Genomic DNA, 109,023 nt, shown 5'->3' on the forward strand with positions numbered 1-109,023 from the left:
ACCAGCAGGGGCAGCGGGTCGGAGGAGGTGACCAGTTCCCGCAGCGGGTGCCGGGCCAGCACCGCGTCCACCTCCGGCGTCAACGCCGCCGCCAGCCGGGTGGCCACGGGCAGCGTGTCGTCGAGCAGGGTCTCCGAGGCGGCCAGCAGCACCGAGCGCCCCGAGGTCCCCGGCACGCCCGCCGCCGCCCGCCGGTACAGCTCGGCCCCCTCCTCGAGCACGAGGCCGGCGTCGATGCCGGCCGGGATCTTGATGCGCGCGTGGTGCCGCCAGGTGGAGACCGGATCGCTCCACGCCTCCACCCGGTAGGTCCAGTTGCCCGGTGCGCCGGGGGTGACCTCGGCGCCCCAGCGGTCGGTGCCGGGTGCCAGCTCCCGCATCGGCGTCCACGGGCCCGGCCGGCCCTCCGGGTCCTTCAGCACGACGTTGGCGGCGACCGCGTCGTGTCCCTCCCGGAACACGGAGGCGGAGACCTCGAACGTCTCCCCCGTCACCGCCTTCGCCGGCCGCCTGCCGTGCTCCACCACCGGGTGGACGTCCCGTACCGGGATACGTCCGATGCCCACGGTCGTAGTCATCCGTTCTCACCTCCGCCGTGCTCGGGGCCGGGCGGGCGCCCGGCCGATGGGTCAGGCCGCGCCGGAGGGGGTCCTCGGCCCCGACGGGGCGAAACGTTCCGGCTGCTCCTGCGCATGGGTGACCAGGTTCGTCCGCAGATACCTCTCGGCGGCGTCGGCGGCCTCGCGCGCGCACCGCTTTCCCATCAGCACGCAGAGGGTGTAGCCGGAGTCCTCGAAGGTGGTGCGGACCGTGACGTCCGTGGGGGACACCAGCATCGAGCGTTCCCAGGCGCGGTAATGCCGCAGCTGCCGGGCGACTTCGCTCTTCGCGGGGAGCAGCATGGCCGGTCACCTTCCGGACGGTCCGGTGGTACGGACGATCGAGTTCTTCACACATGGTGCACGGATGGTGACGCGCCGTCTTGTTGGATCTTCAACCTTTTCCTCGGTCGTCGGCGCCCCGCTTTCCCCCCGTTTGCAGGGATTCGGCGCTCGTGTTGCACGAATGGACTACCGCTCCCACTCTGGAGTGACTCAGAAGCGATCAGCGCTCACGCTTCGTGATCGGGGAGCCCGTCCCCCAAGGGACGGGAGGAGCGGGAGCCTTCGCGGTGAGGAGCCACGACGATGAAGACCGCAGTGCCCTGCTACTACCACCTCGACGTGGAAGTGAGCCCGGAACGGGTCGGACAGGTCAGGCGCATCCTGGCCGCTCACCTCCGGTTCTGGAACCTGGAGAACCTCGTCGACCCCGTCTGTTCGGGTGCCGAGATGCTGCTTCGGGCGATCGACGAGCACGCGAGCGACAAGAACACGTCGATCGAGATGTGGTGGAACCACCAGCACCTCATCACGGCCGTAGCGGGCAACGACCACGCCCTCCGCCCCGACCAGGACCTGCGCACCTGCCTCCAGCACCTCGCCGCGCACAGCGACGGCTGGGGCTGCTGCGCCACCGACACCGGGGCGAAGGTCATCTGGTTCTCCCGGCGCGCCCGGTCCGCCGAACGCGTCCCGCTGGTGGCCATGTCACCGGAGCCGATCACCCAGGAGGGCCTGGAGGTGCCGCGCGAGGTCATGCCGGTGGCCCGGCTGGCCCGTCCGGCGGCCGGCGTACTGGAGGAGGCCCGGTGACCCGCGAGAGGCCGAGCTGGAAGGGGTCGCCCGTGTGGAGCGGGCTCCCCTACCCGCTGGGCGCCGTCTTCGACGGACAGGGCACCAACTTCGCGCTGTTCAGCGAGGTCGCCGAACGCGTGGAGCTGGTGCTCGTCGACGACGACGGCACCCACAGCACGATCGCACTGCCCGACGTCGACGGCTTCGTCTGGCACTGCTACCTGCCCGGCGTCGGCCCGGGGCAGCGGTACGGCTACCGGGTCCACGGTCCGTGGGCCCCGGCGGTCGGCCACCGCTGCAACCCCGCGAAGCTCCTCCTCGACCCCTACACCCGCGCGGTGGACGGGCAGGTGGACAACCACGCCTCCCTCTTCGAGCGGGCGCAGGGCAGGGCCGACCCGGGCGACAGCGCCGGACACACCATGCTCGGCGTCGTCACCGACCCCTTCTTCGACTGGGGCGACGACCGCCCGCCCAGGCGCCGGTACGCGGAGTCCGTGATCTACGAGGCGCACGTCCGCGGGCTCAGCCGCACCCACCCCGACGTCCCGCCGGAGCTGCGCGGCACCTACGCCGGGCTGGCGCACCCGGCGGTCGTGGAGCACCTGACGTCCCTCGGCGTGACCGCCGTGGAGCTGATGCCGGTGCACCAGTTCGTGCATGACGGGGTGCTCCAGGACCGGGGCCTGTCCAACTACTGGGGCTACAACACCATCGGCTTCTTCGCGCCCCACAACGGCTACGCCGCCCTCGGCACCCGCGGCCAGCAGGTCACCGAGTTCAAGTCGATGGTCAAGACGCTGCACGAGGCCGGCCTCGAAGTGATCCTCGACGTGGTCTACAACCACACCGCCGAGGGCAACGAGCAGGGCCCCAGCCTCTCCTTCCGGGGCATCGACAACGCCTCGTACTACCGCCTGGTGGACGGCGACTGGCAGCACTACTACGACACCACCGGCACCGGCAACAGCCTGCTGATGCGGCACCCCTACGTCCTGCAGCTCATCATGGACTCGCTGCGCTACTGGGTGACCGAGATGCACGTCGACGGCTTCCGCTTCGACCTCGCGGCCACCCTGGCCCGGCAGTTCCACGAGGTGGACCGGCTGTCGGCGTTCTTCGACCTCATCCAGCAGGACCCGGTGATCAGCCGCGTCAAACTGATCGCCGAGCCCTGGGACGTCGGCGAGGGCGGCTACCAGGTCGGCAACTTCCCGTCGCTGTGGTCGGAGTGGAACGGCAAGTACCGGGACGCCGTACGGGACTTCTGGCGCTCCGAGGAGCACACCCTCGGCGAGTTCGCCTCCCGGCTGACCGGCTCGTCCGACCTGTACCAGCACAGCCGGCGCCGCCCCCGCGCCAGCGTCAACTTCGTCACCGCGCACGACGGGTTCACCCTGCGCGACCTCGTCTCCTACAACGACAAGCACAACGACGCCAACGGCGAGGACAACCAGGACGGCGAGAGCCACAACCGGTCCTGGAACTGCGGCGCCGAGGGCGCGACCAAGGACCCGGCCGTCCGGGAACTGCGCGGCCGCCAGCAGCGCAACTTCCTCGCCACGCTGCTGTTCTCCCAGGGCATCCCGATGCTCTGCCACGGCGACGAACTGGGCCGCACCCAGCGCGGCAACAACAACGCCTACTGCCAGGACAACGAGATCTCCTGGATCGACTGGCGGCTGGACGACGAGCAGCGCGCCCTCCTGGACTTCTCCCGGCGGGTCATCGCGCTGCGCGCCGACCACCCCGTGCTGCGCCGGCGCCGCTTCTTCCTCGGCGACACGGTCACCCGCGCGGACCAGCCGCTGCCCGACCTGGTGTGGCTGCTGCCGGACGCCACGGAGATGACCGACGCCGACTGGCAGCGCTCCGACGCGCACGCCGTCGGGGTCTTCCTCAACGGCGACGCCATCGCCGAACCCGACCCGTGCGGACGGCCGGTGGTCGACGACTCGTTCCTGCTGCTGTTCAACAGCCACTGGGAGGCCGCCGACTTCCGGCTGCCCGGCGCGGGCTACGGCGAGCGCTGGACGGCCCTGGTCGACACCGCCGACCCGGAGGGCGTCCCCGACGAGGCGGAGCACAAGGCGGACACCGTGGTGACCGTCGAGCAGCGCAGTCTGGTGCTGCTCTCCCGGCCGTCCCGCACCGGCCGGTGAGCCGGTGAGGTCAGCTGCCGACGCGGCGCGCGGTCACCGTGAACTGCGCGCCGTCGGCGTCCCGGAGCACGCCCTCGTCGCCGCTCAGGGAGAGCACGCTGCCGCCGTGCAGCTCCGCCGCCCGGGCGCACGCCTCGACGTCGTCCACCGCGAAGTGGACCTGCCAGTGCGGCCGCACCGCCGGGTCCGGGGCCGCCTCCAGGGCGCCGGACTCGATGCGGGCCACGACGTCGCCCTGATTGCGCAGGACCACCTCGTCGCCCTCGTACCGGACCTCGCAGCAGCCCTCGCCCGACGCCCAGTCGAAGATCTCGCCGTAGAAGATGGCGGCGTCGAAGGCGTCACGCGTGTGCAGCCGGATGAAGGCGGGGCGCGACATGCGCCAGGCGTCCCACTCGGTGAACAGCTCGCCCTCCCAGATCCCGAAGGTCGCGCCGTCCCGGTCGGCGAGCAGCGCCGCCCGCCCGGGCGGCAGGGAGATCGGCCCGACCGCGGCGGTACCGCCGCGCTCCTGCGCCCGCGACACGGCCTCGTCCGCGCTGCGCACGGCGAAGTACGGCGTCCACGCCACCGCCATCTGCCACATCGCGGCCACCGCGGCGATCCCGGCGACCGGCACCTCGTCGGCCAGCGCGATGCGGAAGGGCTCGCCCAGCTTGCCGGGCCGCCACTGCCAGCCCAGCACGGCGGAGTAGAACTCCTCGGTGGCCTTCAGGTCACGGCTGGTGAGACTCACCCAGCAGGGCGCCCCGTACACGGAGTGCGTGGACATCAGGCTGTCCGCGCCGGCGGGGTAGGTCATGTCGTGGTTCATGGCAGTCGCGTCCTGGTCTCGTCCACCGGCAGCCACCGGCTCCACACCAGTGTCCGGCCGGGAGTGCGGCGGGCGCCTGCCGAGTACCCCGGCGGCGACGCCGAAACGGTGGCGCGGGCGCCCCGTACGGCCCAGTGGCGGGACGCCCCGGGGGTCGCGACCATGGAGGCGGCGCAGCGGTCCCGCGCGGCACAGGCGGCGGGTGACCCGCCGGATCCGGAGGTGACCATGTCCACGGACACGGGCTCGGACCAGGTCTTCCAGCTGCAGGAGCAGGTCCGGCAGCTGAAGGAGGCGGTCGTCTCGCACGCCGTCGTGGACCAGGCGATCGGCATGATCGTCGTCCTGGGCCGGGTGGCACCGGACCAGGGGTGGATCATCCTGAGAGAGGTCTCCCAGCACACGAACGTCAAACTCCGCGACGTCGCGGAGACGATCCTCGTCTGGGGGCGCACCGGAGTGATGCCGCCGCGGATACGGGCCGCGCTGGAGGACACCCTGGACCGGCAGTGCCCGACCCGTGTCCCCGGCGCCCCGCCGGAGCGCTGAGACCCCTCAGCGGGCCTCCGTCAGGATCTCCTCGCGGATCCGGTCGAAGCAGCCGGTGAGCAGCCGGGAGACGTGCATCTGGGAGATGCCGAGCTGCTGCGCGATGCGGCTCTGCGTCATCCCGCCGAAGAAACGCAGGTAGAGGATGGTGCGCTCGCGCTCGGGCAGCGCCTCCAGACAGGGCCGGACGGCCACCCGGTCCACCACCGCGTCGAACGCCGGATCCGGGCCGCCGAGCGCGTCCCCGAGGGCGTACCCGTCGGTGCCGGGCATCTCCGCCTCCAGCGACAGCGCCGTGAAGCACTCCAGGGCCTCCATGCCGGTACGGACCTCGACCGTGGTCAGCTGCGCGTGCGCGGCGATCTCCTCCACGGTCGGCGCGCGTCCCGGCGTGGTCTGCGCCAGCTCCTTCGCCGAGCGGCGCACCCGGTTGCGCAGGTCCTGGATCCGGCGCGGCACGTGCAGGGTCCACATGTGGTCGCGGAAGTGCCGCTTGATCTCGCCGGTCACGGTCGGCACGGCGTACGCCTCGAAGGCGTGGCCGCGTTCCGGGTCGTAGTGGTCGACGGCCTTGACCAGCCCGAGGGCCGCCACCTGGTAGAGGTCCTCCAGGTTCTCGCCGCGGCCCCGGAAGCGTACGGCGATCCGCTCCGCCATCGGGAGCCAGCTCCGGATCAGTTCGTCCCGCAGCGCCTGGCGCTCGGGTCCCTCGGGCAGCCCGGCGAGCCGGTCGAACGCCGCGGCGGTGTCGGGGGCGTCGTCGTGCGGGTGGGGCTTGGTACGGCCGGCGACACGCATCACGCGCACCTCCCTCGGCAGGGGTGCTGGCAAGTCCTCGTACATATGGATACTGAGCGCGATTGGGCCGAACGGCCACTCGAACGGCCGCGGGCCGGTGATCGGCACGGCGGACGGGCCGGAAGTGATGTGCGGCACGCTCCCCGTGATCGTCCGGCGCGGGCCCCGGCGGATCCTTCCTGGGCAGCGCTTGATCACCGATCAAAAGGCACGAAATCCCTGGCCACAGCGCATTCCGCTCATTTGACAGTGCACTGAGCGCACAGATAGGAAGCAGCGTCGAGAGGTCGAGAGGGGCACCGTGTACGAGCCGAACGTGGTCGGGGACTGGCAGGAGTACGACGAGCACGCCGGCCTGCGGGTCCGCGTCCACCGTCTTGAGCCGGCCGAGCCGCCGCGTGGGCGCGACGACGCCGCCGAGGGGCTGACGTACTTCTGTGTCCGGGTGACCGTCGAGAACCGGGGCGCCGGGCACCTCGGCATCCACCTGGAGGACGGCCAGATCGACGTGCGGATCGGCCCCGACGGCGAGAGCGCCTTCCTCGACTGGCGCAACTCCCAGTTCATCGAGGGCTTCGACGTCTACCCGCTGCGCCGGGCCACCGCCGTCCTCTACGCGGCCGGCCCGGAGCCGAGCCTCGGGCAGGTGGACGTCCAGGTCCAGCTGCGGGTGGACGAGGAGTGGGCCGACCGCAGGCTGTGGAGCGGCGGCCTCGGACTGCCCGACGGAGCCGCCGGGGCGGCCCCGGGCGCGGTGCGGGGCGAGGAGCTGGCGCACCAGGTGAGCGCCTTCCTGCGGGGGCAGGCGGAGGAGGGCTCCGCCTGATCCGCCGGGCGGGCGCGGCCGGGCCGCGGCGCCTCAGTGCGCGATGCCGTCGATGATCTCGCGGGCGCCCTGACGCAGCAGCGCCACGGCGACCGAGGTGCCCAGGGTGGCCGGGTCGAGCCGGCCGGCCCACTCGTGGGCGTTCAGCCGCGTCTTGCCGTCCGGGGTGAACACGCAGGCCCGCAGCGAGAGTTCCCCGCTCCGGTCCACGCGGGCGTACCCGGCGATCGGGCTGTTGCAGTGCCCCTGGAGAACGTGCAGGAACATGCGTTCCGCCGTCGCCTCCCGGTGCGTCCGCGGATGGCCGAGGCCGCTGACCGCGTCGATCAGCGCGGTGTCGTCCTCGCGGCACTGGAGGGCGAGGATGCCCGCGCCGATCGGCGGCATCATCGTCTCGGGGGAGAGGACCTCGCTGATCACGTCCCGGCGGCCGATGCGCTCCAGGCCGGAGACGGCGAGCAGCAGCGCGTCCGCCTCACCGGCGGCGAGCTTCGCCAGCCGCCGGTTGGCGTTGCCCCGGAACGGCACGCACCGCAGCTGCGGGTGGGTGGCGGCCAGCTGCGCGACGCGGCGCACCGAGGAGGTGCCGACCCGGGTCCCGGCCGGCAGCTCGTCCAGGGTGAGCCCCTCCGGGTGGACGAGGGCGTCCCTGATGTCGTCGCGCTCCAGGAAGGCGGCGAACACCGTGCCGGCGGGCAGTGGCCGGTCGGCGGGCACGTCCTTGACGCAGTGCACGGCGAGATCGGCCTCGCCCGACAGCAGGGCGGCGTCCACCTCCTTGGTGAACGCGCCCTTGCCCTCCACCAGCGACAGGTCGCCGAGCCACTTGTCGCCGGTGGTCTTCACCGGGACGACCTCGGTGCGCACGCCGGGGTGGAGGGCCGCCAGCTCCCCCCGGACGCGCTCGACCTGAGCGAGGGCCATGGGGGAGTCGCGCGAGACGATACGGATCAGTTCGGGGTCGGACATGCGGACACGATAGTGCTCACCGGGGTGCCCGGGTCGCGTGGTTCGCCCGACCGGCCGGGTGTCGTCCGTCTCCCCGGGCGGCCCGCTCGGGCGTCCGTCCGTCAGGCGTTCGGGTCGAAGGGGATGCCGGAGGGCTTGGCGGCCGCCAGGTGGGAGGCGAAGCTGCCGTCCTTCAGGCCGAAGTTGGCGCTGCCGAAGTCGTGGGAGGCCAACTTGTCGCGCACACCCGCCGGATAGCCGTTCCAGCCCACCAGCGCCGGGTACTGCCAGCCGCCCTTGTGGTTCTCCGGCGGTTCGTCGCCCGGGGTCGCCAGGCGGAAGCAGTGGGTGCTGATGCCGTCCTTGTGGTAGACGATCTTCGGGTGGGTGCCGTCGAAGCGGACCGCCGAACGCGCGTGCACGCTGAACGAGCCGTGGTTGGAGGTCGAGACGTACTGCACCGCGCCGTCCCGCACCCACACCACCACGTGCTCCCAGTCGTGCCGGTGGCCGCCGAGACTGCTGCCGGGCAGCGCCTGGTCCTTCTCGAAGTACAGCCCGTACATGTAGGCGCACCACCCGTTGTCGCACTTGGCGCGCGAGTAGCCGTTGGTGTTGTCCAGGTCGGCGGCGTCCCGGCAGTTGCCGTTGAGCGCGCCGGTCGGCTTGAGCCCGCCGTTGACCGTGCCGTCGGCGCCGATGGCCGGGGTGGGGTAGCAGCCGTCGGTGTCGTAGTCGTAGGCCGGCTGGTAGGTCTGCTCCAAGCCGTCCGCGTTGGCGGGCAGTCCGGGCGGCGGGGCGGCGGACGCGCTCGTGGGGAAGGCGACGACGAGGGCGAGGGCACCGAGCGGTGCGGTGAGCCATCTCAGGCGACGGGGGGTGGCGGTACGCGAGGGCATCGCGTTCTCCTCTGCGGGCGCAGCCCAACGGCTGTGGGGGGAAGGGGGGTTCAGGGTCCCGTCTTTTCACTCCCGCGCCAAGGGCGCCCGGGCGTCACCGCGGTGAAGCGCGGCCCAATGAATGATGCTCCGTCACGCGTTCATCCCAGGTCGTCCGGAATGTCGGCCGCCGACTCCTCGGGCGCCAGGTCCGGGCGGAGCCTGAGCCACGACGGCTGGCGCAGCATGCCCTCCCGGGTGCGGGTGCTGTAGCGGACCTCACCGACCAGCCGGGGGACGACCCAGCGCGCTCCCGGCACCGCCGGCACCGGGTCGAAGGGGCAGACGTCCGTGGCCGCCGCCCTGAGCAGGGCCGCCAGTTCGGCACGCTCGGCCGCGCTCCAGCCGGTGCCGACGCCGCCGACGTAGCGCAGCCGCCCCCCGGCGCGCTGGCCGACCAGGAGGGCCCCGGGCAGGCCCGTGATGTGTCCCTTGCCGGGCAGCCAGCCGCCGACCACGACGTCCTCGCTGCGCATGTTGCGGATCTTGATCCAGGCATGGGAGCGGACCCCCGGCTCGTACACCGAGTCCAGCCGCTTGCACACCAGCCCCTCCAGGCCGTGCTCGCGGGTGGCGCGCAGGGCCTGTGCGCCGTGGCCGACCAGCGCGGCGGGGGTGGACCAGGCGGGACCGGCGAGGCCGAGGTCCGTCAGCCGCTCGCGGCGGCCGGTGTAGGGCAGGCGCAGCAGGGACTCGCCCGCCAGGTGCAGCGCGTCGAACAGCACCAGGTGGACGGGGACCTTGGCCGCCCGGTGCGCCGCCCGCGCGGGGGCGTGCGCGAGGCCCATCCGGGACTGGAGCAACTGGAAGTCGGCGCGGCCCTGTTCGTCCAGCGCCAGCACCTCGCCGTCCAGGACCGCCGGGGTGGCGCCGAGGGCGGTGGCGAGCGCTGCCAGTTCGGGATAGGCGGCGGTGATGTCGTGGCCGGAGCGGGCGCGCAGCAGCATGCTGCCGTCGCCGGGCAGGTAGACCACCACCCGCTGGCCGTCCTGCTTCGTCTCGTAGGCCCAGCGCCTGTCCAGCGCGGCGGGCGGCAGGACGCCGGGGGTGGCGAGCATGGGCGGGATCTGCGGCAGCTCCACGGGTCAGTTCTCGACGCGCCGGGCCGCCGTCACGCGCCTCGCCCGCCAGGTTCGCCTGAACGGCGCCGGTCCCGGGGGAGGGGCCGGCGCCGTCGCCGTCAGCGGGCGAAGGCGGCCCGCGCCGCGGCACCGTCGGCCGGTGCCGGGTGCGCCACCCCGGCGGAGGGGCGGTGGCGCGGGATGAACGAGGCGAGCACGAAGGCGAGCACGGCGGCGCCCGCGCCGATGCCCATGACCACCTTGAACGCGTTCTCGGAGGGCAGGGCGAAGCCGCCGAGGCCGACCGTCATCTGGGCCAGGATGACGCCGGCGATGGCGCTCGCCACCGAGGTGCCGATGGACCGCATGAGCGTGTTGAGGCTGTTCGCGGCGGCCGTCTCACTGGCCGGCACCGCACCCATGATCAGCGCCGGCATGGCGCCGTAGGTGAAGCCGATGCCCGCGCCGATGACGCAGGAGACCAGCACCAGGTGCCAGACCTCGGACATCAGCACGATGTTGAGCCCGTAGCCGCCCGCGACGATCAGGGCGCCGATCATCAGGGTCACCTTGGGGCCCCTGGTCTTGGAGACCTTCGCGGAGACCGGGGCGAACGCCATCATCACCAGCCCGGACGGCGCCATGACGAGGCCCGCGGTCAGCAGCGACCGGCCCAGACCGTAACCGGTGGCCTCGGGCAACTGGAGGAGCTGCGGAAGCACCAGGGACATCGCGAACATGGAGAAGCCGACGGCTATCGACGCCAGGTTGGTGAACAGCACCTGGCGGCGGGCGGTGGTGCGCAGGTCGACCAGCGGGCGCGGGGTGCGCAGCTCCCACCGGCCCCACACCAGCAGGACCACCACGGCCGCCGCGAACAGGCCGAGGGTGGTGCCGCTGCTCCAGCCCCAGTCGGCGCCCTTGGAGATCGCCAGCAGCAGGCAGACCAGACCGGCCGCCATGCCGATGGCGCCGGGCACGTCGAAGCGGCCGCCGGCGCGCACCGCCGACTCCGGCACGAGGGCCAGCACCAGCACCAGGGCGACGGCGCCGAGCGCGCCGGAGACCCAGAACAGCATGTGCCAGTCGAGGTTGTCCGCGATCAGCGCGGCGGCGGGCAGGCCGAGCGCGCCGCCCACCCCGAGCGAGGCGCTCATCAGGGCCGTGGCGCCGGCCAGCCGCTCGGCGGGCAGTTCGTCGCGCATGATGCTGATGCCCAGCGGGATCACGGCGGCGGACAGCCCCTGCATGGCGCGCCCGACGACCATCGGGACCAGGGTGTCGCTCAGTCCGCAGATCGCCGAGCCGGCGATCAGCAGCACCAGGCTGAGCAGCAGCATGCGCCGCTTGCCCGCCATGTCGCCGAGCCGCCCGACGACCGGGGTGGCCACCGCGGCGGCGAGCAGCGTGGCGGTCACCGCCCAGGCCGCGTCCGAGGCGGGCGCGTCCAGCAGCTTGGGCAGCTCCGGGACGATCGGGATGACCAGCGTCTGCATCAGCGAGACGACGATGCCGGCCAGCGCCAGCACCGCCACCACGGCGTTCGGCCGCGGTGCGGCGGGGGAAGCGGGCATGGATGAGCCTTTCGGGCGAGGAGCGCGGGAGCGGGCCGTGCGCTGGAGGACCTGAGTGCGAAGGCTTAAGTCAGTCGCTTGAAGTATCGTACGGGGTGGAGAGAAGGCACGCCCGTCCGGGTCGCGCGACGGCCCGGCGCCGGCGCCCCGTAGGCTTCCGTGAGAACGCGCCGCATGGCGGCGGACCTGCGACGACTCGAGGGACCGGTCGCCGCCGGCCGTAAGGAGAGTCCCGGCGCGGTGGTGATCATGGCGGGCAGGACGGTCCGGACGGAACAGGTCAGCGCGACCCGGCAGCTGATCCTGACCACCGCCGAGCGGCTCTTCGCCGAGCACGGCGTCTACGCCGTCTCCAACCGGCAGGTCAGCGAGGCCGCGGGCCAGGGCAACAACGCCGCGGTCGGCTACCACTTCGGCACCAAGTCCGACCTCGTCCGCGCGGTGGCCAAGCGCCACTCGGTCCGCGTCGAGGAGCTGCGCGCCCGCCAGCTCGCCGTCCTCGGCGACTCGACGGACCTGCGCGACTGGGTGGACTGCCTGGTCCGGCCGCAGTTCGACCATCTGGCGGCGCTGGGCGGCCCCACCTGGTACGCGCGGTTCTGCGCCCAGGTCATGACCGACCCGGCGCTGCGGGAGATCATGGTCGAGGAGTCCCGCGCCTCCCCCTCCCTGCGCGAGATCATCGCCGGACGCAACCGCTGCATGCCCGCGCTGCCGGACGAGGTCCGCGCCGAACGGGGCGACATGGCGCGCCATCTCATCGTGCACGTGGCGGCCGAGCGGGAACGCGCCCTCGCCGAGGGACGCCCCACGCCGCGGGCCGGCTGGCAGGAGGCCGCCGACGGGCTGGTCGACGCGATCGTGGGCATGTGGCTGGCGCCCGTCACACCCCGGGGCGGGGCATGACGGGCGCGCGGTGACGGACGGTCAGCGGGACAGGCGGATCCGGGTCGCGGTGTCCTCGGCCGCGCCGGCCCCGGACTTGTCGACGACGTAGGCGGTGCCGTCGGAGATCTCCACGTGGTTGGGGTTGGCGCCCGTGGTCCAGGTCTGCTCCACGACACCCCTGCGGGGGTCGACCCGGGTGACGGTGGCGTCGGTGCGGTTGACCACCAGGACGTCGCCGGAACGCTCGTCTGCCGCCACGGACAGGGCCCCGGCCCCGGTCGGCACGGACTTGGTGACGACGCCCTTCCTGAGGTCGACCACCGACAGGGTGCCCGAGGTCTGGTCGGCGGTGTAGGCGGTTCTGCCGTCGCGGGACAGGGAGACCGAGATCGGGCCGTCGCCCGCCGGGACGAAGCGCGGGGTCGCGGAGCCGCGCCTCAGCTCGACGATCCCGTCGTTGCCGAGGTCGGCGGCGTAGAGGGCGCCCGTCCGCTCGTTGACGGCCAACCCGGTCGGAGCGGCTCCCTCGACGGTGATCCGCTCCTTCTCCTCGAGGGACTTGGAGTCGAAGGCGACCAGTGTGCCGTCGCCGAAGCCGCTCGCCCAGACCGTGTCGTGCCGCTCGTCCACGACGATCTCGCGGGCGTGGGCGACGTCCGGCAGCGTGGCCAGGTGCTCGCCGGTGCGCTGGCTGTAGACGGCGACGGTGTTGTTCCGCGTGTTCGTCGTCCAGACGGTGTTGTGCTCGTCGTCCACGGCCACGCCGTAGACGGCCTCGACGGCGCCGGTGGCGGTGTCGGTGACCGGCGGGGTGATGTCGGCCCGGACGGCGAGGGTCCTCGGGTCGACCTTCAGCAGGTGCGACTCGGTGACCGGCGGGCGGCCCACGGCGGCGGTGACCCACAGCACGTCGTTCCGCTCGGAGTAGGCCGACTGGTACAGGCCCTTGGTGAGCTTCGCGGTGGTGACCTTCGGCCCGGCGGAGTGCGCGGACGCGGGGCCCGCCAGGGCCAGCGTGCAGCCCGCGGCGACCGCCACGGCGACGGCGGCGGCGAGCGGGGTGCGGTGGCGGTGGGTGCGGATGGCAGGGGTGGGCATGGTGAGAGAGCTCCCATCAAGTAAGGTAAGGCTAACCTAACTTAGCGATCATGGACGGTCAATTGAAATCCGTACGCGTGTCCGCCGCCCCGCCCGAAGGCGCCCCGAACCGCCCGCCCCGCCTGCCCAGGCCCGAGCCCGTGCCCCGGCTCGCCGACCCCGTGTGCGCACTGCCGGGCCCGGACGGCACCGAGGACTTCTGGACCCGCGTGGGCGACCACGGGACACCTCTGACCGGCCCCGACCCGCTGGGCGGCGCCGACCACCGGGCGGTGACGTTCCTGTGGCGTGGCACCTCCGCCACCCGTGCCGTCCAGGTCCTGCCCAACAAGCTCGGCGACCCGCGCGACCCCGCCGGGAACCTCATGGAGCGGGCCCCCGGCACGGACGTCTGGCACTGGACGCTGCGCCTGCGCCACGACTGGCGCGGCTCGTACGACCTCTACGTCGATGACGTCGATGACGGGGACGACGGGGACGACGCCGAGGGCGGCAGGCCCGACCCGCGCACCCCCGCGTACTGGCGTTGGCTGCGCACTCGCCGCCGCCCCGATCCGTACAACCCCCGCGCCCTGCCCCACCGCTGGGACGGCGCACCGGTCCCGTACGCCGAACTCCCCGGCGCACCGACCGCGCCGGACTGGGTGCCCCGGCCCGGCGTCCCGCGCGGCACCCTCACCGAGCACACCGTGGCGAGCACCCGCCTCGGCGCCGGCCGCCGGGTCTGGCTGTACGAACCCCCCGGCGCCGGGGCGCGGTCGGCGCGGCTGCCGGTGCTGGTCCTGCTCGACGGCGAGCACTGGGGGCCGCGGCTCGGTCTGCCGCACCTCCTCGACAACCTCGTCGCCGACGGCCGCGTCCCGCCCGTCGCCGCGGTGCTGCCGGACGCGGTGGACGAGGCCACCCGCTGGGCGGAACTGTCCTGCCGCCCCGAGTACGCCGCCTTCCTCGCCGACGAGCTGCTGCCGTGGGCGGCCGGGCGGCTCCCGCTCACCGACGACCCGGCGCGCACCGTCGTCGCCGGGCAGAGCCTCGGCGGGCTGACCGCCGCCTACGCCGCCGTGACGGCTCCGCACCGGTTCGGCAACGCCCTCGTCCAGTCCGGATCCTTCTGGTGGCCGGACGGACCCGATGCCGAATGGCTCACCCGCGCCCTCGCCGCGGGACCGCCCCCGCCGGTCCGCTTCCGGCTCTCCTTCGGCACCCAGGAGTGGGTGGCCCTCCCGGCCGCCCGCAGACTGCGCGACACCCTGGTGTCGATCGGCTGCCACGACGTGTCCTACCGGGAGTTCAACGGCGGTCACGACTACCTCTGCTGGCGCACCGAGCTGGCCGACGGACTCGTGGAGCTGCTGGGCCGCTGACGGCCTCGCCGCTCACCCGTCCAGTTCCTTGAGACGCGCCGCGAGCACCGTCGCGATGTCGTCGAGGTACCGGTCCCGCATGAGCTGCGGATGGGTGCAGTCCAGGTCGTGGTTGACGAGTGCGCCGCGCACGTACGGGCGCCACGCCTCCCGGGTCAGCCAGTCCTCCGCGCGTGGCGCGGCGGCGGTGAAGAACAGCACGTCGCCGTCGTAGGCGGCGTGCTCGTGCTCGCGCATCATGCGGGCGTGGTTGGGGACGATGTCGACGATCCGGGACAGGGCGCGGTCGGGGAGCCCGGCGAGGGGGCTGCCCGCCCGGCGCAGCGTGGCCAGCACGTCCGCGCGGTCGCGTTCACCGGTGCGGTCGAAGCCCGCCATGCGCAGCACCGCGGTCAGCGCGTCGCCCTCCTCGGGCGCGGGCCGCTCCCGCCACTGCTCGGAGGGGAACGCGTCGAGCAGCGCCAGCAGCCCGACCTCCTCGCCCGCCCGCCGCAGCAGCACGGCCACGGTGTGCGCGAGGACCCCGCCGACCGACCAGCCCAGCAGGCGGTACGGGCCGTGCGGCTGGACCCGGCGGATCTGCCGGGCGTAGTCCTCCGCCTCCTCCTGGAGGGAGCGCGGCAGCCGCTCGTCGCCGCTCAGGCCGCGCGCCTGGATGCCGTACACGGGCTGCTGCGGCCCCAGCCGCGCCGTCAGCCCGGCGTAGCACCAGGCGAGGCCGCCCGCCGGGTGGATGGCGAACAGCGGTGTCCGCTCGCCCTCGGTGCGCAGCGGCAGTACGACGCCCAGCGCGTCGTCGGCGGCCGGTGCGGCCGTGTGCAGGCGGGCGGCGAGCGCGGTGGGCGTCGGCGCCTCGAAGAGCGAGCCGATGGTCAGCTCCGTCCCGAACTCCTCCCGTATCCGCGCCACCAGGCGTACCGCGAGCAGCGAGGTGCCGCCCAGGTCGAAGAAGGCGTCGTCGGGGCCCGCCCCCGACACGTCGAGGACCTCGCCGAACAGCCGGGTCAGCGCCTCCTCGCGGGCGGACGCCGGAGCCCGTGCGCCCGACCCGCCGGCGAAGACCGGGGCCGGCAGCTCCCGGCGTTCGAGCTTGCCGCTGGGGGAGAGCGGGAACGCGGCGAGCGGCACGACGACCGCCGGGACCAGATGCTCCGGCAACTCCCGCGCCAGTGCCGCCCGTACGTCCGCCGGGTCGGCGTCGCCGGTCACGTAGCCGACGAGGCGGTCCTCCCGGACCACCGCGCAGGCGCCGTCGACGCCGGGCCGGGCGGTGAGCGCCGCCTCGACCTCGCCGAGTTCGACGCGCTGTCCGCGCAGTTTGACCTGGTGGTCGGTGCGGCCGAGGTACTCGACCTCGCCGCCCGCGGTCCAGCGCGCCAGGTCGCCGGTCCGGTACATCCGGCCGCCCGCCGGACCGAACGGGTCGGCGACGAACCGGGACGCCGTCAGCTCCGCCCGGCCGAGATAGCCGTCGGCCAGCTGCACGCCCGCCAGACACAGCTCTCCCGGCACCCCGGGCGGGCAGGGTCGCAGCGCCGCGTCCAGCACGTACAGGCGGGTGTTCCACACCGGACGGCCGATCGGCACCGGGCCCCGGTCCGCCGGGTCGCAGGTGTGGTGGGTGACGTCGACGGCGGCCTCCGTGGGCCCGTACAGGTTGTGCAGGCCGACGCCCGGCAGGGTGCGGGCGAAGCTCCGCGCGGTCTCGCGGGTCAGCGCCTCGCCGCTGCAGAACACCCTGCGCAGCACGTCCCCGCAGGTCCGCGCCTCGGGCGCCGCCAGGAACACCTGGAGCATGGACGGCACGAAGTGGCAGGTGGTGACCGCCTGTTCGCGGATCAGCCGGGCCAGGTACACCGGGTCCCGGTGCCCGCCCGGATCGGCGACGACCAGGGTGGCGCCCTGGCGCAGCGGCCAGAAGAACTCCCACACCGACACGTCGAACGACGACGGCGTCTTCTGGAGCACCCGGTCCGCCGCGGTGAGCCCGTACGCGTGCTGCATCCACCGCAGCCGGTTGTCGATCGCCCGGTGCGACACGACGACGCCCTTGGGACGGCCCGTCGAACCGGACGTGTAGATCACGTACGCCGGATGCGCGGGCGTGAGGGCGCGCGGCGGGTCCGTCCACCCGTACGCCGACACGTCGAGGCCGTCCAGCACCACCACCTCGGTGCCCGCGTCGTCCGGGAGGCGACCGGCCCGGTCGGTCACGGCGCAGACGGGTGCCGCGTCCCGGAGCATGTACGTCAGGCGCGGCGCCGGGTAGTCCGGGTCCAGCGGCAGAAAGGCGGCCCCCGACTTCAGCACCGCGAGCAGCGTCACGACCAGGTCGACCGAGCGCGGCACCGACACCGCGACCACGGCACCGGGCCGGGCGCCGAGGGACGCCAGGTGCCGGGCCAGGCGGTTGGCGCGGAGGTTCAGCTCCGCGTACGTCAGCGCGGTGTCGCCGTGCACCAGCGCGACCGCGTCCGGGGTGCGCGCGGCCCGCGCCTCGATCGGTCCGACGAGCGTGGTCGGCGGCAGGTCCCGCCCCGTGCGGTTGAACTCCTCCAGGACCAGCGCCCGTTCGGCCGGGGTGGCGATGTCGTGCCCGGCCAGGGGCAGGTGCGGGTCCGTGCCGGTGAGCCGGTCCACCAGGTGAAGGAAGCGGTCCTGGTGGGCGGCGAGGGCGGCGTCGTCGTACAGGGCCGGGTTGGCGTCGTGGTCGATGCGCAGGCCGCGGCCGTCGGCGCGGTCGTACACGTTGACGGTCAGGTCGTCGACCGGGCCCGCGGACAGGTTCCGGGCCCGGGCCGGGGCGCCCGCGAAGTCCACGCCGTAGTCGAACGGCATGATGTTGACGAGCGGGCCGACCAGGGCGCGGCTCTCGCCGAGCAGGCCGAGGTCGCGGCGGATGTCCTCGTAGCGGTAGCGCTGGTGCCGGCGCACCTCGCGGATGCCGAGCACCACCTGCCGCACCAGCTCGGCGAAGGTCGCCTCGGGGGAGACCGGGAGCCGCAGCGGCAGCACGTTCATCACCATGCCGGGCACGCGCAGCGACGCCGAGCCCATGCGGCCCATCATCAGCAGGCCCAGCACCACGTCCGACCGTCCGGTGGCCCGGGAGACGCAGAGGGCCTGGGCGGCGATCAGCACGTCCGGCCAGGTGGCCCGCAAGCGTGCGGCGAGGTCCCGCAGACGCCGCGTGGTGCCGGGCGGCAGCTGGGCGGTGCGGCGCAGGAAGGCGCGGGACGGCAGCGCGCCGCGTCCCGCGAGCCGCGGTGCCTCCGGGCGGTCGGCGAACGCCTCGGCCCAGTGGGCGCGGTCGGCCTCGAAGGCCGGTGAGGCGCGGTAGGCGGCGTCGTCCGCGACCAGGTCGGCGAGGGTGCCGAAGGAGCACGGGACGGGGTCCTCGCCGCGGGCGAGCGCCGAGTAGACCTCGGCGGTGCGGCGCACGAGGAGCGAGTAGCCGTAACCGTCCATGACGAGGTGGTGGATGCGCTGGTACCACAGCCAGCGGTCCGGTCCGAGGCGGAACAGGGCGTGCCGGAACAGCGGCCCCGCCGCCAGGTCGAACGGCTCGGCCAGGTCCGCACGCATCCACGCCTCGGCCTCGCCCGCGTCGCCCGTCTCCCGCACGGTCAGCGGCGGTTCGACCGCCCCGGCGACGAACTGACGAGGCCCGTCCGGCGTGTCCTCGACGCGGACGACGCGCAGCGCCTCGGTCTCGGCGGTCACCCGGCGCAGAGCGGTGGCGAACAGCTCCGGGTCGAGCGGCCCGCCGATCTCCAGGCACTCGGCGGTGTTCTGCGCGGGGCTGAGCGGGTCCAGCGCCTGCGCGAACCACATGCCCGCCTGCGCCGACGTCAGCGGCAGAACGGTCGTGCCGGCGGTCATGCCGCCCCCAGCAGCGGTGCCCACGCCTCGATGGCCGGCCGCTCCGCGAGGTCCGCGAAGCCCGCCGTGACGCCGTGCTCGCGGCGCCAGCCCTCCAGGAGGGTCATGATGCGCACCGAGTCCAGGCCGTAGTCGATCAGGTTCTCGTCGACGGGTATGTCCGCGGGGTCCTCGCCCAGGCAGTCGGCGACGTCCGCGCGGATCCGCTCGGCGGTGAGCGCCATGGTTCAGACCTCCTGAAGGAGCGTGTCGGTGGTGGTGACGACCGCGCAGCGGCCGGCGGCCCAGCGCAGCGCCATGTCGTGGTCCGCGCGGGAGAAGTCGGCGACGGCGTCGGCGACGACGAAGGCGCGGATGTCCCGCTGCCAGGCGTCGGCCGCGGTCATCAGCACGCCGATGTGCGCGTACACGCCGACGACCACGAGCTGGTCGCGGCCCGAGGCGCGCAGCAGCTCCGCCAGTTCCGTGCGCACGAAGGCGCTGTACTTCCACTTCGTCAGCACGGTCTCCCCGGGCTCCGGGGCCACCGCGTCGGGCGCGGCCAGTCCCGCGGGGTCGTCGGGGGCGCCCGGCCCCCAGAAGTCGAGCTGGAGGCCGCGCTCCTCGGGCGTCTGGCCGCCGCGCTGCGCGGAGTGCACGACCGGCACACCCAGGCGGCGGTACTCCTTCAGCACGCGGGCCGTGTTGGCGAGCATGCCGGTCAGGGGCTGTTCGCCGGGCGGGAACGCGGACAGGAAGTGCTGCTGGAGGTCGTGCACGAGCAGCACGGCACGGGCCGGGTCCACGGTCCAGGACACGCGGTTCGCGGGCAGCTCGTCCGGCGCCGGGAGCGGATAGGGGGCGATGGCGGGCAGTGCCATGGGGGAAATGACCTCTCGGTACGGGACGCGGGCCGCGTCAGGACGGGCCGGCGGCGGAACGCAGGTGCTTCTTGCTGACCTTGCCGACGCCGGTCTGCGGGAAGGCGTCGACGAACTCGACGAGATCGGGGACCTTGTAGGCGGCGATGCCGCGCTCGCGCACGAACCGCTTGACGGCCACCGGCTTCAGCGGCTCGGCGCCCTCGCGCAGGATCACGTAGGCCAGGGAGCGTTCGCCCAGGTACGCGTCGGGGACGGCGACCACCGACACGTCGTGCACGGACGGGTGGGCGAGGATGAGGTTCTCGACCTCCTCCGGCGCGATCTTCTCGCCACCGCGGTTGATCTGGTCCTTGGCCCGGCCCTCCACCACCAGGTGCCCGGTCGGCGTGCGCCGCACGATGTCACCGGTGCGGTAGAAGCCGTCCTCCGTGAAGGCGTGCCGGTTGTGCTCCGGGGCCCGCCAGTAGCCGCGGATCGTGTACGGGCCGCGGGTGAGCAGCTGCCCGAACTCCCCGTCGGGGACGTCGTCGCCGGCGTCGTCGACGACGCGGATCTCGTCGTCGGGCGAGATCGGCCGCCCCTGCGTGGTGACGACCGTCTCGGTGTCGTCGTCCAGTCGCGTGTAGTTGACCAGGCCCTCGGCCATCCCGAAGACCTGCATCAGCCGGCAGCCCAGCGCCGGTTCCAGGCGGCGGGCCGCCTGCTCGCTGAACTTCGCCCCGCCGACGAGCGCCAGCCGCAGACTGGAGAGGTCGTGCGCGGTCTCGGTCGCGGCCTGCGTCCACACCAGGGCCAGCGGCGGCACCAGGCCCGTCATCGTGATCCGCTCCCGGTCGACGAGCGGAAAGGCGGTGTCCGGGTCGGGCTTCGGGCACAGTACGGCCGTGCCGCCCGCGTACAGGACGCCCAGCCAGCCGGGCGAGCTCATGGGGAAGTTGTGGGCGGCCGGCAGGACGACGAGGAAACGGGTGTCCGCGTCGACGCCGCAGATCTCGTTGGAGCCCCGCAGCGAGTACAGGTAGTCGTCGTGGGTGCGCGGGATCAGCTTGGACACGCCCGTCGTCCCGCCCGACAGCTGGAGGAACGCCAGCTCGTGCGGCTCGGGCCCGTCGAACGGCGCGGACGGCTCGCACGGCACCTCGGACAGCGCGGTCAGTCCGGGGTGCCCGCCGGGGTCGCCGGCCACGAACACGTGCTTCAGGCCCGGCGTGTCCTTCCAGGTCCGGACGGCGAGTTCACGGTGGTCGTAGCCCGCGTGCCGGTCCGGGACGACGTACGCGACGGCCTCGGTGAAGGAGCAGAAGTGCGCGATCTCCGTGTCCCGGTGCGCGGGCAGCGCGTACACCGGCAGCGCGCCGACGCGGAACAGGGCGAAGACCACCTCCACGAACTCCCCGACGTTGGGCAGCTGCACGACGACCCGGTCGCCCTTGGTGATGCCGCGCGCGAGGAACCCGGCGGCCAGCCGGTCGGCGCGCTCGTCCAGCTCCCGGTAGGTCCAGGTACGGCGTTCGGGGGCCGGGTCGACCAGCGCGGTCCGGTCGGGGTGGGCGGCGGCGCGCTCGCGCAGCATGCCGCCGAAGGTCTCCCCGCGCCAGTGGCCGGCGGCGCGGTAGCGGGCGGCGAGGTCGGCCGGCCAGGTGGGCGCGTCCACGCCGGGGGTGAGGGTCACAGCGCCGCTCCCACCGCGTGCAGGAACGTGCGGAACTTGGCGGCGGTCTCCGCCGTCTCGGCCTCCGGGGTGGAGGCGGCCACGACACCGGCGCCGGCGAACAGCCGCAGCGCCCGGCCCTCGGCCTCGGCACAGCGGATCGTCACGACCCACTCGCCGTCGCCGTCGGCGTCCTGCCAGCCGACCATGCCGGTGTAGGCGCCCCGGTCGAAGGGCTCCGACTCCGCGATGACGGCCCGTGCCACCTCCGTCGGCGTCCCGCACACGGCGGGCGTCGGATGCAGCGCGGAGGCCAGGTCCAGGGCGGTCGTGGCCGGGTCCGCCAACTCGCCGGTGACCGTGGTCGACAGGTGCCACATGGCGGCGGTCCGCACCAGCGTGGGCCGCTCCGGCACCTCCAGCCGGGCGCAGAACGGCGCCAGCGCCTCCCGTACGGCGGCCACGACGACGGCGTGCTCGTGCAGGTCCTTCGCCGACTCCAGCAGGGCGACCGCCCGCTGCACGTCCTCGGCCAGGTCGTCGGCGCGGGGAGCCGAGCCCGCCAGGGGGTTGGCGGTGAGCCTGCCGCCCCGCCGGGCGACGAGCAGTTCGGGGCTGGCGCCGACCAGGGTGCGGCCGGCGCCGCTCGGCACGGCGAACGTGTAGCCGGCCGGGTCGGTGCGGGCCAGGCGGCGCAGCATCGCCGCCAGGTCCGGCTCGCCCGCCGAGGTCAGCTCCAGGGTGCGGGCGAGGACGACCTTGTCCAGCTCCCCGGCCCGCATCCGCGCGACCGCCGCCGCGACCGCCTCCCCGTACCGCTCCGGCGCCGGCACCTCCCGCAGCGCCCACTGCGGGCGGTCCGCGTCGTGGGGGACCGGCAGGGCGATCAGCGGGTCCTCGCGCAGCGGGGGTGCCCAGCGCACGGTCTCGGGTACGGCCAGCGCGGCCGGGGCGTCGGGGGCGAAGGGGAGCGCGCCGACGACGACGGGTGCGGGGGCGCCGGGGCGGCGCGGGGCGCCCAGCACCTCGCGCACGCGGACGGCCGCCGGGCGGGAGTCGTGGGGTATCGCGGCGGCGGTGCCGCGGCCGAGCAGCGTGCGGCTCGGGGTGGCGAGGAAGCGGTCGGTGGCGGGGCGGTAGGACTCCAGGAGGGCGGTCGCGGCACCGAGTCCGGCCGGCGCCGCGGGGGGCAGGGGTGCGTGCAGGGAAAGGGACATGGCTGTCTCCAGTGGGGTGGCGTGAGCGATCCCGCGCGGCGGGTCAGGCCCGCAGGGTGGCGCCGCCGTCGACGTACAGGTCGTGCATCGTGATGTGCCGTGCGCGGTCGGAGGCCAGGAAGACGACGGCGTCGGCGATGTCCGCAGGGTCGGCGATCCGGCCCAGCGGGATCCCGGTGCGGTACGTGGCGAGGTCGCCGTCGACGACACGGCGGGCCGAGGCCGTCTCCTCACCCGGTGTCCACAGGGCGCGTTGCATGTCGGTGAGGGTGGAGCCGGGGGAGACGGTGTTGCAGCGCACGCCCCGTCCGGCCACCTCCAGACCGAGGCACTTGGTGAACATCACGGCGGCGGCCTTGGACGCGGCGTAGGCGGCGAGGCCGGCCCTGGGGACACCGGCCGCGTTGGAGGCGACGGTGACGATGCTGCCGCGTCGGCGTCCGGTCATCGGGCGGGCGACGGCGCGCGAGACGTGGAAGACGCCGGTGGAGTTGACGGCGAAGGTGGCCGCCCAGTCCTCGTCGGTGAGGTCCACGACGTCGGACGGGCGCAGGATCCCGGCCACGTTGACGGCGACGTCCAGGGGGCCGAGGGCGCGCTCGGCGTCGTCGACCAGGCTCTGGACGGCGTCCGCGTCGGTGACGTCGAGCGGGCGGGCGGTGACCCGGTCCTCGCCGTGCTCGGCGGCGAGCACCGTCACGTCCTCGGCCGTGCGGTCGGTGGCGAGGACGCGGGCGCCCTGTGCGACGAGCGCCGTGACGACGGCCGCGCCGATGCCCCGGCCCGCCCCGGTGACCAGGGCGAGCCGGCCGTCGAGGCCGGCGGTCACGAGGCGAGCGCCTTGGTCAGGTCGTCCAGGACGATCCGCGCCGCCAGCGGGCCGCCGGCGCTGTTCCACGCGGAGCCCTGGACCACGACGACGTGGCCCGCCCGCTCGGCCTTTAGCCGGCCGAAATTGGGCACCCGCTTCGCCTCGGCGTACGCCTTCTCGCCGTCGGCCGCGTCCCCGAGGGTGCCGAGGAACAGCCAGTCGCCGTCGATCGTGGACAGCTTCTCCAGGCTGACCGGCTCGCTGTGGCCGGTGCCGACGCCCTGCTGGTCCTCGGGCCGGTCCAGTCCGAGCGCGGTGATGGTGGCGCCCACGTGGCCCACGCCCCGGCCCACCACGGACGGCGCCTTGTTCTGCCAGCGCACCACGCTCACGACAGCGCCGGAGTTGGCGCCCAGCCCGCCCTTGGCGGCGGCCACGTCGGCGTCGAAGCCGCTGAGCACCTTCTCGGCCTCGGCCTTCCGGTTCAGCGCGTCGGCGGTGGCGGTGAAGGCCTTCTTCCAGTCCTCGTTGAGCTTGGCGGTGACCACGGTCGGGGCGATCGACTCCAGCTTGGAGACCTCCTTCTTCGCCCCCGTGGTCTCGTCGAGCAGGATCAGGTCGGGCTGGAGCGCGGCGAGCTTCTCCATGTCGGCCTCGGCGACGGTGGCGACCACCTCGGCCTTACCGGCCTTGTCGGCCAGGTAGGTGGAGACGCCCTGCTGACCGCGTCCGGCGGTCGCGCCGACCGGCTCGACACCGAGCGCGAGGGCCGCGTCGAGGGTGGGCTCGCTCAGCGTGACGACCTTCTTCGGCGCGGTCGGCACCTCGACCGCGCGGCCGGTGGCGTCGGTGACCTGACGGGTGCCCGACGCCTGGCCGCCCGCGCTGTCGCCGCCGCCGTCCCCGTCACCGCAGCCGGTCAGGAGCAGCGCTCCCGTCACGACGGCGACGGCGGACGACACGACGGTTCTGCGGGAGGCACGTGCGAACGACGACATGAGAAGAGGACTCCTTGTTGCGAAACGACCGGAAGACCGGCGGGACAGGTGAGGTGGGGAGTGTGGAAGGGCGCGGTTACGTGGCGGGGGCGGCGGGAGCGCCGCCCCCGCCCAGCAGACGCGCGAGGCCCGCGGCCAGGGCGCCGTGCCAGCAGACGAAGTCGTGGCCGCCGTTGAAGGCGTCGTGGGTGACCCGGTGGCCCGTCGCGCGCAGGGCGTCGTACAGGGCGAGGCTGTGGTCGACCATGGAGCCCTCGTGCAGCCCGACGTCCAGATGGACCGTCAGCGGGGCCGCCGTGCCGGACGCGTAGCGGCCGACGAGCCACGGGGTGCCGTGCACCGCCGGTTTCGCCGCGGCCGGCGGCGGCAGACCGGGGCGCCACCACAGGGACGGCGACTGGGCGAGTACGTTGCCGAAGCGGTCGGGTCGCAGCAGGCCGGCGTAGAGCGCGGTCATGGCACCGAGGCTCTGGCCGGCGACGACCGTGCGGCCCGGGTCGGTGGTGAGGGGCCAGCGGCCGGCCGCCCACGGCAGCAGACCGTCCGCGAGGTAGCGGACGAACGGCTCCCGGCAGCCGAGGTCGCGCCACCGGGTGCGCCGGTCCACCGCGTCCGGCGCGACCACCACGAGGGGCGGCAGCGTGCCGTCGGCGATCAGCGCGTCCAGCGTGTCGCCGAGGGTGAGCCGCCCGAACCACATGTCGCCGTCGCACAGCACCACCACCGGCAGCGGTGTGCCGGTGCCGGGCCCGTGTCCGGGCGGCAGGTAGACCCAGGCGTCCCGGTCGCCGACCGGCTCCGGGCCCGGTACCCGGTGCCGCTCCACCCGCCCGGCCGGCACCGTGCCCCGGCGCCCGGCCCACGGCTCGGCCGGGGCGTCGGGCAGCGCGAAGACCGAGCCCTCGGCCGGCTGCCAACGGGTCGCGACGATCCGGCCGTTGAGCGGGTCGGCCGCGGCGTGCGCGGACAGCGACCGCAGCCGCTGCTGCAGGGCGGCCGGGTCCGTGGGCGCGGCCCGGAGCGAGATGTCGGCGGCCATCCGGTACGAACCGCGGTGGTCGGCGCGCAGCCGCAGGCCCAGGTGCCAGACGTCGGTGCCGGGCACCCGTTCCAGCAGGGAACCGGCCAGCCGGTCGCGGTCGGTGATGCGGTTGCCGAACAGCAGCACCTGGCGGGTGGCGCGGTGGCCCCGCCACAGGAACGTGACCGCCCGGTGCCCGGGTTCGCCGTCCAGTTCCTCGACGAGCGGAGTACCTCGGTGCTCCGCCTCGCGCCAGAACGCGGCGGACAGGGCCGCCCGGCGCGCTTCGTCGGCTCCCTCGGTCTCCTCCATCAGGCGGGCGACGCGCGGACCCGTGACCCGGACCGGGCGGACGTCCGGCGCGGCGGCGCCGCGGGAGGAGGTGGGGCGGGGGAGCGTGGTCATCGCGTTCTCCGTGAACCCTTGGTCGCAGGGCAGGCAAGGGGTGGGCGGGCAGGCAGGGGTGAGGTGCTGTCAACGAAATCGTCAACAGCGAAGGTAAGGCTAGCCTAAGCTAAGCACATGTCCCTGGGAACGTGTGCACTAAACCCGGCCAATCCGGCGCCCCCGGTCCGTCCCCGCCGCAGGGCGTTCGCGCTCGCGGCGGGGGTGCTCCTCGGCGTCGTCCTGCTGGCGGCGGCAGGGGTTCTCTCCCTGGCCGTGGGCGCCAAGCAGATCCCCCCGGACCAGGTCTGGTCGGCGCTGTTCGCACCCTCCGGCACGGAGAACGACGCGATCGTGCGGGACCTGCGGCTGCCGCGCACCCTCATCGGCGCCGCCGTCGGAGCCGCCCTCGGGCTGGGCGGCGCGGTCATGCAGACCCTGACCCGCAACCCGCTCGCCGACCCCGGACTGCTCGGCGTGAACGCGGGGGCCTCCGCCGCCGTCGTCACCGCGATCGGCGTCCTCGGTATCACCTCGTTCACCGGCTACCTGTGGTTCGCGCTCGCCGGAGCGGCCCTCGCCGCCACCGCCGTCCACGCCCTCGGCGGCGGCCGGTGGGCCACACCGGTGCGGCTCGCGCTGGCCGGCACCGCCGTGAACGCCGCGCTGTTCGGCTACGTCAACGGACTCTCCCTGTGGCACCTGAGCACCCTCGACGAGATGCGGTACTGGTCCGTCGGCACCCTCGCCAAGCGCGACGCGTCACTCCTGCTCACCGTGGCGCCGCTGCTGGTGTCCGGGGCGCTGCTCGCCCTCGCCCTGGCCCGGCCGCTCGGCGCCGTCGCCCTCGGCGACGACCACGCCCGGGCGCTGGGCACCCGGGTGCGGCGCGTGCGGGTGCTCTCCGTCGTCGCCCTCACGCTGCTGTGCGGCGGTGCCACCGCCGTGTGCGGGCCGATCGGCTTCATCGGCCTGATGATCCCGCACGCCGTCCGCGCCTTCAGCGGGCCCGACCCGCGCCTGCTGTTCCCCTGCTGCGCGCTGTACGCGCCGGTACTGCTGCTCGTCTCCGACGTGATCGGCCGGATCGTGGTGCCGCCGTCCGAGATCGAGGTCGGCACGGTCACCGCGTTCCTCGGCGGCCTCCTGTTCATCCATCTCGTACGGCAGCGGAAGGTGGCCCAGCTGTGAGCCTCGTCCAGGACCGCACCGGGCGGCGCCGCGCCGACCTGCGCCCCGGGCTGCTGCGCACGCCCCGCTGGTCGCTGCGGTACGACACCCGGGCCCTGCTGGTCTGCCTCGCGCTCGCCGCGCTCACCGCGAGCGCCATGGTGCTGGCCATCGGCACCGGGACGTACGAGCTGTCCCCGCCCCAGGTGCTGCGCACCCTGACCGGCGACGGTCCGCCCGGCGCCGGATTCGTCGTCCTCGACCTGCGGCTGCCGCGCGCCCTGGTCGCGGCGCTGGTGGGCTTCGGGATGGGCGCGGCCGGCGCGGTGTTCCAGTCGCTGACCCGCAATCCGCTGGGCAGCCCCGACATCATCGGCTTCGGCAACGGCGCCTCGGCCGGCGCGCTCGTCGCGATCATCGTCCTCGACGCCGGAGCGGCACAGACGGCGTTCGGCGCGGTGTGCGGCGGCGTGGCCACCGCGGCCGCCGTCTACCTGCTGGCGTGGCGCCGGGGCGTGCACGGCTACCGCCTCGTCCTGGTCGGGATCGGCGCCTCCGCCGTGCTCGGCTCGGCGACCAGCTTCCTGTACGTGCGCGCCGACATCGGCAAGGCCGCGCAGGCCGCCGCCTGGATGATCGGCTCCCTCAACGCCCGTGACTGGGCCGACGTACGCGTCGCGGCGCTCGGACTGGTGGTCCTGCTCCCGGTCGTCCTCGTGTACGGACGGCGGCTGACCATGCTGGAGATGGGCGACGACACGGCCGCCGCGCTCGGCGTCCCGCCCGAGCGCAGCCGCCTCGTGCTGCTGAGCGCGGGCACCGGCCTGACCGCGATGGCCGTCGCCGCGGCCGGCCCCATCCCCTTCGTGGCGATGGCCGCCCCGCAACTGGCCCGCCGGATCACCCGCGCCACCGGCCCCGGGGTCCTGTCCGCGGGCTGGACCGGCGCGTTCCTGGTGACCGCCGCGGACCTCCTCACCCAACGCCTCACCGGCTCCGCCCTGCTCCCGGTGGGCGTGATCACCGGCGTGGCGGGCGGCGCGTACCTGGCGTGGCTGCTGCGGGGGGAGCGGCGGGGGTCGCGGGTGTGAGGCGCGGTCGGCCGCTCACGGGGCGGTCGCAGCCGAGGTGCGGGCGCCGGGGGATCCGGCCGCTCACGGGGCGGTTGTCGCCGAGATGTGGTGCCGGGGGATCCGGCCGTTCCCGCAGGCCCCGTGCGCGTGCCCGCCGACGTCCTCCCCATGACCGCCGACGCCTCCGAGCCGGTCGCCCCCGGTCCTTACCGTCGAGTAATATCGCGCGGCAGGCCCCCAGAGGAGGAACCGTGTCCCGGTCCGAACGCTCACCCCTGCTGCTCGCCGGCCTGCTGGCCACCGCGGGCGTCGCCCATTTCGTCCAGCCCCGCACCTTCGACGCGATCGTGCCGCGCTCCCTGCCCGGCTCGCCCCGGGCGTGGACGTACGCCAGTGGCGTCGCCGAACTTGCGCTGGCCGCCGGTGTCGCCCTCCCGCGCACCCGCAAGGCGGCCGCGCTGACCGCGGCCGCCTTCTTCGTCGGGGTGTTCCCCGCCAACGCCAAGATGGCCTGGGACTGGCGGCACCGCCCCGCGCCCCTGAAGGCCGCCGCCTACGGCCGGCTGCCCGTGCAGGTGCCGCTGGTGCTGTGGGCCCGCAGTGTCGCCAAGGGCAGCGAGGGCCGGTCATGAGCCGTGTCCCCGCCGTCGGCGACACCGTCGAGGACTTCACCCTGCCCGACGAGACCGGCACCCCGCGCCGCCTGTCCGAGCTGCTCGCCGACGGCCCGGTCGTGCTGTTCTTCTATCCCGCCGCCCTGACCACCGGTTGCACCGCGGAAGCCTGTCACTTCCGCGATCTCGCCGCCGAGTTCGCGGCCGTCGGCGCCCGCCCCGTCGGCGTCAGCGGCGACACCGTCGAGAAGCAGCAGGAATTCACCGGACGCCACACCCTCGGCATGCCGCTGCTCTCCGACACCGACGGCCAGGTCCGCGAGCTGTTCGGGGTGAAGCGGGGGTTCAGCATGGCCCCGACCAAGCGGGTCACCTTCGTGATCGGCCGGGACCGCACCCTGCTGGAGGTCGTGCGCAGCGAGATCAGGATGAACACGCACGCCGACCGCGCCCTGGCCGCCCTCCGGGCGCACGGGGCCTGACGGGGCCGGTCACACCCCGTCCCGGTTGATACCGCTCCGTCCAGGGATGATCCTGGACGGATGGAGGAAGTCTCCGCCGCGATGACCGTCGACGCCCGCGGAAGGGTGACGGGGTGGAGCGACGGCGCGCGGCGGCTCACGGGGTACCGGGCCGAAGAGGTCGTGGGACGCGCCGCGCGGGAGCTGCTCGCGCGGGACGTGCCCTCCGCCACCCTGTCCGGCACCGCCGAGATCCGGCACCGGGACGGCGGCACCGTGCTCCTGCGGCTGCGCTCCTGCCCGCTCCTGGGCGCCGACGGCGAACCGCTCGGCCACGCCGTGTCGGCCGCCCCCGAAGGCCCGGGGCACGGCCTGATCGAGGAGGCCGTCCAGCAGGCGTCCCTGTCGATGGCCGTCCTCGACCGCGAGCTGCGCTTCCTGCACGCCAACGACACCACGTGCCGCATGATGGGCCGCCCCGCCGAGGAACTGATCGGCCGCAGCCTCCCCGAGACGCTGGCCCGGACCGAGACCGGCCGGGGGACCTTCCTGCACCACCTGCGGCTCGCCGCCGAGCGCGGCCGGCCCGTCCAGTACGAGAGCTACTCGCCGGCCCCCGCCGGCACCCGCCCGCACGCCTGGACCGTCGAGATCTGGCCGGTCCACGACGCGTCCGGCGCGCTCACCGCCGTCGCCGTGGCCGCGCTGGAGAGCACCGAACAGCATCGGGCGCGGGAGCGGCTGGCCTTGCTGAACGCGGCCGGCGAGGTCGGCAGCACCCTCGACGTCGTGCGCACCGCCGAGGAACTCGTCGGTCTGCTCGTGCCGCGGTTCGCCGGCTTCGCCACCGTCGACCTGCTCGACTGGACCCTCGGTACCGACGAGCCCGTCGCGGTGGCCGCAGAGGACGGTGAACTGCGCCGGGTGGCCCACGCCTCCGCGACCGAGGGCTTCCCCACCCCCGCCGTGCACCTGGGCGGAAACGAGGTCTACCCGCCCTACGCCCCGCCCGCCCGGGCGATGCGGGAGGGCCGCGTCGTCCTCAGCGGGCCCGGCGACCCCGACTTCGACCGCTGGATGCGGATGCGCGCGGCCGAGACCCCGCACAACCAGCCGTTCCGCGAAGCCGTCTGCTCGCTCCTGTCCGTCCCGCTGCGGGCCCGCGGCACCACCCTGGGCGTGGCGGTCGCCGCCCGGACCGAGCCCAGGGAGCCGTACGCCACCGAGGACGCCGTACTGGCCGAGGAACTGGTCGGCCGGGCCGCCGTCTCCGTGGACAACGCCCGCCGCTTCGCCCGCGAACGCGCCACCGCCCTGGCGATCCAGCGCAGCCTGCTGCCCCGGGGCCTGCCCGGCCAGGCGGCGGTCGAGGTGGCCCACCGCTATCTCCCCACCGCGTCGGCGGCCGGCATCGGCGGCGACTGGTTCGACGTGATCCCGCTGTCCGGCACCCGCGTCGGCCTCGTCGTCGGCGACGTCGTGGGCCACGGCATCCCGTCCACGGCGACCATGGGTCGCCTGTGCACGGCCGTCCGCACCCTCGCCGACGTCGACCTGCCGCCCGACGAACTCCTCACCCACCTCGACGACCTCGTGACCCACCTCGCGGCCGTCCGCGAGACGGACGACGGCGGCGAGGTCGCCGAACTCGGCGCCACCTGCCTCTACGCCGTCTACGACCCCGTCTCCCGCCGCCTGGCCCTCGCGGCCGCCGGCCACCCCGCGCCCGCGATCCTGCTGCCCGACGGCACCGCGCGGCTCGTCCCCGTGAGTGCCGGCCCGCCGCTCGGCGTCGGCGGACTGCCCTTCGAGGCGACCGAGCTGGAACTGCCCGAAGGGTCCGTCGTCGCCCTCTACACCGACGGCCTCGTCGAGGACCGGGAACGCGACCGCGACGTCGACCACGCCACGGCGGAACTGTGCCGAGCCCTGGCCGCGCCCGCGCACTCCCTCGACGCCCTGTGCGACGGCGTGCTCAAGGCCGTGCTGCCCGAGGAGCCCGCCGACGACGTCGCGCTGCTGCTGGCGCGCACCCGGGCCCTGGGCGAGGACCGGATCCGCACCTGGGACGTCCACCCCGACCCCGCCCACGTGGCGGCGACCCGGCGGTCCGTCATGGAGCAGCTGACGGTGTGGGGTCTGGACGAGACGGCCTTCGTCACCGAACTCGTCGTCAGCGAACTGGTCACCAACGCCATCCGCTACGGCGAACCGCCCATCCAACTGCGCCTCATCCGCCACACCGCGCTCATCTGCGAGGTCTCCGACGCCAGTTCCACCTCACCCCACCTGCGCCGGGCCCACGCCTACGACGAGGGCGGCCGGGGCCTGCTGCTGGTCGCCCAGCTCACCCAGCGCTGGGGCAGCCGGCAGACGGACACCGGCAAGACCATCTGGGCCGAACAGCCCCTGCCCGCGCGGTGACCCGACTGGCACCCGCCCCGGCGGCCGGAACCCGCCACCCGCCTACCCGTCCTCGGCCGCGACCCGGCCGAGCGTGCGGCCGGTGCGCGCGGACCGGGCCCGCCGGGGATCCGGCGCGGCGTGCCCGCGCCCGCCGCCGGCCGTCCGCACCAGCAGCCACGCCACCTCCCCGTCGCCCGCGCCACCGTCCGGCCCGCCGCGGAACCGGGTCAGCGCGTACTCCCCGCGCAGCTTCGTGCCGTGCAGCCGGAACCTGGCGTGGCCGTGCGCCAGCGACTCGGCGAAGTCGACCGGGCGGCCCCGGCGGTCGTGGCTCAGCGGCTCGTAGTCGCCGCGGTCCCACACGATGACCGTGCCGCCCCCGTACTCGCCCGCCGGGATCACGCCCTCGAACTCCTCGTACTCCAGCGGATGGTCCTCGGTCGGCACCGCGAGCCGCTTGTCGCTCGGATCCGCCGGCGGGCCCTTCGGCACCGACCAGGACTTCAGTACGTCGCCCACCTGCAACCGGAAGTCGAAGTGCAGGGTGCTCGCGTCGTGGATCTGCACCACGAAACGGGGCCGCCCGCCCTCGGCGGCCGCTCCGCGCCCCGCGGGCTCACCGGTCCGGCCGAAGTCCCGTTTGCCGCGGTAGTCCCGCAGCCCGTTCGCGTCGCCCACCTGCCGCTCCTTCCCGGGGGACCGTCGCCGACCGGGACCGGGTACCCCGGTCAGAACTCCTCGTGCACCTCCGGGTCGCCGCCGATCCGCCGGTGCGCCCGGTCGGCCACGGCGCGCATCTGGTCCGCGTCCAGCTCGAAGCCGAAGACGTCCAGGTTGGCCCGCTGCCGCGCCGGGTCGCCCGACTTCGGGATGGGCACCGCGCCCAGCTGGGTGTGCCAGCGCAGGACCGCCTGGGCCGGCGTCACCCCGTGCGCGTCGGCGACCGCGGCGACGGCGGGGTCGTCCAGCAGGTCGCTGCCGCGGCCCAGCGGGCTCCAGCTCTCGGTGCGGATGCCCTTGCGCTCGTGGAAGGCGCGCAGCTCGTCCTGCGGGAACAGCGGGTGCAGCTCGATCTGGTTGACGGACGGCAGGACACCCGTCTCCTTCTCCAGCCGCTCGATGTGCTCCGCGGTGAAGTTGGAGACGCCCACCGAGCGCACCAGGCCGTCCTCGCGGAGCTTGATCATGGCCTTCCAGGAGTCGACGTACTTGTCCACCCGCGGCAGCGGCCAGTGGATCAGGTACAGGTCGACGTAGTCCAGGCCCAGCCGGGCCCGGGACTCCTCGAACGAGGCGAGCGTCTCCTCGTAGCCGTGGTGCCGGCCGGGCAGCTTGGTCGTCACGACGATCTCCTCGCGGGGGACCCCGCCGGCGGCCACCCCGCGGCCGACGCCGGTCTCGTTGCGGTAGTTCGTCGCCGTGTCGATCAGCCGGTACCCCGTCTCCAGGGCCGTACGGACCGCCCGCTCGGCCTCGTCGTCCTTCATCGGCCAGGTGCCGAGGCCCAGTGCCGGGAGCGTGGTGCCGTCGTTGAGCGTGTACGCCGGGATGCTGATCACCGTGGGACCTTCCCTCGACTGTGCGCGGCGGTGTGCCGCCCGTCCAGCCTCGCCCACCGGGGGACCGGTGATCAACCGGACGGCGCGCGGGCGGGTCTGCCACGATCGGTGCCGAAGCCGGAACGGACGGACCACACCGACCAACGGAGCGCGCATGACGACGGACAGGACGACGGCGGACCGCACGGCGGCAGCGGCGGGGGAAGTCGAGGTGAAACCCGTCGCGGGGCACATCGGCGCCGAGATCCGCGGCGTCGACCTGGCGGCCGGCCTCGACGCGGCGCAGGTCGCCGCGGTCCGGGCGGCGGTGCTGCGCTGGAAGGTGGTGTTCTTCCGGGACCAGCGCCTCGACCACGCCGGCCACGTCGCCTTCGCGCGCCTCTTCGGCGAGCCGGTCGTCCTGCCCCGGCGCGGCAAGGCGTCACCGGCCGGTTTCCCGGAGATCGAGACCACCGCCGACCGGCTGGAGCTGGGCGGACGGTTCGGCATGGAGCACGACGAGTGGCTGCGCCGACGGCGGCACACGCTGCTGCGCGGCTGGCACTGCGACCACGGCGCCCGCGTCGACCCGCCGGCCGCCACGATCCTGCGGGCCGAGACGGTACCGCCGTACGGCGGCGACACCACCTGGGCGAACCTCGCCGCCGCCTACGCCGGACTGTCCGCCCCGATGCGCGCCTTCGCCGACACCCTGCGCGCCGAGCACCGCCTCGGCGTCGGCTACCAGCCCCGGCCCGGCGACGACGCCTACGTCCGCCACCTGCTGGACCACCAGACGGCGACGGTGCACCCGCTGGTCCGCGTCCACCCGGAGACGGGCGAGCGGGTGCTGTTCGTCAACGGCTACTACGTCGAGCAGATCACCGGACTCTCCCGGCCGGAGAGCGCCGCGGTCCTGGAACTGCTCCTCGAACAGGCCACCCGCCCCGAGTACACGGTCCGCTTCCGCTGGGAGCCGGGCAGCGTCGCCTTCTGGGACAACCGGGCCACCATCCACCTGGCCCCCAGCGACAACGCCCACCTCGACCACCCCAGGACCATGCACCGTGTGATGCTCGCCGGCGACGTGCCCGCCGGGGTCGACGGCACCCCGTCCGAGCCCCTCACCGGCAGCGAACCGGGCCGCTGGTGACCCTCGCGTCAGACGAGGGGGATCGTCACCTCGTCCTCCACCGGCGGGTCCAGCTCCTGCGCCCGGTTGCCGGTGGCGGCGTGGCAGCGCAGCCGCACCGCCTCCGGGGAGACGTCCAGGCGCAGGAAGCACTTGAAGAACGGCGGGCTGTAGGTCGCCGAACCCGGTGAGAACACCTGCGTGTAGACCTCGCGCACCGGCAGCCGGAACCGCTTCTTGTGCTCCGGCCGCCGTGCCGTGCCGAGCAGCCCGGCCACCAGCCGGGTGCGCCGGGTGACCCGCGCTCCGTCACCGGGGGCTCGGCCCGTGCGGATGCCGAGGCGTTCGGCGATCACGGCCGTCGCCTCGGCCTCCGTGAGCGTGAAGAAGCGCCGCATCCGCAGCCGGCGCCCGTACAGCGCGCTGTAGAAGGCGAGCGAGTCGCCGCGCAGCGGGTAGGAGCGGAAGTCGTCCTCGGTGACGCCGCCCACGGAGACGCGCGGGATGGTGTGGGTGGCGTGCATGAACGCACCGCCGCCGCCCGCGACGACGTACTGGATGGTGCGGCCATCCACGTCGACGGGGTAGCGCTGGTAGTTGTGGATGTCGCCGCCGATCGCCGCGACGTAGTGGTGGGCCGGGTCGCGGACGATGTCGTCGACCGTGCCGCCGCCCTCGATGGCGCACGGCTGCCGCTCGCCGTCGACGTAGAGCGGCGAGCCGGTCACCAGGATCTTCGGCCGTGGTCCCGCGGACACCTCGCGCAGCCAGGCGCCCTGCGCGGCGTCGACCGTGCCGAGCAGCCCCGTGTCGAGGCCGATGATCCGCACCGGTCCGGCGTCGATCGCCCAGTACGGTCCGGGCTGTTCGGCCCGCTGTTCCGGCGCGGACCGCAGCTTGCGCGCCTCGTCCAGGTGCCGTCCGTCGTCCGGGTCGGCCCGGTGCCACAGCAGGGACCGCAGCCACGCCCGGGTGAGCGGACGGGGCCCCGGAGCGGGCGGCGGGGGCGACGCGTCGTCGCAGAAGACCCGCATGAAGCCGCCCAGGTCCTCGTACCAGTCGTGGTTGCCCGGTATCGCGTAGATCGGCGCCGGGTAGTCGCGGTACGGGCGGAAGAACTTCGTCCCGTAGTCGTCGGCGCTGCCCACCGGGTAGATCACGTCGCTGGCGAGGACGGCGAACCGGGTGTCCTGACCGGCCTTCAGCAGGCCGGGCACGACGGCGTACTGAGGGTCGTCGCCCTCTCCGGTGTCGCCGATGACGAGGAACGAGAACCGGTCCGGGTCCGTCCGCCGTATCACCTTGTCGGCGGGCGCCCCGGCCGCCGTCCGCTGCGCCACCCAGCGGGCCCGGGTGCGGCCGGTGGGGTCCCCGAACCAGGAGGCCAGCACGCCGTTGCGGGCGGCCCACAGGGTTCTCGGGTTGAGCCAGGACAGCTTCTCGGTGCGCTGCGGCATGAGGTCTCGGTAGGCGCCGGGCTCGGCGGAGCCCCAGCCGGCGCCTTCGGCGGTATCGCGTGAGGAGTCAGACACCCGGGCACGGTAACAACGCCCCGCTCGGGGGCGCGACGAGGGGAGCCCGCCCAACTCCGTTGCCGGGCGGGTCGCTTCGGCGGCCGGCCCGCCCCTACTCGAAGCGGCTCGTGTCTCCGGCGCCGTGCCGCACGATCTCCGCCTCGCCCCCGGAGAAGTCGACGACCGTCGTCGGTTCGGTACCGCAGTCCCCGGAGTCGATCACCGCGTCGAGCACGTGGTCGAGCCGGTCCTTGATCTCCCAGCCCTGCGTCATCGGCTCCTCCTCGCCGGGCAGCAGCAGCGTGCTGGACAGCAGCGGCTCGCCCAGTTCGGTGAGCAGGGCCTGGGTGACGACGTGGTCGGGGATGCGCACGCCCACGGTCTTCTTCTTCGGGTGCTGGAGCATGCGCGGCACCTCCCGCGTCGCCGGCAGGATGAAGGTGTAGCTGCCCGGGGTGGACGCCTTGATCGCCCGGAACACGTCGTTGTCGATCTGCACGAACTGGCCGAGCTGCGCGAAGTCCTGGCACACCAGGGTGAAGTGGTGCCGGTTGTCCAGTTGCCGGATCGACCGGATGCGGTCGATGCCGTCGCGGCTGCCCAGTCGGCAGCCCAGCGCGTAGCAGGAGTCCGTCGGATACGCGATCAGCGCGTCGGAGCGGACGCTGTCGGCCACCTGCGCGATGCTGCGCGGCTGGGGGTTCTCGGGGTGCACGTCGAAGTACTTCGCCATTCACCGAGCTTATGCCCGTCCGCGTGCGAGAGCCGACAGGCCCGGTCGGCCGCCCCGCCCGAGCCTTCCGCGGGCCTCGCACCGGCCCCGTGTCCGCGGCCATGAGGTAACGTCCCCGACCTGGGCCGGGGGCGAGGCGAGGACAAGGAGAAGGCCGACGTGGCGGGCCGAGCGGACGGGACGGGACAGCGGGCGGCGGGAGCCGCCGAGCACGCGGGATGGGCCGAGGAACTCCTCGACCACCTGCGGCCGGCCGGCCGCGACCCGGACAGGGTCATGACCTGGCTGGCCGGCGCCGCGGACGCCGCCGTCTCGCTCCAGGACGGCGCCGGCCGCCTGCTGGCCGGCGCCCGCCTCCCGCTGGACGAGGGCCTGGTCGCGGACATCACCGGCGGCCGGATCGCCTCCGCCGCCCTGGAGGACGGGGGCCGCCAGGTGCGGCTCGTCCGCGTGGCCCGGCCCCACCCGGCGCCCGACGCCGTCCTCGCCGTGGCCCGCGAGGCCCCCTTCGACCGGCGGGCCTCCGACATCGTCACGCACACCGCCCAGGTGCTGGAGCTGCTGCTGGCCGGACACGAGTCGGCGGCGGCCGGACACCGGCTGCGGCGGGCCACCTCCGACCTGCGCCTGGCCATCCTGCAACTGCTGATGGTGGAGGACACCGTCTCCGCCCGCCGGGTGGCCGCCGGACTCTGGCCGGGCCTCCTCGACACCGACACGGCCTGCGTGTACGTCGTGGAGAGCAGCCCCGGGGAACGGGACCGCCTGGCCGAGGAGTGCGTGTCGGCGACGGCCGAAGGGGCGCTGGTCGTGCGCTGCCCGGCGATGGACGGACACGTCATCGTCCTCGCCCCCCGGGACTCGGCCGGCCGGGAGCTGCGCACGCTCGTCGGCGGCCTGCCCGGCGTGTTCCTCGGCGGCAGCGCCCGGCAGGGCCTCGCCCGTACCGCCGCCGCGTACGGACAGGCGGTGAGCGCCCTGGCCGTCGCCCGGTTCCGGCCGGAGCAGGCGGCCGTGTACGCCGAGCGGACCCGCCCCGAGCTGCTGATGGAGCCCGCCGCCCTGTACGGCTGGACCGCCCGGATGCTGCGCCCGCTCGACGACCTGCCGCACCACACCCGCGCCGAACTGCTGGCCACCACCCGGCTCGGCCTGGAGTTCACCGCCGTCAACACGGCGAAGATCCTCGGGGTCAGCCGCAACACGGTCCGGGCCCGCATGGACCGCGTCGAGGGTCTGCTGCGCACCGACTTCACCGACCTGACCGTCCGCGCCGCCGTCCACCTCGCCCTGAACTCGCAGGTCGGCCTCGCCGAGCCGATGGGTGGGGCCGCCCCCGAGCGGCCCGGGGCGGCCGGTCTCACCGACCTGCTGTCCGGGCCCGCGCTGCGTACCTGGGCCGGGGACCTGCTCGGCCGCCTGGCCCCGGACGGCCGGGACCTGCGGCGCACCCTGCGCACCTGGATCGCCGTCGGCGGCAACGCCGAGCGGGCCGCCCAGCGGCTCGGGATGCACGCCCAGACCGTCCGCGAGCACGTCCGCAGCGCGGAGCCGGTCCTCGAACGCCAGCTGCTCGCCGCAGGCAGCGACCTGTACGAGGTCGTCCTGGCCCACCTCGCCGAGGGAGACCTCGGCGGGCCGCCGCTGCCCGGGACGAAACCGGGCCATCCGGACTCACCTGTGCACGGGTGAGTCCTTCCGGCCCGGCAGCGGGCACCGGCACGATTCACAACGGCGGAGCCGTCCACGTAGGTTCGACCGCACCGGGGGCACGACCGGAACGGGGGACCGGTCGCGCCCCCGACTCCGTCGCGCCGACGGCCGCGGCCCGGGGGCCGGTCAGCCGTGCGGCAGGATCACCGCGCGGCCGTTGACCTCGCCCGCGTGCAGCCGCTCGTACGCCAGGGGCGCGTCGTCCAGCGCGTACGTCTCGGTGTGCACCGACACGGCACCCGAGCGGGCCAGGTCCAGCACCTCGATCAGTTCGCCGCGGCTGCCCCAGTAGGGCGCGGTGACCGACACCTCGTACGGCAGCACGCCGAACCCGACGGGGAGCGAGCCGCCGCCGATGCCGACCAGCGTGACATCGCCCTCGACGGCGGCGACGGCGCCCGCGGTCCGCACGGTCGGCGCCACACCGACGAAGTCGAACACGGCCTCGGCGCCCAGACCTCCGGTCAGTTCCCGCACCGCATCCGCCGCCTTGGCGTCCGACAGCACCACCTCGTGGGCGCCCACCTCACGGGCGAGGCGCAGCTTGTCCTCGCTGACGTCGAGGGCGACGACCCGGGCGGACGTCAGCGCCCGCAGCAGCTGGATGGCGACGTGCCCGAGGCCGCCGGTCCCGATGACCACCGCGGTCGAGCCGGGCACCAGCTTGGGCAGCGACCGCTTGATTGCGTGGTACGGCGTCAGCCCGGCGTCGGTCAGCGGAACGGCCGCGACGGGGTCGAGCCCGTCCAGGGGCACCAGGTGCCGGGGGTCGTCGACGAGCAGGTACTCGGCCATCGACCCCGGCCGTCCCAGCCCCGGCGGGCGGATGCCCAGTGCGTCGGCGCGCAGGCAGTAGTTCTCCTTGCCCTCCGCGCACTTGGGGCAGATGCCGCAGCCCCAGGGCCCGTACACGGCCACCGCGTCGCCCTCGTCCAGCCCGGTCACCCCGGCGCCGAGCGCGGCCACCGTGCCGACGCCCTCGTGGCCGAGGGTGAGGGGAAGCTCGTAGGGGAAACTTTCCGCCGGCCAGCTCATCACCGCGATGTCGGAGTGGCAGACGCCGGCCGCGGTCACCTTCAGCAGCACCTGGCCGGGGCCGGGTTCCGGGTCGGGGACCGTGACGACCTCGGGCGGTGCCCCGATGGTGCGGTACTGCAGTGCCTTCATGATCGGACTCCTTCTTTCTCCCCCCGGGTTGTGTGACGGACCCTCAGACGGCCGTGTAGGCGCCGTCGACCAGGTGGTAGCCGCCCGCCACGAAGGACGCCCGGTCCGACAGCAGGAAGGCGATCAGCTCGGCGACCTCCTCGGAGCGCCCGAGCCGCCCGGCCGGGTGCAGGGCGACCAGGCCCTCGTACGCGGCCTCGTCCATGGTCTTCAGCAGCGGGGTGTCGATGAAGCCGGGGCCGACCGCGTTGACCCGGATGCCCTTGGCGGCGTACTCGGCGCCGGCGGTCCTGGTCAGCCCGACGACACCGTGCTTGGCGGCGACGTAGGCGGGCGAGCCCGCGAAGCCGACGGAGCCGAGGATGGAGGCGACGTTGACGATGGCGCCGCCCTTGCCCGCGGCCTCCATGACGGGCAGTTCGTAGCGCATCGAGTAGAAGACGCCGTCCAGGTTGGTGCGGACGACCCGCTGGTAGGCGTCGACGTCGTACGCGCCGGTCGGGGCGCTCGGGCCGCCGATGCCCGCGTTGTTCACGGCCAGGTCCAGGCCGCCGAAGGTGTCGACGGTCAACCGCACGGCGGCCTCGACGGACTCCGGGCTGGTCACGTCCAGCTCGACGGCGGCGGCCTCGACGCCCTCCGCGGTCAGCTCGGCGACGGCCTTGTGGGCGCCCTCGGCGTGGTGATCGGCGACGACGACGCGGGCGCCGGCCGCGCCGAGGCGGCGGGCGGTGGCCAGGCCGATGCCGGAGGCGGCGCCGGTGACGAGGGCGGTGCGGCCGGCGAACTCGGGGGCGGACCCGGTGGGCGCTGTCGCGGGGGTGGTGCCGGTGGTGCTCATGGTGCTTGCTCTCTGTCTTCCTCTGTGCTGGCGGGGGTCGCGGCCGCGGCCTCCGAGATCAGGGCGTCGTAGGCCCGCTCCACGAGGGCGGCGAGGTCCGCGGCTCCCGAGTCCGGTGCGTCACCGCGCGCCCACAGGCGCAGGGCGGCGATCAGGACTCCGGCGGCGGCGTCGACGAGGGCGGCCGGGCGCACGTCCCGGGCGTCGTCGGTGCCGAGCCTTTCGGCGACGATGCGGATCGACTCCTCCTGGGCGTCGACCCGGATGCGCTGGTAGGCGGCGAACAGGTCGGGCTCCGTGTCGGCCAGGGCCACCAGCCGGCGCATCCGGGGGCGGACGTGCCAGGCCGGGTCCTCCCGGTCCGCCAGCCAGTCGCGCACGGCCCGGCGGTAGGCGAGCAGCGGCGGCTCGTCGGCGGGGCGGGCGCGCAGCAGCTCGTTGATACGGGCGCCGTCCCGGCGGACGAAGTCGAGGGCCGCGTCCTCCTTGCCGGCGAAGTGCCGGCTGAACGTGCGGCGCGTGACGTCCGCGCGCTCGGCGATGGCCTCCACCGTGGTCGCCGCCGAACCGCGCTCCAGGAGCAGGTCGCAGGCGGCGGTGGCCAGCGCGTCGCGGGTCTGCCGGGCCTTGCGCTGCCGTCGGTCCTCGGTGGCGGGGGAGGGCTTCGTTGCCGTCATGCGTTCGAGCGTACACCCGGAAATGTCTCATTGGGACATGTGGCTCAACGGGACATGTGACCCGGCGGGACACGACATGCCCTGGGGTGCCGGACCCGCCCGGCACTCACCCCGCCGCGCGTGCCACCGCGAGGGCCTGTTCGGCGTACCCGCGGCCGAACAGGACGGCGTGCACCAGCAGCGGGAACAACTGGTGCAGGCCGACGCGGCCGGGCCAGCCGTCGGCGAGCGGCGCAATCTCCCCGTACGCCGCCATGACCCGCTCCAGGTGCGGGCAGCCGAAGAGGCGCAGCATCGCCAGGTCGGTCTCCCGGTGCCCGCCGTGGGCGGCCGGGTCGATCAGGTGGACGTGCCCGTCGTCGCCCCAGAGCACATTGCCGTTCCACAGGTCGCCGTGCAGCCGGGCCGGCGGCTCCGCGGGACCCGCGAGGCCGGGCAGCCGCTCGCAGACCCGCTCGACGTCGGCCGCTTCGGCCCCGGTGACCGTGCCGTCGTCCACCGCACGGCGCAGATACGGCAGGACGCGGTGCTCGGCGTACCAGGACGGCCAGTCGCTCCCGGCGGCGTTGCGCATCGGGGCGAGTCCGATGTACGCCTCCTCGGGCCCGCCGGGCGGCGCGGCTCCGAACGCGGGCGCCCCGGCGGCGTGCAGGGCGGCCAGCTCCCGGCCGAACCGGGCCGCCGCCTCCGCGCTCGGCCGGCCCTGCGGCACCCGGTCGGTGACCAGCCGGCGCTCGTCGTGCCCGTGCACCACCGGGATCCGCACCGCGCCGGCCGCGGCCAGCCAGCGCAGCCCGGCGGCCTCGGCCCGCGCGGCACCCGGGCCGTCCGCGACCTTGACCATCACCGTGCGGCCGTCGTCCAGGACGACCTCGCCGAGCGAACCGGATAGCCGGCGCTCGACGGTCGCCGGCCGGCCGGTGAACCGCGCCGCGACTGCCGAGTACGAGGAGTCGGAGCACATGGCCACCAGCCTAGGACCGCGCCGCCGCACCGGGACCCGACTGCCGCCGACCCGGTGAAAAACGCCCGGTACGCCGATCGAAGACGGGCGGGGCGGGGGAGCAGTGGGACTATGACCAGTTCAGCGTTCCAACGCACCATCATCCTGCCCGCCCCCGTGTGCCAACAGGCCGCGCAGCACCTCGAACACGCGGTGCAGAAGGCCATCGACGGTGCCGCGACGCCCTGGCGCGCCTTCCGCACCGCCGACGGCGACGACTTCGCGTTCTCGGTCCCGGTCGTCGAACAGGCCGCGGGCTGTCTGCTGGTGCTGGCCGCCGAGAGCGCCCAGAGCCTGCGCCCCTCCGCGCTGCGCGCCCTGATCACCGTCGCGCTGCACCTGCGGGACGCGGCCGAGGCCGTCCGCCGCCCCGCGCTCCCCACCGGGGCCTGGTGAACGCCGGAGCGCACCCGGGCAACGAAAAGACCGTGCCGCGCTCCTGAACATGTGTTTGGCTCTGCGGCATGGAGTTCACCCGCTTCCTCGACTGCCTCGCGGCCGACTACGACCGCATGCGGAACGCCGTCGGGACCGACGCCGACGCCGCGGTGCCGACCTGCCCCGGCTGGACGGTCGCCGATCTGACCCGCCACGTCGGCGAGGTCTACCTGCACAAGACCGTCGCCATGCGCGAGGGCGTCGAGCCCGAGCCCTGGCCGCCCAAGGAGTTCGCCGAGGAGGAGCCGGCCGCGCTGCTCGACCGGGGATACACGGCGCTGCGCGCCGAGTTCGCCACCCGCGCCCCCGGGGACGCGGCCGCCGGCTGGTACGGCCCCGACCAGAGCGTCGGCTTCTGGATCCGGCGGATGGCCCAGGAGACGGTCGTCCACCGCATCGACGCCGAACTCGCCACCGGCCGCCCCGTCACCCCCGTACCGGACGACCTCGCCGTCGACGGGATCGACGAACTGCTCAAGGTCTTCGTCGCGTTCGCCGTCGCCGAGTGGGGCGAGTACTTCACCGAGATCCTGGACGGCTCCCCGGGACGCACGTACCTCGTGCGGGCCGGTGACGCGGCCTGGCGGGTGCGCACCGGGCCGGGGGAGTTCGCCGTGACGGACGGCGCCGGTGACGGCACGGCCGACGTGACGCTGAGCGGCGCCCCGGAGGCGGTACTGCGCCGGCTCTGGAACCGGACGGGCACCGAGGACGACGACGGCGTGCGCGTCGAGGGCGCTCCCGAGGCCGTCGAGGAACTGCGGCGCTGCATCGTCGTCGCGACCCAGTGAGACCCGGGGCCGGCGTCAGGTGCCGATGAGGCGCAGCGCCCCCCACAGGGCCACGGTCGACGCCGCGACCGTGGCCGGTACGGTGAGCAGCCCCAGCAGCGTGAACCGGGCGAGGTTCACCTCGATGCCGTGCCGGTGCAGGATCCGCCGCCAGAGCAGGGTCGCGAGCGAGCCCACGTAGGTGAGGTTCGGGCCCAGGTTCACGCCGATCAGCACCGCGAGCACGTGCGCCGGACCGGCGGGCGCGGCCAGCGGGAGCAGGGCGAGGACGGCCGGCAGGTTGTTGACGACGTTGGCCAGCACCGCGGCCACCGCCGCCACCCCGAGCAGCGCCGGCAGCGAGTCCCCGTCCGGCAGCAGCCGCCCCAGCCCGGACGCCGGGCCGCCCGTCACCACCGCCTCCACCACGACACCGAGGGCCAGGACGAACACGCAGAACAGCGGCGACGCGGCGCCCACCATCTCCCGCGGCGTGACATGCCGTCGGGCCAGCGCCCGCAGACCGAGCACCAGAACACCGGCCAGCGCCGCCCACGCGGGGTCGAGCCCGACGGGGGAGGAGAGGGCGAACCCGGCCAGGGTCAGGGCCACGACGACGACGGTGAACCGGGGGACGGTCGGAGCGGCACGGGCGGCCGCTCCCGGCGCGGGCGCGGTGGCCGGCTCGTTCAGGTCCGCGCGGAAGAAGCGCCGGAAGACGGCGTACTCCACGGCGATCGCGGCCAGCCAGGGCAGCGCCATCAGCGCGGCGAACCGGGTGAAGCTCAGACCGCTGGCCGTGAACGCCAGCAGGTTGGTCAGGTTCGAGACCGGCAGCAGCAGCGAGGCGGAGTTCGACAGGTGCGCCGTGGCGTACACGTGCGGGCGGGCGCGGGCACCCGCCCGGGACGCGGTGGCGAGGACCACGGGGGTGAGCAGGACCGCGGTGGCGTCCAGGCTGAGCACGGCCGTGACCGCGCAGGCCACGCCGAACACACCGGTCAGCAGGCGCCGCGGGCTGCCCCCGCACCGGCGGGCCACGGCCGCGCCGACGGCCTCGAACAGGCCCTCCTTCGCGCACAGGTATGCCAGCATCAGCACCAGCGCGAGGAAGACGACCACCGGCAGCAGCGTGCGCGTCTCCTCCCACGCCTGCTGCGGGGTGACCGTGCCGAGCGCCACGGCGAGCACGGCGGCGGGAACGGCGGCCACCGCCTCCGGCAGCCCGCGCGGGCGCAGCACGGCGAAGGCCAGGACGCCAAGGAGCAGGACGAGGGGGACGGCCTCGGAGAGGACGGTGGTACTCAGGACTTCTCTCCTCGGATGCCCGCGACGGCCCGTGCGGCCGGTGCGGCCTGGCTGGAGCTGCCGATTCTGTCAGTGGCCCAGCTTCGCCCGGACGCCGCCCACGGTCGCGGCCGGGCGGGCCGTGGCCCGCACCGAACGCTGGATCAGGTGGGCGTCGTGCCGCACCCCCTTCGCGGCATGCCGCCCCCGCCACAGGAGGGACGGCCGGCCCGCGGTGTCGTCGGCCGCGATCAGCAGGCCGCCCATCATGGACAGGTTCTTGAGGAAGTGGATGCCCTGCTGCGCACGGTCCGCCGGGTCCTCCGCCTCCCAGAACCGGTGGCCCGCCAGCGTGGTGGGCACCAGCGTCGCGGCCAGGGCCAGTGCGGCCACCCGGGGGCAGCGGCCCAGCCCCAGCATGATCCCGCCCACCACGTGCACGGCCCCGTTGAGCCGTACGAGTTGTTCGGTGCGGTCCGGCAGCACCGACACCCGCTCGGTCACCGGCCGCACGACCGGCTCGGCCGCCGCCGCGACGTCCTGGGGCCTGCGCAGGGAATGCAGGCCGCCCGCGACGAACATCGAGGCGAGCATCGGGCGGCCGGCCGTACGCAGAAGACTCATGACGCGTTCTCGCTCTCTTTGAAGGTGTCGCTCACTCAGATCATCGAATGCCCGGTTCGGTCGGCGCCATTCGGCCGCTACTTGTGGGAGCGCTCCCAAGGAAGAGGATGGCGTGGTGATCCCGACTGCCGCCGTACGTCCCTACCGTCCCGCCGACGCCGCCGCCCTCGACGACATCTGCGTCCGCACCGCGCACAACGGCCGCGACAGCAGGCCCGTGTACGCCGACCCCTCCGTACTGCCCGCCGTCTTCGCCGCCCCCTACGTCCATCTGGACCCCGGCCTGGCCTTCGTGCTGGACGACGGGGAGGGACAGGCGGTCGGTTACATCCTCGGTACGGCGGACACGCCGCGCTTCGCCGAGGAGTTCCGCTCCACGTGGCTGCCGCGGGTCGCGGACCGCTATCCGGCGCCGCAGGGGCCGCCCGACGGCCCGGACGCGGTCATGGCCGGGCTGCTGCACGACCCCGAGCGGATGATCGTCCCCGAACTGGCCGCCTACCCGGCCCATCTGCACATCGACCTGCTGCCCGAATGGCAGGGGCGCGGGCACGGGCGGGCGCTGATGCGGGCGTTCTGGCGGGCGCTGCGGGACCGCGGCGTACCGGCCGTCCATCTGGTCATGGCCACGGCCAACACGCAGGCCAGGGCCTTCTACGACCGGATGGGCTTCCACGAGATCGAGGTGGCGGGCATGGATTCCGCGGACGTCACCTGCCTGGGACGGGCGACGGAGGACGACGCCTGACCGGCGCCCGATCCCGTCGGCGCGTCAGGCGGCGTTCAGCTGGTAGACGTTGAAGGCGCGGCGGATCACGGGCTGGGCGACGTTGCGCACCCGTACCCCGCCCGCCGTCATGCCGTGCTCCGTGCCCAGGTGGGCGTGGCCGTGGACGGCGAGGTCCGCGCCGGCCGTGTCGATCGCCTCGGCGAGCAGGTAGCTGCCGAGGAACGGGTAGATCTCCAGCGGTTCACCGGCCAGGGTGTCGGCGACGGGGGAGAAGTGGGTGAGCGCGATCCGCACGGCGCAGTCCTGGCCGGCCAGTTCCTCCAGGGCGGAGCGCAGACTGTCCGCCGAGCGCCGGGTGGTGCGGACGAACTCCTTCATCAGCGGCTCGCCGAACTCCCCGGCGCTGCGGCCCACGAAGCCCCCGCAGAACCCCTTGGCCCCGGCGATGCCGACCCGGGTCCCGGCGCACTCCACGACCGCGCCCTCACCCTCCAGCACGGTCACGCCGGCGTCCCGCAGGAGCGCGGCGACCTTGTCGGGCCGCTCGTCGTGGTGGTCGTGGTTGCCGAGGACGGCCACGACCGGCACCGGCAGGTCGCGCACCTCCTGGGCGACCACCCGCGCCTCCTCCGGCGTGCCGTGCCGGGTGAGGTCGCCCGCGAGCAGCAGCACGTCGGCGCAGTCGGGCAGGGTCTCGAAGGCGGGCCGCAGCAGTCCCTGGCTGTCGGGCCCCATGTGGATGTCCCCGACGGCGGCGACGCGGATCATCACAGCTCCTCGGCGTGGTCGGGGCCGGCGGTCTCCGCCACCACGACGTCCGCGTGCACGGTGAGCCCGGCCAGTTCCTGGAGGGCGATCCGCAGCAGCGTCTCGCGGCACCGCTCGGACGGCACCGTGCCGGTGATCGCGACGGCGCCGGCCCGGATCTCGGCGCGTACGCCCAGCTCGCCCAGTTCCTCCGCGGCGAGCCGGTCGTGCAGGTGGGCGACGCGGTACTCGATGTTCTCGCCCGCCGGGGAACCGGTGCTCGACGCCGGCTGCCCGTGGGGCGTGGGCTCGCTCATGGCTGCTCCTCCTTCGCGGGGGCGGGCGGTGCGGCGACCGGGTGACCGGACGGCGGGATGATCTCCAGCCGCTCCAGGATGAAGAAGAACGCGGCCGGCATCGGGGCGTCCGCGCAGTCGCGGCGCAACCCCGCCCAGTCGATCTTCTCGCGCAGTGTGCGGGCGATCGGCAGCACCGCACCGAAGTCGCAGTGGTGCTCCGAGAAGGCCGCCAGCAGGCCGCGCAGCAGGTCGGTGGGGGACAGGACCGGCATCAGCACCGAGTCCACGGACAGGTCCTGCGCCCGGTCCAGCAGCTCCGTCGAGACCGGCTCGTGCGCCAGCTCGAAGATCAGGTCGACCTGCTGGCCCAGGCAGCTCGCCTTCAGCAGCCAGTCCTCGGGCGGCGTGTACACCACCAGCCCCGCCGCCCGCAGCGTCGCGGCGACCGCGTCCGCGTCGTCGGGACGGATGCAGAAGTCCACGTCGTGCTGGAGGTTCTGGACGCCGCCGTGCGCGTACACGGCGACACTGCCGGCCAGCGCGAACGGGTGCTCCGCCTTCTTCAGGGTCGAACCCACCTGCTTGGCGGCCTGGAGGATCGCCTGGTTGCGGTCGACCGGCAGCTCCTCGTGGCCCGGCTCACTCGGTGGAACGAGCCCGGGATCCCCCACCGCCGGACGGAGCTCGGAAACGCCGGCGCGCTGTTCGAAAGCGTCCTCGTCGGCGGGCTGCCTCATCGTTGTCCCCTTCCGGGCGGTCACCGTCGTCGGACCGGAACGGACCGGCCCTCCCCTGGAAACGCGGGTACCCGGCGCGCCCCCCACGACACGGCGGCCCTCCCTGAGGTGCGGTCGGGGGATCGCGGGCACTCGGACGGCATGAACGACAAGCGGATGCGACAGCGGACCGCCTCCGAGGACCGCCGGACCGTGGAACGGCTGGTGGCGGCGTGGCTGGCGGAGACCGAACGGCACGACGCCGGCGCGGCCGACGAGGCCCGCACCGGGTGGGAAAGGGGCGCCCTGTCCGAACCGGCCGCCCAGGACCTGGCCACCTGGGTGACCGCCCGGATCACCGACACCGGATTCACCGAGGACGAGGGCCCCTACGTGGCGGGCCCCGTCCGGATCACCCCGGCGGACAAGGACACCGTGCACGCCTGGCTGCGGGAGCGGGGACACCGCGTGTGACGCGATGACCGGCCCCTCCGCGCGTCGTCAGCCGGACGGGGGCCGCCACTCGAACATGAGCAGCGTCGCGTCGTCCCGCAGCCGGTCCTCCTGCATGGCCAGGATCGAGTGGATCAGCCGGCGCAGCGACTCCGGCGCCAGTTCGCCGCCGGCCGTGGCCCGGATGACGTAGTCGGCGAACCGCTCCAGGCCAAGGAGCGTCGCCTCCGGGGTCCGCGCCTCCACGACACCGTCGGTGTACATCAGCACCCGGTCCCCGGGCTCCAGCGAGATCTCGTGGGTCCGGCGCGGCCGTGCGGCGAGCTGCGCCGGCAGGCCCATCGGCGGATCGGCCTCGCGCTCCATGGCGTCGATGACCAACTGCTGGTCGCGGATGAGGATGGGCGCGGGATGACCGCAGTTGGCCCAGCGCAGCACCCCCGTGGCCAGGTCCAGCTGGCAGACGACCGCCGTGCAGAACTGGTCCGGCAGCCAGGCGGACAGCGCCTCGTCCACGGCCGTCACCAGCTCGGGCAGCTCGGCGCCCGTGCGCCGGGCGTTGCGGCAGGCGGCCAGGGCGACCGCGCTGGTGAGCCCGGAGGCCAGGTCGTGCCCCATGGCGTCCAGGACGGCCACGTGCAGGGTCGTCTCGGTGAGCGAGTGGTCGAAGGCGTCGCCGCCGATCTCGTACGCGGGTTCCAGGACGGCCGTCGACACGACCTGCGCGTTGCCGATGGTGCGCGGCGGCAGGAAGGCGCGGAGCATCTCGGCGGGCAGCTGCATCCGTTCGGTGCGGGTGCTGCGGACGTAGGAGTCCTCGTAGGCCCGCTTCGAGGTGATCATCATGGCGGTCAGCGAGGCGAGCGCCCGGCCCCGGGTGAGCGACGACGAGGTGAGCGCGGTGTCGTTCACGGCCAGCACACCCAGCCGCTCCGCGCCGTCCAGCAGCGGGAACCAGGCGGTGACGCCGTCCGCCCCCGACTCCTCCACGCGCAGGCCCTGCGTGCGGTACGCCCATCCCGCCAGCGACCCGTCGACCGGGAGGGCCGACGCCATGCCCGTCTGGGGGACGAGGTGCCGCTGCTGGAGGTCGACGAGGTAGACCACGGTGTTCCGCAGTCCCAGGGCGTGCGAGCAGCGGGCCACCGCGGTGGACAGGTCCAGGGTGAGGTGGGCCGGATCGGCGAGGAACTCCTGGAGCGTCGTGTCGCCCGTCTCCGACGTGGACACCTCGGCTCCTCTCGTCGGCGGTGACGTTGCGCAGCAGTCTGGCACCGCGTGCCCGGCCCCGCCCGTCGGGCGGACGGGGGCGACCGGCCGACACGAACGGCCCCCGGCGTGCAACCCATCGGGGCCGTGCCGAGTCGTAATGGACAAGCCGTACCGAGACCGACACACACTCCGATGATCTGACATGGGGGAAACATGTACGTCCGTGCCCGAGGGGTCCGCGCCGCGGCGACCGCGCTGGCGGCCGGCGCCGCGCTCGCCGTGACCGCCGTCCCGGCGAACGCCGCACCACCGCGATCCGCCCCGCCCGCCTTCCTGGAGCCGGCCGACCTGCCGCCGCACCCCTCCTCCGAGTGGTACGCCGGACCCGTCACCGCCGGGCAGCCCGACCCGCTGCCCATGTGCGTCGGCGACGCGCTGCCGTCCACCGCCTCCCACCGCCGGTACTGGACGGAGTACGACACTGGCGCCCTCCAGGTCACGGTCGTCGAGCGCAGCACGCGGCACGCCGTGAAGCTCGCCGCGCTGCTGCGCGAGGACCTGGCCGACTGCGCGCGCGAGGTGATGGAGCGGCATCCCGACATCACCGCCACGCAGAAGTACTACGGCCGCCTCGACGTGGAGGAGGGCGCCCACGTCTACGGCGTCCACACGGTCGCCGAGTGGGGCGCCTCCGACATCGGCCTGTTCTCGGTCGGCCGGGACGGCAGGACCGTGACCGTCGTGCAGTGGGGCCAGATGGGCACCTTCGAGCACGCGCAGGTGGCCGACTTCAGGGCCACCACCGTCACGGCCGTCGACAAGCTGAACTGAACGCACGGGGGGCGGGCCGGTGGTCCGGCCCGCCCCCGCGGTGTGCTCCGGCGCGGGTCAGCAGTCCGGAACGCCCGCGATCTTCTCGCCGCCCCTCAGGTACAGGTTGTTGACCCAGGCGATGTCGCTGCCCGAGAACTCCTGCACGGCGGTCCACCAGCTGTTGCCGCCCACCGCCGGGTCGTGCACGTACTCGCCCCGCTTCTGGCAGACCGCGTCCAGCCAGTAGGTGGAGCGGACCGCGAGCACGTTGGAGTTCCTGGTGGGGTGCTGGCGCAGGTTGACGTTGGTCGCCCAGAGGTAGACGTCGGTGAGGGTCGGGTCACCGCCGCTCGGCGCCGCCGGGGCGGCCTGGGCCGTGCCGGCGAGCCCGCCTACGGCGAACGCGGCCGCCGCCAGCGCGGTGACGGAGTGACGCATCAGTCGCTTCATGTGTGATTCCCCCTGTGCCGGTCTGCGGCCGGGCGGCACCCGGCCCGCACTCGGCACTCTAGGGAGGATCCGGGCCCAAGGGTCCCTGACAAGTGTCAGGGCCCGGTGCGCTCCGCCTCCTCGAGCGCGACGAGTTCGGGATGGTGGAGATCGTAGGCCGGTGACTCGGAGCGCACGCGCGGCAGGGCGTGGAAGTTGTGCCGCGGCGGCGGGCAGGAGGTGGCCCACTCCAGGGAACGCCCGTAACCCCAGGGGTCGTCGGTCTCGACCGGACGCCCGTACTTCGCGGTCTTCCACACGTTGTACAGGAACGGCAGCGTCGACAGGCCGAGCAGGAACGCGCCGACGGAGGAGACCGTGTTGAGGGCCGTGAAGCCGTCCGCGGCCAGGTAGTCCGCGTACCGGCGGGGCATGCCCTCCACGCCGAGCCAGTGCTGCACCAGGAACGTGGTGTGGAAACCGGCGAACAGCGTCCAGAAGTGCACCTTCTCCAGCCGGTGGTCGAGCATGCGGCCGGTCATCTTCGGCCACCAGAAGCTGAATCCGCCGAACATCGCGAACACGATCGTGCCGAACAGCACGTAGTGGAAGTGCGCGACGACGAAGTACGAGTCGGTGACGTGCCAGTCCAGCGGCGGCGAGCCGAGGATCACCCCGGTCAGCCCGCCGAAGAGGAACGTCACCAGGAAGCCGGCCGCCCACAGCATCGGCGGCTCGAAGGACAGGGAACCCCGCCACATCGTGCCGATCCAGTTGAAGAACTTCACCCCGGTGGGGACGGCGATGAGATACGTCAGGAACGAGAAGAACGGCAGCAGCACGGCACCGGTGGCGAACATGTGATGCGCCCACACGGTGGCCGAGAGCCCCGCGATGGCGATGGTGGCGCCCACCAGCCCCATGTAGCCGAAGATCGGCTTACGGGCGAAGACCGGGATGATCTCGGTGATCACCCCGAAGAACGGCAGCGCGAGGATGTACACCTCGGGGTGGCCGAAGAACCAGAACAGGTGCTGCCACAGGAGCGCCCCGCCGTTCTCGGCGTCGAACACATGGGCGCCGAAGTGCCGGTCGGCCTCCAGCACCAGCAGCGCGGCCGCCAGCACCGGGAAGGCCAGCAGCACCAGGACCGAGGTCAGCAGCACGTTCCAGACGAAGATCGGCATGCGGAAGATGGTCAGGCCGGGGGCGCGCATGCAGATGATCGTGGTGATGAAGTTGACCGCGCCCAGGATCGTGCCGAACCCGGACAGCGCCAGCCCCATGATCCACAGGTCGCCGCCGAGGTAGGGGGCGCGCAGCGGGCCGCTGAGCGGCGTGTAGGCGGTCCAGCCGAAGTCCGCCGCGCCCTGCGGGGTGAGGAAACCGCCGAGCACGATCAGCCCGCCGAACAGGAACAGCCAGTACGCCAGCATGTTCAGCCGTGGGAACGCCACGTCCGGCGCGCCGATCTGCAACGGCATGACGGCGTTCGTGAACCCCGCGAAGGTCGGGGTGGCGAACAGCAGCAGCATGATGGTGCCGTGCATCGTGAAGGCCTGGTTGTACTGCTCGTGGGAGAGCACCTGGATGCCGGGCCGGGCCAACTCGGCCCGCAGCAGCATGGCCAGCGCCCCGGCGATCAGGAAGAACGCGAACGACGTGATGAGGTACAGATGACCGATCCGCTTGTGGTCGGTCGTGGTGACCCAGGAGACGAGGACCCGCCCCCTGCCGTGGCGTTCCGCCGCCGGGACCACGGCGGTCGGTCGGGTCGGTTCGGTCGGTTCGGTCTGTGTCACCATCCGACCAGGGCAACCGAGCCCCGGCCGCCCGCGTCGATGCCACGTCACGCAACCACCGAGGTACGGCCGGTTGGCTGATCGTTTGTAGCCGTCCGGGTGGGCCGGCGCCCCGGGCGGCCGAAGCGGCCGTCACCCGAATGGCCCCCGCACGCTACTGGTCACGGCCGAACCGGTGTCTCCTTGAGGGTGTCAGCGGCGTCCAGGCTGGGAGGCCGATCATGTACGAAATGTGCGTGGGCCCGGAGAAGGCGGGCGGAGCGTTGGTGTGGCACGTGTTGGCCAAACAGGCCGCGGCCACGCTGTGCGGACAGCAGCTCCGCGAACGTATTGAGGCATCCGACGGTGAACGGGCACGTCACTGCCCGGACTGCATGGCTTCCTTCGAGAAGTTGATGGCAACCACACCGTGCTGACGGACCGTCCGCGAGCTGTCCGCCCCGTCGCTCCACGCGGCGGGGCGGACGGCTTTCCCGGTCCCGGAGCCGTTGGGCGACGTTCACCCGGTCGGGGCAGTGTCATGACAGGGTCCGGGGGAATTCGCCGAGCATGCCCCGGGGCGCGACGTCCTCCCGCGTCCGGGGCGGTGGGACGCGCCGCGGCAGGGATCCCCGAGTCGGCCGCGGCGCATCCTCCTCCCACCGCGCGCCGGCACCCGCCGCATCGGCCGAGGATGGGTGTCGGCCACCGGAACATTTGGGTGTCGTCCCCGATGGCGGCGCCGCCCCCCGGCGTGTGACCGTGGACCGACGCCGCGCCCCGGGGGCCTATTCGGGGGCCGGGGGACGTTGCAGGGAAGCCTCATTCAGCCCGTTCGCGGGCGTTGCCGCGTGGTCCGTTCCGGGTGTGCCGTTCGCACCCCGAGTAGCCGGGGCGGCCGGTGCCCCGTTCGGTTCCGGGTGCGGTGTCACGGCACCGGCGCCGGTCGACGGCGTCCGGCCGTCCGCCCGACGACGACGCACCGCAGACGACGCACCACAGATGAAGGAGAACCCGCATCCATCCCCGTCATGTGAAGCCCTCCCCACTCTCCGCACGGCGGAAGGCGGTGACCCGTGGGACACGCTGACACCCTGCTCGCCATGGGCGGCGCCTTCCTCGCCGCCGCGTTCCTCGCCCGCCTCGGCGGCAGGATCGGACTTCCGACGATTCCCCTGTTCATGCTCGCCGGCATCCTGCTCGGCCCGCACACCCCCGGCTTCGTCCTGGTCGAGGACGCGCACGACTTCGAGATGCTCTCGGCGCTCGGACTGGTGCTGCTGCTGTTCTACCTGGGCCTGGAGTTCCACCTCGACGACCTCAGGACCGGCGGCAAACGGCTGCTCGCCGCGGGCGGCATCTATCTGCTCCTCAACGTCGGGGCCGGCCTCGGCTTCGGGTTCGTCCTCGGCTGGGGCCTGCGCGAGGCGCTGGTGCTCGCCGGCGTGCTCGGCATCTCCTCCTCCGCGATCGTCACCAAGATCCTCATCGACCTGGGCCGGATCGGCCGCCCCGAGACGCGTCTGATCCTGGGCGTCATCGTGGTGGAGGACATCTTCCTCGCGCTGTACCTGGCCGCCCTGCAACCGATCATCGCGGGCGCCCAGGGCTTCGCGGAGATCGCCCTGCAGGCCGGCAAGGCCTTCGGCTTCCTGCTGGTGCTGGCCGCCGCGGCCCGCTACGGCACCCGGCTCGTGGGCCGCCTGATCGCGACCCGGGACAACGAACTCCTCGTCATCAGCTTCCTCGGCGCGGCCGTGCTGGTCGCCGGCGTCTCCGAGGTGCTCGGCGTGGCCGACGCCATCGGCGCCTTCATGGTCGGCCTGATCCTGGCGGGCACCCCTTCCGGGCCCCGGATACGCGAGTTGGTGCACCCGCTCCGTGACGCCTTCGCGGCCATCTTCTTCTTCGCGTTCGGTCTCGCCATCGACCCCGGTGACATCGCCTCCGTCGCCGGTCCGGTCGCCGCGGCGGCGGCCCTGACCGTCGTCATGAACATCGCCGCCGGACTGTGCGTCGCCCGGCTGTACGACTACGGCGCGCAGCCCGCCGCGGAGATCGCCACCACCCTGGTCGCCCGCGGGGAGTTCGCGCTGATCCTCGCCGCGATGGCCGCGGGCGCCGGACTCGACGAGCGGCTCGCCCCCTTCATCGCCGGGTACGTCCTCGTGCTCGCCGTCCTTGGTCCCATCGTGGCGGCGCGGGCGCACCTGCTCGCCGGTGCCCTGCGGACGGCCGCCGGGCTGCTGCCCGGGACCAGGTCACCGGCCGCGGTGCCGGGCGACGGGAAGGGCGAGGAAGGGCCGTCGGAGTCCGTGTCGCTGTCCGCGGGGGCGGCCTCGTCGTCGTCGTCCGCCTCGGAGCGCGCGGAGGCCGAACGCTAGGCCGGTCCCGGGGCCGAGAGGAGACGCGCGGGATCCGGCCCACGGGGCGGGTGGTGTACGGCGATCCGGCCGCCGCCGTGCACTCCGGTCGCCCACCCGCCCGGCACGGCCCCCTTCCCCCCGGTGGGACAATCTGCCCACAGGGCCGGTGTCCGACGCCGTGGTCGGACCCGTCCGGGACCGGAAGGAGCCGTCAGCATGATCGAGTGGGTGCCCCTGGGCAGCGGTGCCAGACCCGTCCCCCGGCCGGTCGCGGCTCCCCTGGTGTGGGCGGGGGCCTTCGGCGGCGCCCTCGCCCTGGTGGCACTCCTCAACGGCACGGTGGGCTCGGGCCGTCCGGGACTCGCCCTGCTCGTGCTCTCCGTGCTGGCGGCGCTGCTCGGGCTGTGCGCCCGGTTCACGGCCGCTCCCGGGACGGCCGTGCTGTGCTGGCTGTCCCTCAACGGCTTCGCGATCCCGCCGGCCGGCGTCCTGACGTGGACCGGCCGGCGGGACGCGCTGTGGCTCGCCTGCCTGCTCGGCGCCGCCCTCGTCGGCACGGCGCTGGCCCGCGTGGTGCACGCGCGGGCCGCCTACCGACGGCTCGGCGCGGCGACGGGGCCCGACTCGCCGGAGCCGGGCCCCGGCGACTTCTGACCGTCCCGACCGCCGCCCCGCGCCCGGACGTTGGTCCGGGAAGGGCCCGCCGGACGCCCGGCGCGGCCCTCCCCGCCCTTTACGGCGTCAGGCCGTGTGCAGCCTCAGCCCGTAGCGGTTCAGGATCTCGTTGACGGGCTGGAACCAGGTCTCGCCGCCGCTGGAGCAGTTGCCCCAGCCGCCCGAGGTGACGCCCTGCGCCTGGTCACCGCTGATGAAGGAACCGCCGGAGTCGCCGCCCTCGGCGCACACGCTGGTCTTGGTCATCTGGTGCACCGCGCCCTGGCTGTAGTTGACCGTCTCGTTCTTGGCGAGCACGGTGCCGCAGTGCCAGTGGGTGGTGGAGCCGGAGCGGCAGATCGAGGCGCCGACGGGTGCCTCGTTGGAGCCGCGCACCAGCTGGTCGGAGACGGTGCCCCAGCCGAGCACGACCGGCACGGTCCACCAGCCGCTGCCCACGCTGACCCAGGCGTAGTCGTTGCCCGGGAACGACGAGCCCTGGAACGTGCCGATGTACGACCGGTCCCAGCCGCTCACCCCCGCGCCCGTCCCGCCGCAGTGCCCGGCGGTGACGAACCCGCCGTGCACGGAGAAGCCGATGGAACAGCGGACGTTGCCCGTGTAGTACGGGTCGCCGCCGACGGTGCCCGCCGCGAAGGTCTGCGGCGCCGAGGCCACCGTCCGCACCGTGACCGGACCGGCCTCGCGGGCCTGTTCCACGAAGCGCTGGACATCGTTGTCAGTCTGCTCGGCGCGGACTACGTCGACGACCACGGTGTTCGCCGCCGTGTCGACACGCCAACTGCTCACGCCGGAGGGCGCGTCGAGGCGGTCGACGCGTGCCTTGGTCGCGTCGAGCAGCTTGGCGCTGTGCTCGACGGTGCGCACCCGCGCGCCGGTGGCGCGGACCGCCGCCGCCGTGGACGGTGCCGCGTCCGCGGTGACGGCCACGGTCAGCCGTCCGGAGGCGGCGTCGAACCACGAGCCGCCGAAGGCCTTTCCGGCGGCCCGGCGTGCCTCGGGCGCGAGGCTTCCGGCCCGGCGTTCGGCCGCGAGCCGGTCCTCGGCCTCGGCCCGGGTGAGACCGAAGTCCCGCTGCATGGCGTCCAGGAGACCGGCGGAGGCCGGCTGCTCGGTGGAGGGGGAGGGGGCGTCGGCCGCCGAGGCCGGCAGGGTGCCGACCGCGGTGAGGCTGCCGAGTACGAGGAGGCCGGCCAGGCCGAGGTGCCTGAGTCTGCTGCGTCTCACGGGAGTTGCCCTTCGTCGTTCCAGCAAGGTGGGGGTGGAACAACCGCGTGCTGAGAGCGCTCTCATCGGGTTGCTTCGAGCTTAGCCAGCCCGCGTTATCAGGTCCATGCCAATGCACGGCCTTTCGTGGAACCCGCGTCGGATCGGCGCTGCCCGGGGTGCGCTGTGCCGGCCACCCCGGGCGGGGCGGCCGGCACGGTGTGCGTGGCGTGTCGGTCAGTACCAGCCGGTCTGCGCCCAGACGTGGCCGTCGCAGGTGAGCAGGGCGCGCGAGACGCGGCCGTTCAGGTTGTTGCCGATCTTCGAGTAGGCGTAGTTGATGCCCGGGTCGACGGTCTCCGAGACCCAGCCGTCGGCCCGTCCGGCGCCCGAGTTCGAGCGTTCCAGCACGGCGGCGCAGTTGGCCCGGGAGTTCTCGATCCGGGCGAACGAACCGCAGCGGGAGGAGTAGAAGTACTTCAGCGCCATGCCCTCCGCGTACCGGGTGGCGCCGACCTGCCGGAACGTCCCCGCGCAGCTGGACACGGTCGGATACTGCCCCTCCATGCCGTAGGCGCCGTAGTTCCCGCCCGAGTACGGGGCGGCCTGGGCCGGTACGGCGGACAGCGCCAGCGCGGCGGCGGCGCCCCCCGCGGCGAGCAGAGTGGTGAGCGATGATCGGCGGCTCATGAGCCCTCGTTTCCTGTGTCGGCGATGACTGTGTCGGCGGTGAGCCGGACCGGCGACCACCCCCGTCAGCGACGTTAGGCGGGCCTCGCGGTGCCCGGTACCTGAGAGATGTCAGGGCGGTAGGGATCCTTCCGCCCCGGTTGGCCGCGCTCGGACGGGGCACTCAGTGCTGCGTCGTGCAGTGACGGACCGGAACCAGGAGGCACGCGTGGCGGTTCGGCATCGGTTGGTCCAGGCGACCCCGCAGGCGGTGTGGGACGTCCTCGCGGACGGCAACCTGTACGCGGACTGGGTGGTGGGCACCTCGGACTCCACGCCCGAGGCGGGCCAGTGGCCGCAGGTCGGCGCGACGCTCACCTACCAGGTGCGGCTCGGGCCCCTGCGGCTGAACAACGAGTCGGTCGTCCGGCACAAGGTCGACGGGTCCCTGCTGGAGATCGAGGCGAAGGCCGGTTCTCTCGGCACGGCCCGGATCTCCGTCGAGCTGCGGCCCTGGGGCGAGCAGTGCCTGGTGATCGTGGACGAGCATCCGCTGCGCGGCCCCGGCGGCCTGCTGCACAACGTGGGCGTAGAGGCGGTGATCCAGGTGCGGCACCGCACGATGCTCGCCCGGCTCGCCCGGCTGTGCGAGGCCGAGGCCGGCGGGCGCTCCCGCCCGGACCCGTCGGACACGGCCGGGTCGGTGGAGTACCGGCCCGGAACCAGCGGCCATGCCTGACGCCGTCGTGATCGGGGCCGGCCCCAACGGACTCGTCGCGGCCAACCTGCTGGCGGACGCCGGCTGGAGCGTGCGGGTCCTGGAGGAGCAGCCCGAGCCGGGCGGCGCGGTACGGCACGACTCCGGGGTCGCCCCCGGCTTCGTCAGCGACCTGTTCAGCTCCTTCTACCCGCTCGCCGCCGCCTCCCCGGTGCTCGCCGGGATGCGGCTGGAGGACCACGGACTGCGCTGGGCCCACGCCCCCCACGTCCTGGCTCACCCGCTGAGCGACGGCACGTGCGCCGTCCTCGACCGCGACGTCGCCGTCACCGCCGCCTCCCTCGACACCTTCGCGGCCGGGGACGGCGCCGCCTGGGAACGCCTGCACGACGTGTGGGACCGCTACCGGGCCGACATCCTGGACGCCCTGTTCACCCCCTTCCCGCCGGTCCGCGCCGCCGCCCGGCTGGCCCTGCGGCTGCGCGGCGCGGGCGGGCTCAGGCTGGCCCGCACCCTGGTGCTGCCGGTGCGCCGCATGGGCGCGGAGGAGTTCCGGGGCGAGGGCGGCAGACTGCTCCTGGCCGGCAACGCCCTGCACGCCGACCTCGCACCCGAGGCCGCCGGCAGCGGCGGCTTCGGCTGGCTGATGTCGATGCTCGGGCAGACCTACGGCTTCCCCGTGCCGGTCGGCGGTGCCGGAGCGCTCACCGCGGCCCTGGTCCACCGGCTGCGCGCCCGCGGCGCCACCCTGAGCTGCGGGCAACGGGTCGAGCACGTCGTGGTCCGCGACCGGCGCGCGGTCGGTGTCCGCACCGCCGGCGGTGAGCTGATCCCCGCGCGCCGCGCCGTCCTCGCGGACGTCTCCGTATCCGCCCTGTACGGCGGCCTGGTCGCCCCCGAGGACCTCCCCGAACAGGTCCTCGCCGACCTGCGGCGCTTCGAGTGGGACTTCGCCACCTTCAAGGTGGACTGGGCGCTGGACGGGCCCGTGCCCTGGCGGTGCTCCGACGCGGCGGGGGCCGGGACCGTGCACCTGGCCGACGGTCTCGACGAACTGACCCGGTTCGCCGCCCAGATCGCCATGGGCCGCGTCCCCGACCGCCCCTTCTCGCTGTTCGGCCAGATGACGACGTCCGACCCGACCCGCTCACCGCGCGGCACCGAGTCCGCCTGGGCCTACACCCACGTCCCCCACGACGTCCGGGGCGACGCGGGCGACGAGGGCATCACCGGGAGCTGGGACGCCGGGGAACGGGAGCTGATGGCCGACCGGGTCGAGCGCCAGGTGGAACGCTTCGCACCCGGCTTCCGTGCCCTGGTCCGGGCCCGTCGCGTGCTGGCCCCGCCGACGCTCCAGGCCCTGGACGCCAACCTGACGGGCGGCGCCATCAACGGTGGCACCGCCGCCATGCACCAGCAACTGGTCTTCCGGCCCGTGCCCGGCACCGGGCGCCCGGAGACCCCCGTGGCCGGGCTCTACCTCGCCTCCGCGGCCGCCCACCCCGGCGGCGGAGTGCACGGCGCGCCCGGCGCCAACGCCGCGCGCGCCGCACTGCGCCGGCACCGCTTCGCGGGCCTCACCCGGGCGCAACGGGCGCTGGCCCGCCGCGACCGGACGGGCGACAGACGGTGACCGCAGCCCCCGAGGAAAGGCCCGACCGGTGACAGACAGCCCCCTGCAGAACCGCACCGTCGTGGTGACGGGCGCCGCCCGAGGACTCGGCGCCGCCCTGGCCCGCGCCTGCGCCCGACGCGGCGCCCGGCTCGCGCTGCTCGGCCTGGAGAAGTCCCGCCTGCAAGCCCTCGCGGCCGACCTGCCCACCCCCGCGCTCGCCGTCGAGGCCGACGTCACCGACCCCGCCGCACTGGCGGAGGCGGCCGGTGCGGTACGCCGGGGCCTGGGGCCGCCCTCGGTCGTGGTGGCCAACGCCGGCATCGCGGAGGGCGGACCCTTCGTCACGTCGGACCCGGCGCTGTGGCGCCGCGTCGTCGACGTCAACCTCACCGGCAGCGCCCACACGGCCCGGGCCTTCCTGCCGGACCTGCTGCGCACCGCCGGCTACCACCTCCAGATCGCCTCGCTGGCCTCGTTCGGCGCCGCCCCGATGATGAGCGCCTACTGCGCCTCCAAGGCGGGCGTCGAGGCGTTCAACCACTCGCTGCGCGCCGAGGTGGCCCACCACGGCGTCGCCGTGGGCATCGCCTACCTCAACTGGATCGACACCGACATGATCCGCGACGCCGACCGGTACCCGGTCCTGCGCGAGCTGCGCGGGCACATGCCGCCGCCGGCCCGCCGCACCTTCCCGGCGGACGACGTCGCCGCCCGGCTGGTCCGCGCCGTGGAGCGCCGCCGTACCGCCGTCTACGTCCCCGGCTGGCTGCGCCTGGCCCAACTGGGGCGCATCACCCTGCCGCCCGTGGTCCTGCGGCTGTCCCGCCACGAGCTGCCCCGGCTGGAGGCCGACGGATCCCTGCGCGCCACCGGCCCGCTCGGCGCGGGCGGACTGGCCGACCGGGACGGGCCGGAGCCGGGTGCGTAGGCCGCGTCGGCGCGCACCCGGCGGAAGCGTCAGGACTCCTGGCCGCCGAGCCCCTTCAGGTCCACCGTCTCGTCGGCGGGCGGCTGTTCGGGGTCGACCGGCTCGCCGTAGTCGCTGAAGGTGACGCTGCCCGGGTTCTTGCCGCCCTCCGTGGTGGTCCTGAGGATGTAGGGCTCGCCCTCCGTGGCCACGTACATCGCGAGCGTCTCGCCGCCCTCGCCCTCCTTGGTGAGCTTGAGCGCCTCCTTGCCGTCCACCTCCGAGGTGTCCCCGCGCTTCATGCCCTGGCGCTGGGACTTGTCCTGGTCCATCGCCGCGATGAAGCCCTGCTTGTCGCAGACACCGGCGGTCGTGGCGTCGTTGCCCGGCATCCGCACCCACTTGTCCGACAGCTTGGGCACCATCTCCTTCGCCTCGTCGGGCTGTTGCTTCAGGGCGTTCTCCCAGTACTGGCGGTCGCCGCGCAGGTACAGGGTCGAGCCGGTGTACCGGACCTCGGCCTCGGTGTCGCCGGCGCCGATGGTGCCCTGGCAGTTCTTCGCCCGGTCGACCGAGACGTCGATGGTGACCGTGGACCCGTCCTCCTGGCGGGTGTCCCCCTTCACATGCATGGACTTCGCTTCCCGGGTGGCCTCGACCGCCTTCGCCGCGACCGAGTCGGCGCTCTGCCCGTCGAAGGGCTTGCTCCCGTCACCGGAGCCGCCGCCGCAACCGGCCAGGAGTGCGACGGAGGCGCTCGCGGTCGCCACGGCGGTTGTCACATTGCGGGTGCGCACTGGCAGTCCCTTCCCGTGTCTGCTGGAAACCGTCAAGTCACGTGCGATACCGGCCTGTTGGTGCCGGGCGTTCCGAATACCCCGATTCCCGCGACCCGCACCCGACGAAGGACCGGTGACGCCCGTGTGACCGCCACGGCCACCGATTGGTCCCCCATACCGCTCCGGAAGTGGACCCCGTGCGAGACCGGCGGGCTTCCTAACGTCGGATCCATGAACGCCACCACCGCACGCGGCTCCCTGCTCGCCGCCCTCGCCTGCGTCCTCGTCGGAGGATCCTTCACCGCCAACAGCCTCCTCGGCGACTACCCGTACGCCGGAGGCCAGTTCCTGCGCTACGGACTGGCCTTCCTGCTGCTCGTCCCGCTCGCCGGGCCCGGCGCGACGGCCCGGCTGCGCGCGCTGGGCCCAGGGCCGTGGCTGCGCCTGGCCCTGCTGGCCGCCGTCGGCATGGTCGGCTTCAACCTGGCCGTCCTCGCGGCGGAACGCACCGCGGAACCGGCCGTCCCCGGGGTCTTCGTGGGCTGCGCGCCGGTCGTGGTCGCCGTGCTCGTACCCCTCCTCGACGGGCGCCGGCCGCAACGTGTCGTGCTCTACGGGGCGTCGCTGGTGGCCGCGGGCGCCTTCACGGTCCAGGGCTGGGGGCGCACCGACGGCGCGGGCATCGCGTTCTCCGTGTGCGCGCTGCTGGGCGAAGTCGGGTTCGCGGTCCTGGCCGTGCCCGTCCTGCGGCCCCTGGGCCCGCGGCTGCTGTCCACCACGGTGTGCGGCATCGCGGCGCTCCAGTCGGCGGTGGCGGGCGTCCTGGCCGACGGCGCCGACTGGCTGCGGCCGCCGGACGCGGTGGAGGCGGGCGCGCTGCTGTGGCAGGCGGCGGTGGTCACCGTCGTCGGCTTCGTCTGCTGGTACATGGGCATGCAGCGGATCGGGGCGGAGCGCGCCACCCTGTTCTCCGGCCTGATCCCGGTCGCCGCGGCCTGCACCGCACCGCTGGTCGGCACCGGTTCCTACGGCGCCGCGCAGGCCGTGGGCAGCGCCCTGGTCTGCGCGGGGGTCGCCGTGGGGTCGGGGGTGGCGCTCTCCTTCGCCCGCCGGGGCGGTCCCTCGTCCGCCCGCCCGGGCGAGGCCCGGACGGCGGGGCAGAGGCCCTTGGAGTCCCGCTCGGCGGAGAAGCTGCACAGGCCCTAGGTGCCGGAGAGACTGCCCGCCCGTGGGCGGGCCCGGTGGCTCAGGGCTGCAGGGGCATGCTGCGGCAGTTGGAGCGCGCCCGCTCCCCGGAGAGCCGGTCGGTCAGCCAGGAGATGGCGCTGCCCTGGTCGGTGAGGAGCGGGGCGAAGTGGTTGAGCAGGCCGCTGCCGACGCCCGGCAGCAGGACGGGGGCGTAGGTGACCGTCGCGCCCTTGCGGCACCAGTCGACGGCGAGCTGACGGGACTGGCCGTGGGGGACCAGGTCGTCGCTGACGCCCGTCGCCACGCGGACCGGGCTGCCGGGCTTCAGCGAGCCGATGCGCTGCTCGGCGAGGAAGTCCCGCAGCACGGGCTCGGCGCGGATGATGTCGCTGATGGACTGCCCGGTCGTCGTCCAGTCCTCGCTGCTCGCGCCGCCGTACTTGAAGAGGGCGTCGCCGACGCACATGGTCGACAGGTCCTTGAGCGCCTCCCGGCCCTCCGCGTTGATGTACCGGTCGGCGATGGGACGCAGGGCGGGCTCGGTCTGCAGGAAGCCGTTGAGCGACCAGCCCAGCGCGCCCGCCAGGTCGCCGCCGTCGATCGCCTCGGTCACCTCGGTCAGGTCCGCGGGCGGCGCCCCCGCGTAGGTGCCCGCCAGCGGCACGTCCGGAGCGTAGGACGGCTGGAGTTCGGCCGCGGCCGCCGTGGCGCCGCCGCCCTGGCTGTACCCGAACAGGCCGACCCGGGAGCCGGCGGTGACCGAGGCCGAGTCGAGCGAGCGCGCGGCGCGGACGGCGTCCAGTACGGCGTGGGCTCCGTCGACGCGGTTGACGTAGGTGTGCAGCCGGTCGGTGGTGCCCAGGCCGACGTAGTCGGTGACGACGACGGCGACGCCGCGCAGCAGCAGCCGGTAGACCGACAGGTTCTCGTACCCCACGGAGACCGTTCCGTCGCCCAGCCGCAGCGGGTGCTCCAGGGCCATGGACGCGGCGCACTGGTCGCCCTGACCCATGGTGCCGGGGGCGACGGCGACCAGGGGCCGCGGTCCGTCGCCGCGCCACTTCGCGGCGGGTTCGATGTAGGCGCCAGTGACGGCGACCGCCTCGCCGTTCGCGTCGGTGGACTTGTACATCAGGCGGGTCGCCCGCCCCGGGAGGGGGCCGTCGAGGCCGGGCAGGCTCAGGGCGAGCGGCAGGTGCTCACTGCGGATCAGCGTGCCGTCGGCGGCCGGGAGTTCGGCCGGCGGCGTGTAGAAGGCGGGTATCTCCACGCCCCGGGACACTTCCGAGGCCGGTCCGGTGGCCGTGTCGCCGGCGGTGCCTGCCGCGGCGGCGGGCACCGCCTGGGCGCCGAGGGCGAGTGCGGCGGTGATCGCCGCGGCGAGCATGCGGGGACGTGCGGGCATGGCGAACCTCCTGGGGAAGGGCCGGAACCGGTCGTCCGCGGTCCGTTGGGGGAGGACCGTGGCCGCGCTGCTCCTGTGGGGTGACGGGACCGTACCCGGACAGGAGTTACCAGGGGTAGCACCATGCTTATTACGGTTCAGTAACTTGACGTCGCGTCTAACAAGCCGCGTCCAGGTGTCGGTCCGGCGGGATCCGTGCCCCCCCCGCCGGACCCCGGCCGCCGCTACCGGCGGCCGCGTACCAGCAGGTACAGGAAGTACGGCGTCCCGATCACGGCCGTCATGAGTCCCGCGCCGAGCTGGGCCGGGGCGATCACCGTGCGGCCGATCAGGTCGGCCGCGCAGACCAGGGCGGCGCCCAGGAGGATGGAGACCGGCACGACCCGGACGTGCCGCCGGCCCACCAGGGCCCGTGCCGCGTGCGGGGCGACCAGCCCGACGAACCCGATGGTGCCCGCACAGGCCACGGCGCTGGCGCTGAGTACGACGCTCAGCACCAGGAACCCGAGCCGGCCCGGCGCCAGCCGCAGGCCCAGCAGTCGGGGCGTGTCCTCGTCCAGCGAGATCAGGTCCAGCTCGGTGCGCCGCGCGACCGCCACGCCGATGCCGACGGCCAGCGCCAGCGCGACCGGCACGACGTCCGGCATGGTCCGCCCGTAGGTCGAACCCGACAGCCAGGTCAGGGCCTTGTTCGCGTTGAACGGGTCGGTGAGCACGATCAGCAGGCTGATCAAGGCCGCCGTCCCGGAGGCCACGCCGATGCCGACGAGGACCAGCCGGTTCTGCCGGTACCCGCCCCGGGCGGCCAGCCCGAAGACGAGGACCGCGGTGACGGCGGACCCGGCGAACGCGGCGCCGGCGACGCCCCACGTCCCGGCGGCCGGCACGGTGGTCACCAGGATCACCGCACCCAGCGCGCCACCGCCGGTGACACCGAGGACGTTCGGTTCCGCGAGCGGGTTGCGCGTCACGGCCTGCACGAGCGTGCCGGCCAGGGCGAGCGCCGCACCCGCGCCGAGCGCGGCCAGCACCCGGGGCACCCGGGTGTCCAGCACGAACGAGACGGTCCGGCCGGCCCTGCCCTGCGCCCAGTTGACGACGTCACCGAGGAGCAGCTTGCTGTCGCCCATCAGCACCGAGGCGATGACCAGGCCCACCAATACGGCCACCAGGACGGCGACCGTGGCCAGGAACACCGCCCGGCTCGGGATGCGCAGCCGGTCCGGAGCGCCGGCCCCGGCGGTGTCCCGCAGCCGCATCGCCATGACGACGAGGAACACGGCCCCCACCAGGCTGGTGACCACGCCCGTGGGCACGCCCACCGCACGGTTCGCCGACACCAGGGTGCGCAGCAGCACGTCCGAACCGAGCACCAGGGCCGCGCCGGTGAGCCCGGCCGCCGGCATCGACGTACGGGAGCGGGCGAAGCCGCGGAAGCGGCGGGCCAGCGGGCGGACCAGGGCGGGTGCGCACAGGCCGACGAAACCGATCGGACCGGCGAGCGTGACGGCCGCCGCGGACAGCATCGCCGCCAGCACGACGACCGTGACCCGGGTCGCCCGGACCGGCACGCCGACCCCGCGCGCGGCGTCGTCGCCGAGCGCCAGCGCGTCCACCCGACGGGCCGTCAGCATCAGGCCCACCAGCCCGGCCAGCGCGATCGGCAGCATCTGGAGTACGCCGTCGAAGCCGTTCTGGGAGATGCTGCCCTGGTTCCACGCGTAGAGGCCCTCGGTCTGCTCGGGGAAGAGCAGGAGCAGCCCCTCGGTCATGGCGGTCAGGCCCAGCATCAGCGCGGTGCCGGCCAGCACGAGCTGGACGGTGCCGGTGCCGAGGCCGGACAGTCCGAGCACGACGGCCGCCGCCGCCAGCCCGCCCACGAAGGCGACGCCGGAGGAGGCGATCATCGGCAGCGAGACGCCGGTGGCGCCGGCCACCCCGAGGGCCAGGTACGCGCCCGCGTTCACGGCCAGGGTGTCGGGGGAGGCCAGCACGTTGCGGCTGACCGCCTGGAGCACGGCGCCGGCCATCCCGAGCACGGTGCCGACCAGCAGCCCGGCGACCATCCGGGGCAGCCGCGAGGCGACGACGACGGACGCGTCGTCCGGGTCGGCCTGCCCGGTGAGGGCCTTGAAGACCTCGGACGGTCCGACGGCGGCGGTGCCCTGAGTGATGTCGACGACGGCGAGGACGGCGACCAGCAGGACGATCCCGGCCGTCATCGCGGCCGCGCCCGACCGGGACGTGGGGACCGTCGACGGACGGGTCGCGGGTTCGGTTGCGGTGACGGCCATGGCCTCGCTACTTCGTCAGCGCGCCGACGACGGCGTCGATGTACGCCTCCATCGACCCGGGACCACCGAACATCCAGATGCCGTCGTCCAGCCGGTGCACGTCGCCGGACTTCACGAACGGCAGGGACTTCCACACCGAGTTCTTGGCCAGCTCACCGGTGAAGGGGGTGGCGGACGGGTCGTCGTCGTTGCCGATGTAGGCGAACTGCGTGTCCTTGGGCAGCTTGGTCAGACCCTCGACGTCGGTGGTGCCGAGACCGTAGGCGGGGTCGCCCTTCACCGTCCAGGCGTTCTTCAGACCGATCGCCTCGTTGACCTCGCCGATGAGGGAGGTCGCGGTGTAGGGGCGGATCGAGACCTGGTTGGAGGCGACGTAGCCGTCCGCGAAGGCGTAGTTCTTGCCGGCGATCCCGGCGTCGGCCAGGGCCTTCTTGCCCTCGGCGACCTTGGCCTCGAAGCCGGTGCGCAGCGTCTTCGCCTGCTCCGTCCTGCCGATGGCCTTGGCGATGAGGTCGATGTTCTCCAGCATCTGGTCGATCTGACCGGTGCCGTCGGCGGAGGTGACCTCGATGACCGGGGCGACCTCGCGCAGCTGCTTCACGGCGGCCGGGGTGAGGTCCGTGGTGGCCACGATGAGGTCGGGGGCGAGCGAGGCGACGGTGTCCATGCTGGGCTCGCCGCGGGTGCCGATGTCCTTCGGCTCGTTCTTCAGCGGTACGGCGCTGTCCCAGGTCTTGTAGCCCTTGACGTCCGCGACGCCGACCGGGTCCACGCCCAGGGAGACGAGGCTCTCGACGACGTTCCACTCGGTGGCGACGACCTTGGTGGCCGGGCCGTCGAGCTTCACCTCGGTGCCCTTGCCGTCCTTGAGCGTGATGGCCTCGGAGGCCTTCTTCTCGGACTTGTCGGCGGCGGGTTCGGTGGTGCCGCAGGCGGCGAGGGTGAGCGCCGCGGCCGTGGTGGCGACCGCGGTGAGCAGGAGGCGTCTCATGAGGTGGTGCCGAGCCTTTCGGTTCGTATGTGGTGGCGGCCGATCGGGCGGGTGCGCAGCCGGCCGGTGAGGGGGTCGGTGTCGACGTCGATCCGGATGCCGTAGACGGCGCTGAGCCGTTCCGGCGTCAGTACGTCCTCGGGTGGGCCGTCGGCGACGATCCGGCCCGCTTCGAGGAGCGTGATCCGGTCGGCGACGGCCGCCGCCTGGTCGAGGTCGTGCAGCACGACGCCGACGGCGATCCCGTGGACGTCGGCCAGGTCACGGATGAGGTCGAGGAGTTCTACCTGGTAGCGGAGGTCGAGATAGGTGGTGGGTTCGTCCAGCAGCAGCACGCCGGTCTCCTGGGCCAGGCAGCTCGCGAGCCACACCCGCTGCAACTGGCCGCCGGAGAGGTGGTCGGCGCCGCGGTCGGCGAAGCCGTCGACGCCGGTGAGCGCGAGCGCCCGGTCGACCGCGGCCGGACCGTCCGGATCGGGCCGCCCCCAGCGGCCCCGGTACGGATAGCGGCCGAACTCGACGACGTCCCGCACGGTCAGCCCGCCCGGTGTCGGACGGCCCTGCGTCAGCAGGGCGACGTACCGCGAGAACTCACGGGGCGTCAGCGTCAGGCCGTCGGTGTCGCCGTCGATGTCGATCGTGGCGCTCCGGGCCCGCTGCAGGCGGGCGACGGTGCGCAGCAGCGTCGACTTCCCGCTGCCGTTCGGGCCCACCAGAACGGTCACTTCGCCGGGCCGGAGGGTGACCTCCGCGTCGTGCACGACATCGACGCCGTCGTAGGCGACGGTCACACCCGTCGCCGACAGCTGATGACCGCGCAGGCGTCGGGTGCCGGCCGTGTCTTCACCAGATCTCACGTGGCGAAGGTTAGCCTAACCTAAAAACTGCTGGTAGAGACGGGGCTCACACCGGCCGTCCCGGCTCCGGCCCCGCCTTGCGCCCCGGGTCGGACGGCGCGCTCAACTCCCTTTCGGGGAAGGGGATTTCCAGAGCCCCGCCCGGTTCAGGGACTGCGGACAGTGCAGGTAGATCTCGTCGATCTCCAGGACCAGGGCGAGGTCCGGACGCCTGCCGTCGCGGGCCATCGTGTCGAAGAAGGGCGCGTCGGTGAGGATGCGGGCCCGGCCGTTGATCCGCAGCACCTGCTTGCCGCCGGGGATCAGATAGAGCAGGCCGGCGTGCGGATTGCCGAGGATGTTGTGGAAGCTGTCCCCCCGCCGGTTGCCCGGCCGGTCCGGCAGGGCGATGGTGCCGGGGTCCAGGACCCGGGTGAAGCCCGGCGCGTCACCGCGCGGCGACACGTCGCAGTTGCCCCGCGGGTCGGAGGTGGCCAGCAGGCAGAACGGGGAGCGGGCCAGGATGTCCACGTCGTCGTCCGTGAGCCGTTCGTGCACCTTGTCGATGACGACGGGCCAGGGCTCGCCCAGCAACTCGCGCAGCTCGGCGGGCGAGCCGAGTTCGACCCAGCCGTCCTCCCTGGCGGTGTCCGGCCGGTCTCCGGTCGCGTCGATCGTGCGTGGCAAGGCCGGCTCCCCGGGTGCGTGCTGACCGGAGGCGGGTGCTTCCGGCTGGTTGGTTGCATGGAGAACATTATCTGGTGAGGTTCGCCTTACTGACACCTCGCCGGATGGGGTTCAGAAGGCGTACCGCACGCGCAGCCACGGTGCGTGGGCGGCGACCAGCGAGCGCAGCCGGGTGACCGCGTCGGCCTTGACCCCGGCGCGGTAGCGTACGTTGAGCGCGCCGTTCTCGGAGCGCTTGGCCTCCTGCAGCTCCGGCCGCCACAGTACCTCCTCGGCGCGCGGATGCCAGCCCAGGTTGACCCCGTGCAGCTCCCGGTTGTGCGTCAGCATGATCACCTCGGCGGCGGCCTGCCGCCTGACCCGCTCCGGCAGGACGTCGCCGAGGTGGCGCAGCAGCTCCGCCCAGGCTTCCTCCCAGCCCGGCCGCACCACCACGGGGGAGAGGTTGAAGTGCACCTCGTACCCGGCGTCCAGGAAGTCGGCCGCCGCGGCGATCCGCTCGGCGACCGGCGACGTGCGTACGTCCAGCAGCCGTGAGTCGTCCGGCGGCATCAGGGAGAACCGGATCCGGGTGCGGCCGCGCGGGTCGAGGGCGAGCAGGTCGGGGTTGACGAACTTGGTGGCGAAGGACGCCTTGGCCGTCGGCCACTGCCGGAACGCGTGCACCAGGTCCGCGGTGTTGTCGCAGATCAGGGCGTCCACCGAGCAGTCGCCGTTCTCGCCCACGTCGTACACCCACGCCTCGGCGTCGCACTGGTTCGGCTCGGCCTTCGGTCCCTGCCGGGCGATGTGCCGGCCGAGGTGGGCGATGATCCCGTCGATGTTGGTGAAGACGGTGACGGGGTTGGCGTACCCCTTGCGCCGGGGCACGTAGCAGTAGGCGCAGGCCATGGCGCAGCCGTTGGAGGCGCCGGGCGCGATCCAGTCCGCGGAGCGGCCGTTGGGACGGGTGGCCAGGGTCTTGCGCAAACCCAGGACGAGGGTCTCGCCCTTGATCCGCACCCAGCGCTCGACGTTGCCCTCGCTGCCGTGCAGCCCGGGGATGCGCCAGTGGGAGTCCACCTCCACCACGCGCGCCTCGGGGAACCGGGCGAGGACCTGCCGGCCGCGCGGGGAGGCGGCCGCCGCCGGCTCGGCGTGGATCTCCCGGACCGGCAGCAGACGGCGGGCGGCGGCGGAGTCCCGGAAGCGCGGCCCGGTGGGCTCGGCGGCCGGCCCGCCCGGCGTCAGGGCGTCGAGCCCGAAGAGGGTGCCGGAGCCGTCGTCCGGTGCGGCGGACGGATCGTGCATGGATGCTCCGGGGCGGGAGTGCGGGACGGGCCGGCCCCACTGTACGGAGCACGCGACCGACACCGTACGAAGCGCGGGAACCCTCCGCCGTGTCACGCCCCCCGTCCGGGGCATACGCGTGACACGGCACCGTTCCGGTGCCACCGATCCGAAGGGATGTACACCGTGCTCGCCATCATCGCGGCGGTTCTGTTCCTCATCGCCTGGCTGATCAACGCGGCGGAGGTGTCGACCAACGACGTCTTCACCTCCACCAACGTCATGCTCGTCGGTCTCGCCCTGCTCGCCCTGCACGTCGCCGGGATCGGCAGCGGCTGGGGGTCGCGCGGGCGTCGCCGCTGAGCCGTGCGCGCCTCCCCGTCAGGGGATGCGCGCCACGGCCGCGTAGATGCCGCTGTCCTCCGGCGCCGGCGGCTCCTGGCCCTCGCCGTACCACTCGGTGGCCGTGACCAGGCCGGGCCGGACCAGTTCCAGTCCGTCGAAGAAGCGGGTCACCTCCGCCCGGGTGCGGAAGCCGAGGCGGATGCCGCCCTTGGCGTACTGGGCGATCACCTGCTCCGACAGCTCGGGGAAGAGGTCGATCGAGGCGTGCGAGAGGACCAGGTGGCTGCCGGAGGGCAGGGTCTCGACCAGTCCGCGGACTATCCCGTGGGCGTTCTGGTCGTCCGTGATGAAGTGCATCAGGGCGATCAGCGACAGGGCGATCGGCCGGTCGAAGTCGAGGATCTCGCGGGCGTGCCGCACGATCTGCTCCGGCTCGCGGACATCGGCCTGGATGTAGTCCGTTGCCCCCTCCGGGCTGCTGACCAGCAGGGCCTCCGCGTGGCGCAGCACGATCGGGTCGTTGTCGGCGTAGACGACCCTGGCCGTCGGGACCGTCCGCTGCACGATCTGGTGCAGGTTGGGCTCGGTCGGGATGCCCGTGCCGATGTCCAGGAACTGGTCGACGCCCTGCGCGGCGAGGTGGGCCACTGCGCGGTTCATGAACGCGCGGTTCTGCCGCGCCGCGTCCCGCGCCTCGGGCGGCAGGGTCTCGCCCACCGCCTCGTCGACGGGGTAGTTGTCCTTGCCGCCCAGCAGCCAGTCGTAGACCCGCGCGGGGTGGGCCCGGCCGGTGTCGATCTGGGGAGGCTGGGAATGGTCCGTCGTCATGGCAGGCTCCGTGGCTCGGGAGGTGACGTTCCGCCGTAAATTTCGATCATCGTACTGCTCCGCGTCCCGTGCCATGTCCCGGGCGCACGGCGGAAGTTGCCGATCAGGCCGTGCCCAGGGTGCGGGGCGGACGGTAGGTCCACTCCCGGTCCGCGTCGGTGATCGCGCGCAGCACGCGGGCCGGGGTGCCGGCGACGACCGTCATCGCCGGCACGTGCGCGGTCACGACGCTGCCCGCGCCGACCACCGAGCCGCGGCCGATGGTGACCCCCGGCATGATCAGCGCGCCGGCCCCGATCCATACGTCGTCCTCGACGGTCACCGGCGCCGAGAACTGCGTGCCGTCCCGGCGCAGTTCGGGGTGGACGGGGTGTCCGGTGGTGCTGATGGTGACGTGCGGGGCGAACATCACCCGGTCCCCGACGAAGACCTCGACGTCGTCGACGAGGGTGAGGCCGAAGTTGGCGTACACGTCGTCACCCAGGTGCACCCGGTTGCCGTAGGCCACGTGCAGCGGCGGCTCGATCCACACGCCGGTGCCCACGGCCGCGAACATCTCCTTCAGGATCGCCCGGCGCCCCTCCTCGTCCCGTGCCCCGGTCCGGTTGTAGCCGTCCGCCAGTTCCTTGCCGCGCAGCCGTTCCTCCGCCAGCCCCTCCAGTCCCGGGGCGCCGTCGGAGTACAGCTCACGGGCGGCCATCCTGCGGCGCACGTCGCGCTCGCGGGGGTCGATGGTCATGCCGTCTCCTTCGGTCTCTCGGGGCAGGAGGGGGGAGGGGGAGGGGGTCAGCCGGTGGACGCGTCCGTCAGCGTCCAGCGCTGGTTGGCACCGGAGTTGGGCGGCCACGTGGTGACGGCCGCGCCCTCGTGGGTCGCCTGACCGCCTACTTCGAGCAGGCGTCCGGTGGCGGCGTTGACCAGCGTCCAGGTGCCGTCGCCGGTGGTGGAGGCGAGCCACTCGGCGGCCTTGTCGGGCCGTCCGGTGTCGGGCTCGGCCACCGGGACGTCGTCGCGTACCGCCAGCCGCGTGCCGTGCTCGGGGTCGGTGAAGACGTAGCGGTCGCGGACGCCGCCGTCGTGACGGACCGCGCTCAGCCGCCAGTTCGGCGCGTCCGCGCCGGTCCCGCCGCCCAGGACCAGGCCGGTGCCGTCGTCCGCGACGGTGACGGCCCGGCCGCTCTGCACGCCGGTGAGGGTGTAGCTGTGGCCCCGGCGCAGCGGGGCGGCGTCCCTCGCGACGCCGGAGACGCCCTTGATCTCGAAGGAGGTGACGGACTGCGCGGGCACGGTGAAGGCGGCCGTGCGGTCCTTCACCCGGATCGGGGCCTTTCGTTCGAGCCGGCCGCCGGCGTCGGTGACGACCGGGGTGACGGTGGCGCGGCGGCTCACCTCCCCGAACTTCGACAGGTCGAGGGTGACGGTGCGGGCCTCGGTGGTGCGGTTGACGTGGACGAGCGAGGCGCTCCCGCCGTCACGGCCGACCGCGGCGGCGCTGGAGGTGTCGTCGGTGCCGATCAGCCGGTCGCCGGGCTTGATGAAGTGGGTGAAGTTGCGGGCCGTGTCGAACTTGGTGTTGGTCCGGATCGGGCAGGTCTCCAGGGTGTCCTCGGCGGTGCAGCCGAACGGGAGCTGGATACTGCCCCAGTTGCCGCCCTTCGCCGACTCGCCGCCCGGCTTCATGTTGTCGTAGTCCTCGACGGGCTGCCAGAACACCCAGGCGCGGGGCTCCAGTTCGCGCAGGTCGTCGACGATCTGCTGGGCGAGCCCGAGACCGGGCCGCATGTCCTCGAAGTCCTGGCCGTCGCCCCAGTCGCCGCCCACCTCGCTCATCCACAGCGGCTTGTCGGCCGCCTTGGCGAGGTCGCGCACGGTGGTGCGCTGCCCGGTGCCGTAGGTGTGGACGTTCATCTGGTCGACCAGGTCGCGGTCGGCGGCGGAGTAGGCGCCCCAGTTCCGGGCGAAGATGCCGGGGTTGGTCTCGTCCATCGCGGAGATGTCCGCGCGGACCTTCGCCTTCTTCAGCGCCGGGGCGAGGGCCCGGAGGACCTTGGCCTGCAGCTCGGGTCCCATGTGGGCGCCCTCCTGCCGGCCGCCGACGGGTTCGCCGTCCGCGCCCAGCCGGGTTCCCCAGTAGGGGGTGTTGGGCTCGTTGAACGGGTCCACCGTGTCGACGCGGATGCCCTCGGCCTTCTCCAGCCGCCGGGTCGCCCCGGCCACGTAGGCGGCGAAGTCGTCGACCGACCCGGCCTTGAGCTGGTCGGCGGAGGAGTCGAACCCGCCGGAGACGTAGCCGCTGACGGTCATGAACCAGGGCGGCGAGTTGCTGAACGTCTCCCAGTGGTCGATGTCGTCCTTGATGCGCTCGACCCACCAGCGCTGGGTGGCGTCGGCGTCCTCGTTCCAGTCGGCCGGGTCGTCGGCGCTCCACCAGTCGGTGTCCTCGCGGGTGGTGCCCGCGGGCGCCTTCCACCAGCCCTCGACCGCGCCGCCGGCCCGCAGGTAGTCCCGCACGTCCGGAGCGTTGCCGCCGCCGATGTTGTAGCGGGCGATGTTCAGCCCGAGACCGTCGTCGTCGAACAGGAGCCGGGCCAGCTTCTCGCGGATCTCCGGCGGGTAGTCGCCGGTCGCGTTGGCGAACCAGACCAGGCTGGTGCCCCAGCCCTCGAATCTCTCCTGCCGGTACGACGGGTCGGGCCGCACGGTCACGGAGGCGGCGGGCGCGGCCGGTTCCGCCTGGGCGGGAACGCCCATCAGGGCGGCCCCCGTGGCCAGGGCGGTCAGGACGGCGGTCCCGATGAGGCGTCTGTTGCGGGTACGGCGTGCCATCTGTGCTCCCAACTGGAAGGTGTGGTCGCTGCGGCTCAGTCGGTGGACGTGCGCACTACGGCGACGTCCCTGGGTGCGAGGACGAGGGTGCCGTCGGTGCCCAGGTCGCCCACCAGGGCTTCTCCGGCGAGGCCGGGGACGGTCACCGCCGCGTCGGTCCGGTTGACCAGGAACAGGAACCGGCCGCCGGGGCCGCGCCGCACGGTGGCCTCGACCGCCCCGCGCACCTCGGCGGGCAGGTCGCTCGCGACACCGGCCGGCTCCAGCAGCCTGGGCAGCAGTGAAGCCAGCCCGGCCGCACCGAGCCGGGTGGACACGTAGGCGGCCGAACCGCCCCCGGTGGGGCGCCGGGTGACGGCCGGGCGGCCCGCGTGCGTGCCGGTGCGGTAGCGGACCAGGACCTCGGTCTCCGGCGCGGTCACGGTGATCTGGTCGGTCCACAGGTCGCCGGTGCTCGCGTCGTCCAGCTCCACGCGCTCCCCGGCGGGCAGCGGGCCGAACTCCTCGACGCGGATGCCGAGCAGGTCCCGCAGGGCGCCCGGGTAGCCGCCGAGCCAGACGTGGTCGTTCTCGTCGACGACACCGGAGAAGTACGTGGTGACCAGGTGCCCGCCCTGCTCGGCGTACCGGGTGAGGTCCTTGGCCGTCCCGGCCGGGACCATGTGCAGCACCGGTGCGATCAGCACCCGGTGGCGGCTCAGGTCGGCACCGGTGGTGACGACGTCGGCGCGGACGCCGAGGGAGAGCAGCGCCGAGTACCAGTCGAGCGCCTCCCGGTGGTAGTCGAGCAGGGAGGTCGGGTGCGAGTCCTGCTCGCTCGCCCACCAGGACTCCCAGTCGAAGAGGATGCCGACCTCCGCGGGCTCCCGCTCGCTCCCGGCGACCGGCGCGAGCGCCCCCAGGGTGTCGCCCAGCGCCGTGACCGCGCGGAACACGTCACTGTCCGGGCCGGCGTGCGGGACCATCGCCGAGTGGTACTTCTCGGCGCCCGCCGCCGACTGGCGCCACTGGAAGAAGCAGACCGCGTCGGCGCCGTGCGCCACGTGCGTCAGCGAGTCCCGGGCCAGCTCGCCCGGCCGCTTGGCCAGGTTGACGGGCTGCCAGTTCACCGCGCTGGTGGAGTGCTCCATCAGGAACCAGGGCCGGCCGCCCGCGATGCCGCTGGTGAGGTTCGCCGAGAACGACAGCTCGTCCCGCTCGCGCCCGCTCGGCACCACGTAGTGGTCGTTGGCGACGAAGTCGACCTCGGCCGCCCAGTCCGCGTAGTTCATGCCCTTGGTGCCGGGCATCACCATGAAGTTGGTGGTCACGGGGACGCCGGGGGTCAGTTCCCGCAGCAGGTCGCGCTCCGCCCGCAGGTGGTCCTTGAGCGCGTCCGAGGAGAACCGCTTGAAGTCCAGCTGCTGGGTCGGATTGGGGTGGGAGGCGGCCAGCCGCGGCGGCAGGATCTGCTCCCAGTCGCTGTAGCGCTGCGACCAGAACGCCGTGCCCCAGGCGTGGTTGAGCGCGTCGAGCGTGCCGTACCGGGCGCGCAGCCAGTCCCGGAAGGCACGGGTCGCGTCGTCCGAGTAGTCGTACACGTTGTGGCAGCCCAGCTCGTTGTTGACGTGCCAGGCGACCAGCGCCGGATGGCCGGCGTACCGGGTCGCCATCTCCCGGACCAGGCGCAGGGCGTGCTCGCGGAAGACGGGCGAGGTCGGCCGCCAGTGCTGGCGCGCGCCCGGCGACAGCGTCTCGCCCCGGTCGGTCACCGGGAGGATCTCCGGGTGCGCGGTGGTCAGCCAGGGCGGCGGGGAGGCGGTGGCGGTGGCCAGGTCGACGCCGACACCGTGCTCGTGCAGCAGGTCCATCACGTCGTCGAGCCAGCCGAAGTCCCAGGTGCCGGGGCCGGGCTGGACACGGGCCCAGGAGAAGATGCCGAGCGACACGATGGTGACACCGGCCTCGCGCATCAGCCGTACGTCCTCCTCCCACACCTCCCGGGGCCACTGCTCGGGGTTGTAGTCGGCGCCGAAGGCGAGCCGGGGGGTCGGGGCACCGTCCGGCCCGCGGTGGAGGCGGGACGCGAAGGTGGAGATCATGGCGGTCCTTCCGGTGTGGTGCGTGCGGTGCCGGGGGGGCTACTTCTCGACGGTGAAGCCCTGCTCCTCGCCGTACTTGACCGAGGCCTCCTGCCAGGACCTCAGCCCCTCGGCGAGCGGGGTGCCGGAGACGTAGGCCTTGCCGGCGGTGTCGTTGAAGACTGAGTTCGCGTACACCTGGTAGGGCAGGTACGACCAGTCGTCGGCGACGTTCGCGGCCGACTCGGCGAAGACCTTGTTGGCCTTCTGGCCGCCGAAGTAGGGGAACGCGGTGTCCTGGAACGCGGCGGACCGCAGCTGTGCGGTGGTCGCCGGGAAGGCGCCGTTCGCCACGCGGGTCCCCACGCCGTCGCCCGCGTTCGCGTACTCGACGAAGGCGTACGCCAGCGCCTCGTTCTTGCCCAGTTCCGGCAGCGCGAGGGCGCTGCCGCCGTTCTCCGCGCTCGCCTTCCCGCCCGCGGTCCACTGCGGCAGCGGCGCGGCGCGCCAGTCGCCGGCCGCGTCCTTCACGCCGGAGGCGAGGTTCGCGGGCATCCAGGCGCCCGTGGCGAGGGTCGCGATGGTGCCGTCGCCGAGGCCCTTGTACCACTCGTCGGTCCAGGGGTTGACGGAGGCGAGGAGCTTCTCGTCGATCAGCTTCTGCCAGGTGTCGGTGTACGTCCTGGCGCCCCGGTCGGAGAAGTCGATCTTCACCTCGGTGCCGTTCACCGTGTAGGGGCGCGAACCCGCCTGCCAGAGCATGCTGGTGGTGAGCCCGGCGTCGCCGGTGTCGGCGGTGATGTACGCCTTCGGGTCGGCCTTGTGCAGCTCGCGCGCGGCGTCCAGGTACTCGGCCCAGGTGGCGGGCACCTCGATGTCGTACTTGTCGAAGACCTTCTTGTTGTAGAAGAGCGCCATCGGGCCGGAGTCCATGGGCAGCGCCCAGACGCCGTCCGAGCCGGCCTTCACCCCGTTCCACGGTCCGGGGGAGAACTTGCCGGAGAGCTTGTCCGCGCCGAACGCCGTGAGGTCGGTGAGCTGCTTGGTCAGGGCGTACTGGCCCATCGCGTAGTACTCGATCTGGGCGACGTCCGGGACGCCCTTCTTCGCCGACACGGCGTTCTGGAGGGCGGTGTACTGGTCGTTGTTGGTGCCGGCGTTGACGAGGTTCACCTTGACGCCCGGGTACTTCTTCTCGAAGTCCTTGGCCACCTTCTCCAGCGTGGGCTCCCACGCCCAGACGGTGATCGTGCCGCCCTTCTTCAGGGCGGCTCGGACGTCGTCCTGGGAGACCGGCTTCTGGCTCGATCCCCTGTCGTCGGAGTCGCCGCAGGCGGTCGCCGTCAGGGCGAGGGCGCAGACGAGACCTATACCGCTCAGCAGGCGGCGCGAGTGCTTGGGCATGGGTGTGCTTCCACTTCTTCGTGGCCGTGACCGGCACCGTTGAGGGTTGGAGAGGAGGGTGGGGGCGTGGGGGTCATTCCTTGACGCTTCCGGCGGCCAGGCCGGACTGCCAGTACCGCTGGAGCAGCAGGAACGCCGCGATCAGCGGGAGGATCGTGATGAGCGACCCGGTGACGACCAGGTTGAAGACGGCCTCGCCACCGGCGGTCGCGGCCTGGGCGTTCCAGCTGTTCAGGCCCAGGGTCAGCGGATACCAGTCGGGGTCCTTGAGCATGACCAGCGGCAGGAAGTAGTTGTTCCAGGTCGCGACCATGGTGAAGAGCAGGACGGTGACGATGCCCGGGGCCAGCAGCGGCAGCGCGACCCGGAAGAAGGTGCGCACCTCGCCGGCGCCGTCGATCCGGGCGGCCTCCATCAGTTCGGTGGGGATCGCCTCGGTCGCGAAGACCCACATCAGATAGAGGCCGAACGGTGAGATCAGGGACGGGATGATCACCGCCCAGGGGGTGTTGGTCAGCCCCATCTCGCTGAACATCAGGAAGGTCGGCACCGCCAGGGCGGTACCCGGTACGGCCACCGCGCCGATGACGACGGCGAAGACCGCGCGCCGGCCCGGGAAGCGGAACTTGGCCAGCGCGTAGCCGCCGAGCACGGCGAGGAGGGTCGCGCCGCCCGCGCCCAGCCCCACGTACAGCAGGGTGTTGAGCAGCCAGCGGGTGAAGACACCGTCGTCGTAGGTGAACGTCTCGCCGATGTTGTCCCAGAGCGCGAAGTCGCCGTCGAACCAGAGGCCGAACGAACGTGACAGCCCCTCCTGGGTCTTGGTGGCGCTGACGGCCAGCCAGATCAGCGGCACGAGGCTGTACAGCAGCACGAGACCGGTGAGCACGGTCAGCAGGACGCTGCGCCGGGGCTTGTCGGCCGAGTGCCGGCGCCGGGACGTCCGCAGCCGGGGCGCGCAGCCGGACGGGCCGGACGGCACGGGCGCGGAACGGTCGACGGCGGTGGCGGCAGGACTGGTCATCGCCGGATCACACTCCCTTGCGCATGCCGCGCAGCTGGACGACGTAGGCGATGGCCATGGTGATCAGCCCCATCACGATGGCGACCGTCGCGGAGTAGTTGTGCTGCTGTCCGTTGAAGGAGAGCGCGTAGGTGTAGGAGTTCGGCGTGTAGTCGGTGGTGATGGCGTTGGGGGCCAGCGGCTGGAGGATGCTGGGCTCGTTGAAGAGCTGGAAGCTGCCGATGATGGAGAAGATCGTGGCGATCACCAGGGCGCCGCGGATCGCCGGGAGCTTGATGGCGGTGATCACGCGGATCTGCCCCGCCCCGTCGATCTGGGCGGCCTCGTACAGCGAGTGCGGGACGACCCGCAGGGCCGCGTAGAAGATCAGCATGTTGTAGCCGACGAACTCCCAGGTCACGATATTGCCGATGGAGGCGAGCACCAGGTCGGGGGAGAGCGGGTCGGGCAGCGAGAAGCCCAGCGCCCCGTTGATGTCGCCGACCAGGCCGAAGCGGGTGCCGTACATGAAGCCCCACATCAGGGTGGCCACCACGGCGGGCACGGCGTACGGCAGGAAGATCGAGACGCGGAAGAAGTCCCGGCCGTAGAGGCGCCCGCTGTCCAGCGCCAGCGCCACCAGCAGCGCGATGCCCAGCATGATCGGCACCTGCACGGCGAGGAAGAGCGAGACCCGGCCGAGCGAGGCCCAGAACCGGTCGTCCGCCAGCGCCTGCCCGTAGTTGTCGAGACCGACGAAGGTGGTCCCGCCGATGAGCTGGTCGCGGAAGAGGCTGAGGTAGACCGAGTAGGCGATCGGCGCGAGGAACACCAGGGCGAACACGGCCACGAAGGGGCCGAGAAACCCCCATCCCGTCCAGGAGCGGCGGTCGCGCCGCGCCGGGGGCGGGGCGGGCCGCGGCTCGGCGATGGCCGGCGGTTGCAGCGTCGTCATGTCGGTCCTCGCTCGTCCACGTCCGGGAGTCCTAGCGTGTTTGCGTAAACATCGAGCGGCGCGGAAGGCGGTCCGGCCGGAGGATTGCTGTTATGTTTACGTAAACATTCGATGGCGGCATGTCTACACTGCCCCGAGGACGACGGTCAAGGGTCCTTCGGGGCCGGGGACCGGAACAGTGCGGAGAGGTGGCGGAACGCAGTGGACACCGCTGAGGGAGCCGCGGACGCGAGCGACGCCACGGACACGGTCCCGCGGCGCCGGCGCGGCGGCCGGGTGCCGACGGCGTCCATGGCGGACGTGGCCCGGCTGGCGGGGGTCTCCTCGCAGACCGTCTCCCGCGTCTCCAACGGCTACGCCGGAGTGACCGAGGAGACCCGGCGGCAGGTGCTGGCGGCCATGAAGGAGCTGGGGTACCGGCCCAACAGCGCGGCCCGGGCCCTCAAGCGCGGCGAGTTCCGCACCATCGGCGTCATCACCTTCACGCTGGCCACCACGGGCAACGTGCGCACCCTGGAGGCCATCGCCACCTCCGCGGCGAGCGAGGGGTACGCGGTGACGCTGCTGCCGGTCGCCGTCCCCACCCAGGACGAGGTGCGGGGCGCGTTCTCCCGGCTGGAGGAACTGGCCGTCGACGCCGTGATCGTCATCATGGAGGTGCACCTCCTGGACGCGGCGAGCCTCACCCTGCCGCCCCACGTCCAGGTCGTCGTGGTCGACTCCGACGCGGGCGACCACTACACGGTCGTCGACACCGACCAGGCCGGCGGCTCCCGCACCGCCGTGCGCCACCTGCTGGACCTCGGGCACGACACGGTGTGGCACCTGGGCGGCCCCGAGGGCTCCTTCGCCGCGCAGCGCCGCACCGACGCCTGGCGGCACACGCTCACCGAGGCCGGCCGCGCCGTGCCGCCGCTCGTCCGGGGCGACTGGTCGGCGGAGTCCGGCTACCGGGCCGGCCTGGAGCTGGCCGCCCGCCCGGAGTGCACGGCCGTCTTCGCGGCCAACGACCAGATGGCCCTCGGCCTGATGCGGGCCCTGCACGAACACGGCCGCAGCGTTCCCCGGGACGTCAGCGTCATCGGCTTCGACGACATCGCCGAGGCCGGTTCCTTCCTGCCCCCGCTGACCACCGTCCACCAGGACTTCGCCGAGGTGGGGCGGCTCTGCGTGCGGGCCGTGCTCCGCAAGATGCGCGAGGCCGCCCCGGAGCGGGGCACGACGCTCGTACCGACCCGGCTGGTGACCCGCGCGAGCACGGCGCCACCGCCGGGGTAGCCGCGCCCGCTCACCGGCGCGGTCAGTCCGGGAGCCGGTCGATGTTCCGGGTCCACCAGTGGTGCTCGCAGAACCAGTGCCCGACCATCGCGCCCCCGAAGACGACGAACCCCACCCCGATCAGCCAGGACTCCACCACCAGCACGATGCCGACCGTGCCGTAACCGCTCGCGTTGTCGAGGATGAGCGGCGTGAAGACCAGGTACGAGAACCCCCGCAGGCCGATCAGGCCCACCATGGTCGCCAGCGCCCCCGGCACCAGGTCCCGCCAGCGCACCTGGCCGCCCAGCAGGAAGTGCTGGCCCCACCAGAAGAACAGCATGCCGACGGCGGTGGACAGCACGATCCGGGCCGTCCCGTGCAGGGCGGTCCGCGTCTGCACCTCCTGGTAGAGGTACGCGGTCAGCGCGACCACCCAGGTCGCCTGGCGCCAGACGCGGTGCCACGGGCCGGAGGGCAGCTCCCAGATGCGTTCGTAGCCGTTCTGGACGCTCGCCGCGAAGGACACGCCGAAGACGGCGAGCAGGATGCCGCCCCACACGCTCGTGGTGCCGACGACCTTGGTGGGCGGACTGATGATGTCGGTCAGCACCTTGGCGGACCGTCCCGACAGCCCCATCCCGTCCGCCAGCCAGGAGGCGAAACCGCCGCGTCCCAGCGGATCGGCGGCGGCCACCACGATCAGCAGCGGCGCCAGCGTGACCAGGGCGAGCGTGGCGAAGCCCATCGCCCTGTGCATCAGTTCCAGGTCCCGGCCGCGCCGGACGAGGGACGACGCGGCCAGCCGGTCCCACACACGGTGGAACGGCCGCCACAACCGGTTCACGGGTGCTCCTCGGGCGTCCTTTCGATGGCTCGCCGACGGGGAACTGAGTGACCCCGGGGACGTCCGGGCAAACGTCGCGCCACCCGGACGGCCCCGGACGCCTGGAGCACCGCGTGGATCAGGGGTCCGTGCCCTGCTGCTCACGCAGCCGTTCGTTGTGCCAGGCGATGGCGGCGCGTATCTGCGGCTCCTGGAGGCCGGTCCGGCAGCCGAGCTGGTCCATGGAGAGCGCCGGGGGGCCCTTGGTGAGGGCGCGGGTGAGCTTGGCCGCCCACAGCTCCTCCTCCACGAAGGGCCGGTGCGCGTACCCCTCCTTGATCACGTCGAAGTGGTCGTCCGAGCACGCGGTGATGAGCCGCAGCCCGTCGAACCGCTCATGGGCGGCGTGCACCGCGGAGGAGTCCGGCACATAGCCGGTCACGGACTCGTCCTGGGGGAAGACCTTGGCGCACAGGTCGCACAGCTCCATCGGGACCGGCCGCGGGGTCCGGCGGTCCTTCCTGCCCTTGCGCTTCCACATGGCGACTCCCGGGGTGCCACACAGCAGTGTCGACGCCGGTTGCCGGAACGGGATCGGCGTCCGGAATGTCGGAGTTGCCCGCGGGGCGGGAAGCAAACGCCCCGCGGGCCGTCGAGTGCGTCAGGCCAGCTTGACCGGCAGCTCGAACAGGTCGTTCTGCGTGACCACCGGCTTGTTGCGCAGCTCCGCGGCGGGCACCGCGAGGTCCAGCTCCGGGAAGCGGGCGTAGAGGGCGGGGAGCGCCACGCCGGCCTCCAGCCGGGACAGGGCCGCGCCGGGGCACACGTGCGGGCCGTGGCCGAACGAGATGTGCCGGTTCTCCGACGTGCGGGTGATGTCGAACCCCCCGGCCGTCGGACCGTGCGCCCGCTCGTCCCGGCCCAGCGCGCCGTACGACACGATCAGCGCGTCCCCGGCGGGGATCACCCGGTCGCCGACCGGCACGTCCTCGGTCGCGAAGCGGATCAGGACGTGCGAGGTCGGGGTCGACCAGCGCAGCGTCTCCTCGATCACCGCCGACCAGTCCGCCTTCCCGGAGAGCACCAGGTCCCGCTGCTCGGGATGGGTGGACAGGTTGACCACGGAGTTCACGATCAGCGAGATCGTGGTCTCGTGGCCGGCGGCCACCATCAGCTGGAGCGTGGAGACGATCTCCTCGTCGGTGAGGTGGTCGCCGTTCTCGGACGCCTGGATCAGCGCGCTGGTCAGGTCGTCGCCGGGCGCGGCCCGTTTCGCGGCGACCGTCTCCGCCATGATCGAGGCCAGCTCGGTGAGGGTCGCGAGGACCTCCTCGGGCGGTGTCTGCGTGGAGAAGAACTTCTCGAACAGCACCTTCAGGCGCGGCAGGCGCGCCTCTTCGATGCCCATCAGGTCGGCGACGACGTACATGGGCAGCGGGTAGGCGAAGACCGACTTGAGGTCGACCACGCCGCCGTCCGCGGGCAGCTCGTCGAGCAGCCGGCCGGTCAGCTCCGTGATCCGCTCCCGCATGTGCTCCACCCGGCGCACCGTGAGCGCCTGCGCCACGAGCGTCCGCAGCCGCCGGTGCTCGGCGCCGTCCACCGTGAGCATCGAACGGCCGGGGTTGGCCAGCCCGATCAGCGGCCAGTCCGCGGGGATCTCACCGCGCTGCCAGGCGCCCCACACGTTGATGTCCTTGACCAGCCGGGGGTCCGTCAGCAGGGACTTGGCCTCCGCGTGGTGCGTGACCGCCCAGACGGGGACGCCGCCCGGCAGCTCCACGGCGGCGAGCGGTCCGGCGGCGCGCAGCCGCGCGCCCTCGCCGTCCAGGTCGGTGACGAACGGGTCCAGCGGTATCCGGGCTTCTTCGGTGCCGGTCGTCATGCTGGCGTGCCTCCCAGGGCAGTGGTCGGGGTGAACCGCACGGGCAACTCGGTCAGCCCCCGCAGCCAGGGCGAGGGGCGACGGGTGAGGGACGCGGCGGGCACCGCCAGGTCGATGTCCGGCAGCCGGTCGAGGACGACCTCGATGCCCGTGCGCGCGATGACCTCGGCGACCTCCTGCGCGGGGAAGGGGCAGCGGTGCTCGCCGTGGCCGAAGGAGAAGTGCGCGTTGTTGCCGCCGGTGAGGGCGGAGCCGTCGGTGCGCACCTGCGGGTCGGAGTTGGCGCCCTGGAGGCCGAGCAGCACCAGGTCGCCGGCGCGGATCCGGCGGTCGCCGAGCCGGGTGTCGCGGGAGGCCCAGCGGCCGGCCACGTTCTGCGTGGGGGTGTCCTCCCACAGCACCTCGTTCATGGCCTCGGCGACGCTGTTGCGGCCGCCGAACAGCGAGGCCGCGAACCGCTCGTCGGTGAGCATCAGGCGCAGCGAGTTGCCGATCCAGTCCGCCGTCGGCTGGTGGCCCGCGGCCATCATCACCATCAGGTCCTGGGCGACCTCCTCCTCGGTGAAGCCGCGCTCGTCGGTCAGCATCCGGGAGGCGACGTCGTCGGCGGGCGCCGCCTTCCGGTCGGCGAGGAGCCGCGCCATCGACGTACCGAGGTGCGTCTGGCCCGCGATGGCCCGCTCCCTGCCGTCGATCATGTCGTTGAGGGCGGTGACCAGGGCCGGTCCCTGCTCGTCGGAGAAGCCGTACAGCCGGGCCAGGACCCGCACCGGCAACAGCATGGCGTAGTCGGCGACCAGGTCCGCCTCGCCCTTGGCACAGAGCCGGTCGACGAGTTCGTCGGCGAACCGCTCGGCGTGGCCGCGCAGGACGTGCGGGTCGACGGCCTCCAGCGCGTCGCTGATCATGGCGGCCCGCTCCCGGTGCCGTTCGCCGACCGTGTAGAGGATCGACGGCTGCCTGCGGCCGATCATCGGGAGCAGCGGCCAGTCCTCCGGGATGTTCTCCCACTGGTTCCACAGCTCCGAGTCCCGGCTGAACAGCACCGGATCGCCGGTCACCTGGTGCAGCTCGCGGTAGCCGACCACTAGCCAGGCCGGGACGTCCCCGTCCAGCAGCACCGGTGTGACGGCACCGTGGTCGCGCCGCATCTGCCGGTACAGCAGCGCGGGTTCGGTCTGGAAGCGGGGGCCGCTGAGCGGTACGGCGTCGGTGGCGTCGGTGCTCACACGAACTCCTGTCGGGGCGGGGCGGCATGGCCGGCGTAACGGGTCCTCAGGTGCTCGACCAGCGCGATCAGTACCTGCTTGCTGGACTCGCGGGACCGGGCGTCGCAGAAGACCAGCGGCACCCCCGGGTCCAGATCGAGTGCCTCGCGGACCGCCTCGGGCGGGTGCCGCGGGCCGCCGAAGTCGTTGCAGGCGACGATGAACGGCGTGCCGTGGTGCTCCAGCCGGTCGATGGCGTACCAGGAGTCGTCGATGCGCCGGGTGTCGACGAGGACCACCGCGCCGAGCGTGCCGGAGAACAGCCGGTCCCACAGGAACCAGAACCGCTCCTGGCCGGGCGCGCCGAACAGGTACAGCACGTTGCGCGCGTCGAGGCTGATGCGGCCGAAGTCGAAGGCGACGGTCGTCGCGGTCTTGCCGCGCACGTCGCTGATGTCGTCGACCGTCTCGCCGGCCTGCGTCATCGTCTCCTCGGTGTTGAGGGGACGTATCTCGCTGACCGAGCGGACCATGGTCGTCTTGCCGACGCCGAACCCGCCCACGACCACGATCTTGAGGCCGTTGTCGGCGGACGCACCCAGTGGGGTGCGGGCGTCAGAGATTGCGGAGTCCAACGAGCACCTGCTCCAGGATGTCGGGATCGGGGACGGCTGCCGTGTACGGGTGGCGGGCGCTCACCCGGCCCGCGGCGTGCAGGTCGGAGAGCAGGATCTTGGTGATGCTCACGGGCAGCCGCAGTTCGGCGGCGATCTCCACGACGGCCGTGGGCGCCTGGGTCAGCCGCAGGATCGCCGAATGCTCCGACTGCATGCCGCGCGTCGGCTCGCACTCCGCGACCACCAGGGTGACCAGGTCGAAGGGGTTGTCGGACGCGGACCGGCTGCGCCCCTGGGTGACGGTGTACAGCCGGTCGGGGGAGTCGTCCCTGCCGGGGCGGCTCATGACGTGCGGGGCTGCGCGGTGAGGTGCTCCCCGAGCTGCTCGATCAGCTCGCTCATGTTGTGTCCGACCAGCCCCGCGTCCGCGTCCTCCGCGGTGACCACGGCGAGGTGCGCGCCCTCGCCGGCCTCCACGATGAACAGGATCCCGCCGTAGAACTCGGTCATGGCCGAGCGCACCCCGCCGCTGCCGTCGCCGAACTCCACGGATGCGCCGTGGGACAGCGACTGGATGCCGGCGGCGATCGCGGCCAGCTGGTCCGCCTGGTCGACGGAGAGTTCCGGGGTGCGGCACAGCTTGAGGCCGTCTCGGGAGAGCACGAGCGCGTGCCGCGCGCCCGGCGTGCGCTCCAGCAGGCCCTCGATGAGCCAGGTGAGCTTCTCGTCGGCGGTGGTCGAGCCGGTCATGAAGTGGTGTCGCCTTCCGGGTGCGCGTGCGAGTGGGAGGGGTGGTCGGGGGTGGTGTCGTCCGGGGAGGGCTCGGCCGGGGCGGCGCCGTCCCGTGTGGAGTTGGTGCGGTCCGGCATGGGGGTGCTGCCGGTCCGCGAGGCGCCGGTGTCGGCGGCGCGCACGGCCTGGCGGAAGCTGCTGAAGCGGGCCGCGCGCACCTTCGCGTCGTCGGCCGCCGGTGCGGGGCGCGGTTCGGCGGCCCGGGCGGTGGCCCGGGCACGTTCGGCCGCGGCGAGGGTCCTGCCCCGGCGGCGCTTGGGCAGCCCGGCGATCCCTTCGTCCTGCTCCCGGTCCGCCAGGTCGTGCGTGGGCGGCGGTTCGGAGGGGGCGGAACCGGACTCCGGGGAGGGGGTGGCGGGTACGGAACCGGTCGTCGGGTCGGACACGGCGCGGGTGGTGCCGGTCGTCGGGTCGGCCCCGGTGGGGGCGGTCCCCGTCTCCGGGTCGGGCACGACCGGGGCGGACCCGGGCTGCCGTTCGGGCGCCGCCTCCGCGGCTCCAGTCTCCGGGAGGCGCGTGGCCTCGGCCGAGGCCGCCCCGGGACCCGGTTCCCGCGCGGGAGCGGTCGCGGTCGGCGCGGAGCCGCGCGGCCGGTCGGCCGGGGCCGCCACCGGCGGGGCCGCCGGACCGTCGGAAGCGCCGGGGCCGCTCAGAATGTCCTGGGGGATGAGCATCAGCACACCCGTGCCCCCGCGCGCCGACGGCCGGAAGGACACCTTCAGCCCGTACTTGGCCGACAGCCGGCCCACCACGGCGAGGCCGAGCCGGGTGCCGGTCAGACCACCGAGCCCGGCGGCCTCGCCGGCCACCGCCTGCTGGGCCCGGCGCAGCTGCACCTCGCCCATCACGAGACCGCTGTCCTCCACGGAGACGATCGCCCCGGCCGGCACCGCCTCCACGTAGACGTGGACCTCGGCGGTCGGCGGCGAGAAATTCGCCGCGTTGTCGAGGAGTTCGGCCAGGGCGTGCATGACGCCCTCGGCGGCGTGCCCGGCGACCGCGGCGTCACTGGCGGAGTGCACGCGCACCCGCTGGTACCCGGCGATACGTCCCATGGCGCCGCGGAGAATGGACTCCATGCCGATGGGCCGCGCCCAACGGCGTCCGGAGCGCGCCCCCGTGAGGACGGCGACGGAGTCCGCGAGCCGGCCCGCCTGCGCGGTGCGGTGGTCGAGGTGGAGCAGGTCGGCGAGGACGTCCTCGTCACCGTGCCGCTCCTCCATGGCGCGCAGGTCCGCGAGCATCCCGGTGGCCAGCGCCTGCATCCGGCCGGCCGCGTTGGCGGTCGCGGAGACGGCGGCGGCACGTTCGCCGCGCGCCCGGTCCAGCCGCGACCGCAGCCGGCCGGTCTCCTCGGCGAGCCGCGCGACCTCCTGCGCGTGCTGCTCGGCCAGCCGGATCCGCTCCTGCTCGAAACCGGCGGCGAGTTGTTCCCGCTCGTGGTCGAACCCGTTCAGCAGGCCGCTGCGTTCACGGTCGGCCTGGGCGACGAGGTCGGCCTGTTCGCGGTCGGCCTCCGCCCGCAGTCGCTCCCGCTCCTGCCGGGCGCGCTCGGACAGCTGCCCGCGTTCCTGGGCGAGGGCTCCCGCCTCCGCGCGGGCGGCGTCCAGCAGCCGGCGCGTGGCCCGTTCCCGACGGACGGCGTGCACGGCCACCGTCACGGCGACACAGAGCAGGATCGCCGCCGCGCTCGCGCCCAGGCCGAGCGGAAGGCGTACCGAGGAGGGCGCCGCGGCGACGGCGCCGCCGACGGCGAGCGCCGACACCACGGCGCAGGGCAGGGCCACGGCCACCAGGGTGCGGGGAGCGGGTCGGTCGCCGGGGCGGGCGGGCGCGGTCATCAATCGGGTCCTCGCCAGGCCGCCGGAGCGGCCCTCGTGTCGTCCAACGGGGCGCGTGCGAGCAGGGGGTAGTCACACGCCACTCAACGGACGATCACTATACGAGAGTTCGTGATCGAAACGAGAGGAAGTCGGTCAATCTTTGCTCATGCGTGCGCAAGGCGCTCAGGGCAGGTCGCCCAACTCGCAGACCCGGGCGGCGAGATCGCGCAGTTTGACGTTGTTGTCCTGCGAGCACCGGCGCAGTGCGGCGAAGGCCTGGTCCTCGGTGAGGTGGTGGCTGCCCATGAGGATGCCCATGGCCTCGCCGATGGTGTGCCGGGTGTCGATGGCCTCCTGCAGCTGGGCGTGCGTACGGGCGCTGGAGAAGGCGACCGCGGCGTGCGAGGCCAGCAGCCAGCCCGCCGTCTCGTCTGCCTCGGTGAAGGCGCCGGGCCGGTAGGAGTAGAGGTTCAGCGCCCCGAGGTCCTCGTCCTCCGTGAACAGCAGGAAACCCATCATGCTGCCGAGGTTCAGCTTGCGCGCCTCGGGGACGTACTGGGGCCAGCGTCGCGCCTCGTCGCGGAAGTCGGCGATCCGGTACTGCCGCTGCCCGTCCGTGGTGCGGGCGGCGTCGAAGCACGGTCCCTCCCCGGTGCGTTCCTGGAGTGCGTCGCTCTCCACGACCACCTGGTCGGTGGGGGCGAGCGACCGCACCCGGCGCCCGCTCAGGATGAGGATGCCCGCGGCGTCGCAGCCCTCCACCAGTTCCGTGGCCGAGCCGGTGATGCGCTCCAGTGTGTCGTTCACCGACTCCTGGGCCAGCAGATCACGCGCCAGGGACGCCATCTGTTGCGCGAAACCGCGCCAGTCCATGCCCATACCTCCCTCGCTTTCCGGAGCGAGTGCCCTCAGGGGCGGGGAAGCAACAGCGGAAGTCGCCCCCATGCATCTTGATTCACGTTACATCTAAATGCATCATGCGCTCATGGACCCATCGCGAGGAGAGGCCGGCGAGCGGGGCAGGTCCGGCGGCCCGTTCCGCCAGCCCAGGGCCGTCTGGGCCGTCGCCTTCGCCTGCGTCATCTCGTTCATGGGCATCGGTCTGGTCGATCCGATCCTGCCCGCGCTGGCCGACAGCCTGGACGCCACGCCGAGCCAGGTCAGCCTGCTGTTCAGCAGCTACCTGATCGTCACCGCCGTCGCCATGCTCTTCGTCGGCTGGGTGTCCAGCCGTATCGGCGCCAAACGCACCCTGGTCACCGGCCTGGCGATCATCGTCGTCTTCGCGGCCCTGGCGGGCGCCACCGACTCCATCAACGGCATCGTCGGCTTCCGCGCCGGCTGGGGACTGGGCAACGCCCTGTTCATCGCCACCTCCCTCGCGGTCATCGTGGCCTCCGCGAGCGGCGGCTTCGGCGGCGCGATCATCCTCTACGAGACCGCCCTGGGCCTCGGCATCGCCGTCGGCCCGCTGCTCGGCGGCGAACTCGGCGCCATCAGCTGGCGCGGACCCTTCTTCGGCGTCGCCGTCCTCATGGCCGTCGCGCTCCTCGCCACCCTGGCCTTCGTCCCCGACCTGCCCAGGCCCGCACGGCGCACCTCACCCATGGCGCCGCTGCGTGCGCTGCGCCACCGCGGCCTGCTCACCATGGGCATCATGGCCCTGCTGTACAACTGGGGCTTCTTCACCATGCTCGGCTACGCCCCGTACCCGATGGAGCTGGACGCCCACCGGCTCGGGCTGGTCTTCACCGCCTGGGGCCTGCTGGTCGCCGCCTTCAGCGTCTTCTTCGCCCCGCGCCTGCAGGCCCGGTTCGGCACCGCACCGGTCCTGTACGCCAACCTGCTCGGTCTCGGCATCGTGATGGCCGTCATCGCGGCCGGCGTCACCAGTCCCGCGACCGTCGTCGTCGCGGTCGTCGTCAGCGGTGCCTTCATCGGCATCAACAACACCCTCACCACCCAGGCCGTCATGCTCGTCTCGCCCGTCGAGCGCCCCGTGGCCTCCTCCGCGTACGGCTTCCTCCGCTTCATCGGCGGCGGCCTGGCGCCCTACGCCGCCGGGAAGCTCGCCGACGCCACCGACCTCGGCGTCCCGTTCTACCTCGGCGCCGCCACCTTCCTCCTCGCCATCCCGGTCCTGGCCTGCGGCCACCGGCTGCTGCGCGAGGCCGAGGCGGGCACCGGCGACGGCGCAGCGGTGGCCCCGTCGCTCACCCCCGTGCGGACCGGGACCCCGGCCGCCGCGCACCCCGTCATCGTCGCCGTCGGCGCCCATGACCGGGCAGCCGTCATCGTCGACAGCGCGGCCCGCCTCGCCCGCGACACCGGCAGTCCGCTGGAGGTCGTCCACGTGCGCCTGACCGCCGTGGTGGAGGAACAGGCCGTCGACACCGAGACCGAGGAGGAGGCCAGGCGCGCGGTCACCGCGCATCTCGACCGGCTGAGCGCTCTCGGTGTCGCCGCCACCGGCCAGGTCCTGGGCGGCGTCGGCGACCACGCCGCCGCCGGTCGCGCCCTGGCCCGGCACGCCGCCGAGGCCCGGGCCCGTACGGTCGCCGTCGGCCGTTCACCGCGCGGCCCGCTGGAGCAGTTCGCCGACGGCAGTTTCACCAGCGCCCTCACCCACGCCGCCACCTGCACCGTCGTCCTCGTCGACCCGGACGACGCTCCGCGCCCCCTGACCGCGCGGTCCCTGACGGAACTGCGCGCCGAGGCCTGAGCCCGTGCGGCCGCCCGGTGTCAGTCTCCGCCGGGCCGGAGCCGGTCGGCGGCGCCCGGCGGCTGCACACGCATGCCGGGACGCCGCCGGTGCACGGTCAGGTACGTCGCCCCGTCCGGGCCGGCCACGACACCCCGGGCCGAACCGTGGGGCAGCCAGGTCAGGACGCCCGCGTGCAGGGGGCGGTCGCCGTCGGCGCAGACCAGGGAGGCCGCGCCGTCGAGGACGAGCAGCAGGACGTCGAGGTCCGGTTCGGTGTGCGTGCCGACCCGCCCCGCCGCGGGGAGGCGGACGACGTTGGCGTCGAGCTGCCGCCCGGGTTCCGCCAGTCGCCACAGGGCGCCGGCGGCCGCCTCGTCGCCGGACGACAGCAGTCGCGCGGTGTCGCACAGGACCCGGGGGAGGGGAGGGGCGGGTGCCGGTGCGGGGGAGCCCTCTTCGTGCCCTGCCATCAGAGGTCACCGCGCCTTCCGCGCCCGGTGACGCGTGCCACAGGGCCATAGCCGTCAATAAACACGAATCCATTATGCGTATTTGATAGCGTCACGGCTGTGCGGCTGACGAAGTTCACCGACCTGGCGCTGCGTTCCGTCATGCGCCTGGCGGTCGTGAGAGACGGTGACGACCCGCTGACCACCCGCGAGGTGGCCGACGCGATGGCCGTGCCGTACACGCACGCGGCGAAGGCCGTCACCCGGCTCCAGCACCTCGGAGTGGTCGAGGCGCGGCGCGGTCGCGGCGGCGGCCTGGCGCTGACCGACGCGGGGCGCGACGCCTCGGTCGGCCGGCTGGTGCGGGAGCTCGAAGGGGACGGTGAAGTCGTCGCCTGCGAAGGCGATCCGCCGTGCCCGCTGCGAACGGCCTGCCGGCTGCGGGCCGCGCTGCGCGACGCCCAGGAGGCGTTCTACGCCGCACTCGACCCGCTGACCGTCGCCGACCTGGTGGCCTCGCCCACCGGCCCGGTGCTCGTCGGCCTCTCGGACCGCCCCTCGGGCTGACGGGCGCGCGCCCGCGGCGGCGCGCACCCGTGACCTAAAACACGAATATCATCTACCAATTAAGGAGCCGCCGTGCTCTCCGAACAGTCCGTCCCCGTGGTCCGCGCGACCCTTCCCGCCGTCGGAGCGGCCATCGGCGACATCACCGAGCTGTTCTACCGGAAGCTGTTCGACGCCCACCCCGAGCTGCTCCGGGACCTGTTCAACCGCGGCAACCAGGCCGGCGGGGAGCAGCAGCGGGCCCTGGCCGGCTCCATCGCCGCCTTCGCCGGCCTGCTGCTGGAGAGGCCCGACGTCCGGCCCGACGTCATGCTGTCCCGGATCGCGCACAAGCACGCCTCCCTCGGCATCACCTCCGACCAGTACAAGACCGTCCACCGCCACCTGTTCGCCGCGATCGGCGACGTCCTCGGCGATGCCGTGACCCCCGAGGTCGCCGCCGCCTGGGACGAGGTCTACTGGCTGATGGCCAACGCGCTGGTGGCGGTCGAGGCCCGCCTCTACGCGGAGGCGGGCGTGGCCGAGGGCGACGTGTGGCGCCGGATGGAGATCGTCGGACGGCGCGAGGAGAGCCCCGACGCGCTGAGCCTCGTCCTGCGGCCCGCCGACGACCGCCCCGCGGCGCTCTTCCGCCCGGGCCAGTACGTCAGTGTCCGCTCCGAACTGCCCGACGGCTCCCGGCAGATCCGCCAGTACAGCCTGTCCGCCGCACCCGGCCGCACCGACCTGCGCATCACCGTCAAACGCGTGCACGACGACGGGCGGCCCGACGGCGAGGTCTCCTCCTGGCTGCACGCGCACGCCCGCGAGGGCGACGTACTGACCGTCTCCGCACCCTTCGGCGACCTCGCCCTCGCGGAGGACGACGGACCGCTGCTGCTCGCCTCCGCCGGCATCGGCGTCACTCCCGTGCTGGCCATGCTCGACCACCTGGCCGCCGCCGGCGCCACCCGGCCGGTCACCGTCGTGCACGCCGACCGCAGCCCCGCCGACCACGCCCACCGGCGGGAACAGCGCGACCTGGTCCGCGCGCTGCCCGACGCCCGGCTCCACCTGTTCTACGAGGAGCCCGGTGAGGCGGCACCGGAGGCGACGGCCGGTCTCGTGGACCTCGCCGGAGTCGACCTGCCCCCGGGACTCACGGCGTACCTGTGCGGCCCGGTGCCCTTCATGCGCGCCGTCCGCGGCGACCTGCTGCGCCGAGGCGTGCCCGCCGAGGCCGTCCACTACGAGGTCTTCGGGCCCGACCTCTGGCTCGGACGCTCGTAGCGGGCACCGGCCCCGCGCGCAACGGCACGGCGGAATCGCGCGCGGACGTTAGGCCGCAGCGGTGAACGCGGTCGTGATGGCGGTGTCGACGCGGGCGTGCACCACCAGCCGGGTACCGGTCGTGTCCGCGTTGTTCTCCAGCAGCCGCCGGACCGGCGCGCTGTGGGTGACCACGGACATCAGGACACCGAGCCGGCCGCACCACTGATGGGCCCGGAGTACGGCACTGACCGCCGCGTGGCCGTCGGCCCCGTCGGTCAGCACGATGACGACAGGGGTGGGCTGATGGGCGTCGACCAGGTTGGTGATGTGCGTGGTCAGCGTGGCCCGCCCGTCGATTCCCGGGTCCCGGTCCACCGTGATGACCAGGACCCCATGCTCCAGGGTGTGGGACAGCATCGCGGCCTCCGATCCGTCGCCTCGTGGCGAAGTTGTGTTCAGTGAAGGTCCCCGGCACCGGGTCCGCAACGCACCCCCGCGGCGCCGCACCCGGCACCGCTCCGGGCGGCCCGCCCCGGGCACACCGCCACTGAGTACGATCGTCCGGTCCGCCCGGACCCCCGCCGGCCACCCCGAGGAGCCCCGACCCGTGCCCGCCCTGCTGCCCCCGCCCCGCACCGGGCACCGCCTGCCGGCCCCGGAGCACCTGACGCGGCTGGAGGACGGCGAACGGCTGCACGCCCTGCTCTGGCGCCCGGGCCCGGGCTGGCGGATGGCCAGCAGCGCCGTGCTGGGCGGCGGGATCGCCGAGCGCGCGTGGGTGCTCAACGCCCAGGTCGCCCACGGGTACCGGCGCACCGACCCCGCCCGCCACCTGGCGGGCCTCGCCCACGCCGCCGGCGCCCGGGGGCCCGGTGTGGGTCTGATGACGGCCGCCGACGTCTCCGCCTTCGCCCGCGCGCACGACGGCGGGGCCGAAGCCGTCGTGACCGCCGGTATCTCGGTACGCGGCTGGGCGGCCTCGCCCGAGGAGGGCGCCCCCGCCGCCGCCCCACCCGGGACGATCAACATCATGGCCGCGGTGCCGGTCGCGCTGAGCGACGCCGCACTGGTGAACGCGGTGATGACGGCGACCGAGGCCAAGGTGCAGGCGCTGCTGGACGCGGGACTCGACTGCTCGGGAACCCCCACGGACGCCGTGTGCGTCGCCGCCCGCGCGCCGCACGGCGCCGAGGTCACGCACTCCTTCGCCGGCCCCCGTTCCGAATGGGGCGCCCGGCTGGCCCGCGCCGTCCACCGGGCCGTACGGGCGGCACTGCCCGTCCCCGGGTGAGCACGCGCCCCGCTACAACGACGTCCTGCGCCGCACCGCCATCGTCCGCAGGGCCAGTGCCGCGGCGAGCAGCACCCAGGCCACGGCGCTGTACGCCCACGCGGTCGCGCCCCGGGCCAGATCGACGACGGTCCACACCGCCCACAGGGCGAGCACGACGCACAGCGCGGTCCAGGCGATGTCGGACAGCCGGGTGCGCAACTGGGCGCGCTGCCGTGTGCCCGGCTCCAGGTCGCCGAGATCGCTGTCGGCGGGCGTCTGCCGCTCGTCCATGTCGGAATCCTTCCGGAGGTCCTGGATATGTGAACTCCGGTTACCCGCGATGGGGTTGGGCAAGCAGGCCGGCACACGCGCACGCGGGGGCGGCCCCGGCCGGGCCGCCCCCGCGTGTGTCATCGGGCCGTCAGCGCGCGGAGGTCTTCTCCAGCGCCTTGTCGAGGGCCGCCTTGAAGCCGTTGACCCACAGCTGGTTCACCCGGCTGCGCTCGGCGGCGTTCGGGTAGGCGTTGGTGCACGACGGGCCGGGGCCGCCGCCGGACATCAGCTCGCTGCACGGCCCCGAGTAGTGGTCGGGCAGGCCGAGCACGTGCCCGGTCTCGTGCGCGGTCACCCGCGTCGAGTCGTACTGCTGGTTCTGCCGGTAGTCGAGGAAGATGTACCCGTTGCCGTGCCCGTCCGTCGAGGCGTACGAGCCGCGCGAGTCGTTGCCCTCGTAGTACGCGAAGTCGGCGCCGGAACTTCTCTCCGCGAGCCGTACGTTGGAGACCGAGCCGTTCCAGATCTGGGTGGAGCGGGATATCTGCGAGCGGAAGCTCGGCGCGTTGGTGGCGCTGTAGTAGACGGTGACGGCCGCCGCCGACGACGGACTGGCGGCGCGCTTCTCGGCCACGGACTTGATGACCGCCTCGAAGAACGCCCGGTTCGCCGCCGCGTCCTCGCCCGAGCCGGCCGAGGGCTCGAAGCCCAGGTGGGCGGCGTGCGACGGCTCCTGGGGAGTGGCGGCCGTCGCGGCGGGAGCGGTACCGAGCAGGGCCGCCGTCAGGCCGAGACCGGCCGCGGTGGACAGAAGGGGCATGCTGATACGCATCGATGACTCCTAGAGTGGGGGAGTGGGGAGAAGTCGTCACCGGTGAGTGTGGAGCGCCCATGAGCCCGCTGTGATGATGGCAACCGGTGATAGGCCCGGGCTATCACCGTTCACCGCGACTTGGGTGCGGCTTGGACCGGAGTGCAGAACTCGCCCTGATCCGCCGCGTTTTGTTCACCTGGCGCAACCAACTGTTCCGCCCTACGCTCCCTGCATGGAGCTCGAGGTGAGGCACCTACGCGCGCTGTGCGCCATCGCCGACGCCGGCAGCCTGCACCGGGCGGCGCGCCAACTCGGTGTCAGCCAGCCCACGTTGAGCACCCAGTTGAGCCGCATCGAACAGGCCCTGGGCGGCCCCCTGTTCGTCCGCGAACGCACCGGCTGCCGCCCGACCCCGCTCGGCCGCTCCGTCCTCGGCCGGGCCCGCCCGCTGCTGACCGACATGAGTACCCTGGTCCGGGAGGCCCGCGCCGCCGCGGCCGGCGGCGACAGCAGGCTGCGGGTCGGCTCCACCGCCAGCCGCGCCCTGGCCGGCTGGCTGCGCCGGCTCAGACGCCCGGGCCTGGAACCCACCCTCCAGATGGACGTCTCCGCAAACGCGCTGCTGCGCCGGGTCACCGAGGGACAGCTCGACGTCGCCTTCGTGCACGAGGTCGAGGGCAGCGCCCTGCACGTCCCCGAGGGGCTGCGCCTGCGCGTCCTCGTCGAGCGCGAACCGCAGTTCGTCATGCTGCCCGCCGACCACCCCGCGGCCACCCGCCCCGTCGTCCGCCTCGCCGACCTGGCCGACGACCGCTGGATGGTCGACCCCACCGTCGACGGCGAGTGGGACGGCGTGCACCGCATGCTGCGCGCCGTCGGCCTCAACCCGCGTGTCCTGCACGGCGATTACCACACCGCCGCGTCCCTCGTCGCCACCGGCGAGGTCGTGACCGTCTGCCAGCCCAGCTCCCAGTCCCGTCCCGACATGGCGGTGCGGCGCCTGTACGGCGACCCCATAGGCGTACGCCTGCTGCTGGCCGCGCGCACCCGGGCCGAGCTGGACGCCGTCTTCCCGGCGCTGGAGGAGGCGTACTGGGAGGTGGCCCGCCAGTCCACCGCGTACCGGGAGTGGCTGGAGGGTGCGGGCATCCGGATGCTGCCCCGGCGCCCGCTGACCGGGGGCGGAACCGACCGGGTCGAGTTCGTCCGGGCCCGCTGAGCCCCGCCGTCCGGCCGATGGAGTGATTTTCCTACGGGCCGGTGTGTCCGAGTGACGGAGGGGTTACGGAGAGCATCATGAGCTCTGCACGACGACTTCCGCCGCTGCGTTCGCTGGCCGTGATGGGTGCCCTGGGCACCTCCGTTCTGCTGCTGACCGCCTGCACGAACGCCGATTCGACACGTTCGAGCGTCGCGGAGGCGGCCCAGACCGGGTCTCCGACCGCGACCGATTCCCCCACCGCGTCCCCCACCGGGTCTCCCTCGCTGAACGAGGACCAGACCGAGCGCAAGGACCTCCTCTCGGCGACGAAGGTCACCTGGGACAAGGCCGCCGACACCGCCGTCAAGGAGGTCCCCGAGAGCAAGCTCGTGGACCTCGAACTCAAGCGCACCGAGGCCGACGTCACCGCGTCGCCGACCGGCTCCCCGAGCCCCAGCATGCCGAACCCGGCGCCCAGTCAGGGCGCGCCCGAATGGGAGGCCAAGGTCGCCGAGACCGACGGCACCGTGCACCGCGTCGACATCGACGCGGTCAGCGGCAAGGTCTTCCGCATCCAGGCCGACCCGGACCAGGACGCCGACGACAAGAGCCAGATGGCCGACTGGCTGGGCAAGGCCCAGCAGACGCCCGAGCAGGCGGTCAAGGCGGCCACCGGCGCGGCCAAGGGCACCGTCACCCACGTCGAACTCGGCGACAACGACAACCAGCAGGTCATCTGGGCCGTCGACGTGGTGTCCACCGACACCTGGGACAAGGCCACCATCGACGTCGACGCGGCGAACGGCAAGGTCCTGCGCGAGAACGTCGACACCGACTGAGCGACCGGGCACCGGACGCCGACGGGAGCAGCGGATCACTTGACCCACTGCTCCCGTTCCGCGTGCCGTGCGCCGTCACCCCGCGGGCGCGGCGGCCTCCGCCGGGTCGTGCCCCCGGCCGCGGGGCAGCGTCATGACGGCCAGGAAGCCGAGGACCGCCACCGCGGCGAAGAAGTAGAAGCCCCACGGGTGACCGACCCCCGAGGCGACCAGCGCGCCGGTGATCGACGGGCCGACGATCGAGCCGATCCGGCCGATCCCGGACGCCGAGCCGAGCGCGGTGCTCCGCACGGACGCCGGGTAGAAGTTCGTCACGTAGGCGTAGACGAGCACCATGGCCGAGAAGACGAACACGCCGGTGAGGAAGACGACGGTGTTGAGCATCAGGTCGCTCTCCATGCGGATGCTCAGACACCCCAGCATGACCACCGAGACCGCGAACCAGACCATGGTGGTGCCCTTGATGCCCCGCCGGTCGGCGACCCATCCGCCGAGGACCAGGCCGACGACACCGCCCACGTTGAGCACGAGGAGCTGGGTGACGGCGGCCGGCACGGGGTAGCCGGCGTCGTTCATCAGCTTCGGCAGCCAGGTGTTGAGGCCGTAGACCAGCAGCAGCCCCATGAACGACGCGACCCAGATGCCGATGCCCGCACGCAGGTACGCCGGCTTGAGCAGCTCGGTGAACGGCACCCGCTGGGCCCCGTCCCGCTTGGCCCGGACGAACGCCTCCGACTCCGGCAGCTTGAACCACTGGATGACGGCGATCACGAGGCCGACGACGCCGAGCAGGTAGAAGAGGATCTCCCAGTCGTCGGCCACCTGGAGGGCCAGCAGCGAGGTGATCACCGCACCGGTGTGGTAGCCGGTCATCGTCAGCGTGCTGGCCCGCGCCCGGCGGCTGGCGGGCATGTGCTCGGCCATCATCGTCAGCGAGACCGGCATGCAGGCGCCCAGGCCCAGACCGGCGAGGAGGCGCAGCGCGGCGAACATCGCGACGGAGTCCGCCAGCGGCACCACGACGGTGAGGACCGAGAAGAGCACGACCGAGCCGATGAGCAGCCGGCGGCGCCCCAGCCGGTCGGCCAGCGGACCGACACAGACCGCGCCGATGGCCACGCCGACGAGCGACAGCGTCGCGATGGTGGTCGCGTCGCCCGCGGTCATGCCGAGGTGATGGGTCTTGAGCAGGGTGGGGATGATGGCGCCGAGGACGACGAGGTCGTAACCCTCCAGCAGGACGGTGATCCAGCAAAGGACCACCGTCCAGGAGCTGTTGCCGGCGCGGCCGGCCTGTGCGGGCGCGTCGGACGTGGTGGCGGAAGCCATGATGACTCTCCCCCCGGGGGACGGGTGTGAGTGAGCGGAGCCGGAACGGCCGGGGTGGCCGGAGGGATCAGAACGGGTAGTCGGCGATGTCCGGGCGGACCGTCACCCACTGGGTCTCCGTGAACGCCTCGACGTTGGCCGCGGCGCCGCCGAAACGGGAGCCGGTGCCCGAGGCCTTGACCCCGCCGAAGGGGGCGTTGGGCTCGTCGCTCACGGTCTGCTCGTTGATGTGCACCTTGCCGGAGTCGATCCGGTCGGCCAGCTTCATCGCCGTACCGACGTCGCCGAGGATGCCGACCGACAGCCCGAACTCGCAGTCGTTGACGATGCGCGCGGCCTCCTCCAGCGTGGAGAAGGCGATGACCGGCGCGACGGGGCCGAAGATCTCCTCGCGCCACGCGGGCATGTCGGTCGTCAGACCGGTGAGGACGGTGGCGCGGTATCCGGCGCCGTCGGTCTCGCCGCCCGCGGCGACCTTCGCGCCGGCCGCGACGCTGTCGGTGACGATGCCGTGCACGCGCTCCAGCTGACGGCGGTCGATCAGCGGGCCGAGCGCCACGTCCTCGCGGGCCGGGTCGCCGACCGGCAGGGCGTCGGCCTTCGCGGCGAGCGCGGCGGTGTACTCCGCCACCAGCGACTCGTGCACGATGTGCCGGCCGGTCGTCATGCAGATCTGCCCCTGGTGCAGGTAGGACCCGAACGCGCCCGCCGAGGCCGCCTTCGGCACGTCCGCGCCGTCCAGTACGACCAGCGCGTTGTTCCCGCCGAGTTCCAGATGGGCCCGCTTCAGCAGCCGCCCGGCCCGCTCGCCGATCGCCCGCCCGACCGGCGTGGAGCCGGTGAAGGAGACGACCCGCACCTCCGGTGCCTCGACGACCGCCTGCCCGACCGCGCCGTCGCCCGGCAGCAGGTGCAGGACCCCGGCGGGCAGCCCGGCCTCCTCGAAGATCCGGGCGATGACGACACCGCCGCCGACCGCGGTGCGCGGGTCGGGCTTGAGCAGCACGGCGTTGCCGAGCGCCAGCGCCGGGGCCACGGAGCGCAGACCCAGGATGAGCGGGAAGTTGAAGGGCGCGATCACGCTCACGACACCGGCCGGGCGGCGGCGGGCGAGCGACCAGCGGGCCTCCTCGGAGGTGAGCACCTCGCCCTGCGGGTGCGTCGGCAGTCCCGCGCACTCGAAGCACTCGCCGATCGCGAGCCCCACCTCGAAAGCGGCCTTGGACCGCACCGAGCCGCCCTCGCGCACCAGCCAGTCCTCGATCTCGGCGGCGTGCTCGGTGAACAGCTCACCCGCACGCCGCAGCACGGCGGCCCGCGCCTGCGGCCCGGTCGCCGCCCAGGCGCGCTGGGCCTCGGCGGCCCGGGCGGCGGCGCGGCCCACGTCCTCGGCCGTGGCCAGGCCGACCGCGCCGAGCCGGTCGCCGGTGGCCGGCTCGGTCACCGGATGCTCGACCGGGGAGTCCTGCCAGCCGTCGCTGTAGAACTTCCGGCCCCAGACGTCGCTGTCCAGGAGTGTCATCGTGTCCCTCTCCTCGTGCTCTTCGTGCGCGTTCTCGGGATGCTCGGAATGTCGGTACGGTCAGGAGGGCGTGGTGAGCGCCGTGTCCACCTGGATCAGCCGGGGCCCGTCCGCCGGTTCGGCGAGGACGGCGCGCAGCTCCTCGGCGCCCTCGACGTGCCGGGCGGCGACGCCGTAGCCCTCGGCGATACGGGTGAAGTCCAGCCCCGGGATGTCGAGGCCGGGGGCGTCCGGCACGCCCAGCAGCCCGCCGAACCAGCGCAGCGCCCCGTACGTGCCGTTGCGCAGCAGTACGACGGTCAGCGGAACCCGGTGCTGCGCCGCCGTCCACAGGGCGGTGATGCCGTAGTTGGCCGAGCCGTCGCCGACCACCCCCACGACCGGGCGGTCGGGCCGGGCCATCGCGACACCCACCGCGCCGGGCAGGCCGAAACCGAGCCCGCCGGCCGCCGGGAAGTAGTAGGAGCCGGGCCGGCGCAGATCCATCTGGCGCCACCAGGCCGCGTTGGTCGACGTCGACTCGACGACGTACGCCGTGTCCTCGGGCAGTTCGTCGCGCAGGGCGGCGAAGACCTGCTCGGGGTGGAGACCGGGACCCTCGGCGGTGAGCGGTGCGGGCGCCGGCCGGTAGGGCGCCGCGGGCCTCGCGGGCGCGTCCAGCGACTTCAGGAGCAGGTCGACGACGGCCGAGGGGTCGGCGACCAGGGCCTCGCCCATCGGAGCCCGCGCGGCGGCCGACGCGTCCCCGGTCACCTGGATCAGCCGGGTGCCCTCGGGAAGGTAGGCGCCGGGGAGGTGCTCGTGGTAGCGGAAGACCGGCGCGCCCAGCACGAGCACGAGGTCGTGGCCCTCGAACGCCGCCGAGACCGGTGCGATCCCGGCGGGCAGCACCCCCTGGAACTGCGGGTGCCGGTTCGGAAAGGGCAGCCGGAACAGCGAGGGGGCCGCCCACACCGGCGCGCCCAGCCGCTCGGCCAGCCGTACCGCGTCGTCGAAGAGGCCGTCGGAGTCGATGTCGCCGCCCAGCACGAGGGCGGGGCGCCGGGCCGCGGCGACCCTCTCGACGAGCCGGTGACTCTGCCCGGCACCGGGCACGGCGGCCAGCTCCACCCGCCGGTCGAGAACCGCCGCCGCGTTGTCGTCCGCCTCGGCCGACCAGTCGTCGTACGGCACCGACAGGTACGTCGGCCGCCGCTGGAGCCGCGCCTCGAAGACGGCCTGGGCGAGGGCGCGCGGCACGTCCTCGGCGCACGCCGGTTCCGCCGCCCAGCCCACCAGCGGCTTCATCAGGGCGGGGGCGTCGACGCTGGCCAGGTTGGCCTCCGGGCCGATCGCGGTCCTGACCTGCTGGCCGGCCAGCACCACCAGCGGGGTGCGCGCGGCCACCGCGTTCGTCAGCGCGCCCATCGCGTTGCCGGAACCCGAGGCGGCGTGCAGGTTGACCAGGACCGGGCGCCCGGTCGCCTGGGCGTACCCGTCGGCCATCCCGACGACGGCGCCCTCGTGCAGGCCGAGGACGTAGCGGAAGCCGTCGGGCAGCCCGGCGAGGAAGGGCAGCTCGTTGGAGCCCGGATTGCCGAAGACGGTGGTGAGTCCCTGGCGCTCCAGGAAATCGTGGGAGACACGACGCACGGATGACACGGACGTTCCTTTCGAAGTGACGTCCGACACGCTAGGCACCCCGCGACATGGGCACCAATAGATGTTTCGGTGCCTCGATATAGACTCCACCGATATGGGCACCTTCGATCTCAACCTCGCCCGGGTCTTCGTGCTCCTGTACGAGACCGGCAGTGTCACGGCCACCGCCGAGACGCTGCACGTCACGCAGCCCACGGTCAGCTACAGCCTGGGCAAGCTCCGGCGCCACTTCGACGACGAGCTGTTCCGCCGCAACGGGCGCGGACTGACGCCCACGGCCGGCGCCCGGCGGCTGTACGAGCCGCTCCAGCGCGCCCTGGCGGAGATCGACGGGACGGTCCGGCAGGGCGACGTGTTCGACCCCGCGACCATGTCCGGGCGCTTCACGATCGCGCTGTCCGACCTCGGCGAGGCGACGCTGCTGCCGAGGCTCCTCGCCGCGGCGCGCGAGCGGGCGCCGGGGGTGTCGTTCACCGTCCGGCCCTTCGACGTGGAGGACGCCGAGAGCCAGCTGCGCCGCGGCGACCTCGACGTGTTCGTGGCCACCCCGGTGATCACCTCGCACCTGACCGTGCGGGTCCCGCTCTTCCGGGAGCGCTACGTCCTGATGGTCGCCGCGGACCATCCGCGCATCCGGGGCGACGCGGCCACGCTGGCCGACCTCGCCGCCGAGCACCACGCCACCGTGTTCGGGCCGAGCGGACACGTCGCGCCCCGGGCCGTGCTGGCCGCGCACGGACTCCTGGAACGGGTCGCCGTGGACGCCACCCGCTTCTCGATGCTGCCCTACCTGCTGGAACAGACCGACCTCGTCGCCATCGTCCCCGAGTACGTCGGCGAGGTCTTCACCGCCTCGCACCGGGTGCGCCTGGTGCGCCTGCCGTTCGAGACCGAGCCGATCGAGATCGCCCTGTACGCCCGGCACGAGTCCTCGCGCGCTCCCGCGCAGCGCTGGCTCGTCCAGTTCATGGCGGAGGTACTGGGCGAACAGGTGAGCCCGGCCCAACTGCCGCCCACCGCCGCCCGCTGAGACCGGACGCCGCGCGAACTGCGGGTGTTTGCGGTCGCGGTGAGGGGCAAGGCGGTGTCCATGAGCGATCCGAACAAGGACACGAACAAGAAGCCCACCACTACGCGGACCGCCGAGGCCAAGGCCGAGAGCGCCGCCAAGAAGGCGACCGCCCCGGCCTCCCGGGCGACACACGCCGCCGCCGACAAGGCGGGTGACGCCGCGTCGGCCGCCAAGGCCGGCGCCCAGCGTTCCGCCCAGGTCGCCAATGGCGCCGTGCAGACGGCCGCCAAGGGTGTCGAGGCGGGCCGTCAGGCCGTCATCACCACCTCGGGCCAGGTCGCCGCCGGGGCGAAGACCGCCTGGACGGTCATCGCCCACCGCAAGCTCGTCGCCGCGGGCGTCGGCGCCGGTATCACCGCCCTGAGCGCGGCGTCGTACGCGGTGGGCCGGCGATCGGGCCGTCACACCCAGGGGCCCCTCACCCGTCTCACCGGAGGCCGGATCTGACGCCCTTACCGGACGGCCCCGGCCGGAACGCAGAGCGCCGCTCCCCGAACAGGGGAAGATGGGACCGCGAGCGAAGTCCCTACCGATGCGGAGGAGTGGGCGCATGCAGCACGACCGAGCCGGGAAGCCGGCCGGCCCCGAGGACCTGATCGACGTCGCCCGGCTGGTGACGGCGTACTACACCCTGCACCCGGACCCGGCGGAGCCCGCCCAGCGCGTGGCCTTCGGCACGTCCGGGCACCGGGGTTCGTCCCTAGCGGCGGCGTTCAACGAGGACCACATCGCCGCCACCAGCCAGGCCATCTGCGAGTACCGCTCCGCACAGGGCACCGACGGCCCGCTCTTCCTGGGCGCCGACACCCACGCCCTGTCCGAGCCCGCGAGGGTCACCGCGCTCGAGGTGTTCGCCGCCAACGACGTGACGGTCCTCGTGGACACCGGGGACGGCTACACCCCCACCCCGGCGGTGTCGCACGCCATCCTCACCCACAACCGGGGCCGCGACTCGGGCCTCGCGGACGGCGTGGTCGTCACCCCCTCGCACAACCCGCCCGCCGACGGCGGCTTCAAGTACAACCCGCCGAACGGCGGACCGGCCGGCTCGGACGCCACCTCCTGGATCCAGGACCGGGCCAACGAGATCATCGCGGCCGGCCTGAAGGACGTACGGCGCATCCCCTACGCACGGGCGCTCGCAGCCCCCGGCACCGGGCGCTACGACTTCCTCGACCGCTACGTCTCCGACCTGCCGGCCGTCCTCGACCTCGACGCGATCCGCTCGGCCGGCGTGCGGATCGGCGCCGACCCGCTGGGCGGCGCCTCCGTCGCGTACTGGGGCCGGATCGCCGAGCACCACCGCCTCGACCTGACCGTAGTTAACCCGCTCACCGACCCGACCTGGCGGTTCATGACGCTGGACTGGGACGGCAAGATCCGCATGGACTGCTCGTCGCCCCACGCGATGGCCTCCCTCATCGAGAAGCGCGACCGCTTCGCCATCGCCACCGGCAACGACGCCGACGCCGACCGGCACGGCATCGTCACCCCCGACGGCGGCCTGATGAACCCCAACCACTACCTCGCCACCGCCATCGCCTACCTCTACGCCCACCGCACCGAGTGGCCCGCCGACGCGGGGGTGGGCAAGACGCTGGTCTCCTCCGGCATGATCGACCGGGTCGCCGGCGACCTCGGCCGGCGGCTGGTCGAGGTCCCGGTGGGCTTCAAGTGGTTCGTCGGCGGTCTGATCGACGGCTCCCTCGGCTTCGGCGGCGAGGAGTCCGCGGGCGCGTCCTTCCTGCGCCGGGACGGCTCGGTGTGGACCACCGACAAGGACGGCATCATCCTCGCCCTGCTCGCCTCCGAGATCACCGCCGTCACCGGCCGGAGCCCCTCCGAGCACTACGCCTCGCTCACCGCCCGCTTCGGCGAACCCGCCTACGCCCGCATCGACGCCCCCGCCACCCGCGAGGAGAAGGCCCGCCTCGCCCGGCTGTCCCCGGCCGAGGTCACCGCCGACACCCTCGCCGGCGAGCCGGTGACCGCCGTCCTCACCGAGGCACCGGGCAACGGCGCGCCCATCGGCGGCATCAAGGTGACTACCGAGAACGCGTGGTTCGCGGCCCGCCCCTCCGGCACCGAGGACGTCTACAAGATCTACGGGGAGTCCTTCCTCGGCGCCGACCACCTCCGGCAGGTGCAGGACGAGGCCAAGCTCGTCGTCCTCGGCGCCCTGGGCGGCTGAGACCTCACCTCCGGCCGGCTTAGCCCTGTGCCCCGCGGCGCAGGGCCCAGGCCGGTGACCAGATCTCCGTGTCGAGCCGGACGGACGGGCGCGAGACGAGGTACGCGTGCAGCGCGGCCAGCCCCGGATGCGCGTTGTCGGCGTGCCGGAGCAGGGAGTGCGGATAGACGGGCGCCGGATCGCGCACCGGGATGCGGCGCAGGTCGTGGCCGGCCGGCCAGACCAGGGGCGTGTGCTCGCTGAGGAAGGTCGACACCGTCGACGACTCGGAGATGGTGTCCAGGAGGGCCTCGACGCCGAAGTTCGGGCCGATCGCGTCCACGGTGAACCCGAACTCGGCCGCGAACGCGTCGTAGTAGGCCGACCACTCGGTGCCCGGGACGTTCCCGGGCATCCAGACGCGCTGCCCGGCGAGCTGCCCCGGGGCCACCGCCCGCGCCTTGGCGAACGGGTGGGCGGGCCCGGTGAACAACTGCAGCGGCTCGTCGAAGACGGGCGTGGCCTCGATGCCGTCGGGCAGCCGCTGCCCAGGCATGGTGACGCAGCGGAACGACGCGTCGATGGCACCGGAACCGATGGCGGCGACGGCGGTGTGCGCGTCGGGGAGGGTGACCACGTCGAGGTCGACGTCGGGACGGGCGCGGTGGAAGTCACGCAGCAGACCGGCCGTCGCGACCCGTCTGCCGATCACGTCCACCCGCAGCGGACGGCGCCCCGGCCGCACCGAGGCGACGGCCCGCTCCTCGGCGTCCAGCAGCGCACGGGCGTGCGGCAGGAACGCCTGCCCGTCGATGGTGAGCCGGGCCCCTCGCGCGGTCCGGGTGAACAACGTCACCCCCAGGTCCTTCTCCAGCGCGGCGACACGCTTGGACACGGCCTGCTGGGTGACGGTCAGCCGGGCGGCGGCGACCTGGAACTGCCCCGCCTCGGCGACGGCGACGAAGGTGCGTACGGCGCTGAGATCCACGACGGCCATCGTACGAGCGTGGCGCCGCCGCCACCCTGTGGTCGATGCGGCCGGTGATGTTTCACGGATTCCGGGGTAGACGGGCTGGCGTAACGGTCAAGGCTCAGGAAGAGGGCGGATCGGATGGACGGGGCTGCCCGGCATGAGGACCGGCGAAGTGAGCCGGTCAAGGTTTCGGCGGAGTACGAGGGCATTCCCGGCGACATCGCCCGGGGCCGCGAGCTGGCCCGGAGATTTCTCGCCCGGGTGCGGGCCGCACAGGACCGCGCGGTGTCCGACCGCGCGGCGGACCTGGTGCAGCTCGTGGTCAGCGAGCTGCTGACGAACGCCTGCAAGTACGCGCCCGGCCCCTCGCTGGTCGACCTGGAGCTGGCCGACGACCGGGTCGAGGTCACCGTGTGGGACAGCGAACCCGTGCTGCCCGTCGCAGAGGCCACCGACCCCGGCCGCGTCGGCCGGCACGGGCTGGAGATCGTCATGGCCGTGTGCCACAGCTTCGAGGTCCACCGGGAGCCCGTCGGCAAGCGCATGCGGGCCGCGGTGATGCTCGCCGACGACCTGAACGGCACCGCCCTCGGACACACCTCCTGAGCCGCCGCCCGCCGAGCGCGTCGGGCCGGCGGAGTAGTCCTCGCGGGTGACGCCGTGTCAATGGGACCGGAAAGTCCATCAACTGCCATGTGCCCGGGGTCCTTTGAATGCTCCGGAAGGTCCTCGCGAGGGGCCGGCGTTCACCCGGCTGAGCGCCTTGAGTGGTGCGAGACGGGCGGCTGGCTGACGGTGATTCACGTCGGGGCCGGGTCATCTCAGCTGACGAAGCACCAGCTGCCCGGTCGTGACGGAAGGAACCACAGATGCGTTCTGCTCGCACGCTCCTGACCTCGGCGGCCGCCTCGGCCGTCATCGTCCTCGGTGCCCCCGGCGCCTACGCGGCCTCCGCGGGAGACTGGGACCACGACGACTCCTCCTACAGCAAGGAGCACGACAACGGAGACAAGCACGAGAAGCCGAACGGCGGTATGCACACCGGCGGCGGCGCGCTGACCTCGGTGAACGAGGGCGACTGGGACGGCGGCGAGTCCAAGAAGGACGAGGGCTCGGAGTACAAGAAGGACGAGGGCTCGGAGTCGTACAAGCAGGACGAGGAGAAGTCCTGGGAGGGCGACAAGCACGACAAGCCGAACGGCGGCATGCACACCGGCGGCGGCGCGCTGACCGTGCTGAACGAGGGCGACTGGGACGGCGGCGAGTCCAAGAAGGACGAGGGCTCCGAGTACAAGAAGGACGAGGGCTCGGAGTACAAGCAGGACGAGGGCGAGAAGTCCTGGGAGGGCGGCAAGCACGAGAAGCCGCACGGCGGCATGCACACGGGCGGCGGCGGACTCGACACGCCGGCCACCACCGCGGGCGGCCTCGCCGTCCTGGCCGTCGCCGGTGCCGGCCTGTACGCCGTCCGACGCAAGAAGTCGGCCAACGGAATGGCCTGAGCCGTGCCGGGCGCGATAGCGGCCGGGCCGCCACCAGGAACCCCGTGGCGGCCCGGCTCGCTGTCCCCCTCCGTGTCCGCCCTGCCGCCGTGCCCTACCGAGGTGGTCCTCGATGACAGTCCCCCCTTCGCCCCCCGCCGACGACGAGAAGACGTCGACCGGGCAGGGAACCCGCCCCGGCCTGATGGTGCTGTGCGGCGTGGCCCTGCTGATCCTGGCGGTCAGCCTGCTCGGCGGCAACGACACGTCGAGCGACTCGTCCCGACCCCCGCTGCCCGCCCAGCCCGCAACCTCGGCCTCGCCCAAGGCCGGCCCGTCCGCGACCCGCCCGTCCGCGACCGGCCCGGCCGGACCGGTGCTGACCCGGTCGAAGCCCGTGCGGCTGCTGATCCCGGAGATCTCCGTCGACGCCCCCTTCACCGACCTCGCCATCGGCGCGAACGGACAGCTCGAGCCCCCGCCGGCCGCCGACACCAACCTCGTCGGCTGGTACGCCAAGGGCGTCTCCCCCGGGGAGCGGGGCACCTCGATCATCGCCGGGCACGTGGACACCAAGACGTCCCCCGCGGTCTTCGCCCGCCTGGGCCAACTGGACGAGGGAGACGTCTTCCACGTCCGGCGGGCCGACGGACGCAAGGCGTCCTTCGAGGTCGACAGCCTGGAGACCTTCGCCAAGGACGAGTTCCCCAGCAAGCGCGTGTACGGGGACACCGACCGGCCCGAGGTACGGCTCATCACCTGCGCGGGCGACTACGACCGCAAGGCCAAGGACTACACGGACAACCTGGTCGTCTTCGCGCACCTCACCTGAGCCCGCGCGGGTCACCCGCGCAGTGCATACGAGTCGCGCGCCGTCGGGGCCGGGCAGAAGATCGTCAGACACGCCGGCGTCGCAGCACCTCGGGCGACGTCCAGTTCCGCCTCCGCGAAGGAGATGTGTGCAGGATGACCATCACATCCACCCCTGCTTCCGACCCGTCGGCACGTCAGGTGTCGCACCAGGTCTCCCAGTCCGTGTTCGACGGCTCCCGCCTCCGGGTGGTCCTGCTGGTGGAGGTCTACGACGGGGCCCAGCAGCAGTTCCTGGAGACGTACGAGAACCTGCGCAGCCACGTCGAGTCCGTCCCCGGGCACATCGGCGAGCAGTTGTGCCAGTCCATCGAGAACCCCTCGCAGTGGCTCATCACCAGCGAGTGGGAGAGCGCCCCGCCGTTCCTGAACTGGGTGAGCAGCGAGGAACACGTGCGGATGGTCAAGCCGCTGCACAAGTGCGTCCGGCACACCAGGTCGCTCCGTTTCCACGTGGTCCGCGAGACCGGCGGGCCGGCGGCGGGCGCCGAACCCGGCCGGGGCGGGCTCCAGTCGGCCCCCCGGATCGGGGACGGCGTGATCCGCCACGCCCTCACCTTCACGGTGAAGCCCGGCAGCGAGGAGGCGGTCGCCAGGATCCTCGCCGACTACGCCTCGCCCGAGCCGCGCGTCGACGACACCACGCGCCTGTGCCGTACGTCCCTGTTCCTGCACGGCAACCGGGTGGTGCGGTCCATCGAGGTGCGCGGCGACCTGCTCGCGGCCCTGCGCCACGTGGCCGCGCAGCCCGAGGTGCGGGCCGCCGAGGAGGCCCTCAACCCGTATCTGGAGCAGGACCGGGATCTCGGCGACCCGGAGTCCGCGCGGGTGTTCTACACGCGGGCGGCACTGCCCGCCGTGCACCACGTGACGGCGGGGGAGCGGGACCCGGCGGCGCAGCGCCACGCGCTGTCGTACCCGGCCCGGCCGGGGCACGGCATGCGGCTGGCGCGACTCCTCGCCGAGCACGACGAGGCGGCGGCCGACGACCCGCGCAGCCCGGTGCTGAGCAGCACCATCTTCCAGCGCGACGAGATCGTGGTGCGGCTGGTCGACGTGCGCGGCGACCTCGGGGCCGGCGACCCCGCGGTCACCCTCGGCCTCCTCGACCCCGCCGAGGTCACCGAACTGACCACCCTGCTGGACGGCCCGGCCGGGCCGGGCGATGACCTCGTCCGGGCCCTGGAGGGCGCCCGGATGGAACCGGTCACCGACCGGCGCGCGCCCGACGCCTGAACCGGCGCCGGACGCCGCGGACACGCGACTGCCGCCGGACCGCTATGTGCGGTCCGGCGG

The 109,023-nt window shown here is 73.6% G+C and carries 105 protein-coding genes; 39 read left to right on the forward strand and 66 right to left on the reverse strand.

The features are described 5' to 3' along the window. On the reverse strand, positions 1-578 hold a 578-nt coding region (locus tag ACFC1X_RS30980; RefSeq protein WP_376359888.1), incomplete at its 3' end, for a maltotransferase domain-containing protein. A gap of 51 nt (positions 579-629) precedes the next feature. Then, the gene (locus tag ACFC1X_RS30985; protein ID WP_376359891.1) at positions 630-902 is read right to left on the reverse strand and encodes a DUF5133 domain-containing protein; all 273 of its coding nucleotides are present in this window, start codon (positions 900-902) and stop codon (positions 630-632) included. A gap of 285 nt (positions 903-1,187) precedes the next feature. Between ACFC1X_RS30985 and ACFC1X_RS30990 the strand changes: the two genes are divergently transcribed. After that, complete coding sequence (locus tag ACFC1X_RS30990; RefSeq protein ID WP_376359894.1) at positions 1,188-1,694, forward strand: pep a2; 507 nt, start codon at positions 1,188-1,190, stop codon at positions 1,692-1,694. Beyond that, entirely contained in the window at positions 1,691-3,838 is a 2,148-nt protein-coding gene (gene glgX / locus ACFC1X_RS30995; protein ID WP_376359897.1) for a glycogen debranching protein GlgX, read from the forward strand. Before ACFC1X_RS30990 ends, glgX begins: the two co-directional genes overlap by 4 nt. A gap of 10 nt (positions 3,839-3,848) precedes the next feature. Here glgX and ACFC1X_RS31000 read toward each other — a convergent pair whose 3' ends face one another. Next, complete coding sequence (locus ACFC1X_RS31000; protein ID WP_376359900.1) at positions 3,849-4,652, reverse strand: VOC family protein; 804 nt, start codon at positions 4,650-4,652, stop codon at positions 3,849-3,851. A gap of 228 nt (positions 4,653-4,880) precedes the next feature. Here ACFC1X_RS31000 and ACFC1X_RS31005 point away from each other — a divergent pair, with 228 nt between their 5' ends. Further along, entirely contained in the window at positions 4,881-5,201 is a 321-nt protein-coding gene (locus ACFC1X_RS31005; protein ID WP_202559154.1) for an ANTAR domain-containing protein, read from the forward strand. Positions 5,202-5,207: 6 nt separating this feature from the next. On the opposite strand, the gene ACFC1X_RS31010 is transcribed toward ACFC1X_RS31005, so the two are convergent. Then, entirely contained in the window at positions 5,208-5,999 is a 792-nt protein-coding gene (locus tag ACFC1X_RS31010) for a SigB/SigF/SigG family RNA polymerase sigma factor (protein WP_376360168.1), read from the reverse strand. Between the two features lie 301 nt (positions 6,000-6,300). Here ACFC1X_RS31010 and ACFC1X_RS31015 point away from each other — a divergent pair, with 301 nt between their 5' ends. Continuing rightward, positions 6,301-6,825 (forward strand): hypothetical protein, encoded by a 525-nt coding sequence (locus ACFC1X_RS31015; RefSeq protein WP_355835282.1) that lies wholly within the window; start codon positions 6,301-6,303, stop codon positions 6,823-6,825. Between the two features lie 33 nt (positions 6,826-6,858). On the opposite strand, the gene hemC is transcribed toward ACFC1X_RS31015, so the two are convergent. The 4 genes from hemC to ACFC1X_RS31035 form a co-directional block, all read right to left on the reverse strand. Then, complete coding sequence (hemC, locus tag ACFC1X_RS31020) at positions 6,859-7,794, reverse strand: hydroxymethylbilane synthase (RefSeq protein ID WP_376359902.1); 936 nt, start codon at positions 7,792-7,794, stop codon at positions 6,859-6,861. A gap of 101 nt (positions 7,795-7,895) precedes the next feature. After that, positions 7,896-8,672 (reverse strand): NPP1 family protein, encoded by a 777-nt coding sequence (locus ACFC1X_RS31025; protein ID WP_376359905.1) that lies wholly within the window; start codon positions 8,670-8,672, stop codon positions 7,896-7,898. Positions 8,673-8,812: 140 nt separating this feature from the next. Beyond that, positions 8,813-9,793, reverse strand: a complete 981-nt coding sequence (gene ligD / locus ACFC1X_RS31030) for a non-homologous end-joining DNA ligase (RefSeq protein ID WP_376359907.1) — start codon at positions 9,791-9,793, stop codon at positions 8,813-8,815. 98 nt (positions 9,794-9,891) lie between these two features. Then, on the reverse strand, positions 9,892-11,346 hold the full coding sequence (locus ACFC1X_RS31035; protein ID WP_376359910.1) for an MFS transporter: 1,455 nt from the start codon (positions 11,344-11,346) through the stop codon (positions 9,892-9,894). 249 nt (positions 11,347-11,595) lie between these two features. On the opposite strand from ACFC1X_RS31035, the gene ACFC1X_RS31040 reads away from it, so the two are divergent. Beyond that, on the forward strand, positions 11,596-12,252 hold the full coding sequence (locus ACFC1X_RS31040; protein WP_352157272.1) for a TetR family transcriptional regulator: 657 nt from the start codon (positions 11,596-11,598) through the stop codon (positions 12,250-12,252). Between the two features lie 21 nt (positions 12,253-12,273). Here ACFC1X_RS31040 and ACFC1X_RS31045 read toward each other — a convergent pair whose 3' ends face one another. Next, positions 12,274-13,332, reverse strand: a complete 1,059-nt coding sequence (locus tag ACFC1X_RS31045; RefSeq protein WP_376359912.1) for a YncE family protein — start codon at positions 13,330-13,332, stop codon at positions 12,274-12,276. 50 nt (positions 13,333-13,382) lie between these two features. On the opposite strand from ACFC1X_RS31045, the gene fes (ACFC1X_RS31050) reads away from it, so the two are divergent. Further along, a complete protein-coding gene (fes, locus tag ACFC1X_RS31050; RefSeq protein WP_376359915.1) occupies positions 13,383-14,696 on the forward strand; it encodes an enterochelin esterase in 1,314 nt (437 codons plus the stop codon). A gap of 12 nt (positions 14,697-14,708) precedes the next feature. On the opposite strand, the gene ACFC1X_RS31055 is transcribed toward fes (ACFC1X_RS31050), so the two are convergent. From ACFC1X_RS31055 to fes (ACFC1X_RS31090), 8 genes are all read right to left on the reverse strand, one after another. Continuing rightward, positions 14,709-18,578: an amino acid adenylation domain-containing protein gene (locus ACFC1X_RS31055; protein WP_376359917.1), complete on the reverse strand. Its 3,870-nt coding sequence runs from the start codon at positions 18,576-18,578 to the stop codon at positions 14,709-14,711. Continuing rightward, positions 18,575-18,802, reverse strand: a complete 228-nt coding sequence (locus tag ACFC1X_RS31060) for a phosphopantetheine-binding protein (RefSeq protein WP_376359920.1) — start codon at positions 18,800-18,802, stop codon at positions 18,575-18,577. The genes ACFC1X_RS31055 and ACFC1X_RS31060 overlap by 4 nt, the downstream gene beginning before the upstream one ends. A 3-nt stretch (positions 18,803-18,805) precedes the next feature. Continuing rightward, positions 18,806-19,438 (reverse strand): isochorismatase family protein, encoded by a 633-nt coding sequence (locus ACFC1X_RS31065; RefSeq protein ID WP_376359923.1) that lies wholly within the window; start codon positions 19,436-19,438, stop codon positions 18,806-18,808. Between the two features lie 37 nt (positions 19,439-19,475). Then, positions 19,476-21,113 carry a (2,3-dihydroxybenzoyl)adenylate synthase gene (locus ACFC1X_RS31070; RefSeq protein WP_376359926.1) on the reverse strand — a complete coding sequence of 546 codons (1,638 nt, stop codon included), beginning with the start codon at positions 21,111-21,113 and terminating at the stop codon, positions 19,476-19,478. Then, on the reverse strand, positions 21,110-22,309 hold the full coding sequence (locus ACFC1X_RS31075; protein ID WP_376359929.1) for an isochorismate synthase: 1,200 nt from the start codon (positions 22,307-22,309) through the stop codon (positions 21,110-21,112). Before ACFC1X_RS31075 ends, ACFC1X_RS31070 begins: the two co-directional genes overlap by 4 nt. 43 nt (positions 22,310-22,352) lie before the next feature. Then, positions 22,353-23,138 (reverse strand): 2,3-dihydro-2,3-dihydroxybenzoate dehydrogenase, encoded by a 786-nt coding sequence (locus tag ACFC1X_RS31080; RefSeq protein WP_376359931.1) that lies wholly within the window; start codon positions 23,136-23,138, stop codon positions 22,353-22,355. Beyond that, on the reverse strand, positions 23,135-24,118 hold the full coding sequence (locus tag ACFC1X_RS31085; protein ID WP_376359934.1) for an ABC transporter substrate-binding protein: 984 nt from the start codon (positions 24,116-24,118) through the stop codon (positions 23,135-23,137). The genes ACFC1X_RS31080 and ACFC1X_RS31085 overlap by 4 nt, the downstream gene beginning before the upstream one ends. Before the next feature lie 76 nt (positions 24,119-24,194). Continuing rightward, complete coding sequence (gene fes / locus ACFC1X_RS31090) at positions 24,195-25,544, reverse strand: enterochelin esterase (RefSeq protein ID WP_376359937.1); 1,350 nt, start codon at positions 25,542-25,544, stop codon at positions 24,195-24,197. 117 nt (positions 25,545-25,661) lie between these two features. On the opposite strand from fes (ACFC1X_RS31090), the gene ACFC1X_RS31095 reads away from it, so the two are divergent. The 5 genes from ACFC1X_RS31095 to ACFC1X_RS31115 all read left to right on the forward strand — a co-directional run bounded on the left by ACFC1X_RS31095 (position 25,662) and on the right by ACFC1X_RS31115 (position 31,265). Continuing rightward, positions 25,662-26,714 carry a FecCD family ABC transporter permease gene (locus ACFC1X_RS31095; RefSeq protein ID WP_376359939.1) on the forward strand — a complete coding sequence of 351 codons (1,053 nt, stop codon included), beginning with the start codon at positions 25,662-25,664 and terminating at the stop codon, positions 26,712-26,714. Beyond that, positions 26,711-27,784, forward strand: a complete 1,074-nt coding sequence (locus ACFC1X_RS31100; protein WP_376359942.1) for a FecCD family ABC transporter permease — start codon at positions 26,711-26,713, stop codon at positions 27,782-27,784. The genes ACFC1X_RS31095 and ACFC1X_RS31100 overlap by 4 nt, the downstream gene beginning before the upstream one ends. A 233-nt stretch (positions 27,785-28,017) precedes the next feature. Then, positions 28,018-28,398 carry a DoxX family protein gene (locus ACFC1X_RS31105; RefSeq protein WP_376359945.1) on the forward strand — a complete coding sequence of 127 codons (381 nt, stop codon included), beginning with the start codon at positions 28,018-28,020 and terminating at the stop codon, positions 28,396-28,398. Further along, the gene (locus ACFC1X_RS31110) at positions 28,395-28,862 is read left to right on the forward strand and encodes a peroxiredoxin (protein ID WP_376359947.1); all 468 of its coding nucleotides are present in this window, start codon (positions 28,395-28,397) and stop codon (positions 28,860-28,862) included. The genes ACFC1X_RS31105 and ACFC1X_RS31110 overlap by 4 nt, the downstream gene beginning before the upstream one ends. A gap of 60 nt (positions 28,863-28,922) precedes the next feature. Further along, positions 28,923-31,265 (forward strand): SpoIIE family protein phosphatase, encoded by a 2,343-nt coding sequence (locus ACFC1X_RS31115; RefSeq protein WP_376359950.1) that lies wholly within the window; start codon positions 28,923-28,925, stop codon positions 31,263-31,265. 42 nt (positions 31,266-31,307) lie between these two features. On the opposite strand, the gene ACFC1X_RS31120 is transcribed toward ACFC1X_RS31115, so the two are convergent. Further along, positions 31,308-31,925 carry a DNA polymerase ligase N-terminal domain-containing protein gene (locus ACFC1X_RS31120; RefSeq protein ID WP_376359953.1) on the reverse strand — a complete coding sequence of 206 codons (618 nt, stop codon included), beginning with the start codon at positions 31,923-31,925 and terminating at the stop codon, positions 31,308-31,310. A gap of 50 nt (positions 31,926-31,975) precedes the next feature. After that, positions 31,976-32,806: an aldo/keto reductase gene (locus ACFC1X_RS31125; RefSeq protein ID WP_376359956.1), complete on the reverse strand. Its 831-nt coding sequence runs from the start codon at positions 32,804-32,806 to the stop codon at positions 31,976-31,978. A gap of 154 nt (positions 32,807-32,960) precedes the next feature. Here ACFC1X_RS31125 and ACFC1X_RS31130 point away from each other — a divergent pair, with 154 nt between their 5' ends. Then, complete coding sequence (locus ACFC1X_RS31130) at positions 32,961-33,938, forward strand: TauD/TfdA dioxygenase family protein (protein ID WP_376359959.1); 978 nt, start codon at positions 32,961-32,963, stop codon at positions 33,936-33,938. 8 nt (positions 33,939-33,946) lie between these two features. On the opposite strand, the gene ACFC1X_RS31135 is transcribed toward ACFC1X_RS31130, so the two are convergent. Next, positions 33,947-35,449, reverse strand: a complete 1,503-nt coding sequence (locus ACFC1X_RS31135) for a metallophosphoesterase family protein (protein ID WP_376359961.1) — start codon at positions 35,447-35,449, stop codon at positions 33,947-33,949. A 94-nt stretch (positions 35,450-35,543) separates the two neighbouring features. Beyond that, positions 35,544-36,164 (reverse strand): L-threonylcarbamoyladenylate synthase, encoded by a 621-nt coding sequence (locus tag ACFC1X_RS31140; RefSeq protein WP_376359964.1) that lies wholly within the window; start codon positions 36,162-36,164, stop codon positions 35,544-35,546. Positions 36,165-36,323: 159 nt separating this feature from the next. Between ACFC1X_RS31140 and ACFC1X_RS31145 the strand changes: the two genes are divergently transcribed. Further along, entirely contained in the window at positions 36,324-37,856 is a 1,533-nt protein-coding gene (locus tag ACFC1X_RS31145; RefSeq protein WP_376359967.1) for a helix-turn-helix domain-containing protein, read from the forward strand. Positions 37,857-38,003: 147 nt separating this feature from the next. Here the strand turns inward: ACFC1X_RS31145 and ACFC1X_RS31150 are convergent, their stop codons facing one another. From ACFC1X_RS31150 to ACFC1X_RS31165, 4 genes are all read right to left on the reverse strand, one after another. Further along, entirely contained in the window at positions 38,004-39,044 is a 1,041-nt protein-coding gene (locus ACFC1X_RS31150) for an NAD(P)-dependent alcohol dehydrogenase (RefSeq protein WP_376359970.1), read from the reverse strand. A gap of 43 nt (positions 39,045-39,087) precedes the next feature. Then, positions 39,088-39,885, reverse strand: a complete 798-nt coding sequence (locus ACFC1X_RS31155) for an SDR family NAD(P)-dependent oxidoreductase (RefSeq protein ID WP_376359973.1) — start codon at positions 39,883-39,885, stop codon at positions 39,088-39,090. Further along, on the reverse strand, positions 39,882-40,562 hold the full coding sequence (locus tag ACFC1X_RS31160) for a TetR/AcrR family transcriptional regulator (RefSeq protein WP_376359976.1): 681 nt from the start codon (positions 40,560-40,562) through the stop codon (positions 39,882-39,884). The genes ACFC1X_RS31155 and ACFC1X_RS31160 overlap by 4 nt, the downstream gene beginning before the upstream one ends. Positions 40,563-40,668: 106 nt before the next feature. Further along, positions 40,669-41,526: a fructosamine kinase family protein gene (locus tag ACFC1X_RS31165; protein WP_376359979.1), complete on the reverse strand. Its 858-nt coding sequence runs from the start codon at positions 41,524-41,526 to the stop codon at positions 40,669-40,671. Between the two features lie 111 nt (positions 41,527-41,637). Here ACFC1X_RS31165 and ACFC1X_RS31170 point away from each other — a divergent pair, with 111 nt between their 5' ends. Further along, positions 41,638-41,961: a hypothetical protein gene (locus ACFC1X_RS31170; protein WP_122618148.1), complete on the forward strand. Its 324-nt coding sequence runs from the start codon at positions 41,638-41,640 to the stop codon at positions 41,959-41,961. A 68-nt stretch (positions 41,962-42,029) separates the two neighbouring features. Next, positions 42,030-42,794 carry a maleylpyruvate isomerase family mycothiol-dependent enzyme gene (locus ACFC1X_RS31175; protein WP_376359982.1) on the forward strand — a complete coding sequence of 255 codons (765 nt, stop codon included), beginning with the start codon at positions 42,030-42,032 and terminating at the stop codon, positions 42,792-42,794. A gap of 15 nt (positions 42,795-42,809) precedes the next feature. Here the strand turns inward: ACFC1X_RS31175 and ACFC1X_RS31180 are convergent, their stop codons facing one another. Continuing rightward, positions 42,810-44,081: an SLC13 family permease gene (locus ACFC1X_RS31180; RefSeq protein WP_376360172.1), complete on the reverse strand. Its 1,272-nt coding sequence runs from the start codon at positions 44,079-44,081 to the stop codon at positions 42,810-42,812. A gap of 69 nt (positions 44,082-44,150) precedes the next feature. Further along, a complete protein-coding gene (locus ACFC1X_RS31185) occupies positions 44,151-44,684 on the reverse strand; it encodes a DoxX family protein (RefSeq protein WP_376359985.1) in 534 nt (177 codons plus the stop codon). A gap of 115 nt (positions 44,685-44,799) precedes the next feature. On the opposite strand from ACFC1X_RS31185, the gene ACFC1X_RS31190 reads away from it, so the two are divergent. Then, positions 44,800-45,432, forward strand: coding sequence for a GNAT family N-acetyltransferase (locus ACFC1X_RS31190; RefSeq protein WP_376360175.1), 633 nt, complete (start codon positions 44,800-44,802; stop codon positions 45,430-45,432). Between the two features lie 24 nt (positions 45,433-45,456). On the opposite strand, the gene ACFC1X_RS31195 is transcribed toward ACFC1X_RS31190, so the two are convergent. The 3 genes from ACFC1X_RS31195 to ACFC1X_RS31205 are packed head-to-tail and all read right to left on the reverse strand — an operon-like array spanning position 45,457 to position 47,197. Further along, the gene (locus ACFC1X_RS31195; protein ID WP_376359988.1) at positions 45,457-46,182 is read right to left on the reverse strand and encodes a metallophosphoesterase; all 726 of its coding nucleotides are present in this window, start codon (positions 46,180-46,182) and stop codon (positions 45,457-45,459) included. After that, on the reverse strand, positions 46,182-46,478 hold the full coding sequence (locus ACFC1X_RS31200) for a BON domain-containing protein (protein ID WP_376359991.1): 297 nt from the start codon (positions 46,476-46,478) through the stop codon (positions 46,182-46,184). The genes ACFC1X_RS31195 and ACFC1X_RS31200 overlap by 1 nt, the downstream gene beginning before the upstream one ends. Continuing rightward, the gene (locus tag ACFC1X_RS31205) at positions 46,475-47,197 is read right to left on the reverse strand and encodes a nucleotidyltransferase family protein (RefSeq protein WP_376359993.1); all 723 of its coding nucleotides are present in this window, start codon (positions 47,195-47,197) and stop codon (positions 46,475-46,477) included. Before ACFC1X_RS31205 ends, ACFC1X_RS31200 begins: the two co-directional genes overlap by 4 nt. A 141-nt stretch (positions 47,198-47,338) precedes the next feature. Between ACFC1X_RS31205 and ACFC1X_RS31210 the strand changes: the two genes are divergently transcribed. Beyond that, complete coding sequence (locus ACFC1X_RS31210; protein ID WP_376359996.1) at positions 47,339-47,650, forward strand: hypothetical protein; 312 nt, start codon at positions 47,339-47,341, stop codon at positions 47,648-47,650. Between the two features lie 27 nt (positions 47,651-47,677). Here the strand turns inward: ACFC1X_RS31210 and ACFC1X_RS31215 are convergent, their stop codons facing one another. Then, positions 47,678-48,859 carry a PP2C family protein-serine/threonine phosphatase gene (locus ACFC1X_RS31215; protein WP_376360001.1) on the reverse strand — a complete coding sequence of 394 codons (1,182 nt, stop codon included), beginning with the start codon at positions 48,857-48,859 and terminating at the stop codon, positions 47,678-47,680. Between the two features lie 195 nt (positions 48,860-49,054). On the opposite strand from ACFC1X_RS31215, the gene ACFC1X_RS31220 reads away from it, so the two are divergent. Continuing rightward, positions 49,055-49,672 (forward strand): hypothetical protein, encoded by a 618-nt coding sequence (locus ACFC1X_RS31220; RefSeq protein WP_376360003.1) that lies wholly within the window; start codon positions 49,055-49,057, stop codon positions 49,670-49,672. Between the two features lie 57 nt (positions 49,673-49,729). On the opposite strand, the gene ACFC1X_RS31225 is transcribed toward ACFC1X_RS31220, so the two are convergent. Both ACFC1X_RS31225 and ctaD read right to left on the reverse strand, forming a co-directional pair. Beyond that, positions 49,730-50,104 (reverse strand): peptidase M23, encoded by a 375-nt coding sequence (locus ACFC1X_RS31225; RefSeq protein ID WP_376360008.1) that lies wholly within the window; start codon positions 50,102-50,104, stop codon positions 49,730-49,732. Between the two features lie 95 nt (positions 50,105-50,199). After that, a complete protein-coding gene (ctaD, locus tag ACFC1X_RS31230) occupies positions 50,200-51,888 on the reverse strand; it encodes a cytochrome c oxidase subunit I (protein ID WP_376360011.1) in 1,689 nt (562 codons plus the stop codon). Between the two features lie 1,052 nt (positions 51,889-52,940). On the opposite strand from ctaD, the gene ACFC1X_RS31235 reads away from it, so the two are divergent. Together ACFC1X_RS31235 and ACFC1X_RS31240 are read left to right on the forward strand one after the other, a co-directional pair. Further along, positions 52,941-54,248: a cation:proton antiporter gene (locus ACFC1X_RS31235; RefSeq protein ID WP_376360014.1), complete on the forward strand. Its 1,308-nt coding sequence runs from the start codon at positions 52,941-52,943 to the stop codon at positions 54,246-54,248. A 198-nt stretch (positions 54,249-54,446) separates the two neighbouring features. After that, positions 54,447-54,884, forward strand: a complete 438-nt coding sequence (locus ACFC1X_RS31240; RefSeq protein WP_376360017.1) for a hypothetical protein — start codon at positions 54,447-54,449, stop codon at positions 54,882-54,884. Between the two features lie 87 nt (positions 54,885-54,971). Here the strand turns inward: ACFC1X_RS31240 and ACFC1X_RS31245 are convergent, their stop codons facing one another. Both ACFC1X_RS31245 and ACFC1X_RS31250 read right to left on the reverse strand, forming a co-directional pair. Next, on the reverse strand, positions 54,972-56,132 hold the full coding sequence (locus tag ACFC1X_RS31245; protein ID WP_376360020.1) for a S1 family peptidase: 1,161 nt from the start codon (positions 56,130-56,132) through the stop codon (positions 54,972-54,974). A gap of 216 nt (positions 56,133-56,348) precedes the next feature. Further along, positions 56,349-56,801, reverse strand: a complete 453-nt coding sequence (locus tag ACFC1X_RS31250) for a hypothetical protein (protein WP_376360023.1) — start codon at positions 56,799-56,801, stop codon at positions 56,349-56,351. Positions 56,802-57,009: 208 nt separating this feature from the next. Between ACFC1X_RS31250 and ACFC1X_RS31255 the strand changes: the two genes are divergently transcribed. From ACFC1X_RS31255 to ACFC1X_RS31265, 3 genes are read left to right on the forward strand one after another with little or no spacing between them, the layout of a single operon-like run. Continuing rightward, complete coding sequence (locus tag ACFC1X_RS31255) at positions 57,010-57,519, forward strand: SRPBCC family protein (protein ID WP_376360026.1); 510 nt, start codon at positions 57,010-57,012, stop codon at positions 57,517-57,519. Next, entirely contained in the window at positions 57,512-59,131 is a 1,620-nt protein-coding gene (locus ACFC1X_RS31260) for a phytoene desaturase family protein (protein WP_376360029.1), read from the forward strand. The genes ACFC1X_RS31255 and ACFC1X_RS31260 overlap by 8 nt, the downstream gene beginning before the upstream one ends. Before the next feature lie 28 nt (positions 59,132-59,159). Next, positions 59,160-60,041: an SDR family oxidoreductase gene (locus tag ACFC1X_RS31265; RefSeq protein WP_376360032.1), complete on the forward strand. Its 882-nt coding sequence runs from the start codon at positions 59,160-59,162 to the stop codon at positions 60,039-60,041. 29 nt (positions 60,042-60,070) lie between these two features. Here ACFC1X_RS31265 and ACFC1X_RS31270 read toward each other — a convergent pair whose 3' ends face one another. Beyond that, the gene (locus tag ACFC1X_RS31270; protein WP_376360035.1) at positions 60,071-60,790 is read right to left on the reverse strand and encodes a hypothetical protein; all 720 of its coding nucleotides are present in this window, start codon (positions 60,788-60,790) and stop codon (positions 60,071-60,073) included. 240 nt (positions 60,791-61,030) lie between these two features. Between ACFC1X_RS31270 and ACFC1X_RS31275 the strand changes: the two genes are divergently transcribed. After that, complete coding sequence (locus ACFC1X_RS31275; protein WP_376360036.1) at positions 61,031-62,005, forward strand: DMT family transporter; 975 nt, start codon at positions 61,031-61,033, stop codon at positions 62,003-62,005. Positions 62,006-62,045: 40 nt separating this feature from the next. On the opposite strand, the gene ACFC1X_RS31280 is transcribed toward ACFC1X_RS31275, so the two are convergent. The 6 genes from ACFC1X_RS31280 to ACFC1X_RS31305 all read right to left on the reverse strand — a co-directional run bounded on the left by ACFC1X_RS31280 (position 62,046) and on the right by ACFC1X_RS31305 (position 69,490). After that, entirely contained in the window at positions 62,046-63,392 is a 1,347-nt protein-coding gene (locus tag ACFC1X_RS31280; protein WP_376360039.1) for a lipase family protein, read from the reverse strand. 224 nt (positions 63,393-63,616) lie between these two features. After that, on the reverse strand, positions 63,617-65,686 hold the full coding sequence (locus tag ACFC1X_RS31285; RefSeq protein WP_376360041.1) for an iron ABC transporter permease: 2,070 nt from the start codon (positions 65,684-65,686) through the stop codon (positions 63,617-63,619). A gap of 7 nt (positions 65,687-65,693) precedes the next feature. After that, a complete protein-coding gene (locus ACFC1X_RS31290) occupies positions 65,694-66,677 on the reverse strand; it encodes an iron-siderophore ABC transporter substrate-binding protein (RefSeq protein ID WP_376360044.1) in 984 nt (327 codons plus the stop codon). Next, positions 66,674-67,534, reverse strand: coding sequence for an ABC transporter ATP-binding protein (locus tag ACFC1X_RS31295; protein ID WP_376360047.1), 861 nt, complete (start codon positions 67,532-67,534; stop codon positions 66,674-66,676). Before ACFC1X_RS31295 ends, ACFC1X_RS31290 begins: the two co-directional genes overlap by 4 nt. 102 nt (positions 67,535-67,636) lie before the next feature. Beyond that, entirely contained in the window at positions 67,637-68,200 is a 564-nt protein-coding gene (locus tag ACFC1X_RS31300) for an MSMEG_1061 family FMN-dependent PPOX-type flavoprotein (RefSeq protein WP_376360050.1), read from the reverse strand. 111 nt (positions 68,201-68,311) lie between these two features. Further along, complete coding sequence (locus tag ACFC1X_RS31305; RefSeq protein WP_376360053.1) at positions 68,312-69,490, reverse strand: spore photoproduct lyase family protein; 1,179 nt, start codon at positions 69,488-69,490, stop codon at positions 68,312-68,314. Between the two features lie 156 nt (positions 69,491-69,646). Here ACFC1X_RS31305 and ACFC1X_RS31310 point away from each other — a divergent pair, with 156 nt between their 5' ends. Then, entirely contained in the window at positions 69,647-69,832 is a 186-nt protein-coding gene (locus ACFC1X_RS31310) for a hypothetical protein (protein WP_376360056.1), read from the forward strand. An 18-nt stretch (positions 69,833-69,850) separates the two neighbouring features. Here the strand turns inward: ACFC1X_RS31310 and ACFC1X_RS31315 are convergent, their stop codons facing one another. The 7 genes from ACFC1X_RS31315 to ACFC1X_RS31345 all read right to left on the reverse strand — a co-directional run bounded on the left by ACFC1X_RS31315 (position 69,851) and on the right by ACFC1X_RS31345 (position 78,890). After that, positions 69,851-70,642: an SAM-dependent methyltransferase gene (locus ACFC1X_RS31315; protein WP_376360059.1), complete on the reverse strand. Its 792-nt coding sequence runs from the start codon at positions 70,640-70,642 to the stop codon at positions 69,851-69,853. Positions 70,643-70,745: 103 nt separating this feature from the next. Then, entirely contained in the window at positions 70,746-71,381 is a 636-nt protein-coding gene (locus ACFC1X_RS31320) for a sugar O-acetyltransferase (RefSeq protein WP_376360062.1), read from the reverse strand. A gap of 47 nt (positions 71,382-71,428) precedes the next feature. Then, positions 71,429-73,468, reverse strand: a complete 2,040-nt coding sequence (locus tag ACFC1X_RS31325) for a glycoside hydrolase (RefSeq protein WP_376360064.1) — start codon at positions 73,466-73,468, stop codon at positions 71,429-71,431. A 35-nt stretch (positions 73,469-73,503) separates the two neighbouring features. Then, positions 73,504-75,549, reverse strand: coding sequence for a beta-galactosidase (locus ACFC1X_RS31330; protein WP_376360066.1), 2,046 nt, complete (start codon positions 75,547-75,549; stop codon positions 73,504-73,506). Positions 75,550-75,588: 39 nt separating this feature from the next. Then, positions 75,589-76,932: an ABC transporter substrate-binding protein gene (locus tag ACFC1X_RS31335; RefSeq protein ID WP_376360069.1), complete on the reverse strand. Its 1,344-nt coding sequence runs from the start codon at positions 76,930-76,932 to the stop codon at positions 75,589-75,591. A gap of 73 nt (positions 76,933-77,005) precedes the next feature. Beyond that, positions 77,006-77,956, reverse strand: a complete 951-nt coding sequence (locus tag ACFC1X_RS31340) for a carbohydrate ABC transporter permease (RefSeq protein WP_376360072.1) — start codon at positions 77,954-77,956, stop codon at positions 77,006-77,008. 7 nt (positions 77,957-77,963) lie between these two features. Further along, positions 77,964-78,890, reverse strand: a complete 927-nt coding sequence (locus ACFC1X_RS31345) for a carbohydrate ABC transporter permease (protein ID WP_376360074.1) — start codon at positions 78,888-78,890, stop codon at positions 77,964-77,966. Between the two features lie 291 nt (positions 78,891-79,181). On the opposite strand from ACFC1X_RS31345, the gene ACFC1X_RS31350 reads away from it, so the two are divergent. After that, positions 79,182-80,168 carry a LacI family DNA-binding transcriptional regulator gene (locus ACFC1X_RS31350; protein ID WP_125491623.1) on the forward strand — a complete coding sequence of 329 codons (987 nt, stop codon included), beginning with the start codon at positions 79,182-79,184 and terminating at the stop codon, positions 80,166-80,168. Between the two features lie 22 nt (positions 80,169-80,190). Here ACFC1X_RS31350 and ACFC1X_RS31355 read toward each other — a convergent pair whose 3' ends face one another. The 9 genes from ACFC1X_RS31355 to ACFC1X_RS31395 all read right to left on the reverse strand — a co-directional run bounded on the left by ACFC1X_RS31355 (position 80,191) and on the right by ACFC1X_RS31395 (position 88,171). Next, positions 80,191-80,994, reverse strand: a complete 804-nt coding sequence (locus ACFC1X_RS31355; protein ID WP_376360077.1) for a ribonuclease BN — start codon at positions 80,992-80,994, stop codon at positions 80,191-80,193. Between the two features lie 118 nt (positions 80,995-81,112). Continuing rightward, a complete protein-coding gene (locus ACFC1X_RS31360; protein WP_376360080.1) occupies positions 81,113-81,514 on the reverse strand; it encodes a hypothetical protein in 402 nt (133 codons plus the stop codon). 120 nt (positions 81,515-81,634) lie between these two features. Next, positions 81,635-82,858, reverse strand: a complete 1,224-nt coding sequence (locus ACFC1X_RS31365; RefSeq protein ID WP_376360083.1) for a cytochrome P450 — start codon at positions 82,856-82,858, stop codon at positions 81,635-81,637. Next, positions 82,855-84,087, reverse strand: a complete 1,233-nt coding sequence (locus ACFC1X_RS31370; RefSeq protein ID WP_376360086.1) for a cytochrome P450 — start codon at positions 84,085-84,087, stop codon at positions 82,855-82,857. The genes ACFC1X_RS31365 and ACFC1X_RS31370 overlap by 4 nt, the downstream gene beginning before the upstream one ends. Then, on the reverse strand, positions 84,084-84,701 hold the full coding sequence (locus ACFC1X_RS31375) for an ATP/GTP-binding protein (protein ID WP_376360089.1): 618 nt from the start codon (positions 84,699-84,701) through the stop codon (positions 84,084-84,086). Before ACFC1X_RS31375 ends, ACFC1X_RS31370 begins: the two co-directional genes overlap by 4 nt. After that, on the reverse strand, positions 84,682-85,029 hold the full coding sequence (locus ACFC1X_RS31380) for a DUF742 domain-containing protein (protein WP_376360092.1): 348 nt from the start codon (positions 85,027-85,029) through the stop codon (positions 84,682-84,684). The genes ACFC1X_RS31375 and ACFC1X_RS31380 overlap by 20 nt, the downstream gene beginning before the upstream one ends. Further along, a complete protein-coding gene (locus tag ACFC1X_RS31385; RefSeq protein ID WP_376360095.1) occupies positions 85,026-85,433 on the reverse strand; it encodes a roadblock/LC7 domain-containing protein in 408 nt (135 codons plus the stop codon). The genes ACFC1X_RS31380 and ACFC1X_RS31385 overlap by 4 nt, the downstream gene beginning before the upstream one ends. Next, the gene (locus ACFC1X_RS31390) at positions 85,430-87,316 is read right to left on the reverse strand and encodes an ATP-binding protein (RefSeq protein ID WP_376360098.1); all 1,887 of its coding nucleotides are present in this window, start codon (positions 87,314-87,316) and stop codon (positions 85,430-85,432) included. The genes ACFC1X_RS31385 and ACFC1X_RS31390 overlap by 4 nt, the downstream gene beginning before the upstream one ends. A gap of 165 nt (positions 87,317-87,481) precedes the next feature. Next, positions 87,482-88,171, reverse strand: coding sequence for a GAF and ANTAR domain-containing protein (locus ACFC1X_RS31395; RefSeq protein WP_376360101.1), 690 nt, complete (start codon positions 88,169-88,171; stop codon positions 87,482-87,484). A gap of 112 nt (positions 88,172-88,283) precedes the next feature. Between ACFC1X_RS31395 and ACFC1X_RS31400 the strand changes: the two genes are divergently transcribed. Further along, positions 88,284-90,020 carry an MFS transporter gene (locus ACFC1X_RS31400; RefSeq protein ID WP_376360103.1) on the forward strand — a complete coding sequence of 579 codons (1,737 nt, stop codon included), beginning with the start codon at positions 88,284-88,286 and terminating at the stop codon, positions 90,018-90,020. Between the two features lie 20 nt (positions 90,021-90,040). Here ACFC1X_RS31400 and ACFC1X_RS31405 read toward each other — a convergent pair whose 3' ends face one another. Beyond that, positions 90,041-90,472 carry a hypothetical protein gene (locus ACFC1X_RS31405; RefSeq protein ID WP_376360106.1) on the reverse strand — a complete coding sequence of 144 codons (432 nt, stop codon included), beginning with the start codon at positions 90,470-90,472 and terminating at the stop codon, positions 90,041-90,043. Between the two features lie 99 nt (positions 90,473-90,571). Here ACFC1X_RS31405 and nsrR point away from each other — a divergent pair, with 99 nt between their 5' ends. After that, positions 90,572-91,018: a nitric oxide-sensing transcriptional repressor NsrR gene (nsrR, locus tag ACFC1X_RS31410; RefSeq protein WP_376360109.1), complete on the forward strand. Its 447-nt coding sequence runs from the start codon at positions 90,572-90,574 to the stop codon at positions 91,016-91,018. 72 nt (positions 91,019-91,090) lie between these two features. After that, entirely contained in the window at positions 91,091-92,287 is a 1,197-nt protein-coding gene (locus ACFC1X_RS31415) for a globin domain-containing protein (RefSeq protein WP_376360112.1), read from the forward strand. 48 nt (positions 92,288-92,335) lie between these two features. Here the strand turns inward: ACFC1X_RS31415 and ACFC1X_RS31420 are convergent, their stop codons facing one another. Then, positions 92,336-92,686, reverse strand: a complete 351-nt coding sequence (locus ACFC1X_RS31420; RefSeq protein WP_376360114.1) for a hypothetical protein — start codon at positions 92,684-92,686, stop codon at positions 92,336-92,338. A 190-nt stretch (positions 92,687-92,876) separates the two neighbouring features. On the opposite strand from ACFC1X_RS31420, the gene ACFC1X_RS31425 reads away from it, so the two are divergent. Further along, complete coding sequence (locus ACFC1X_RS31425) at positions 92,877-93,560, forward strand: adenosylcobinamide amidohydrolase (protein ID WP_376360117.1); 684 nt, start codon at positions 92,877-92,879, stop codon at positions 93,558-93,560. Between the two features lie 12 nt (positions 93,561-93,572). On the opposite strand, the gene ACFC1X_RS31430 is transcribed toward ACFC1X_RS31425, so the two are convergent. Further along, on the reverse strand, positions 93,573-93,833 hold the full coding sequence (locus ACFC1X_RS31430; RefSeq protein WP_376360120.1) for a hypothetical protein: 261 nt from the start codon (positions 93,831-93,833) through the stop codon (positions 93,573-93,575). 130 nt (positions 93,834-93,963) lie between these two features. Beyond that, positions 93,964-94,647: a snapalysin gene (snpA, locus tag ACFC1X_RS31435; RefSeq protein WP_376360124.1), complete on the reverse strand. Its 684-nt coding sequence runs from the start codon at positions 94,645-94,647 to the stop codon at positions 93,964-93,966. 214 nt (positions 94,648-94,861) lie between these two features. On the opposite strand from snpA, the gene ACFC1X_RS31440 reads away from it, so the two are divergent. Next, positions 94,862-95,848: a LysR substrate-binding domain-containing protein gene (locus ACFC1X_RS31440; RefSeq protein ID WP_376360127.1), complete on the forward strand. Its 987-nt coding sequence runs from the start codon at positions 94,862-94,864 to the stop codon at positions 95,846-95,848. Between the two features lie 77 nt (positions 95,849-95,925). Further along, a complete protein-coding gene (locus ACFC1X_RS31445; protein WP_376360130.1) occupies positions 95,926-96,669 on the forward strand; it encodes a PepSY domain-containing protein in 744 nt (247 codons plus the stop codon). 75 nt (positions 96,670-96,744) lie between these two features. Here ACFC1X_RS31445 and ACFC1X_RS31450 read toward each other — a convergent pair whose 3' ends face one another. The 3 genes from ACFC1X_RS31450 to mdlC form a co-directional block, all read right to left on the reverse strand. Continuing rightward, the gene (locus tag ACFC1X_RS31450) at positions 96,745-97,998 is read right to left on the reverse strand and encodes an MFS transporter (RefSeq protein WP_376360133.1); all 1,254 of its coding nucleotides are present in this window, start codon (positions 97,996-97,998) and stop codon (positions 96,745-96,747) included. Between the two features lie 67 nt (positions 97,999-98,065). Further along, the gene (locus ACFC1X_RS31455; RefSeq protein WP_376360136.1) at positions 98,066-99,520 is read right to left on the reverse strand and encodes a benzaldehyde dehydrogenase; all 1,455 of its coding nucleotides are present in this window, start codon (positions 99,518-99,520) and stop codon (positions 98,066-98,068) included. Positions 99,521-99,580: 60 nt separating this feature from the next. Beyond that, positions 99,581-101,161 (reverse strand): benzoylformate decarboxylase, encoded by a 1,581-nt coding sequence (gene mdlC / locus ACFC1X_RS31460; protein WP_376360139.1) that lies wholly within the window; start codon positions 101,159-101,161, stop codon positions 99,581-99,583. A gap of 94 nt (positions 101,162-101,255) precedes the next feature. On the opposite strand from mdlC, the gene ACFC1X_RS31465 reads away from it, so the two are divergent. The 3 genes from ACFC1X_RS31465 to pgm all read left to right on the forward strand — a co-directional run bounded on the left by ACFC1X_RS31465 (position 101,256) and on the right by pgm (position 104,424). Next, positions 101,256-102,191, forward strand: coding sequence for a LysR substrate-binding domain-containing protein (locus tag ACFC1X_RS31465; RefSeq protein WP_376360142.1), 936 nt, complete (start codon positions 101,256-101,258; stop codon positions 102,189-102,191). A 60-nt stretch (positions 102,192-102,251) separates the two neighbouring features. Next, a complete protein-coding gene (locus ACFC1X_RS31470) occupies positions 102,252-102,680 on the forward strand; it encodes a hypothetical protein (RefSeq protein ID WP_376360145.1) in 429 nt (142 codons plus the stop codon). Between the two features lie 103 nt (positions 102,681-102,783). Then, positions 102,784-104,424 carry a phosphoglucomutase (alpha-D-glucose-1,6-bisphosphate-dependent) gene (pgm, locus tag ACFC1X_RS31475; protein ID WP_376360148.1) on the forward strand — a complete coding sequence of 547 codons (1,641 nt, stop codon included), beginning with the start codon at positions 102,784-102,786 and terminating at the stop codon, positions 104,422-104,424. Positions 104,425-104,443: 19 nt separating this feature from the next. Here pgm and ACFC1X_RS31480 read toward each other — a convergent pair whose 3' ends face one another. Continuing rightward, entirely contained in the window at positions 104,444-105,391 is a 948-nt protein-coding gene (locus tag ACFC1X_RS31480) for a LysR family transcriptional regulator (RefSeq protein WP_376360153.1), read from the reverse strand. A gap of 123 nt (positions 105,392-105,514) precedes the next feature. Between ACFC1X_RS31480 and ACFC1X_RS31485 the strand changes: the two genes are divergently transcribed. From ACFC1X_RS31485 to ACFC1X_RS31500, 4 genes are all read left to right on the forward strand, one after another. Then, positions 105,515-105,982: an ATP-binding protein gene (locus tag ACFC1X_RS31485; protein ID WP_376360156.1), complete on the forward strand. Its 468-nt coding sequence runs from the start codon at positions 105,515-105,517 to the stop codon at positions 105,980-105,982. Positions 105,983-106,245: 263 nt separating this feature from the next. Further along, on the forward strand, positions 106,246-106,878 hold the full coding sequence (locus tag ACFC1X_RS31490) for a hypothetical protein (protein ID WP_376360159.1): 633 nt from the start codon (positions 106,246-106,248) through the stop codon (positions 106,876-106,878). Between the two features lie 112 nt (positions 106,879-106,990). After that, positions 106,991-107,689 (forward strand): class F sortase, encoded by a 699-nt coding sequence (locus tag ACFC1X_RS31495; protein WP_376360162.1) that lies wholly within the window; start codon positions 106,991-106,993, stop codon positions 107,687-107,689. A gap of 134 nt (positions 107,690-107,823) precedes the next feature. After that, positions 107,824-108,963 (forward strand): SchA/CurD-like domain-containing protein, encoded by a 1,140-nt coding sequence (locus ACFC1X_RS31500; protein ID WP_376360164.1) that lies wholly within the window; start codon positions 107,824-107,826, stop codon positions 108,961-108,963. Positions 108,964-109,023 lie beyond the last annotated feature (60 nt).

It is taken from the genome of Streptomyces sp. NPDC056128 (assembly GCF_042263835.1).
GTDB lineage: Bacteria > Actinomycetota > Actinomycetes > Streptomycetales > Streptomycetaceae > Streptomyces.

Bases quoted from the DNA above. Each gene is read 5' to 3' on its own strand.
- ACFC1X_RS31150 (WP_376359970.1), bottom strand. From the start codon at position 39,044: ATGAAGGCACTGCAGTACCGCACCATCGGGGCACCGCCCGAGGTCGTC.
- ACFC1X_RS31140 (WP_376359964.1), bottom strand. From the start codon at position 36,164: ATGGCGAAGTACTTCGACGTGCACCCCGAGAACCCCCAGCCGCGCAGC.
- ACFC1X_RS31035 (WP_376359910.1), bottom strand. From the start codon at position 11,346: ATGCCCGCTTCCCCCGCCGCACCGCGGCCGAACGCCGTGGTGGCGGTG.
- ACFC1X_RS30990 (WP_376359894.1), top strand. From the start codon at position 1,188: ATGAAGACCGCAGTGCCCTGCTACTACCACCTCGACGTGGAAGTGAGC.
- ACFC1X_RS31240 (WP_376360017.1), top strand. From the start codon at position 54,447: ATGATCGAGTGGGTGCCCCTGGGCAGCGGTGCCAGACCCGTCCCCCGG.
- ACFC1X_RS30985 (WP_376359891.1), bottom strand. From the start codon at position 902: ATGCTGCTCCCCGCGAAGAGCGAAGTCGCCCGGCAGCTGCGGCATTAC.
- ACFC1X_RS31385 (WP_376360095.1), bottom strand. From the start codon at position 85,433: ATGACCGGCTCGACCACCGCCGACGAGAAGCTCACCTGGCTCATCGAG.
- ACFC1X_RS31250 (WP_376360023.1), bottom strand. From the start codon at position 56,801: ATGAGCCGCCGATCATCGCTCACCACTCTGCTCGCCGCGGGGGGCGCC.
- ACFC1X_RS31345 (WP_376360074.1), bottom strand. From the start codon at position 78,890: ATGACGACGCTGCAACCGCCGGCCATCGCCGAGCCGCGGCCCGCCCCG.
- ACFC1X_RS31005 (WP_202559154.1), top strand. From the start codon at position 4,881: ATGTCCACGGACACGGGCTCGGACCAGGTCTTCCAGCTGCAGGAGCAG.
- ACFC1X_RS31220 (WP_376360003.1), top strand. From the start codon at position 49,055: ATGTACGTCCGTGCCCGAGGGGTCCGCGCCGCGGCGACCGCGCTGGCG.
- snpA (WP_376360124.1), bottom strand. From the start codon at position 94,647: ATGCGTATCAGCATGCCCCTTCTGTCCACCGCGGCCGGTCTCGGCCTG.
- hemC (WP_376359902.1), bottom strand. From the start codon at position 7,794: ATGTCCGACCCCGAACTGATCCGTATCGTCTCGCGCGACTCCCCCATG.
- ACFC1X_RS31155 (WP_376359973.1), bottom strand. From the start codon at position 39,885: ATGAGCACCACCGGCACCACCCCCGCGACAGCGCCCACCGGGTCCGCC.
- ACFC1X_RS31310 (WP_376360056.1), top strand. From the start codon at position 69,647: ATGTACACCGTGCTCGCCATCATCGCGGCGGTTCTGTTCCTCATCGCC.
- ACFC1X_RS31485 (WP_376360156.1), top strand. From the start codon at position 105,515: ATGGACGGGGCTGCCCGGCATGAGGACCGGCGAAGTGAGCCGGTCAAG.
- ACFC1X_RS31115 (WP_376359950.1), top strand. From the start codon at position 28,923: ATGGAGGAAGTCTCCGCCGCGATGACCGTCGACGCCCGCGGAAGGGTG.
- ACFC1X_RS31185 (WP_376359985.1), bottom strand. From the start codon at position 44,684: ATGAGTCTTCTGCGTACGGCCGGCCGCCCGATGCTCGCCTCGATGTTC.
- ACFC1X_RS31335 (WP_376360069.1), bottom strand. From the start codon at position 76,932: ATGCCCAAGCACTCGCGCCGCCTGCTGAGCGGTATAGGTCTCGTCTGC.
- fes (WP_376359937.1), bottom strand. From the start codon at position 25,544: ATGACCACGCTCCCCCGCCCCACCTCCTCCCGCGGCGCCGCCGCGCCG.
- ACFC1X_RS31275 (WP_376360036.1), top strand. From the start codon at position 61,031: ATGAACGCCACCACCGCACGCGGCTCCCTGCTCGCCGCCCTCGCCTGC.
- ACFC1X_RS31440 (WP_376360127.1), top strand. From the start codon at position 94,862: ATGGAGCTCGAGGTGAGGCACCTACGCGCGCTGTGCGCCATCGCCGAC.
- ACFC1X_RS31060 (WP_376359920.1), bottom strand. From the start codon at position 18,802: ATGGCGCTCACCGCCGAGCGGATCCGCGCGGACGTCGCCGACTGCCTG.
- ctaD (WP_376360011.1), bottom strand. From the start codon at position 51,888: ATGGTGACACAGACCGAACCGACCGAACCGACCCGACCGACCGCCGTG.
- ACFC1X_RS31025 (WP_376359905.1), bottom strand. From the start codon at position 8,672: ATGCCCTCGCGTACCGCCACCCCCCGTCGCCTGAGATGGCTCACCGCA.
- ACFC1X_RS31000 (WP_376359900.1), bottom strand. From the start codon at position 4,652: ATGAACCACGACATGACCTACCCCGCCGGCGCGGACAGCCTGATGTCC.
- ACFC1X_RS31500 (WP_376360164.1), top strand. From the start codon at position 107,824: ATGACCATCACATCCACCCCTGCTTCCGACCCGTCGGCACGTCAGGTG.
- ACFC1X_RS31160 (WP_376359976.1), bottom strand. From the start codon at position 40,562: ATGACGGCAACGAAGCCCTCCCCCGCCACCGAGGACCGACGGCAGCGC.
- ACFC1X_RS31430 (WP_376360120.1), bottom strand. From the start codon at position 93,833: ATGGACGAGCGGCAGACGCCCGCCGACAGCGATCTCGGCGACCTGGAG.
- ACFC1X_RS31360 (WP_376360080.1), bottom strand. From the start codon at position 81,514: ATGTGGAAGCGCAAGGGCAGGAAGGACCGCCGGACCCCGCGGCCGGTC.
- ACFC1X_RS31340 (WP_376360072.1), bottom strand. From the start codon at position 77,956: ATGACCAGTCCTGCCGCCACCGCCGTCGACCGTTCCGCGCCCGTGCCG.
- ACFC1X_RS31405 (WP_376360106.1), bottom strand. From the start codon at position 90,472: ATGGCAGGGCACGAAGAGGGCTCCCCCGCACCGGCACCCGCCCCTCCC.
- ACFC1X_RS31260 (WP_376360029.1), top strand. From the start codon at position 57,512: ATGCCTGACGCCGTCGTGATCGGGGCCGGCCCCAACGGACTCGTCGCG.
- ACFC1X_RS31395 (WP_376360101.1), bottom strand. From the start codon at position 88,171: ATGGACTGGCGCGGTTTCGCGCAACAGATGGCGTCCCTGGCGCGTGAT.
- ACFC1X_RS31200 (WP_376359991.1), bottom strand. From the start codon at position 46,478: ATGAGCGAGCCCACGCCCCACGGGCAGCCGGCGTCGAGCACCGGTTCC.
- ACFC1X_RS31400 (WP_376360103.1), top strand. From the start codon at position 88,284: ATGGACCCATCGCGAGGAGAGGCCGGCGAGCGGGGCAGGTCCGGCGGC.
- ACFC1X_RS31380 (WP_376360092.1), bottom strand. From the start codon at position 85,029: ATGAGCCGCCCCGGCAGGGACGACTCCCCCGACCGGCTGTACACCGTC.
- ACFC1X_RS31290 (WP_376360044.1), bottom strand. From the start codon at position 66,677: ATGAGACGCCTCCTGCTCACCGCGGTCGCCACCACGGCCGCGGCGCTC.
- ACFC1X_RS31055 (WP_376359917.1), bottom strand. From the start codon at position 18,578: ATGACCGCCGGCACGACCGTTCTGCCGCTGACGTCGGCGCAGGCGGGC.
- ACFC1X_RS31205 (WP_376359993.1), bottom strand. From the start codon at position 47,197: ATGAGGCAGCCCGCCGACGAGGACGCTTTCGAACAGCGCGCCGGCGTT.
- ACFC1X_RS31490 (WP_376360159.1), top strand. From the start codon at position 106,246: ATGCGTTCTGCTCGCACGCTCCTGACCTCGGCGGCCGCCTCGGCCGTC.
- ACFC1X_RS31325 (WP_376360064.1), bottom strand. From the start codon at position 73,468: ATGGCACGCCGTACCCGCAACAGACGCCTCATCGGGACCGCCGTCCTG.
- ACFC1X_RS31045 (WP_376359912.1), bottom strand. From the start codon at position 13,332: ATGCCCACCCCTGCCATCCGCACCCACCGCCACCGCACCCCGCTCGCC.
- ACFC1X_RS31330 (WP_376360066.1), bottom strand. From the start codon at position 75,549: ATGATCTCCACCTTCGCGTCCCGCCTCCACCGCGGGCCGGACGGTGCC.
- ACFC1X_RS31495 (WP_376360162.1), top strand. From the start codon at position 106,991: ATGACAGTCCCCCCTTCGCCCCCCGCCGACGACGAGAAGACGTCGACC.
- ACFC1X_RS31465 (WP_376360142.1), top strand. From the start codon at position 101,256: ATGGGCACCTTCGATCTCAACCTCGCCCGGGTCTTCGTGCTCCTGTAC.
- ACFC1X_RS31075 (WP_376359929.1), bottom strand. From the start codon at position 22,309: ATGTCCCTTTCCCTGCACGCACCCCTGCCCCCCGCGGCGCCGGCCGGA.
- ACFC1X_RS31305 (WP_376360053.1), bottom strand. From the start codon at position 69,490: ATGCACGATCCGTCCGCCGCACCGGACGACGGCTCCGGCACCCTCTTC.
- ACFC1X_RS31365 (WP_376360083.1), bottom strand. From the start codon at position 82,858: ATGACGACCGGCACCGAAGAAGCCCGGATACCGCTGGACCCGTTCGTC.
- ACFC1X_RS31130 (WP_376359959.1), top strand. From the start codon at position 32,961: ATGACGACGGACAGGACGACGGCGGACCGCACGGCGGCAGCGGCGGGG.
- ACFC1X_RS31455 (WP_376360136.1), bottom strand. From the start codon at position 99,520: ATGACACTCCTGGACAGCGACGTCTGGGGCCGGAAGTTCTACAGCGAC.
- ACFC1X_RS31320 (WP_376360062.1), bottom strand. From the start codon at position 71,381: ATGACCATCGACCCCCGCGAGCGCGACGTGCGCCGCAGGATGGCCGCC.
- ACFC1X_RS31350 (WP_125491623.1), top strand. From the start codon at position 79,182: ATGGCGGACGTGGCCCGGCTGGCGGGGGTCTCCTCGCAGACCGTCTCC.
- ACFC1X_RS31165 (WP_376359979.1), bottom strand. From the start codon at position 41,526: ATGTGCTCCGACTCCTCGTACTCGGCAGTCGCGGCGCGGTTCACCGGC.
- ACFC1X_RS31095 (WP_376359939.1), top strand. From the start codon at position 25,662: ATGTCCCTGGGAACGTGTGCACTAAACCCGGCCAATCCGGCGCCCCCG.
- ACFC1X_RS31175 (WP_376359982.1), top strand. From the start codon at position 42,030: ATGGAGTTCACCCGCTTCCTCGACTGCCTCGCGGCCGACTACGACCGC.
- pgm (WP_376360148.1), top strand. From the start codon at position 102,784: ATGCAGCACGACCGAGCCGGGAAGCCGGCCGGCCCCGAGGACCTGATC.
- ACFC1X_RS31470 (WP_376360145.1), top strand. From the start codon at position 102,252: ATGAGCGATCCGAACAAGGACACGAACAAGAAGCCCACCACTACGCGG.
- ACFC1X_RS31285 (WP_376360041.1), bottom strand. From the start codon at position 65,686: ATGGCCGTCACCGCAACCGAACCCGCGACCCGTCCGTCGACGGTCCCC.
- ACFC1X_RS31315 (WP_376360059.1), bottom strand. From the start codon at position 70,642: ATGACGACGGACCATTCCCAGCCTCCCCAGATCGACACCGGCCGGGCC.
- fes (WP_376359915.1), top strand. From the start codon at position 13,383: ATGGACGGTCAATTGAAATCCGTACGCGTGTCCGCCGCCCCGCCCGAA.
- ACFC1X_RS31420 (WP_376360114.1), bottom strand. From the start codon at position 92,686: ATGCTGTCCCACACCCTGGAGCATGGGGTCCTGGTCATCACGGTGGAC.
- ACFC1X_RS31170 (WP_122618148.1), top strand. From the start codon at position 41,638: ATGACCAGTTCAGCGTTCCAACGCACCATCATCCTGCCCGCCCCCGTG.
- ACFC1X_RS31390 (WP_376360098.1), bottom strand. From the start codon at position 87,316: ATGACCGCGCCCGCCCGCCCCGGCGACCGACCCGCTCCCCGCACCCTG.
- ACFC1X_RS31110 (WP_376359947.1), top strand. From the start codon at position 28,395: ATGAGCCGTGTCCCCGCCGTCGGCGACACCGTCGAGGACTTCACCCTG.
- ACFC1X_RS31280 (WP_376360039.1), bottom strand. From the start codon at position 63,392: ATGCCCGCACGTCCCCGCATGCTCGCCGCGGCGATCACCGCCGCACTC.
- ACFC1X_RS31450 (WP_376360133.1), bottom strand. From the start codon at position 97,998: ATGGCTTCCGCCACCACGTCCGACGCGCCCGCACAGGCCGGCCGCGCC.
- ACFC1X_RS31445 (WP_376360130.1), top strand. From the start codon at position 95,926: ATGAGCTCTGCACGACGACTTCCGCCGCTGCGTTCGCTGGCCGTGATG.
- ACFC1X_RS31195 (WP_376359988.1), bottom strand. From the start codon at position 46,182: ATGATCCGCGTCGCCGCCGTCGGGGACATCCACATGGGGCCCGACAGC.
- ACFC1X_RS31065 (WP_376359923.1), bottom strand. From the start codon at position 19,438: ATGGCACTGCCCGCCATCGCCCCCTATCCGCTCCCGGCGCCGGACGAG.
- ACFC1X_RS31085 (WP_376359934.1), bottom strand. From the start codon at position 24,118: ATGTCGTCGTTCGCACGTGCCTCCCGCAGAACCGTCGTGTCGTCCGCC.
- ACFC1X_RS31040 (WP_352157272.1), top strand. From the start codon at position 11,596: ATGGCGGGCAGGACGGTCCGGACGGAACAGGTCAGCGCGACCCGGCAG.
- ACFC1X_RS31210 (WP_376359996.1), top strand. From the start codon at position 47,339: ATGAACGACAAGCGGATGCGACAGCGGACCGCCTCCGAGGACCGCCGG.
- ACFC1X_RS31225 (WP_376360008.1), bottom strand. From the start codon at position 50,104: ATGAAGCGACTGATGCGTCACTCCGTCACCGCGCTGGCGGCGGCCGCG.
- ACFC1X_RS31010 (WP_376360168.1), bottom strand. From the start codon at position 5,999: ATGCGTGTCGCCGGCCGTACCAAGCCCCACCCGCACGACGACGCCCCC.